Source organism: bacterium (assembly GCA_030652805.1).
In the GTDB taxonomy this organism is placed as follows: domain Bacteria; phylum JAHJDO01; class JAHJDO01; order JAHJDO01; family JAHJDO01; genus JAHJDO01.
This window is the reverse complement of the sequence record JAUSPT010000032.1, coordinates 1-115,343: the sequence shown is the minus strand read 5'-3', so window position 1 is coordinate 115,343 and position 115,343 is coordinate 1. Positions and strand designations below refer to the sequence as shown.

General features: G+C 37.5%; 124 protein-coding genes, 6 tRNA genes, 1 other RNA gene and 2 pseudogenes (1 of these 133 running past the window's edge). 98 read left to right on the top strand and 35 right to left on the bottom strand.

Annotation, left to right across the window (positions count from 1 at the left end):
* From Q7J67_03130 to xylB, 9 genes are all read right to left on the bottom strand, one after another.
* Positions 1 to 674 carry the 5' portion of a DegT/DnrJ/EryC1/StrS family aminotransferase gene (locus Q7J67_03130; protein MDO9464269.1) on the bottom strand. Its footprint begins 634 nt before the window's first position, so the window shows 674 of its 1,308 coding nt (coding positions 1-674); it begins with the start codon at positions 672 to 674; its stop codon lies off the left edge, out of view.
* Positions 675 to 703: 29 nt separating this feature from the next.
* Positions 704 to 2,428 carry a hypothetical protein gene (locus Q7J67_03125; GenBank protein ID MDO9464268.1) on the bottom strand — a complete coding sequence of 575 codons (1,725 nt, stop codon included), beginning with the start codon at positions 2,426 to 2,428 and terminating at the stop codon, positions 704 to 706.
* Positions 2,428 to 3,462, bottom strand: a complete 1,035-nt coding sequence (locus Q7J67_03120; protein ID MDO9464267.1) for a uroporphyrinogen decarboxylase family protein — start codon at positions 3,460 to 3,462, stop codon at positions 2,428 to 2,430. The genes Q7J67_03125 and Q7J67_03120 overlap by 1 nt, the downstream gene beginning before the upstream one ends.
* Before the next feature lie 15 nt (positions 3,463 to 3,477).
* Positions 3,478 to 4,800 carry a sulfatase-like hydrolase/transferase gene (locus Q7J67_03115; GenBank protein ID MDO9464266.1) on the bottom strand — a complete coding sequence of 441 codons (1,323 nt, stop codon included), beginning with the start codon at positions 4,798 to 4,800 and terminating at the stop codon, positions 3,478 to 3,480.
* A 14-nt stretch (positions 4,801 to 4,814) separates the two neighbouring features.
* Positions 4,815 to 5,591 carry a 3-oxoacyl-ACP reductase family protein gene (locus Q7J67_03110; protein ID MDO9464265.1) on the bottom strand — a complete coding sequence of 259 codons (777 nt, stop codon included), beginning with the start codon at positions 5,589 to 5,591 and terminating at the stop codon, positions 4,815 to 4,817.
* Between the two features lie 26 nt (positions 5,592 to 5,617).
* A complete protein-coding gene (locus Q7J67_03105) occupies positions 5,618 to 6,700 on the bottom strand; it encodes a DSD1 family PLP-dependent enzyme (protein ID MDO9464264.1) in 1,083 nt (360 codons plus the stop codon).
* Positions 6,701 to 6,742: 42 nt separating this feature from the next.
* On the bottom strand, positions 6,743 to 8,029 hold the full coding sequence (locus Q7J67_03100) for an ArgE/DapE family deacylase (protein ID MDO9464263.1): 1,287 nt from the start codon (positions 8,027 to 8,029) through the stop codon (positions 6,743 to 6,745).
* Between the two features lie 98 nt (positions 8,030 to 8,127).
* Positions 8,128 to 9,162, bottom strand: a complete 1,035-nt coding sequence (locus Q7J67_03095) for a PocR ligand-binding domain-containing protein (GenBank protein ID MDO9464262.1) — start codon at positions 9,160 to 9,162, stop codon at positions 8,128 to 8,130.
* Positions 9,126 to 10,637, bottom strand: a complete 1,512-nt coding sequence (gene xylB, locus Q7J67_03090; GenBank protein ID MDO9464261.1) for a xylulokinase — start codon at positions 10,635 to 10,637, stop codon at positions 9,126 to 9,128. The genes Q7J67_03095 and xylB overlap by 37 nt, the downstream gene beginning before the upstream one ends.
* A 144-nt stretch (positions 10,638 to 10,781) precedes the next feature.
* On the opposite strand from xylB, the gene accD reads away from it, so the two are divergent.
* The 19 genes and pseudogenes from accD to Q7J67_02995 all read left to right on the top strand — a co-directional run bounded on the left by accD (position 10,782) and on the right by Q7J67_02995 (position 24,510).
* Positions 10,782 to 11,636, top strand: a complete 855-nt coding sequence (gene accD / locus Q7J67_03085; GenBank protein ID MDO9464260.1) for an acetyl-CoA carboxylase, carboxyltransferase subunit beta — start codon at positions 10,782 to 10,784, stop codon at positions 11,634 to 11,636.
* Positions 11,637 to 12,971 carry a folylpolyglutamate synthase/dihydrofolate synthase family protein gene (locus Q7J67_03080; protein MDO9464259.1) on the top strand — a complete coding sequence of 445 codons (1,335 nt, stop codon included), beginning with the start codon at positions 11,637 to 11,639 and terminating at the stop codon, positions 12,969 to 12,971.
* On the top strand, positions 12,958 to 13,374 hold the full coding sequence (locus Q7J67_03075) for a secondary thiamine-phosphate synthase enzyme YjbQ (GenBank protein ID MDO9464258.1): 417 nt from the start codon (positions 12,958 to 12,960) through the stop codon (positions 13,372 to 13,374). The genes Q7J67_03080 and Q7J67_03075 overlap by 14 nt, the downstream gene beginning before the upstream one ends.
* Before the next feature lie 45 nt (positions 13,375 to 13,419).
* A complete protein-coding gene (locus tag Q7J67_03070) occupies positions 13,420 to 14,520 on the top strand; it encodes an NAD(P)/FAD-dependent oxidoreductase (GenBank protein ID MDO9464257.1) in 1,101 nt (366 codons plus the stop codon).
* An 85-nt stretch (positions 14,521 to 14,605) separates the two neighbouring features.
* Positions 14,606 to 15,058 carry a hypothetical protein gene (locus tag Q7J67_03065; GenBank protein ID MDO9464256.1) on the top strand — a complete coding sequence of 151 codons (453 nt, stop codon included), beginning with the start codon at positions 14,606 to 14,608 and terminating at the stop codon, positions 15,056 to 15,058.
* Positions 15,024 to 15,713, top strand: coding sequence for an endonuclease III domain-containing protein (locus tag Q7J67_03060; GenBank protein MDO9464255.1), 690 nt, complete (start codon positions 15,024 to 15,026; stop codon positions 15,711 to 15,713). Before Q7J67_03065 ends, Q7J67_03060 begins: the two co-directional genes overlap by 35 nt.
* Positions 15,677 to 16,159 (top strand): 2-thiouracil desulfurase family protein, encoded by a 483-nt coding sequence (locus Q7J67_03055; protein MDO9464254.1) that lies wholly within the window; start codon positions 15,677 to 15,679, stop codon positions 16,157 to 16,159. The genes Q7J67_03060 and Q7J67_03055 overlap by 37 nt, the downstream gene beginning before the upstream one ends.
* A 35-nt stretch (positions 16,160 to 16,194) precedes the next feature.
* Positions 16,195 to 16,267, top strand: a tRNA-Phe gene (locus tag Q7J67_03050).
* 10 nt (positions 16,268 to 16,277) lie between these two features.
* Positions 16,278 to 16,350: transfer RNA gene (locus Q7J67_03045), tRNA-Thr, on the top strand.
* A gap of 2 nt (positions 16,351 to 16,352) precedes the next feature.
* On the top strand, positions 16,353 to 17,315 hold the full coding sequence (locus Q7J67_03040) for an RluA family pseudouridine synthase (GenBank protein MDO9464253.1): 963 nt from the start codon (positions 16,353 to 16,355) through the stop codon (positions 17,313 to 17,315).
* Positions 17,296 to 17,532, top strand: coding sequence for an exodeoxyribonuclease VII small subunit (gene xseB / locus Q7J67_03035; protein MDO9464252.1), 237 nt, complete (start codon positions 17,296 to 17,298; stop codon positions 17,530 to 17,532). Before Q7J67_03040 ends, xseB begins: the two co-directional genes overlap by 20 nt.
* Entirely contained in the window at positions 17,529 to 18,377 is an 849-nt protein-coding gene (locus tag Q7J67_03030) for a polyprenyl synthetase family protein (GenBank protein MDO9464251.1), read from the top strand. The genes xseB and Q7J67_03030 overlap by 4 nt, the downstream gene beginning before the upstream one ends.
* Positions 18,377 to 19,309 carry a SurA N-terminal domain-containing protein gene (locus Q7J67_03025; GenBank protein ID MDO9464250.1) on the top strand — a complete coding sequence of 311 codons (933 nt, stop codon included), beginning with the start codon at positions 18,377 to 18,379 and terminating at the stop codon, positions 19,307 to 19,309. The genes Q7J67_03030 and Q7J67_03025 overlap by 1 nt, the downstream gene beginning before the upstream one ends.
* Positions 19,310 to 20,635 (top strand): annotated as a pseudogene (locus Q7J67_03020) (replication-associated recombination protein A).
* Positions 20,636 to 20,650: 15 nt separating this feature from the next.
* Positions 20,651 to 21,259 (top strand): 5-formyltetrahydrofolate cyclo-ligase, encoded by a 609-nt coding sequence (locus Q7J67_03015; protein ID MDO9464249.1) that lies wholly within the window; start codon positions 20,651 to 20,653, stop codon positions 21,257 to 21,259.
* A 133-nt stretch (positions 21,260 to 21,392) separates the two neighbouring features.
* Positions 21,393 to 22,340 (top strand): sugar kinase, encoded by a 948-nt coding sequence (locus tag Q7J67_03010; GenBank protein MDO9464248.1) that lies wholly within the window; start codon positions 21,393 to 21,395, stop codon positions 22,338 to 22,340.
* On the top strand, positions 22,340 to 23,161 hold the full coding sequence (locus Q7J67_03005; GenBank protein ID MDO9464247.1) for a biotin/lipoate A/B protein ligase family protein: 822 nt from the start codon (positions 22,340 to 22,342) through the stop codon (positions 23,159 to 23,161). The genes Q7J67_03010 and Q7J67_03005 overlap by 1 nt, the downstream gene beginning before the upstream one ends.
* Positions 23,158 to 23,646: a bifunctional nuclease family protein gene (locus tag Q7J67_03000; protein MDO9464246.1), complete on the top strand. Its 489-nt coding sequence runs from the start codon at positions 23,158 to 23,160 to the stop codon at positions 23,644 to 23,646. Before Q7J67_03005 ends, Q7J67_03000 begins: the two co-directional genes overlap by 4 nt.
* Positions 23,647 to 23,664: 18 nt before the next feature.
* Positions 23,665 to 24,510, top strand: a complete 846-nt coding sequence (locus tag Q7J67_02995) for a thymidylate synthase (protein MDO9464245.1) — start codon at positions 23,665 to 23,667, stop codon at positions 24,508 to 24,510.
* On the opposite strand, the gene Q7J67_02990 is transcribed toward Q7J67_02995, so the two are convergent.
* A tRNA-Leu gene (locus Q7J67_02990) sits at positions 24,492 to 24,576 on the bottom strand. The genes Q7J67_02995 and Q7J67_02990 overlap by 19 nt on opposite strands.
* Before the next feature lie 12 nt (positions 24,577 to 24,588).
* A tRNA-Cys gene (locus tag Q7J67_02985) sits at positions 24,589 to 24,660 on the bottom strand.
* Between the two features lie 127 nt (positions 24,661 to 24,787).
* On the opposite strand from Q7J67_02985, the gene rpmE reads away from it, so the two are divergent.
* The 49 genes from rpmE to Q7J67_02740 all read left to right on the top strand — a co-directional run bounded on the left by rpmE (position 24,788) and on the right by Q7J67_02740 (position 71,446).
* Entirely contained in the window at positions 24,788 to 24,985 is a 198-nt protein-coding gene (gene rpmE / locus Q7J67_02980) for a 50S ribosomal protein L31 (GenBank protein MDO9464244.1), read from the top strand.
* 164 nt (positions 24,986 to 25,149) lie between these two features.
* Positions 25,150 to 26,208 carry a peptide chain release factor 1 gene (gene prfA / locus Q7J67_02975; protein MDO9464243.1) on the top strand — a complete coding sequence of 353 codons (1,059 nt, stop codon included), beginning with the start codon at positions 25,150 to 25,152 and terminating at the stop codon, positions 26,206 to 26,208.
* Positions 26,205 to 27,074: a peptide chain release factor N(5)-glutamine methyltransferase gene (gene prmC, locus Q7J67_02970; protein MDO9464242.1), complete on the top strand. Its 870-nt coding sequence runs from the start codon at positions 26,205 to 26,207 to the stop codon at positions 27,072 to 27,074. The genes prfA and prmC overlap by 4 nt, the downstream gene beginning before the upstream one ends.
* A gap of 57 nt (positions 27,075 to 27,131) precedes the next feature.
* Positions 27,132 to 28,853, top strand: a complete 1,722-nt coding sequence (gene gspE, locus Q7J67_02965; protein MDO9464241.1) for a type II secretion system ATPase GspE — start codon at positions 27,132 to 27,134, stop codon at positions 28,851 to 28,853.
* 1 nt (position 28,854) lies between these two features.
* A complete protein-coding gene (locus Q7J67_02960) occupies positions 28,855 to 29,919 on the top strand; it encodes a type IV pilus twitching motility protein PilT (protein MDO9464240.1) in 1,065 nt (354 codons plus the stop codon).
* Complete coding sequence (locus tag Q7J67_02955; protein ID MDO9464239.1) at positions 29,912 to 31,636, top strand: ATPase, T2SS/T4P/T4SS family; 1,725 nt, start codon at positions 29,912 to 29,914, stop codon at positions 31,634 to 31,636. Before Q7J67_02960 ends, Q7J67_02955 begins: the two co-directional genes overlap by 8 nt.
* Before the next feature lie 3 nt (positions 31,637 to 31,639).
* Entirely contained in the window at positions 31,640 to 32,911 is a 1,272-nt protein-coding gene (locus Q7J67_02950) for a type II secretion system F family protein (protein ID MDO9464238.1), read from the top strand.
* A gap of 35 nt (positions 32,912 to 32,946) precedes the next feature.
* Entirely contained in the window at positions 32,947 to 34,308 is a 1,362-nt protein-coding gene (locus Q7J67_02945) for a sigma-54 dependent transcriptional regulator (GenBank protein MDO9464237.1), read from the top strand.
* Complete coding sequence (locus Q7J67_02940; protein MDO9464236.1) at positions 34,292 to 35,449, top strand: ATP-binding protein; 1,158 nt, start codon at positions 34,292 to 34,294, stop codon at positions 35,447 to 35,449. The genes Q7J67_02945 and Q7J67_02940 overlap by 17 nt, the downstream gene beginning before the upstream one ends.
* A 155-nt stretch (positions 35,450 to 35,604) precedes the next feature.
* Positions 35,605 to 35,952, top strand: coding sequence for a type II secretion system protein GspG (locus Q7J67_02935; protein MDO9464235.1), 348 nt, complete (start codon positions 35,605 to 35,607; stop codon positions 35,950 to 35,952).
* Positions 35,953 to 35,963: 11 nt separating this feature from the next.
* Positions 35,964 to 36,440 (top strand): type II secretion system major pseudopilin GspG, encoded by a 477-nt coding sequence (gene gspG, locus Q7J67_02930; protein MDO9464234.1) that lies wholly within the window; start codon positions 35,964 to 35,966, stop codon positions 36,438 to 36,440.
* Positions 36,441 to 36,442: 2 nt separating this feature from the next.
* Complete coding sequence (locus Q7J67_02925) at positions 36,443 to 37,021, top strand: GspH/FimT family pseudopilin (GenBank protein MDO9464233.1); 579 nt, start codon at positions 36,443 to 36,445, stop codon at positions 37,019 to 37,021.
* Positions 37,021 to 37,440: a prepilin-type N-terminal cleavage/methylation domain-containing protein gene (locus tag Q7J67_02920; GenBank protein ID MDO9464232.1), complete on the top strand. Its 420-nt coding sequence runs from the start codon at positions 37,021 to 37,023 to the stop codon at positions 37,438 to 37,440. The genes Q7J67_02925 and Q7J67_02920 overlap by 1 nt, the downstream gene beginning before the upstream one ends.
* Positions 37,425 to 38,192 (top strand): prepilin-type N-terminal cleavage/methylation domain-containing protein, encoded by a 768-nt coding sequence (locus Q7J67_02915; GenBank protein MDO9464231.1) that lies wholly within the window; start codon positions 37,425 to 37,427, stop codon positions 38,190 to 38,192. Before Q7J67_02920 ends, Q7J67_02915 begins: the two co-directional genes overlap by 16 nt.
* A gap of 92 nt (positions 38,193 to 38,284) precedes the next feature.
* Positions 38,285 to 41,311 carry a type II secretion system protein GspK gene (locus Q7J67_02910; protein MDO9464230.1) on the top strand — a complete coding sequence of 1,009 codons (3,027 nt, stop codon included), beginning with the start codon at positions 38,285 to 38,287 and terminating at the stop codon, positions 41,309 to 41,311.
* Positions 41,312 to 41,314: 3 nt separating this feature from the next.
* Positions 41,315 to 42,407, top strand: a protein-coding gene (prfB, locus tag Q7J67_02905; GenBank protein ID MDO9464229.1) for a peptide chain release factor 2 whose coding sequence is annotated in 2 segments (ribosomal slippage) — positions 41,315 to 41,383 and positions 41,385 to 42,407 — 1,092 coding nt in all. Because the reading frame shifts where the segments join, the coding sequence is not laid out codon by codon here.
* 75 nt (positions 42,408 to 42,482) lie between these two features.
* Positions 42,483 to 43,166, top strand: a complete 684-nt coding sequence (locus Q7J67_02900; GenBank protein MDO9464228.1) for an FHA domain-containing protein — start codon at positions 42,483 to 42,485, stop codon at positions 43,164 to 43,166.
* Between the two features lie 19 nt (positions 43,167 to 43,185).
* Positions 43,186 to 44,055: a 4-hydroxy-tetrahydrodipicolinate synthase gene (dapA, locus tag Q7J67_02895; GenBank protein ID MDO9464227.1), complete on the top strand. Its 870-nt coding sequence runs from the start codon at positions 43,186 to 43,188 to the stop codon at positions 44,053 to 44,055.
* Positions 44,052 to 44,897 carry a 4-hydroxy-tetrahydrodipicolinate reductase gene (dapB, locus tag Q7J67_02890; protein ID MDO9464226.1) on the top strand — a complete coding sequence of 282 codons (846 nt, stop codon included), beginning with the start codon at positions 44,052 to 44,054 and terminating at the stop codon, positions 44,895 to 44,897. Before dapA ends, dapB begins: the two co-directional genes overlap by 4 nt.
* Before the next feature lie 93 nt (positions 44,898 to 44,990).
* Entirely contained in the window at positions 44,991 to 45,473 is a 483-nt protein-coding gene (gene folK / locus Q7J67_02885) for a 2-amino-4-hydroxy-6-hydroxymethyldihydropteridine diphosphokinase (GenBank protein ID MDO9464225.1), read from the top strand.
* Positions 45,474 to 46,130 (top strand): deoxynucleoside kinase, encoded by a 657-nt coding sequence (locus Q7J67_02880; protein ID MDO9464224.1) that lies wholly within the window; start codon positions 45,474 to 45,476, stop codon positions 46,128 to 46,130.
* 19 nt (positions 46,131 to 46,149) lie between these two features.
* The gene (gene panB / locus Q7J67_02875) at positions 46,150 to 46,944 is read left to right on the top strand and encodes a 3-methyl-2-oxobutanoate hydroxymethyltransferase (protein ID MDO9464223.1); all 795 of its coding nucleotides are present in this window, start codon (positions 46,150 to 46,152) and stop codon (positions 46,942 to 46,944) included.
* Positions 46,941 to 47,780 (top strand): pantoate--beta-alanine ligase, encoded by an 840-nt coding sequence (gene panC, locus Q7J67_02870; GenBank protein MDO9464222.1) that lies wholly within the window; start codon positions 46,941 to 46,943, stop codon positions 47,778 to 47,780. Before panB ends, panC begins: the two co-directional genes overlap by 4 nt.
* A gap of 42 nt (positions 47,781 to 47,822) precedes the next feature.
* A complete protein-coding gene (gene ilvE / locus Q7J67_02865; GenBank protein ID MDO9464221.1) occupies positions 47,823 to 48,671 on the top strand; it encodes a branched-chain-amino-acid transaminase in 849 nt (282 codons plus the stop codon).
* Positions 48,672 to 48,757: 86 nt separating this feature from the next.
* On the top strand, positions 48,758 to 49,579 hold the full coding sequence (gene kdsA, locus Q7J67_02860; GenBank protein MDO9464220.1) for a 3-deoxy-8-phosphooctulonate synthase: 822 nt from the start codon (positions 48,758 to 48,760) through the stop codon (positions 49,577 to 49,579).
* Positions 49,580 to 49,583: 4 nt separating this feature from the next.
* Entirely contained in the window at positions 49,584 to 50,546 is a 963-nt protein-coding gene (locus Q7J67_02855) for a KpsF/GutQ family sugar-phosphate isomerase (GenBank protein MDO9464219.1), read from the top strand.
* Between the two features lie 15 nt (positions 50,547 to 50,561).
* Positions 50,562 to 51,464 carry an NAD(+)/NADH kinase gene (locus Q7J67_02850; GenBank protein MDO9464218.1) on the top strand — a complete coding sequence of 301 codons (903 nt, stop codon included), beginning with the start codon at positions 50,562 to 50,564 and terminating at the stop codon, positions 51,462 to 51,464.
* 13 nt (positions 51,465 to 51,477) lie between these two features.
* Complete coding sequence (locus tag Q7J67_02845; GenBank protein ID MDO9464217.1) at positions 51,478 to 51,681, top strand: 4Fe-4S dicluster domain-containing protein; 204 nt, start codon at positions 51,478 to 51,480, stop codon at positions 51,679 to 51,681.
* 119 nt (positions 51,682 to 51,800) lie between these two features.
* The gene (locus tag Q7J67_02840) at positions 51,801 to 53,549 is read left to right on the top strand and encodes a glycosyltransferase family 39 protein (protein ID MDO9464216.1); all 1,749 of its coding nucleotides are present in this window, start codon (positions 51,801 to 51,803) and stop codon (positions 53,547 to 53,549) included.
* 10 nt (positions 53,550 to 53,559) lie between these two features.
* The gene (locus tag Q7J67_02835; GenBank protein ID MDO9464215.1) at positions 53,560 to 54,642 is read left to right on the top strand and encodes a 3-methyl-2-oxobutanoate dehydrogenase subunit VorB; all 1,083 of its coding nucleotides are present in this window, start codon (positions 53,560 to 53,562) and stop codon (positions 54,640 to 54,642) included.
* A 2-nt stretch (positions 54,643 to 54,644) separates the two neighbouring features.
* Positions 54,645 to 55,385 carry a thiamine pyrophosphate-dependent enzyme gene (locus tag Q7J67_02830; GenBank protein ID MDO9464214.1) on the top strand — a complete coding sequence of 247 codons (741 nt, stop codon included), beginning with the start codon at positions 54,645 to 54,647 and terminating at the stop codon, positions 55,383 to 55,385.
* A gap of 18 nt (positions 55,386 to 55,403) precedes the next feature.
* Positions 55,404 to 56,774, top strand: a complete 1,371-nt coding sequence (locus Q7J67_02825; GenBank protein ID MDO9464213.1) for a DNA methyltransferase — start codon at positions 55,404 to 55,406, stop codon at positions 56,772 to 56,774.
* A 4-nt stretch (positions 56,775 to 56,778) separates the two neighbouring features.
* Positions 56,779 to 57,474, top strand: a complete 696-nt coding sequence (locus Q7J67_02820) for a BsaWI family type II restriction enzyme (GenBank protein MDO9464212.1) — start codon at positions 56,779 to 56,781, stop codon at positions 57,472 to 57,474.
* Positions 57,455 to 57,724, top strand: coding sequence for a hypothetical protein (locus Q7J67_02815; GenBank protein MDO9464211.1), 270 nt, complete (start codon positions 57,455 to 57,457; stop codon positions 57,722 to 57,724). Before Q7J67_02820 ends, Q7J67_02815 begins: the two co-directional genes overlap by 20 nt.
* Complete coding sequence (locus Q7J67_02810) at positions 57,711 to 58,919, top strand: hypothetical protein (GenBank protein MDO9464210.1); 1,209 nt, start codon at positions 57,711 to 57,713, stop codon at positions 58,917 to 58,919. The genes Q7J67_02815 and Q7J67_02810 overlap by 14 nt, the downstream gene beginning before the upstream one ends.
* A gap of 5 nt (positions 58,920 to 58,924) precedes the next feature.
* Positions 58,925 to 60,175 carry a hypothetical protein gene (locus tag Q7J67_02805; GenBank protein ID MDO9464209.1) on the top strand — a complete coding sequence of 417 codons (1,251 nt, stop codon included), beginning with the start codon at positions 58,925 to 58,927 and terminating at the stop codon, positions 60,173 to 60,175.
* Position 60,176: 1 nt separating this feature from the next.
* Complete coding sequence (locus Q7J67_02800) at positions 60,177 to 60,860, top strand: DNA methyltransferase (GenBank protein MDO9464208.1); 684 nt, start codon at positions 60,177 to 60,179, stop codon at positions 60,858 to 60,860.
* A gap of 118 nt (positions 60,861 to 60,978) precedes the next feature.
* Positions 60,979 to 61,509, top strand: coding sequence for a 2-oxoacid:acceptor oxidoreductase family protein (locus Q7J67_02795; GenBank protein ID MDO9464207.1), 531 nt, complete (start codon positions 60,979 to 60,981; stop codon positions 61,507 to 61,509).
* Positions 61,506 to 62,489 carry a D-glycero-beta-D-manno-heptose-7-phosphate kinase gene (gene rfaE1, locus Q7J67_02790; GenBank protein ID MDO9464206.1) on the top strand — a complete coding sequence of 328 codons (984 nt, stop codon included), beginning with the start codon at positions 61,506 to 61,508 and terminating at the stop codon, positions 62,487 to 62,489. Before Q7J67_02795 ends, rfaE1 begins: the two co-directional genes overlap by 4 nt.
* 6 nt (positions 62,490 to 62,495) lie before the next feature.
* Positions 62,496 to 63,218 carry a metallophosphoesterase family protein gene (locus Q7J67_02785; protein MDO9464205.1) on the top strand — a complete coding sequence of 241 codons (723 nt, stop codon included), beginning with the start codon at positions 62,496 to 62,498 and terminating at the stop codon, positions 63,216 to 63,218.
* A complete protein-coding gene (gene ligA / locus Q7J67_02780; protein MDO9464204.1) occupies positions 63,211 to 65,235 on the top strand; it encodes an NAD-dependent DNA ligase LigA in 2,025 nt (674 codons plus the stop codon). The genes Q7J67_02785 and ligA overlap by 8 nt, the downstream gene beginning before the upstream one ends.
* Positions 65,225 to 65,854, top strand: a complete 630-nt coding sequence (locus tag Q7J67_02775) for an MBL fold metallo-hydrolase (protein MDO9464203.1) — start codon at positions 65,225 to 65,227, stop codon at positions 65,852 to 65,854. The genes ligA and Q7J67_02775 overlap by 11 nt, the downstream gene beginning before the upstream one ends.
* Positions 65,851 to 66,735 (top strand): site-specific tyrosine recombinase XerD, encoded by an 885-nt coding sequence (gene xerD, locus Q7J67_02770; GenBank protein ID MDO9464202.1) that lies wholly within the window; start codon positions 65,851 to 65,853, stop codon positions 66,733 to 66,735. The genes Q7J67_02775 and xerD overlap by 4 nt, the downstream gene beginning before the upstream one ends.
* 326 nt (positions 66,736 to 67,061) lie before the next feature.
* On the top strand, positions 67,062 to 67,463 hold the full coding sequence (locus Q7J67_02765) for a hypothetical protein (GenBank protein ID MDO9464201.1): 402 nt from the start codon (positions 67,062 to 67,064) through the stop codon (positions 67,461 to 67,463).
* Between the two features lie 52 nt (positions 67,464 to 67,515).
* Entirely contained in the window at positions 67,516 to 68,499 is a 984-nt protein-coding gene (locus tag Q7J67_02760) for a cache domain-containing protein (protein MDO9464200.1), read from the top strand.
* Complete coding sequence (locus Q7J67_02755) at positions 68,420 to 69,325, top strand: alpha/beta fold hydrolase (protein ID MDO9464199.1); 906 nt, start codon at positions 68,420 to 68,422, stop codon at positions 69,323 to 69,325. Before Q7J67_02760 ends, Q7J67_02755 begins: the two co-directional genes overlap by 80 nt.
* Before the next feature lie 22 nt (positions 69,326 to 69,347).
* Positions 69,348 to 69,785 (top strand): nucleoside deaminase, encoded by a 438-nt coding sequence (locus Q7J67_02750; GenBank protein ID MDO9464198.1) that lies wholly within the window; start codon positions 69,348 to 69,350, stop codon positions 69,783 to 69,785.
* An 18-nt stretch (positions 69,786 to 69,803) separates the two neighbouring features.
* Positions 69,804 to 70,601: a polysaccharide deacetylase family protein gene (locus tag Q7J67_02745; protein MDO9464197.1), complete on the top strand. Its 798-nt coding sequence runs from the start codon at positions 69,804 to 69,806 to the stop codon at positions 70,599 to 70,601.
* A gap of 47 nt (positions 70,602 to 70,648) precedes the next feature.
* A complete protein-coding gene (locus Q7J67_02740) occupies positions 70,649 to 71,446 on the top strand; it encodes a hypothetical protein (protein ID MDO9464196.1) in 798 nt (265 codons plus the stop codon).
* Between the two features lie 14 nt (positions 71,447 to 71,460).
* Here the strand turns inward: Q7J67_02740 and Q7J67_02735 are convergent, their stop codons facing one another.
* The 7 genes from Q7J67_02735 to Q7J67_02705 form a co-directional block, all read right to left on the bottom strand.
* Entirely contained in the window at positions 71,461 to 72,249 is a 789-nt protein-coding gene (locus Q7J67_02735; GenBank protein ID MDO9464195.1) for an SDR family oxidoreductase, read from the bottom strand.
* A gap of 314 nt (positions 72,250 to 72,563) precedes the next feature.
* Complete coding sequence (gene lsrF, locus Q7J67_02730) at positions 72,564 to 73,460, bottom strand: 3-hydroxy-5-phosphonooxypentane-2,4-dione thiolase (GenBank protein MDO9464194.1); 897 nt, start codon at positions 73,458 to 73,460, stop codon at positions 72,564 to 72,566.
* Complete coding sequence (locus Q7J67_02725; GenBank protein ID MDO9464193.1) at positions 73,448 to 74,128, bottom strand: class II aldolase/adducin family protein; 681 nt, start codon at positions 74,126 to 74,128, stop codon at positions 73,448 to 73,450. Before Q7J67_02725 ends, lsrF begins: the two co-directional genes overlap by 13 nt.
* A complete protein-coding gene (locus Q7J67_02720; GenBank protein ID MDO9464192.1) occupies positions 74,115 to 75,320 on the bottom strand; it encodes a hypothetical protein in 1,206 nt (401 codons plus the stop codon). Before Q7J67_02720 ends, Q7J67_02725 begins: the two co-directional genes overlap by 14 nt.
* Positions 75,317 to 76,111 (bottom strand): sorbitol-6-phosphate dehydrogenase, encoded by a 795-nt coding sequence (srlD, locus tag Q7J67_02715; GenBank protein MDO9464191.1) that lies wholly within the window; start codon positions 76,109 to 76,111, stop codon positions 75,317 to 75,319. Before srlD ends, Q7J67_02720 begins: the two co-directional genes overlap by 4 nt.
* Before the next feature lie 30 nt (positions 76,112 to 76,141).
* Positions 76,142 to 77,200 (bottom strand): alcohol dehydrogenase catalytic domain-containing protein, encoded by a 1,059-nt coding sequence (locus Q7J67_02710; GenBank protein MDO9464190.1) that lies wholly within the window; start codon positions 77,198 to 77,200, stop codon positions 76,142 to 76,144.
* A gap of 63 nt (positions 77,201 to 77,263) precedes the next feature.
* Positions 77,264 to 78,739 carry a rhamnulokinase family protein gene (locus tag Q7J67_02705; protein ID MDO9464189.1) on the bottom strand — a complete coding sequence of 492 codons (1,476 nt, stop codon included), beginning with the start codon at positions 78,737 to 78,739 and terminating at the stop codon, positions 77,264 to 77,266.
* Between the two features lie 108 nt (positions 78,740 to 78,847).
* Between Q7J67_02705 and Q7J67_02700 the strand changes: the two genes are divergently transcribed.
* From Q7J67_02700 to rnpB, 9 genes and pseudogenes are all read left to right on the top strand, one after another.
* A complete protein-coding gene (locus Q7J67_02700) occupies positions 78,848 to 79,933 on the top strand; it encodes a mannose-1-phosphate guanylyltransferase (protein ID MDO9464188.1) in 1,086 nt (361 codons plus the stop codon).
* Positions 79,934 to 80,950 (top strand): sodium:calcium antiporter, encoded by a 1,017-nt coding sequence (locus Q7J67_02695; protein ID MDO9464187.1) that lies wholly within the window; start codon positions 79,934 to 79,936, stop codon positions 80,948 to 80,950. It abuts the gene before it with no gap.
* 24 nt (positions 80,951 to 80,974) lie between these two features.
* Positions 80,975 to 81,487: an adenine phosphoribosyltransferase gene (locus Q7J67_02690; protein MDO9464186.1), complete on the top strand. Its 513-nt coding sequence runs from the start codon at positions 80,975 to 80,977 to the stop codon at positions 81,485 to 81,487.
* Positions 81,488 to 81,495: 8 nt separating this feature from the next.
* A tRNA-Arg gene (locus tag Q7J67_02685) sits at positions 81,496 to 81,574 on the top strand.
* A gap of 57 nt (positions 81,575 to 81,631) precedes the next feature.
* Positions 81,632 to 81,706 (top strand) — tRNA-Val (locus tag Q7J67_02680).
* 16 nt (positions 81,707 to 81,722) lie between these two features.
* Positions 81,723 to 81,884, top strand: a complete 162-nt coding sequence (locus Q7J67_02675; GenBank protein ID MDO9464185.1) for a hypothetical protein — start codon at positions 81,723 to 81,725, stop codon at positions 81,882 to 81,884.
* Positions 81,881 to 82,600, top strand: a complete 720-nt coding sequence (locus Q7J67_02670) for a C4-type zinc ribbon domain-containing protein (protein MDO9464184.1) — start codon at positions 81,881 to 81,883, stop codon at positions 82,598 to 82,600. Before Q7J67_02675 ends, Q7J67_02670 begins: the two co-directional genes overlap by 4 nt.
* Positions 82,601 to 82,969: pseudogene (locus Q7J67_02665) on the top strand (ribonuclease HI family protein).
* A 4-nt stretch (positions 82,970 to 82,973) separates the two neighbouring features.
* Positions 82,974 to 83,327: RNase P RNA component class A (gene rnpB, locus Q7J67_02660), an RNA gene on the top strand.
* Here the strand turns inward: rnpB and nadD are convergent.
* Genes nadD through Q7J67_02605 form a run of 11 tightly spaced genes read right to left on the bottom strand, consistent with a single transcriptional unit; the run spans position 83,328 to position 93,445 of the window.
* The gene (gene nadD, locus Q7J67_02655; protein ID MDO9464183.1) at positions 83,328 to 83,909 is read right to left on the bottom strand and encodes a nicotinate-nucleotide adenylyltransferase; all 582 of its coding nucleotides are present in this window, start codon (positions 83,907 to 83,909) and stop codon (positions 83,328 to 83,330) included.
* Entirely contained in the window at positions 83,909 to 85,150 is a 1,242-nt protein-coding gene (locus tag Q7J67_02650) for a glutamate-5-semialdehyde dehydrogenase (protein ID MDO9464182.1), read from the bottom strand. Before Q7J67_02650 ends, nadD begins: the two co-directional genes overlap by 1 nt.
* Entirely contained in the window at positions 85,147 to 86,265 is a 1,119-nt protein-coding gene (gene proB, locus Q7J67_02645; protein ID MDO9464181.1) for a glutamate 5-kinase, read from the bottom strand. Before proB ends, Q7J67_02650 begins: the two co-directional genes overlap by 4 nt.
* Complete coding sequence (gene obgE, locus Q7J67_02640; GenBank protein MDO9464180.1) at positions 86,262 to 87,242, bottom strand: GTPase ObgE; 981 nt, start codon at positions 87,240 to 87,242, stop codon at positions 86,262 to 86,264. The genes proB and obgE overlap by 4 nt, the downstream gene beginning before the upstream one ends.
* Before the next feature lies 1 nt (position 87,243).
* Positions 87,244 to 87,687, bottom strand: coding sequence for a 50S ribosomal protein L9 (gene rplI, locus Q7J67_02635; protein ID MDO9464179.1), 444 nt, complete (start codon positions 87,685 to 87,687; stop codon positions 87,244 to 87,246).
* A 12-nt stretch (positions 87,688 to 87,699) separates the two neighbouring features.
* On the bottom strand, positions 87,700 to 88,647 hold the full coding sequence (gene fabD, locus Q7J67_02630) for an ACP S-malonyltransferase (GenBank protein MDO9464178.1): 948 nt from the start codon (positions 88,645 to 88,647) through the stop codon (positions 87,700 to 87,702).
* A 1-nt stretch (position 88,648) separates the two neighbouring features.
* The gene (locus tag Q7J67_02625) at positions 88,649 to 89,638 is read right to left on the bottom strand and encodes a beta-ketoacyl-ACP synthase III (protein MDO9464177.1); all 990 of its coding nucleotides are present in this window, start codon (positions 89,636 to 89,638) and stop codon (positions 88,649 to 88,651) included.
* Positions 89,639 to 89,641: 3 nt separating this feature from the next.
* Positions 89,642 to 90,628 carry a phosphate acyltransferase PlsX gene (plsX, locus tag Q7J67_02620; GenBank protein MDO9464176.1) on the bottom strand — a complete coding sequence of 329 codons (987 nt, stop codon included), beginning with the start codon at positions 90,626 to 90,628 and terminating at the stop codon, positions 89,642 to 89,644.
* A gap of 1 nt (position 90,629) precedes the next feature.
* A complete protein-coding gene (gene rpmF / locus Q7J67_02615; protein ID MDO9464175.1) occupies positions 90,630 to 90,815 on the bottom strand; it encodes a 50S ribosomal protein L32 in 186 nt (61 codons plus the stop codon).
* A gap of 49 nt (positions 90,816 to 90,864) precedes the next feature.
* Complete coding sequence (gene pta, locus Q7J67_02610) at positions 90,865 to 91,860, bottom strand: phosphate acetyltransferase (protein MDO9464174.1); 996 nt, start codon at positions 91,858 to 91,860, stop codon at positions 90,865 to 90,867.
* Between the two features lie 55 nt (positions 91,861 to 91,915).
* A complete protein-coding gene (locus Q7J67_02605; GenBank protein MDO9464173.1) occupies positions 91,916 to 93,445 on the bottom strand; it encodes a glycosyltransferase family 39 protein in 1,530 nt (509 codons plus the stop codon).
* A 69-nt stretch (positions 93,446 to 93,514) separates the two neighbouring features.
* Between Q7J67_02605 and yqeK the strand changes: the two genes are divergently transcribed.
* The 21 genes from yqeK to hisI all read left to right on the top strand — a co-directional run bounded on the left by yqeK (position 93,515) and on the right by hisI (position 109,947).
* Positions 93,515 to 94,102, top strand: coding sequence for a bis(5'-nucleosyl)-tetraphosphatase (symmetrical) YqeK (gene yqeK / locus Q7J67_02600; protein MDO9464172.1), 588 nt, complete (start codon positions 93,515 to 93,517; stop codon positions 94,100 to 94,102).
* Positions 94,099 to 95,766, top strand: coding sequence for an arginine--tRNA ligase (argS, locus tag Q7J67_02595; GenBank protein ID MDO9464171.1), 1,668 nt, complete (start codon positions 94,099 to 94,101; stop codon positions 95,764 to 95,766). The genes yqeK and argS overlap by 4 nt, the downstream gene beginning before the upstream one ends.
* A gap of 14 nt (positions 95,767 to 95,780) precedes the next feature.
* Positions 95,781 to 97,169, top strand: a complete 1,389-nt coding sequence (gene lpdA, locus Q7J67_02590) for a dihydrolipoyl dehydrogenase (GenBank protein MDO9464170.1) — start codon at positions 95,781 to 95,783, stop codon at positions 97,167 to 97,169.
* 70 nt (positions 97,170 to 97,239) lie between these two features.
* On the top strand, positions 97,240 to 98,466 hold the full coding sequence (locus Q7J67_02585; protein ID MDO9464169.1) for an aminotransferase class I/II-fold pyridoxal phosphate-dependent enzyme: 1,227 nt from the start codon (positions 97,240 to 97,242) through the stop codon (positions 98,464 to 98,466).
* Between the two features lie 264 nt (positions 98,467 to 98,730).
* Positions 98,731 to 99,564 (top strand): hypothetical protein, encoded by an 834-nt coding sequence (locus Q7J67_02580; GenBank protein ID MDO9464168.1) that lies wholly within the window; start codon positions 98,731 to 98,733, stop codon positions 99,562 to 99,564.
* Positions 99,565 to 99,644: 80 nt separating this feature from the next.
* A complete protein-coding gene (gene lipB, locus Q7J67_02575) occupies positions 99,645 to 100,298 on the top strand; it encodes a lipoyl(octanoyl) transferase LipB (protein MDO9464167.1) in 654 nt (217 codons plus the stop codon).
* Positions 100,291 to 101,145 carry a lipoyl synthase gene (gene lipA / locus Q7J67_02570; GenBank protein ID MDO9464166.1) on the top strand — a complete coding sequence of 285 codons (855 nt, stop codon included), beginning with the start codon at positions 100,291 to 100,293 and terminating at the stop codon, positions 101,143 to 101,145. The genes lipB and lipA overlap by 8 nt, the downstream gene beginning before the upstream one ends.
* Before the next feature lie 75 nt (positions 101,146 to 101,220).
* Positions 101,221 to 101,463, top strand: coding sequence for a lipoyl domain-containing protein (locus Q7J67_02565; GenBank protein ID MDO9464165.1), 243 nt, complete (start codon positions 101,221 to 101,223; stop codon positions 101,461 to 101,463).
* Between the two features lie 4 nt (positions 101,464 to 101,467).
* Positions 101,468 to 102,664, top strand: a complete 1,197-nt coding sequence (locus tag Q7J67_02560; protein MDO9464164.1) for a pyridoxal phosphate-dependent aminotransferase — start codon at positions 101,468 to 101,470, stop codon at positions 102,662 to 102,664.
* A complete protein-coding gene (locus Q7J67_02555) occupies positions 102,661 to 102,816 on the top strand; it encodes a hypothetical protein (protein MDO9464163.1) in 156 nt (51 codons plus the stop codon). Before Q7J67_02560 ends, Q7J67_02555 begins: the two co-directional genes overlap by 4 nt.
* 117 nt (positions 102,817 to 102,933) lie before the next feature.
* Entirely contained in the window at positions 102,934 to 103,236 is a 303-nt protein-coding gene (locus Q7J67_02550) for a nucleotidyltransferase domain-containing protein (protein MDO9464162.1), read from the top strand.
* A gap of 106 nt (positions 103,237 to 103,342) precedes the next feature.
* Complete coding sequence (locus Q7J67_02545; GenBank protein MDO9464161.1) at positions 103,343 to 103,552, top strand: hypothetical protein; 210 nt, start codon at positions 103,343 to 103,345, stop codon at positions 103,550 to 103,552.
* Positions 103,549 to 103,845 carry a DUF2845 domain-containing protein gene (locus Q7J67_02540; protein MDO9464160.1) on the top strand — a complete coding sequence of 99 codons (297 nt, stop codon included), beginning with the start codon at positions 103,549 to 103,551 and terminating at the stop codon, positions 103,843 to 103,845. The genes Q7J67_02545 and Q7J67_02540 overlap by 4 nt, the downstream gene beginning before the upstream one ends.
* Before the next feature lie 96 nt (positions 103,846 to 103,941).
* Positions 103,942 to 104,130, top strand: coding sequence for a DUF5678 domain-containing protein (locus Q7J67_02535; protein ID MDO9464159.1), 189 nt, complete (start codon positions 103,942 to 103,944; stop codon positions 104,128 to 104,130).
* Between the two features lie 20 nt (positions 104,131 to 104,150).
* Positions 104,151 to 105,404: a homoserine dehydrogenase gene (locus Q7J67_02530; protein MDO9464158.1), complete on the top strand. Its 1,254-nt coding sequence runs from the start codon at positions 104,151 to 104,153 to the stop codon at positions 105,402 to 105,404.
* Positions 105,405 to 105,487: 83 nt separating this feature from the next.
* A complete protein-coding gene (locus Q7J67_02525; protein MDO9464157.1) occupies positions 105,488 to 105,946 on the top strand; it encodes a phosphatase PAP2 family protein in 459 nt (152 codons plus the stop codon).
* 3 nt (positions 105,947 to 105,949) lie between these two features.
* Positions 105,950 to 107,023 (top strand): threonine synthase, encoded by a 1,074-nt coding sequence (thrC, locus tag Q7J67_02520; GenBank protein ID MDO9464156.1) that lies wholly within the window; start codon positions 105,950 to 105,952, stop codon positions 107,021 to 107,023.
* 3 nt (positions 107,024 to 107,026) lie between these two features.
* Complete coding sequence (locus tag Q7J67_02515) at positions 107,027 to 108,250, top strand: aspartate kinase (protein MDO9464155.1); 1,224 nt, start codon at positions 107,027 to 107,029, stop codon at positions 108,248 to 108,250.
* Between the two features lie 35 nt (positions 108,251 to 108,285).
* Positions 108,286 to 108,873, top strand: coding sequence for an imidazoleglycerol-phosphate dehydratase HisB (hisB, locus tag Q7J67_02510; GenBank protein MDO9464154.1), 588 nt, complete (start codon positions 108,286 to 108,288; stop codon positions 108,871 to 108,873).
* On the top strand, positions 108,873 to 109,592 hold the full coding sequence (hisA, locus tag Q7J67_02505) for a 1-(5-phosphoribosyl)-5-[(5-phosphoribosylamino)methylideneamino]imidazole-4-carboxamide isomerase (protein MDO9464153.1): 720 nt from the start codon (positions 108,873 to 108,875) through the stop codon (positions 109,590 to 109,592). Before hisB ends, hisA begins: the two co-directional genes overlap by 1 nt.
* Positions 109,543 to 109,947 (top strand): phosphoribosyl-AMP cyclohydrolase, encoded by a 405-nt coding sequence (hisI, locus tag Q7J67_02500; protein ID MDO9464152.1) that lies wholly within the window; start codon positions 109,543 to 109,545, stop codon positions 109,945 to 109,947. Before hisA ends, hisI begins: the two co-directional genes overlap by 50 nt.
* Here hisI and Q7J67_02495 read toward each other — a convergent pair.
* The 6 genes from Q7J67_02495 to Q7J67_02470 are packed head-to-tail and all read right to left on the bottom strand — an operon-like array spanning position 109,944 to position 115,111.
* The gene (locus tag Q7J67_02495) at positions 109,944 to 111,230 is read right to left on the bottom strand and encodes an amidohydrolase family protein (protein MDO9464151.1); all 1,287 of its coding nucleotides are present in this window, start codon (positions 111,228 to 111,230) and stop codon (positions 109,944 to 109,946) included. The two genes, hisI and Q7J67_02495, sit on opposite strands and share 4 nt — an antisense overlap.
* A 2-nt stretch (positions 111,231 to 111,232) precedes the next feature.
* Entirely contained in the window at positions 111,233 to 111,802 is a 570-nt protein-coding gene (gene folE / locus Q7J67_02490; GenBank protein ID MDO9464150.1) for a GTP cyclohydrolase I FolE, read from the bottom strand.
* 10 nt (positions 111,803 to 111,812) lie between these two features.
* Entirely contained in the window at positions 111,813 to 112,484 is a 672-nt protein-coding gene (locus Q7J67_02485; protein ID MDO9464149.1) for a TrkA family potassium uptake protein, read from the bottom strand.
* Between the two features lie 15 nt (positions 112,485 to 112,499).
* On the bottom strand, positions 112,500 to 113,861 hold the full coding sequence (locus tag Q7J67_02480; protein MDO9464148.1) for a TrkH family potassium uptake protein: 1,362 nt from the start codon (positions 113,859 to 113,861) through the stop codon (positions 112,500 to 112,502).
* 12 nt (positions 113,862 to 113,873) lie between these two features.
* A complete protein-coding gene (locus Q7J67_02475) occupies positions 113,874 to 114,308 on the bottom strand; it encodes a hypothetical protein (GenBank protein ID MDO9464147.1) in 435 nt (144 codons plus the stop codon).
* A gap of 20 nt (positions 114,309 to 114,328) precedes the next feature.
* A complete protein-coding gene (locus tag Q7J67_02470) occupies positions 114,329 to 115,111 on the bottom strand; it encodes a hypothetical protein (GenBank protein MDO9464146.1) in 783 nt (260 codons plus the stop codon).
* Positions 115,112 to 115,343: the final 232 nt, after the last annotated feature.

The window sequence follows — 115,343 nt, the reverse complement described above, 5'->3', positions numbered from 1 at the left end:
TCATCATTATTAGTTGTAACCATGCCTCCCTCACCTAATGTAGTCATGTTTTTTAAAGAATGAAAACTGAAACATCCAATATCTCCGATACTTCCTGCTTTTCTTCCTTTGTATTCTGCTCCGGGTGTATGAGCGCAGTCTTCCAAAACATAGATATTATGTTTTTTTGCTATCTCCATAATGGGGTCCATATCACACATCTGCCCGCCATAATGAACGACATAAATCGCTTTTGTTTTAGGAGTTATCTTATCTTCTATCTGTTTTGGGTCGATGTTATATGTTTTTGGGTCAATATCTGAATATACAGGTCTTGCACCTTCTTTTAAAAGCACAAGAGAAGTAGCAATAAATGTGTTTGGTGTAATAATTACTTCATCTCCTTCTTTAATACCAAAAGCCTGAGTTGCTGCATGCATCGCAGTAGTACAGTTAGAGGTTGCAAGAGCATGTTTTACTCCGCACATAGCTGCAAACTCTTTCTGGAATTGTTCCAGATGAGGTCCTTTTGTCTGCCTGTCCTGTTTCATTGCCCTGAGGACGGCTTTTTCTTCATCATCATCATACATTGCACCAAAATAAGAGTAAGGAACTCTTAGTGTAACGCCGTCATCCGGCTTGGAACTTGTTGGTTTGCTTCCAGTAGCCTCATGTCCTGATTTCCCATTTCCCATTTCCTATTTCTCCTATTAATAATTTATAATTAAAAATTAATCTGCGTCTCCCCCTCGAATACTGGTATCTCTTTAAATTTATGTTGACAGCTTTCATCATTATAAACATAAACTTTTAACGGCAAACTGGATTTACCTTTTAGTTTTAATATCATCTGCTCTGTTGTGGAATTATAATTTGCCTCTGTTATTTTTGTGTCATATCTACTCTTTGCGTATTCAGCAATATAATCATATCCTTTAAATATCTTTTTATATTTTGAAGTTAATTTGTCTATACCCTTCAGAACTTGTTCCCATTCCTCAGCATTCATAGCAGAGATTCTCTGCTCATGTGTCAGGAGACATCCAAAAAATAAACTATCCAGTCCCAGAGTTATTATTTCAACTCCTTTTTTTATTGCATCCTCTATAGCATTTTTTTTGTTTTCTCCTTCGAATTTTGTGTTCCCATGAAGAAAATCAATGCGCTCCTCATAAGGGAATGCATTTGATAAATTGAAAAATTCCGGGTAATCAGGCATATAATCAGCAATAAAAGCATATTTCCCGTCTCTTCTCTTTATCCCGTATGGTTTCCAATTTTCTGGCGAAGGATCACTGTATCTTTTCCCAAACAATACAGAAATTCCCATTAGAAGGTTTTGTTCCCTTTTCTTCAGGAAGGGAATAGAGTTAATTCCTGTTTCACAGTAATGCGCGTTAAGCACTCTTGATGGCTTTATTCCCCATGAAGAAAACTTCCTGTCTACTTTCTCGAAATTTCTTGTAAGTTCTTTCTTGGTATATTCTTCTCCGTTATGCTTCATATATATCATACTCTTAATTTTTCTATCCTTACTCTCTCCAAATGCATGTGGAGAAAATTCAGCAAGTTTCTTATCATATTTTTTCTTTATGATTTTCCCATCACTATCTGTAATGTCATCAAGGAATGGACCGATATTAGGGATGTAACCATACTTGTTCAATGTATCGATGTATCTGAAATTTAATGCTGCGCTTTTTCCATTTGTTATGTAATGACTTTCTGAACCGGAACAGTCATCTATCCTTGCTGTAACAAACGGAGGCATCGCCATCATCAAAAACGGTTTTTTTGCTGCCCAGATAATTGACTTATAAAAAAGCCCATCTAACCCATGCAGGTGCCCAAAATATTCACAGTGCCACATCCTGGGAGAGATAAAAAATTGGATAACTCTTCCTTTGCCAAGACGCGATAAATTTAGAACAGGATAATTTTCTAATGAGCTAATAAGATTATCTTTCTCAAAAGACGATGATAGAATTGCCACTTCAATATCCTGCAAAAATTCTGTCTTTTGATTTTCTTGGTAGGTTTCAGTGATAAAATGATGAGTATCTTTTATTTTCAACCCTTTTGATGCGTTAAATTTAATATTTTTATTTGTACCGATAAGTATGTTACGCAGGACAGAAGGATAGGAATTCAGGCGATGATCAAAATTAATTAACCCCACACCAGACTCTTCTACGGACTTTTTGATACTGTCTCCATCAGCCGAAGAAAACTTTTCTCCTATCCCTTCCTGAGCAATAACAACAGCTCGGCAGTCAGCGATTTTTCCCGGGGTTAAATTTTCTTTTGATAAATCTATTGTTCTGTAAGGAATTCCTAAATGCCGAAAAGCAAGAAAGAATCCTTGCTTAACATACGGGAATTCCTTCTTGCTGCTGTCTATTACTGTTAAGACTGCAAGATTCCCCTTGCTCTTATTTGAGTCTGCCATTAATCCTTTCCAAATTTTTTTGCTGTTTGGATCATTGTTTTCATATTCTCGACAGGAACATCACTTGGATTCATCTCACCGGTATTGAATATATATCCACCATCCTTTTTACCAATAGTCATGATTCTCTCTGTTTCTTTAGCTATCTGCTGAGGAGTTCCATTCATCAAAATATTTATTGGGTCCAGATTACCCAGAAGACATGTTTTCCCTTTTACTGTTTCCTTTGCTTTTTCAATGTCTATGCCAGGTCCTACGCTTATTGCGCTTACTCCAAGCTGAGTTTCTAATTCTATATGAGGAACAGATTCCTCACTATTATGTAGAAATGTTAGACCTCCTGCTTCTCTATATGCTGTTGTAACTTTTTTGCATGGTTCAAATGCAAATTCCTTATACTGCTGCGCAGATATGAGATTACTCATTGAATTACAGTCGCCTAGCCAGATAGCATGTGCACCTGCTTTAATTTGAGCTACTCCCCACATTTTTTGAAGTTCAACAAAAAAATCGCAGGTATCTTTAAGCAGCTTGGAATCTGTGTGAATGAGCATCATTGTTTCAGTAAGCCCGTATAGAAGCGCCACGGAAGAAAAAGGCGCTGCATTACTGGCACATAAACATACTCTTTCTCCAAAATGCTTTCTTATTTTCCTTATTGCTTCAAGTTTCATCGGCATTCTGCCATCTTTGTCTGGATCAGGTATTTTGAGGTTTTTTAATGTATCCTGTGTTGCAGGCAGATAATCTTTTGTTGCGCGAAGAATATTTCCTTCTCCGTGACATCCAATTCCTAATACTTCGAATTCAATACAATCATCAATTTGCAGCCATGCCCAGTCATAATCAAACTCTTCTACAGCCGCAATCCATACCTCTGCTAACTTGCCTGCATCCTGACATACATCTTCATAGATATATTTCCCATACCATTTAACATCAAATTCTTCACTATTGGCAAATACAGGAACTCTCTTTGGAACGCCCAGATTTACACATGTTTGGATATCATCCATTACCCCTTCATAAGCCATATCATACCTCCCTTGTTATCGTCTGTTAAGTGATGCCAGTCTGTCTTTTATCTTCTTATTTAATTTATTTTCAAATGTTTTTGCTATTTCTGGTTCTTTATCAATAAGATTGTGTTTTTCTCCCGGGTCATTTTTTAGATTATATAATTCGTAAGAACCCTTGTCTTCTTCGTTCTTATAATCATAGTTAAAAATCAGTTTCCATTCAGGCGTTCTTACTGCCCACAACATTCTTCCATCATCAGGCAAAGTCTGCCAGCCACATTTGAGCGTTTCCAGATAAGTTTCTTCATTAAAATCTACTTTTTCTCCTTTGATAAGCGGCATAAGAGAATGCCCCTCTGTCCCCTCAGGCATAGAGAGGCCGAGCATATCAAATATTGTGGGCATTATATCTACCTGACCAATCTGTGTGTCTATTATTTTCCCTTGTGGTAATGCTTTAGGATATCTCATAATCAGAGGAATTCTTACATTTTCTTCATACAGAGTTCCTGCCATGGAGCAGGATGCATGCCCTAAGGATCCATGCTCCAGTATTTCTTCTCCGTGATCTGAGGTTATTATAATCAGGGTGTCGTCTAAAATACCGAGCTCTTCAAGCTTTTTAATATAGGTTTCTATTTCCATATCCAGCATTCTCAAAGCTCCGTCATATCGCGCTATAATTGAAGGCCTGTCCTCTTTGGAAAGAGTAAAAACTTTCCACGCTGTAGCTGTCTTTGCTTTCTGATATTTCTTGCTAACAAGTTTTGGATTTAATATGTATCCATGCCCGGTTTCTTTAACCATCTGCTCGTATTTTTTGAAATTATCTGTAACCTTATATCCTTCCGGAAGAAACATCGTATCATATGGCGGTTCTGCCTGATATGCAATATGGGTACGATAAGACATATCCATTATGAGAAATTCATTGTCCTTATACTTTTCTATAGCTTTTAATATGCCTCCTTCATCATGTATATCAGTAGTACACCCAAGAGGCTGAGATATACTTCCCCCATATTTCCCAATTATCCGATAATCCTTTCTTTTAAGGATATCTAATGGAGTCTCCCAATTTTTAAATTCCCGTCTAGATTTAAGATAACTCCATGATATCTCTTTTATCCTGTTATAGCTTTCTTCTGCTTCAAGTTCGTGAGTATGAGGATAAAGGCCTGTGTAAATAGAAGCTACGCCAGGATAGGTGTGAGCAGTCTGAGCTATTGCGTTCCTAAACAAGACTCCTTCACGCGCTAATTTATCGATAAAAGGACTTGTTTGCTTTGCATAACCGCAGCAGTGCAGATTCATAGGTCTAAGAGCCTCAGGCATAATGAGTAAAATATTCATATGTTAAATTCCTCTCAGTTTTGTAATTTAGGAACCTGTTCACAGAGTAGACCGCCATCTATTACTATTGTGTGTCCCGTGATATATGAAGAATCATCCGAGGCTAAGAATACAGCTGTCTTCCCCACTTCTTCGACTTCTCCAAATCTTCGCATAGGAATATGCTGTTGATAATGTTCCTTGAATTTGGAGTCGGCAAAGAAATCCACATCTATCTCTGTTTTAATGATGCCAGGAGCTATTCCATTGACCCTTATCCCAAAAGGAGCCAGTTCAATAGCTAAGGAGCAAGTTACCATATCCATTCCCCCTTTGGAAGCATTGTAGTGGACAGTATCCACTTCTGCCACCTGACCATTAGTGGCAGATACATTAATAATCCTGCCTTCAATTTGTTTTTTAATCATCTTATTAGCCACTATTTGACTGGTGAAGAAGGTGCCTTTTAGGTTCACATCCAGAGTTCTGTCCCATGTTTCTTCACTAACTTTGAAGAAGGGTTCAATATAGGCTATACCGGCATTGTTCACCAGGATATCAATTCTTCCGAATTCCTCCCAAATTTGCTCTACCATCCTCTCAATATCTGTTATTTTACCTACATCTGCCTGAATAGGAATAGCATTTCTTCCGAGTAAATGAATCTTGCTGACAATTTCATCTGCAGCAGCCTTATTTTTTGCATAATTTACCCCTATATCAGCCCCTTCTTTTGCCAGTTCCAAAGCTACAGCTCTACCAATACCTCTTGAGCCACCTGTTACTAAAGCTACTTTCTCTTTGAGCCTCATTTTTAAGACCCCCCTTTCTTTAAAAATTATTGAGACTTTCCTCTTGCTTCAATATCCCACACTTCCTTTAACTCATTTCCCCTTATACAATAAAATTTATCATGGAGATTAACCGTAGTGCAAATATGAGAAGGAATAAACTCTATTTTATCTCCTATATCTATTTTTAAATCAGGACGTTTCAATTCCAGACACATATGTTCCTCATGAAGTTCTACAACCTTGAAAAAATTCTTTTCTTTAGGATAAGGAATACCCTGATCAATACTTATACTCTTAAGTCCTGTATCCACCACTACTCTTTCCGCAGTAGGTCTTCCAATAACTGAAGCATATACTGTAACTGCACACTGAAATTTTGACATAAGGTTTTTATATTCTCGATAAGAAGAATCCATCAAGCAGTAAGAACCTGCCTGAACTTCGGTAATTCCCGGATAGTTTCCAGTTATATCAAAAGTGCCTGTTCCACCTGCGCTGACTATCTCAACTTTTATTCCCGTATTCTCTATCAGTTTGGCAGTATCAACCAATAGTTTATCCGCCTGCAAAGTTTTTTGTCTTCTTTCTTCAATATCCATAGGAACCATGACATGACCTTCATACCCCATTATCCCTCTGAAATTCAAATTTTTTATCTTCACAATTCCCCTTGCTAATTCAAGAGTTTCCAGTCCCGGCGCAGTTCCGCATCGGTTCATTCCCACCTCTACTTCAATTATCACATCGAGTTTAATGTCTTCTTTCTCAGCGGCTAGGGAGAGGTTCCGGACATTTTCATGATCGGTTACCGCTACAATCAAATCCGCACGTTTGGTAAGTTTAATCAACCTTTTAATCTTTTGCTTTCCAACAATTTGATTAGCAATAAGAATGTTCTCGATCTGGTGATTTGCCATAACTTCTGCTTCTCCGAGCTTGGCACAGGTAATTCCCTTTGCCCCTGCTTCAATCTGTTTTTTTGCAATCATAGGAGTTTTATGTGTTTTTACATGAGGACGTAGATTTGCTCTTATGCCTTCAAAGTAGCGAGCCATTTGAAAAATATTTGCTTCAAATAAGTCTAAATTTAATAATAAAGCCGGCGTATCAATCTCTTTTTTCTTCATTTAACTCTGCTCCAGGGCCTGCTTTGGACTTGATTATAGCTTTCATTGTGAATTACACCATTCTATTGCTGAAAGAGCAATTATCTTAGTTGCCTTCATTATCTCTTCAATTTCTATGGACTCATCAACAGCATGAGCCTGTTTAATATTACCAGGTCCCAATACAACCGCAGCAATACCACCGCTGATTACAAAACGAGATAAATCACAACTTCCTTCCATCCCTTTAATAACTGTGTCTTTCTTTGTTACTCTCTTGACATTAGAACTTATGGTCTTTACTAACAAGTGGTCATAAGGTATTTCACACGGATCTAACCAGGTGCCGATTACCTTGAAATCAGGACGATTCTCTTTAAGCCAAATATCTTTTTCGCAAACCTTTCTTAGAATATTCTGAAGCTGATCCATGACCGCTATCTTATCCTCTCCAGGAATCGCTCCATGCCAAACCATAATCTTGCAAGAATCAGGCACTCCACCCACTTCGAAATCACCGCCTTTTATGGATATTACAGTGATTGGAGTTCTAATAGGATATTCCGAAAACAGGGGGCTTGCTTTTACTTTTCGATTGCGTTCATTTTCAAGTTTTTGCAGCCCTTTAATAACCTTATACATTTTATCAATTGCGCTTACACCCATGTATTTTTGACCTTCAAAAGCAAACTGTCCTTTGACTACTATTTCATATTGCAAGCCCCCTGCACAGCCGGGCATGACACAAAGAGATGTCGGCTCCGAGAGTATTACACCGTCTATTCGCCCAAGATTCAGAGACACAGCTAATGAGCCATTCATGCCTCCAAATTCTTCATCAACCACACTGGCAAAAAGCAAGTCTCCTTTAAGATTAATCCCGAGTTCTTTTATGCATTCAACAGCTGTGATTTGTGCAGCAAGTCCGCCTTTGGCATCAGCTGCGCCTCTGCCGTATATTTTAGATTCGCTTATATCCCCGCCCCATGGGTCGTGTTCCCACTTTATTTTTCCTGGCGGAACAACATCTACATGACTGGTTAAAAGCAGACTCTTCCCGCCTCCGAGACCTTTTATCCTTCCAATGACATTCGGTCTGTTGACATACTTACGATTTGGAACATAGAAAGGACTGTCTTTTATGCCGGGAACCTCATCAGGAGTAAACATATCTACATCCATATCTAATTTTTTCAATTTACTGGCAATAAATTCCTGACATTCTTTCTCCTCACCATCAGGGGGACTGTTTACGCTGGGAATTCTAACTAAATTTTGGACAAAACGAATTATGTCATCTCTCTTTTTTTCAACAAGTTCTATTAATTTATTCTGTATAGAATTTCGCATTATTGGTAATTTCAAGTTCCTCTCATATAAGATATTAAAATATAATCATAAGTTTGTCTCTAGATTAAATTACTTTTTTCTGGAGATTCTTACGATTTTTATCCCAAGAAGTTCTGGCGGTATTTTTGGGGAGAATATCCTGTTATTTTTGTAAACACTTTGCTGAAGTGGTTCGGATCATCATATCCCACAAGATTTGATACCTGTGACACATTAAGGTTTAATCTACTAAGAAGCTCTTTCGCATTTTCAATACGGATCTTCATCAGATATTCGTGGAAGGTATAGTTTGTATAGTGTTTGAATAGATTGCTGAAGTAGTTAGGACTCAGATAAACTGCTTCAGCAACATCTTTAAGGTTCAGAGTTTTTGTAAAATTGGTTTCAATAAATCTTTTAGCTTCCATGATAATCTTTTCATGTCGTGAATGTTCCCTGGTAGAGACAGTTTCCATTTCAATAAAAGGCATGGCTTTTCGCAATTCTTTTTTCCACTGCTCTCTTTCTTTGTTTGCTTCTACTATCTTCTTCTGCTGATGGATGAGTTCCTTTTGGAGCACTATTACAGATTCCTTTTCAACAATGAAGTTGGCAATGAGGAACAGTAATTTTACAACTATATCTACCTTCTCACGAGGAACAATTTTAACTTTTTTATATGCCTCTTTTAGCTTATCATAATTAATTCTTAGTTCTTTTGTTTTTTCCTTTACGGATAAAAAACTCATGTTTGTTGGTTTTTTGGCAACTATCTGTCCAGATAATATAGAACCTAATAATTTATTCTGCATTATTATTGGAACAGCAACATTAACCAGTCCACCGTGACATTCGTAAATATGAGGTTTTTTGTTTTTAAAAGCAATCTGGATAGCTTCTGAATCTGAAAGAAAACATCTCGCTTTACCTTGAGGAGTTGAGTGAATAATCTTACAAAAATTGCTTCTTTCCGACTTAGGAAAAAAATCCATATCTCCCCCTCGTCTGCCGATTATAAAGGATATCGTCATGCCAGTTGCTTTGTAAAACAACCTTCGGAGTTCTAATAGGAGTTTTTTACTTAGAATGTCATCTATTGACTTAGGATCCATGGTTATTAATTTTTTGTGCCTTGTCTGATTAATTCTGAGCATTGTTTAAAATTATCTTTCAAAGAGGAATATAATCTTTTGTACAGTTTATAGTATTCATCATAAATTTTTGCATTCTTTGTAACAGGTTCAATTTTATCTATTGTTTTTATAGTATGCCTGCAGGCTTCAGGTACAGAAGAATAAATTTCTGCGCCAACCATAGCAAGTAATGCAGCTCCAAACGCTGGGCCTTCATCAACATTTATTGTATAAATTGGTTCTTTATTAACATCTGCCTGGATCTGTTTCCAGAGTTTACTTTTTGCGCCACCTCCGGAAGCCCTGATTTCGGATACGGGAATGTTTAATCCCTTAATAATTTCTAATGAATCTCTCAGCGCGAAACTTACTCCTTCCATTACTGAGCGGATAATATGAGCTCTTGTATGCCGTGGAGAAATTCCAAAGAATACTGCCTTTGCGTCCGGGTCAGCATGTGGTGTTCTCTCTCCCATAAGATAAGGGAGAAAAATTAATCCTTCACTTCCAGTTGGAGCTTTTGATGCTTGTTCAGTCATTAGCTGATATGAACCAGATCCAAGCATCTCCTTAAGCCATTTAAAAGATCCTCCTGCAGCAAGCATTACTCCCATAACATGCCATTTGCCAGGAACTGCATGGCAAAATGTATGAACTCTACCTGAGGGGTCAGTTTTCACTTGATCTGTATATGCAAAAACAACACCAGAGGTGCCTATTGTTGAGGATATAATGCCTGGTTCTACAATTCCGTTTCCAACTGCGCCTGCGGCCTGATCCCCAGCGCCAGCAATTACTACTGTTTCTGTTGACAAACCAATAAGCTCGGAAGCGTCTTTAGTTAGTGTCCCTGTGATTTCTGTAGACTCATAAACTTCAGGTAACAGATTTCTGTCAATGTTTAGCTTTTCTAAGACTTCATCTGACCACTTCCTATTCTTCACATCAAACAATAAAGTTCCTGATGCATCTGAGACATCACTTGCAAATTCTCCGGTTAATCTAAATCTTATATAATCTTTTGGAAGCAGAATCTTTTTGGTTTTCTCATAGATATGAAGTTCATTTTTTCTGACCCAGAGGATTTTTGGAGCAGTGAAACCTGTAAGAGCTGGATTAGAGGTAAGTGCAATTAGATTTTCTTTTCCAATAATTCTATTTATGTCATCACATTCAGAACTTGTTCTCTGATCACACCAGAGTATAGCTGGCCGAAGTACATCATTATTGCTATCCAGAAAAACAGCGCCGTGCATCTGCCCTGTTAATCCTACTGCTTTGATATCTTTTTTATTAATGTTTGTCTTATTCAGGACGGATCTGATAGATTCTATCGTAGCCATCCACCAGTCAGATGGATCTTGTTCTGCCCAGCCTGGCTTTGGATGGGATAGGGGATATTCAACAAGTGCACTTGAAATTATTTTTCCCTTGCTGTTACATAAAAGAGTCTTTACACCTGTTGTGCCTATATCAATTCCAATAACATATTCCATTGTTATTTCCTCTTACTTGTTTTTCGAATTGAGTGATTTTATCAAATAATTAGGGATCATAGCAAGACTATATAGCTGCAGGTCGTTAACTTGACAACATATATCTTCTTATGTAGAATTAAATCAACGAATATGGAGGCATGAATGGCCTGGTTTGGTAAGCGGAAATATACTGTACTTCCTGCTACAAAGAAGAGAGATATTCCTGATGGCTTATGGACAAAATGTCCCGGATGCGGGGAAATTATCTATAATAAGAATCTGAATAAAAATCTCAGTGTATGTCCAAAATGCGGCTATCATCATAGAATACCAGTTCAGGATAGAATTGCTCAGTTAACAGACAAAAATACATTTACAGAATATGACAAAAATATGCAATCTACTGATCCTCTGAACTTCAATGCTTATAAGAGTTACAAGGATAAGATAAAGGCGGAACAAAAAAAGACAGGCCTTAGGGAAGCGGCTTTATACGGAGAAGCAAAAATTGGGAAATTTGAAGTATCTATTGCACTTACTGACTACAGATTTATCATGGGAAGCATGGGATCTGTTGTTGGAGAAAAGGTTACAAGAGCAGTAGAGATGGCAATAGATAAAAAAATTCCTTTTGTGAGTGTATCAGGCTCAGGTGGTGGTGCAAGAATGTATGAGGGGATATATTCTCTTATGCAGATGGCAAAGACAAGTGTAGCTGTATCTCGCTTAAGTGATAAAAAAATTCCATTCATCTCGGTATTAACTGATCCTACAGGAGGAGGAGTTTCGGCAAGCTTTGCATTTCAGGCAGATGTGATAATTGCTGAACCGCGTGCTTTAATAACATTTGCTGGGCCTAGAGTAATAGAACAGACAATTCATCAAAAGCTTCCAGAAGGTTTTCAAAGAGCAGAGTTCCTTCTTGAACATGGTATGATTGATATGATTGTTGATCGTAGGGAGTTGAAGAAGAAACTTGTAGATATTATTAAGCATTTTGATGCTCGTAAGAAGTAAATGACATATCTTGAGGCATTAGACTACCTGAATAGTCTTCAATACTTTGGGATAAAGCTCGGATTAAATAATATAAAGACTTTGCTTGACCTGCTTGGAAATCCTCATTATAGGTTCAAAGCAGTGCATATTGCAGGAACCAATGGCAAGGGTTCAGTTGCTGCATTCACAGGTTCTATAATCGCTTTATCAGGGTATAAGGTTGGAGTTTATACATCCCCCCACCTTGTTGATTTTAGAGAAAGAATAGGTATAAAAACGCAGTCCGTCAGGCAAGAATCTGAAATCATAGAAAAGTTTATTCCTAAGACAAGAGTAATATCAATCGTTTCTGATATTAAGAGAGCTGTCAAGCATATGAGGAATACTCTTGGCATGAATCATCCAACTTATTTTGAGATTATTACTGCTCTAGCCTTTAAGTATTTTGCTGATGAGAAGATAGATGTTTTGATATGTGAGACTGGCATGGGCGGGAGGTTAGATGCAACAAATGTGTGTCATTCGATTATATCAGTAATAACTAATGTTGGGCTTGAACACACAGATGTGCTTGGGAAGAGAATTACAGATATAGCTTATGAAAAAGCGTGCATAATAAAAAAAAACAATGTGGTGATAAGCGGCAGCAGAAAACGGAAGGTGCTGGATATAATTAGCAACATGGTAAAAGAGAAAAAAGCAAGATTAGTTGACATAAACTCTGAGTATAAATGGGGAAGAACAAGTTCTAATATTAACAGGCAAGGGTTCTGGATTAAGGGGAATAATTATTCATATAGTGATTTAGAAATTCATCTACTTGGAGAACATCAGATAACTAACGCTGTACTGGCTATTGCAGTAGCAGAGAAGCTTCGATTATTTGGTTTTAAAGTTCCTGAAGATGCTATTAAAACAGGTCTTAGCAGAACAATCTGGCAGGGCAGATTTCAGGTATTAAGAAGAAATCCTTTGCTGATTTGTGATGGAGCGCATAATCCCAGCAGTGCAAGGGTTCTGAAGCAGACTATTTCTGAAATAGAATATGATAGATTAATATTCATAATTGGAATATTGAAGGAGAAAAATCGCAGAGATATTTTAAAAATACTTCTTTCAGAGGATTCAATCGCAGTTTTTACTAATATTACAAGCACTGATCGTGCATTGAGGCCTGAGATTCTAGCTCAAGAGGCACAAAAGTTCACCAGTAGTATTATTGTAAAAAAAGACATATCTTTATCATTAAAATATGCATTCCAGAAAGCAAATAGAAATGACTTGGTTTGTGTTACTGGCTCATTATATCTTGTTGGAGAATTATTGGAGGTGATTAGAAATGAAATCATATAGGAAAGAACTTGTTTTCCAAACGCCGCACAGACGAGATTATATAAACATTACACCTGAAGTGGAAAAAGCGCTCAGGGAAAGTGGAATAAAAGAGGGCTTGTGTCTTGTTAATGCTATGCATATAACAGCCAGTGTATATATTAATGATAATGAGCAGGGGCTGATTCATGATTATGACAAATGGCTTGAGAAGATTGCACCTCATGAACCAGTTTCTCAATACGAGCATAATGGCTTTGAGGATAATGCAGATGCTCACATGAAGCGTCAGGTAATGGGGCGTGAGGTTGTGGTTGCAGTAACACATGGGAAGCTTGATTTTGGTCCATGGGAACAGATATTCTATGGGGAATTTGACGGCAAACGAAGGAAGCGAGTTTTAGTAAAGATCATAGGGGAATAGGTCCAAAATTATTTAGATATGAATGATTTGTCACCCAATGAATTAATGATGAAGACTGATGTAGTAATTATTGGTGCTGGAGTAGTGGGCTTGGCTGTGGCTGCTGAAATCAGCAAACGAAAACGTGATGTTATAGTTTTGGAACAACATTCTTCCTTCGGACAGGACACCTCCAGCCGAAATAGTGAGGTCATTCACGCTGGACTCTACTACGCAAGAGATTCCTTAAGAGCAAGACTGTGTGTGGAAGGGAAAAGGCTACTCTATCAACTATGTACAGAAGCTGGTATTCCTCATAACCGTGTGGGGAAGCTGATAGTTGCAACCAATGAATATGAAATTGAGATACTGGAAAATCTTTTGAAACAAGGTAAAGGGAATGGAGTGGAAGATCTTCGTTTCTGTTCTAAAGAGGAGATAGCAAGCTATTGTCCTACATTACACTGCATTCAAGCACTTTATTCACCTTCAACAGGCATCCTTGATAGTCATTCTTTAATGAAATACCTCGAATTCAGGGCTACTCAGAAAGACGTCATTATCTCCTATAATACGAAGGTGACAGGTCTAGATAAGCATCAGGATGGCTATGTTTTAAACGTTATAGACGCAAATGGTGAAAAAACACGCCTTATCTCTGAATTTGTGATAAACTGTGCTGGCCTGCATTCTGATACAATAGCTGCGATGGTTAGGATAAATACCAAAGAAGCTGGATACTCCTTATACTATTCAAAGGGCAAGTATTTCAGGGTCAAAAACAAAAACACCCTACCTCTAAATACGCTGATTTACCGTGCTCGCAAAAGTGGTGTAGGAGTTCACACAGTAATTGATCTTACAGGACAGGTAAAATTAGGACCAAAAAATTATGAAATAGAGAAGAAAATTGACTATAGTGTTGATTCTTCTTACAAACAAGAGGTTTTTGAAGATTGCAAACAGTTTCTTCCCTGTTTAAAATTGGAAGATTTGTCTCCTGATATGGCTGGAATAAGTCCACGTCTTCAAGGATCAGGAAGGGATTTTATTATTGCCCATGAGCAGGAAAAAGGCTTTCCAGGCTTGATTAATCTTATTGGCATGGACTCTCCTGCATTAACCTCTTGTCTAGCAATAGGTCGGCATGTAAGTAGCATTTTTTAGACAGGTAAAATAAGCTTTTCAATTAATTAGAAATATGATAATGTAGCGAACTGATAGTAAACTTAAAACCATTAGGAGTAAACGTATGAAAATAGTTGAAGATTTAAAGCAAAAGATAGAGACACTAAAGAAAAAGCTTGCTGAGAAAATAGAGAAAGCAGAAAAAGTAGCAGGAAATAAAGAAATAAGGCTTTTGAAGAAAAGAATAAAAAGAAAGCAAAGACTAGTAAACGAAATTCTGCGAAAAGAACAGAAAGAAGAAGAATCAAAGAAGAAAAAAGCAGAACCGGAGAAGAAAGCTCCTAAAGAAGCCACAAAAACAGAAGAGAAGAAACTTGAAGAACCTGTCAAAGAGACTCAAGAATTAGAGAAAACTGAACCATCCGAAGAAAAACCACAAGAAGAAATCCCTACAGAAGTTCAAGAACCAGAGAAAAAGCCTCAAGAAGAGACACCTGAAGAAAATCAAAAGTCAGAAGATATTAAACAGGAAGAAAAGAAACTTGAGGAAACCGAATCTGAGACAACCCCTTCTTAATCCTTATGAGCTTTACACATCTCTTCTTTCCCATTTCGGCCCGCAGCATTGGTGGCCAGCAGAGACTCCTTTTGAAGTAGTTGTCGGTACAATTCTTACCCAGCAGGTAGCCTGGAAAAATGTAGAAAAGGCTATTGAGAATTTAAAGAACAAGCATGTTCTGGATCCATGTAAAATGTCTAATCTTTCTCTCGAAAAATTAGAAGTTTATGTAAAGCCAACAGGTTTCTACAGACAGAAGGCCAGAAGACTAAAGGATATATGCACCTACATTTTCAAAGAATATAATAGCAGCTTAAAGAGACTGTTCAATAAAGAAATTTGTTCTTTAAGAGCTGAATTACTGTCACTTAAGGGCATTGGTCCGGAAACCGCTGATTCAATAATTCTTTATGCTGCAGAAAAACCTTCTTTTGTAATAGATGCTTATACAAAACGCATCTGTGAAAGACTGCAGTTAACGCATGAGTTGGACTATGAATCATTAAAATTTTTTTTTGAAAGCAGTATTCCAGAAGATGTAGAAGTTTATAAGGAGTTTCACGCTCTTCTGGTTGAGTTAGGCAAGAATTACTGCAAAACAAGACCAGTGTGCAAAGATTGTCCATTGAGGAGAAAATGCAAACTATTCTGTTTGTATCACATTGTCTATTAAATCCCGAAGTTAGAGCAGACGGGATTTCTAAACCTGACGTAAATACAGTAAAGGCTGTTGGTAAATTAATGTCTGGACATGATGTTTTGTTGGAACAACTGCCATGTCCTGAATTCTCTTTTCTTGGGAAGCGAGCTAAAATGCCAAAGGATGAGTATGAAAAGATAGCAGGCTTTAGAGAACATTGCACAGGATTAGCCCAAAGTGTAGTAAAAACACTGGAAGATTTTAAGGGGATAGATCATAAAATAATAATTGGCATAGCACGTTCTCTTTCATGTTCGCTAAGTAAGGTCTATCGCGGAGAAAAACTTGTTAATGAAAACGGAATTTTTATTGAAGAGATAAAAAAAAGAACAGGGAAGAACATAAAATTCCTTGAAATTGATTATAAGAATTTTGTAGCTTCAGTAAAGCATCTAAATAGAAGCTTGCCATTAATATAAAAATTTGTATAATTGCAGTGTGTTAAGTTCAAATTGCCGGGGTAGCTCAGTCGGTAGAGCAGCGGACTGAAAATCCGCGTGTCCGCAGTTCAATTCTGCGCCCCGGCACTTTTTTTATGCCCACGTAGCTCAGTTGGTAGAGCACGTCACTCGTAATGATGAGGTCACCAGTTCGACTCTGGTCGTGGGCTCTATGAATATGGAATATAAGTTTATAGCTGATGCGCAGAATGTTGGAGAACGATTAGATAAATTTCTGGCAAATAAGCTTGATATGGTTTCCAGGTCTTTCATTCAGAATTTGATTATTGCCAATCATGCTTTGGTAAATGAAAAAAAAACAAAGCCGGGATATTTTCTTAAGATAGGGGATAATATATTAATAACTATCCCAGAGCTTCAAGATAATGCTGAGCTAAAGCTGAAGCCAGAGAATATGGCGCTTGATATACTATATGAAGATGATAATATAATAGTTATTAATAAGCCTGCAGGGATTATTGTACATCCTGCGCAGGGAGTTGTCTCTGGCACAGTTGTGAATTTTTTATTGTATCATTGCAAAACACTGTCGGATTTGAATGGGCCTATGCGTCCGGGTATAGTTCATAGACTGGATAAGGACACATCAGGGGTTCTTATTGCAGCAAAAAACAATAGTGCTCATGCTAATTTAGCAGAGCAGTTTAAGAACAGGAAGGTGAAGAAGACTTATATGGCCGTTGTAAGAGGAGTGATCCCACAGGATGAAGGCGAGATTGATAGACCGATTGGCCGATGTGTATCGCATAGAACAAAAATGGCAATTGCTTATATTGGCGGAAAAAGAGCATTAACTAAATTCAAAGTGATTGAACGTTACCATCAGAATACACTTATTAACGCTTATCCAACAACAGGAAGGACACATCAGATTCGGGTTCATATGGCCTATCTTGGTTATCCAATTGTAGGCGACAAAATATACGGAGAAAGTAAAGGGTTAGTATCTAAGCTGGATAGTCTGATTGATCGTCAGGCGTTGCATGCTTACAGAATTAGTTTTTCTCATCCGGCTTCAAATAAGGATGTAGAGTTCATAGCGCCTTTAGCGGATGATATAAAAAAATTAATAGATATGGAAAGGGAATTAGGTTATGAAAGAATTAAAATTTGAGCAGGCTCTAGACAAGCTGGAAAACATAGTAAAGGAGATGGAAGAGGGCAGTGTTTCTTTAGATAAATCTCTGGAACTCTTTGAAGAAGGAGTAAAGCTAGCGAAGTTTTGCTCGGTTAAATTGAGAGAAGTTGAAAAAAAGGTGGAAATACTTAAGAAAGACGTCAATGGCATTGCATATAAAGAACCATTTGAACTGAACGAGAAGGAAAAATGAACTTAAACCTGGAAACTTATCTATCTGCAAAAAAGAAGATCATAGACAGCAAACTTGATAAGTATATGCCGAAGGAAACTGAATATCCTCAGATCATACACGAGGCTATAAGATATAGTGTATTTTCAGGAGGGAAACGCCTGAGGCCAATCTTGATGCTTGCTGCTGGAGAGATATTTTCGCAAGAAGAGAGAAAACTGTTGCCAGCTGCGTGTGCAGTGGAACTTATACATAATTACTCATTAATTCACGATGATCTGCCGGCTATGGATAATGATGAGTATCGAAGGGGGAAGTTGACTTCTCATAAGAAGTTTGGAGAGGACATAGCTGTTCTTGCAGGAGATGCATTATTGACTATCGCATTTGAAATACTATCTGAAGAGGTAAAGGACAGCAAGCTTGCATTAAGGGTAATAAATCTAATATCTAAAGCGATTGGCACATTTGGCATGATAGGTGGACAGGTAGTTGATATATCATGGGATAAGGATAAGGCTGAATTGCCTGAATTAGAGTTTGTTTGTACTCATAAGACAGGAGCTCTTATTGCTGTTTCTCTCAGGATTGGAGCCATTTTGTCAGGAGCAGCTAAAGCGGAAGAAGATGCATTGTATGAATACGGTAAGTTGATAGGAATTGCATTCCAGATTACAGATGACATACTGGATGAAAAGCTGGATAGGGAGAAGGGTTTTAATTATCCTGCCTTTTTGGGTATAGAAGAATCCGAGAAAAGAGCTGAAGCCTTGATAAATAAAGCATTGGTGAAGCTTGATGGTTTTGGTAAAAGAGCTGATATTCTCAGACAAATTGCACAGTTTATAATAGAAAGGGAAGAATAATGGATGCGAACTGGTTGAAAAAAACAATTGTATTTAACTTTATATTTTGCTTATTTTCTATTTATGCATTCAGCGAGGTGATTGATTATATTATGGCAACAGTCAATGGAGAGGTAATTACTTATAGTCAATTTAAGCAGCGTGTTTTTGAAATAGAAGAAGCATACAAAACGGCTTATTCCGGAGAAGAGTTGGAGAAGCAGCTGAGAGATAGGAAGAAATCGATACTGGATGATTTAATTAAAGAGTGCCTGTTATTAGGAGAAGCAAAAAGAGAGAATATTAAAGTTGACAAAATAGAGATAGAAAAAATGGTAAATACTGCAAAAAGCAAGTTTAAAAGTTTAGATGATTTTTACGACGCGTTAAGAAATGAGGGGTTAACCCTGGAAACTTTAGAGGAGAAGTATAAGAAGAATCTGATGATAAAAAAGATAATTCAATTTAAAGTTAATTCAAAGGTGAGAATAGAACCATACGAAATTAGTCAGTATTATCAGGCTCATCAGAAGGATTTTTTAGAGCCTGAACAGGTAAAGATAAGGCAGATACTTATCAAGATAGAAGATAACGAGAAAGTAGCTGAACAAACAGCAAATGAACTTCTGGAAAGAATTAAAGGCGGAGAGGACATGGCCAGGGAAGGAGAAGATCTTGGTTTTATTAATGTGAGCGAATTACTGCCTGAACTGGGCGTGGCAACATCAAAATTAAAAGTTAACGAGATTGCAGATTTAGTTAAAACACAGACAGGGTATCATATTATAAGATTAGAAGGAAGAAAGCTATCAAAGGTGAGAAAATTATCAGAGGTTAGAGATGAGATATATAGAATTCTATTTAGTAGGAAAGCAGACAGGATATATGTTGATTTGGTAGATAAGCTTAAAAAGAAAGCAGATATTGATATTAAAAAGAATATGGGAGAATGAATGGACCTCTTTGATTTTGACAAAAATTCAAAACTCAAAACTCAAAACTCAAAATTTGACAGCAACACTCCTCTAGCTGTTCGAATGAGACCCAGAACCCTTATAGAGTTTGTTGGTCAGGAACATATTCTAGGGGAGAGAGGGATTCTCAAAAAGACCATTGATAATGATAAAATAACCTCTCTAATACTATATGGCCCTCCTGGTACAGGGAAAACAACACTTGCTTATATTGTTGCCAATGTAACAAAATCCCATTTTGACAGAATTAATGCAGTTACATCCGGCATTTCAGAAATACGCGAGATTATTGAATCCGCAAGAATGAGGAAGGAAATAAACAATATAAAGACAATACTTTTTATTGATGAAATTCATCGGTTTAATAAGGCGCAACAGGATGGATTGATGCCCGCTGTTGAAAATAATATTATAACATTGATTGGAGCAAGTACTCATAATCCTTTCTTTACAATAAACAGTCCATTGCTTTCAAGATCAAGGGTATTTCAATTATATTCTCTTTCCAATGAAGATATAAAGCTTATTATAGAGAATGCGTTAAAGGATAAGCAAAGAGGACTTGGCAAATTGAAGATTGAAATGAATGATAACGCATTGTTACATATTGTTGAATGTTCAGACGGAGATGGAAGAAGGGCTCTTAATGCTCTTGAGTTGGGTGTATTATTAGGCAAGCCCGATAAAAGTGGTATTATCCATTTTACAATAAAGATGGCTGAAGAGGCTGTTGGCAAAAGACAGGTAGTATACGATAAGGATGAAGGCTCACATTATGATACGATCTCTGCGTTTATAAAGAGCATGAGAGGCTCAGATCCTGACGCAAGTCTTTACTGGCTTGCAAAGATGATTTATGCAGGTGAGGATCTAAGGTTTATAGCAAGACGAATTGTTATATGCGCTTCTGAGGATGTTGGCAATGCTGATCCGAATGCTCTAATTTTAGCTAATGCAGCTTTGCAGTCGTCTGAATTTGTGGGTTTACCAGAGGCCAGGATAATTCTTGCACAGGCAGTAACTTATATTGCGACTGCTCCAAAAAGCAATGCTTCTTATCTTGGGATAGATAGGGCTTTAGAGGATGTAAAGAGCAATAAATTAAAAGAAGTACCTGATCATCTTAAAGTAGGCTCATATCCAGGAGCTCAGGTTCTGGGCCATGGCCGGGATTACAAGTATACGCACAACTATAAGGACCATTATGTGGAGCAGGAATATGCGCCTGATATTCCTGCGTATTATAATCCTACTGAACAGGGATATGAAAAAAAAATAAAAGAGCGTATGGAGATTTTGAGAAAAAGGAGTAATAAAGGTATGAACAATACATCAAAACATATATTACGCCAGAAGATGATAGAGAAACGCCAAAGGACATCTTATGATGAAATAGCAACTAAAAGTGGACAGATTAAGAAGCGGCTTTTCGAACTGGATGTTTTTGGAAAATCTAAAACGGTTATGTTTTATGTTGGAAAAGGAGATGAGGTTCAAACAAAGGATATGGTTTTAGAATCAATGAAAATGGGTAAAATAGTGAGTGTGCCTTATATAGAAAATGGAAATCGTGAAATGCATGCATCTCTTTTGAAAAATTTTGATAGGGATCTTGTAAATGGTAAATACGGGATTTTGTCTCCTAAAAAGGAAAGTTATAGACCTATAAACACAAGCAGTCTTGACTTAATTGTTGTTCCAGGTGTTTGTTTTGATAGGAATGGAAATCGGATAGGCTGTGGTGGAGGGTATTACGACCATTTTTTAAAATCAGTTTCAGGAAAGGCTGTATTAATTGGTCTTGCATTTGATTTTCAGGTTATTAGAGATGTTCCACATGAGAAGAAAGATATCCCTGTGCATATAATTGTAACAGAAAAAAGAGTCCTGAAATCTATTAAATTCGAAGCACGAAGCACGAAATACTAAACAATATCAAATGACCAAAATACAAATGTTCAAAACAATGTTTTGAATTTAGAAAATTTGAATTTAGAATTTGTTTCGAGTTTCGGATTTGAAATTTCGGATTTTATTTGGGAAATTTAAGGAGGATTATGTTATGGCGAGGGTAGTATGTCTTGGTATTCTTGTTGCTGATGTTGTTGCGAAACCTGTTAATGATATTCCTGGGAGAGGAAAGCTTGGCATTGTTGAGAAGATTGAACTTCATACAGGGGGATGTGCAAGTAACACAGGAGCAGCTCTGAGAAAGCTTGGTGTTGATACAGCACTGATTGGAAAGGTTGGGAATGATGGTTTTGGAGATTATCTCATAAAAGAGATGTCTCAATGCGGATTAAATATTCATGGCATAAAAAGGGACAATAATGTAAATACATCGTGTTCATTGGCATTGGTTGAGGATGATGGGGAAAGAAGATTTATACATTGCTATGGCGCAGACGGAACATTTAGGGAGAGTGATATTGACTGGAATATAATTAAAGGGTGTAAAATTCTTCATATTGCGGGAAGTTTCCTTATGCCAACCTTTGACGGAATTCAAACAGCGCATGTTTTAAACAAAGCGAGAAGCATGGGCATTACAACATCCTTGGATACTGCATGGGATGCTAAGGGAAAATGGCGTAAAACCATTGAGCCATCTCTGAAGTATATAGATATATTCCTGCCTAGTATTGAGGAAGCAAGAATGATAACAGGTTTAGAGTCAGCAGAAGAGATAGCGGATTACTTTCTTAAATATGGGATGAAAATTGTTGGCTTAAAAATGGGCAGTGAAGGCTGTTTTGTTAAGTCTTCTAAAGGTGAAGTTGTGAAATTTCCGGTTTTTAATATTGACGCAGTAGATGCTACTGGCGCAGGCGATGCATTTGTAGCAGGATTCCTAATGGGTGTTCTGAATGGTTGGGATATGAAAAAGACGGCTGAGTTTGCCTGTGCTGTTGGAGCATGCTGTGTAGAAGCTATGGGGGCTAAAGCAGGTATCAGAAGCTTTGATGAGACGATTAAGTTTATAGAAGATCATAAACAAGGCCCTTTCTAATGGTATTCAGGCTTATTGATTCAGAAGGCGACACTGCCTCAAGAAATATGGCAATAGATGAAGCTATCTTTTCTCGTCATGCCGAAACAGGTTTTGAATATACATTACGTCTGTATACATGGACTCCTCCTGCTGTCTCAATTGGATATTTTCAGGATTTACATAAGGAAATTGATCTGGAAAATTGTAAGAGCTTGGGCATGAACTATGTACGCAGGCCTACTGGAGGAGGAGCAATACTGCACGATATGGAATTAACCTATTCATTTACTGCCAACACTGGGGGGATTATCCCCATAGATATTTGCGAATCATATAAAGTCATATGTGGAGCTATTATTATTGGTTTGAAGTCATTAGGAATTAATGCAGGAAACAGAAAAAGAGAAGTAAAATTGCGAGAAAGAGAGTCGCCAGTATGTTTTGTTGAATCATCGAATTATGATATTGTAGTTCGGAAAAGGAAAATAGTAGGCAGCGCACAAAGAAGGGTTAAAGATAGGCTTATTCAACACGGTTCTATTCTGATTGATTTTGATATAGGGAAAATGCACAGTATTTTTAAAACTAACTTGCCATTCGGAAAGTTTCATAAAGATTTTGTAAATAATGTAACCTCTCTAAAACAGGAGTTAGGTTATTCTATTGATCTCGGCAAATTAAAACGCGCAATATGTCTTGGGTTTGAAGAGCTGTTTAAAACTGAGGTTAGGGAAGAGGGTTTGACGAAGACAGAGATAACTCTTGTTGAAAAGCTAGATAATTTACAGTATGATAGCCCAGATTGGAATGTAAGCAGAAAAAGGAATTTAGTAGAATGAGCATGATAGAGATGTTTGTCGCAGGGGTGGCAATTGATCCCACAAATAATATGCCTATTATAATCTTGAAAAATAGTGATAAAAAAAGAACTCTTCCTATATGGATAGGAATATCTGAGGCAAGTGCTATTGCAATGAAATTAGTTGGAGCGAGTTCGGCAAGGCCATTAACTCATGATCTTATAAGATCTGTGATTGAAGTGTGCAAAGCGAAAATATTGGAAGTGAACATAGACAGTTTTAATAAAAATACCTTTTTTGCAAAGATAAAGATTAAATTGGGAAGGAGAACCTTTCTTATTGATTCACGTCCAAGTGATGCAATAGCTCTGGCATTACGTGCTGATGTTCCTATTCTTGTTGATGAAAAAGTAATTGAGCAAGCTACAACTGTGAATGTTACAGGAGTTGAAGGAAAAACAGAAGATTTTAAAAGCCTTTTAAAGGATCTTAATGCAGAAGATTTTAGTAAATACAGGATGTGACAAATAAAAGTGGATACAATGGATACAGGAAATATACCTATTATATCTGTTAAAGGTAGAACTTTAGCAGAGGCGTGGGAAAAAGCAGTGCTTGAGACCTGGAATAAAGGTTTAGCAATAAAAACAGAGTATGATAAAAAAGAGGATCCTCCTAGCAGAGATTGTACAATGATAATGGTTGTGGATGATCCATTTGCTGAGCCGCGAATTCATCGCGCTTTTCCAGCAGGACTTGAAGAGTTAGAGATCTACCGACAGGAAGTCGTAGAAGGTATTCATGATCACTGGATTAGTCCTGAACAAGGAAAATGGACATACACATATCATGAGCGACTTTTTGGATATGAGGTTGAAGGTACAGAGATTAATCAGATAGATTATATTGTAAATAAGCTCGCACAGACTCCCTATAGCCGTAGAGCTCAGGCAATAACATGGAATCCTAAAATTGACCCACCTACATATGATCCGCCATGTCTTCAAAGATGCTGGTTTAGACTTTCAAGAAATGAGCATAAGAGATTGTTATTGAATATGAATACACATTGGCGTTCAAGAGACGGTTTTAAGGCAGCATTTATGAATATATTTGCCTTGACTGACCTACAGAAATTAGTAGCTGCGCGTATAAGTAAGAAAATTCATGAACAAGTTATTGTTGGCAGATATGCTGACATAACAGACAGCTTTCATATTTATGGTTCATATTTTGAGCAATTTCAGGATTTTCTAAATACTGTAAAGAACCGCAGTTTTCAGGAGAGAACATGGACAAGTGAATTCTGCGAACCGTTCTTTGAAGAGGGCAAAAGAAGACTTAAGGATGAACGTGACAAGGAACAGAGTGCCGGAGGCCGGACTTGAACCGGCATGAACTAAAAGTTCGAGGGATTTTAAGTCCCTTGCGTCTGCCAATTTCGCCACTCCGGCAGTAATACTCAGAGGCGGCAAGCGGATTCGAACCGCTGGATAAAGGTTTTGCAGACCTTCGCCTTACCACTTGGCTATGCCGCCACACTATGGCTTTTAAATTACCAATTATGATAGCTATTTTAGCAGTTTCAGTCAATAAGTAATTGAAGCGATATAAAGTGTATGTTATCATTATCTCCAGTTAAAACAGAATAAGGAAAAAACCATTATGAAAAAAGGTATTCATCCAGAATATTATGAGACTACCATTACATGCGCCTGTGGAGAAGTTATCCATACACGTTCTACAAAAAAAAATATCAGAGTAGAAATTTGTTCAAAGTGTCATCCCTTTTACACAGGTAAACAAAAGTTTATTGACAGTGCTGGAAGAGTTGAAAAGTTTAAGAAAAAATATAATCTCTAAATAAAAAAGGGCAAATTCGAAGCACGAAGCACGAAATACGAAACAATATCAAATAACAAAAATACAAATGCTCAAAAACAATGTTTTGGATTTCGAAAATTTAAATTTAGGATTTGTTTCGAGTTTCGGATTTAGGATTTCGGATTTTCTTTCAACGGAGTATTATGTTATTAGACAAATTAGATAGTATAAAAAAAAGGGGTGATGAACTTACTGAGTTAATGAGTGACGCTCAAGTTATATCTAATAGAGGCCAATATCAGAAGTACGCCAAGGAATACACCGATATGAAGGACACAATAAAGGAATATGAAAAATACAGGGAAATTTTGAATGATATATCGAAGCACAAAGAGATTCTCTCAAACCCCGCTGAAGACAAGGATTTTCTAGAACTAGTTGAGTTAGAAATAGCGGATTTGGAAGCTAAAAAAGAGAAGATAGAGGATAATCTACGGGTATTACTGGATCCGGAGGCGCGCGATTGGAACAAAGATATTATTATGGAAATACGGGGTGGGGCTGGTGGAGATGAAGCCAGCCTTTTTGCTGAAGACCTATTTCGTATGTATGGTAAGTATGCTGAAAAGAAGGGATGGAAGATAGAAATTTTGTCATCGCATTCAAGAGAATCGGGAGGTTTTAGAGAGGTGGTTTTTGCGGTAAAAGGAAAGAATGTTTACAGAAGATTGAGATTTGAAAGTGGAACACACCGTGTTCAAAGGGTTCCGGTTACTGAGACCAGCGGCCGCATTCACACATCTACAGTTACTGTGGCAGTGCTTCCTGAACCTGAAGATGTTGAAATTAAAATAAATCCGCAAGAATTAAAAGTTGATACATTTAGGGCATCAGGAGCTGGAGGGCAGCATGTTAATACAACAGACTCAGCAGTTAGAATAACCCATATACCAACGAATCTAGTTGTTGAATGTCAGGATGAAAGATCACAGCATAAAAACAAAGTTAAGGCAATGAGAGTATTAAGAGCACGCCTGCTCCATAAAGTTAGGGAAGATCAGCAAAAGCAGATTTCTCAGGATAGAAAAAAACAAGTTGGTACAGGAGACAGAAGCGAAAAGATTCGCACGTATAATTTTCCCCAAGCGCGAATCACAAATCATCGCATAAATTTTACTTCTCATAAGCTTCAGACTTTTCTTCAAGGTGATATGGACGAATTAATAGAAGCTGAATTATCAGTGGGTTTTAAGCGGGATTGAAGATTAAAGAATTAGTTCAATGCACAACAGATTATCTCGCAAAACATAATATTCCCTCTCCTCGTTTGGATGCAGAGGTTTTGCTATCATATCTCTTAAAAAAAGAAAGAATATTTTTATATCTTAATTGGGATAGCATTCTTACCCAACACACCTTAGACATTTTTAGAAAACTTGTTCTAGAAAGGTCAAAACACATACCGATTGCGTATTTAACAGGATATAAAGAGTTTATGTCCATTGATTTTGAAGTAAACGAAAAAGTATTAATTCCCAGGCCTGAGACTGAAGCATTAGTTGAAGCTACATTATCCCGAATGCTTTCGGGACAACCAAATAGAGAATGGTTAGCAATTGATATGGGAACAGGTTGTGGAAATATAGCAGTTGCTCTTGCCAAAAGTCAGAATATCAGGATATATGCTTCTGATATCTCGGAAGATGCATTGAATATCTCCAAAAAAAATGCAGAAAAAAACAAAGTAGAAAAGTCAATAAGATTTCTTTGTGGAGACTTGTTCAAGAGTTTTAATGGTCTCAACCTTGCCGAAAAGATTGATTTTATTGTATCAAATCCTCCTTATGTTTCTTCAGCGGATTTTGAGAAATTACCTATTGATATAAAGCAATACGAACCTAGAATCGCTCTTGATGGTGGAACTGATGGTATTGATTTTTATCCTGAACTAGTTAAAGGTGCAGAGGAATTTTTAAAACCAAATGGGTTTCTTATTATGGAAATAGGATATGGACAGGTTGAAGGAATTAAAAAACTTATTTCCTCAAGAGGCACATTTTTTGCCCCTGAAATTGTCAGAGACTACGGAGGTATTGAGAGAGTAATTATCTGCACACGCCATTCTTGACATTATGTGTTTCTTTAGGTAGAATTTATACGACTAATTTTGGAGGCAGGCAAAGTGGTGGAAGATAGAAGAAAATTTCTGGGAGAAATACTTCAGGACATAGGTTTGATCTCAGAAAAGAAGCTGGAAACTGCTTTAGCAGAGCAGCGGCAGACAGGTGAAAGACTTGGAAATATACTAATAAAGCTTGGATATATAGATAGTGAAGGGCTCTGTAAGGCATTAGCTTCGCAATTCGGTCTGAAGACGATAAATATATCTGAATATAATGTTGCACAGGAAGTGATAGATAAAGTTCCTTCATCAGTTGCAAAAAAACATAAAATTGTACCTTTGAAGTTTGAAAATAATACTTTAACAATTGCTATGGCTAGTCCACTGAATCTTCTTGCATTGGATAATCTAAGAATAGTGCTGAATTGCGAAGTTGAAGGATTGTTGGCTACAGAAGAACAGATTGAAAGTTCCCTGGAAAGATATTATGGTGTCAGGGAAGAAACAATTGACAGCATGCTTCAAGAGTTGAGTGAACAGGACATAGATTTTGTTAGTGGTGAAGCTGCCGAGGAAGAAGAAGGGATATCTGATGAAGCGCCAGTTATAAAATTAGTCGGGTTATTAATATTGGAAGCGCTTCGTGCCGGAGCAAGCGATATACATATTGAGCCTTTAGAGGATAGATTTAGAGTAAGATATCGTGTGGATGGAGTGTTGCATGAAGTACCTGCTCCTCCTAAGAGACTGGAGAAATCCGTGATCTCCCGTATCAAGATTATGTCCGGTATGAACATTGCAGAAAAGAGACTTCCTCAGGATGGTAAAATAGGATTATCTTTATTGGGGAAAGATATTGACTTGCGTGTATCAGCCCTGCCTGCAATACATGGGGAAAGTGTCGTATTAAGAATCCTCGATAAAACCAGTTTATTACTGGGCATGGCTGAACTTGGGTTTTTAAAGGAGGATATGAAAAGATTTGAATCTCTGATTGCATCGCCTAATGGTATTATTCTTGTCACAGGCCCAACAGGTAGTGGTAAAACAACAACTCTTTATGCGGCTCTCAATAAGATAAATCAGCCGGACAGAAAATTGATAACAGTTGAAGACCCTGTTGAATACCAATTAACAGGGATCAATCAGGTTAATGTAAAAAGCGAAATTGGATTGACATTTGCTAATGTTTTAAGGTCTATATTGAGACAGGCTCCGGATATTATAATGATTGGAGAGATTCGCGATAATGAAACAGCGGAAATTGCTATAAGATCTGCTTTAACAGGACACCTGGTGTTCTCTACGCTTCACACTAATGATGCTCCCAGCGCAGTAACACGGCTTATTGATATGGGAATAAAGCCTTTCTTGGTGGCTTCATCGATTCAGGCAGTTCTTGCACAGAGATTGGTCAGAACAATCTGCCCAGAATGCAAAGAAACATACATTCCAAGGGAAGATGAAGTTTTACAATTAGAAAGGGCGTTTAAGAAAAAAGATATGGGTAAAACACCGTTCTATAAAGGTAAAGGGTGTCCAAAGTGCTCTCGTACAGGTTATAAAGGGAGGATAGGTATTTTTGAATTATTTGTGCTTAATAGTGAAATTCGTGCGTTGATTCTTAAGAGGGCTTCAAGTGCACAAATTAGAGAAAAGGCGTGTGAATTTGGTATGAAGACTCTAAGGCAAGACGGATTGGAGAAAGTTGTAATTGGAATGACTACGCTTTCTGAGGTGGAACGAGTAACTCAAAAAGATGTAGAATTGGAAGGAGCAGTATAAAATGGAGATGAATGAACTGCTGAAAATCGTTGTAGACAGGAATGCTTCTGACATACACTTAGTAGTAGGGAAGCCTCCTGTTTTGCGTATAGATGGAAGACTGGATGTTCTTGACTTTGAGGAGTTGACAAACGAGAACACAGAGAAGTTAATGAAAAGTATTACCTCAGAACATCATCAGCAAAAATTACAAGAGATGGGAGGAACAGATTTTGGTTTTTCTTTTGGAGATATAGCAAGATTCCGTGTAGCTATTTATAAAGAAAGAGGAAATACTTCAATTGCAATGAGGCTTATACCTATGAAGCTTCTGACATTTGATGAGCTGGGATTATCGGAGCAAGTTAAACAGCTTATGTACAGACCGCGTGGTTTAGTTCTGATAACTGGTCCAACTGGCTGTGGTAAGACAACGACACTTGCCACAATGATTGATTATATAGCGAGAAACAGAGATACTCATATAATAACAGTTGAAGACCCTATAGAGTATTACCACACTCATCACAACGGTGTTATGTCTCAAAGAGAATTGGGGGTGGATGTTCCTTCGTTCTCTGAAGCTCTTACCAGAGCCCTAAGACAGGATCCGGATGTTATAATGGTGGGAGAGATGAGAGATCTGGCTACAATGGAGGCAGCTATTTCAGCCGCGGAAACCGGGCATTTGGTATTTGCAACCTTGCATACAACAGGCGCTGCAGCCACAGTTGACAGAATAGTAGATGCTTTTCCTACTGCGCAGCAGGAACAAATAAGAACACAATTATCAGAGTCTCTTGTGGCAGTAATTTCCCAGCAGTTGATTCCTAGGACCACAGGGGGAAGAATAGCATCTTATGAGATAATGGTTGCTACTTCAGCTATAAAGAATTTAATAAGGGAAAAGAAGAGCTATAGAATAATTTCATCCATTCAAACAGGGAAAAAGCTTGGCATGAAAACAATGGATGATTCTCTAACAATGCTTTACAACAGTAAAATAATAAGCTATGAAGAGTATATTACACGTTGTTATAGTGTAGCAGATGCTGAAGTGAAGGCTGGAGAGACGGGAAATGCCTAGCAAAAAGAAGCCTATTGGACAGTTATTACTTGAGAAGGGGCTAATAACACCTGAGCAGTTAGAACTTGCTCTGAATGAGCAACAAAAATCCAGCGGCTTGCTTGGCAGAATTTTGGTAGATCTTGGTTTTGTGACAGAAGCAGACATCTTGTCTACATTAGGGGCACAGACCGGAATGCCTGCTGCAAATCTACCTGAAATGAATATTCTTCCAGAAGTTTTGGAAAAAGTTTCAGCTCCAATCGCAAAAGTATATAAGATTATTCCTGTAAAAATGGAAGAGAATATTCTATATATAGCTATGTCAGATCCTTTAAATATTAACGTCTTAGACGATTTGCGGTTCATGTTGGAATGTGAAGTAAGGGGTATGATAAGCAATGAGAAGGATATTGAAGAAGCTATTGTTAAATATTATGGAGAAAAAACAGAGACTGTTCAGGACGTGTTAAAAGAGATGGAAACAGGAGCCATAGAAATCAAGGGGAGCATTGAGGATGAGGATGAAGATGTTCATGATGTAGCAACTCTTCAGGAACTTGCGCATCAGATTCCTGTAGTTAAATTGCTTAATTTAGTGCTTATTCAGGCAATAAAGGATAAGGCTAGTGATCTGCATTTTGAGCCATTTGAAGACCAATTTAAGATCAGATATCGTGTGGATGGGATGCTTTACGAAATGATTCCGCCGCCTAGGCATTTGGCTTTAGCAGTAACTTCAAGGATTAAGGTCATGGCAGGAATGGACATTGCAGAGAGAAGATTGCCCCAGGATGGAAGGATCCAGCTTAATATGGGTGGAAGAGAAGTAGACCTTCGTATATCAACTTTACCAATAACTCATGGAGAAAGTGTTGTGATACGGATATTGGATAGAGGAGCCGTTATGCTCTCTCTGGAGCAGGTAGGGCTTTTAGAGGAAGATTTAAGGATATTAAGAAGTTTAATTAAAAAGCCTAATGGCATTATTCTAGTCACAGGTCCAACAGGATGTGGCAAGACTACGACTCTTTATTCTGCTTTAGGAGAAATTAATTCTCCGGAAGACAAGATAATTACCACAGAAGACCCTGTTGAGTATGATTTGGCAGGTATTATACAAGTGCAAATAAGGGCCCATATAGGTTTAACTTTTTCCAAGTGTCTCAGAAGTATATTGAGACAGGATCCTGATAAGATTTTAGTAGGAGAGATCCGCGATCTGGAGACTGCAGAAATGTCTATTCAGGCTTCACTTACAGGGCATTTAGTGCTGAGCACGTTGCATACTAATGATGCAGCTAGTACAATTGTCAGGCTTATTGATATGGATATTGAGCCTTTTCTTATAACATCAACGCTGGAGGCTATTGTTGCGCAAAGACTTGTTAGGAAAATATGTTCTAGCTGCAAAGAAGAGTATTCTCCAGATGTGAAAGAATTATCCTTAATTGGACTTAAGTCTGAGGACGTGAAAGGCAAGAAGTTTTATAGGGGCAAAGGATGCGAAATATGTAATGGTATTGGATATAAGGGGCGAATAGGTATTTTTGAGATACTTGTTGTTAATGATGAAATAAGAACTCTTATTGTTGATAAGGCAACTGCTGGTGACCTTAGAAAAAAGTCTCACGAAAAAGGGATGTCAATGTTAAGAGAAGATGGATTGAGGAAGATATGGATGGGCATCACTACTATTGAGGAAGTAGCAAGAGAGACACAGGGAGTGGAGATATAGTATATGGCTGTTTATGCTTATGTTGCGATGAATAATCGCGGTAAAGAGATAAGTGGAAGTGTTGAGGCAGAAACTTCTACTCTGGCAATATCCCAGATAAGAGATATGGGCTATTTCCCCACGAAGGTTTATGAAAAGTCTCCAGCTTCTGGTACTTCAACATCTGCTAAATCAGCAAAGGCTGGTAGTTCTACAAGTATGAATATTCAGATTAAACTGCCAGGAATTGGTGATAGAATAAAGCCCAGACAGTTAGCGGTTTTTGTCAGACAATTGGCAACCTTGCTTGGCGCAGGGCTTCCTTTATTGAGGAGTCTTAATGTTCTGAAGGATCAGGCTAAACCTGGTATTATGAAAGAAACTTTCTCAGGGATAGCTGCAGATATTGAAGGAGGTGCTACGTTTTCAGATGCGCTTGCCAAATATCCCAAAAGCTTTTCAAAACTTTTTGTTAATATGATAAAAGCTGGTGAAGTTGGAGGGATTTTAGAGGCGGTTTTGGAAAGGTTGGCCGAGTTTTCAGAAAAAGAGGAAGCATTAAAAAAGAAGATTAAAGCTGCTATGGTTTATCCTATACTCGTTACTGTTGCGGCTGCAGGAATACTTACTTTTTTGATTATAGTAGTTATACCAACCTTTAAAAAGATGTTTGAAGATTTTAATACAGAGCTGCCGGGCGCTACTGTAATGCTGCTAAAAATGTCGGATGTTTTCAAGGATTGGAGAAATATTCTTGTTGTTCTAGGATCATTAGTTGGACTATTTATAATATACAAGCTTATTAGAAAAACACAGAAAGGGCTGTATTATTCAGATAAACTTAAATTGTATATCCCTATTATTGGTCCTTTGGCGAGAAAAACAGCTATTGGCAGATTTGCAAGAACATTTGCAACCCTGATCGGAAGCGGGGTTCCAATACTTCAGGCGCTTACAATTGTAAAGGATACATCAGGCAATGACGTGATAGCTCAGGCAATGGCGTCTGTTCGTGATAGTATCAGAGAAGGAGAATCAATAGCAGGCCCCCTTCAAGCAAGCGGGATATTTCCGCCGCTGGTTACCAATATGGTGGATGTTGGAGAAGAAACAGGAGCCTTAGATAAGATGCTGCTTAAAGTAGCAGATGCTTATGATCAAGAAGTAGATGCCGCAGTAGCAGCTTTGACAAGTGCAATAGAGCCAATTATGATTGTAGGTATGGGGGGAGTTGTGGGTTTTATAGTTGTTGCGTTATTCTTACCCTTAATTAAGCTAGCTACAGCGATTGTATAAATCAGGATTAATCCTTACCACTTAATACTAAAAATATGAAGCCAAAAATCCTAGTTGTAGATGATGAGCTAAATATGCGCAAGTCTCTTTCTGGTATCCTTCATCAGGAGGGCTATGATGTCAAAGTATGTGGGGATGGAAAAGAAGCCATAGAAATTTTAGACACCGAGCAATTCAATTTAATAATCACTGACATAAAGATGCCTTGTATGGATGGAATGACTATGTTGTCGACCGTAAGAAAGAAGAACAAGGAAATACCTGTTATAATTATTACAGGGAACGCTACAGTGGATTCAGCAATTGATGCAGTAAAGCTTAAGGCTTATGATTACATAAGGAAACCATGCATGCCAGAGGAGATTCTTTTCTCTGTGCATAGGGCGGTAGAACACGAAAAGCTGATAAGCGAGAATTTATATTTACATAATCAGCTGAAAGAAAAATTTAGTTTTAGGGGATTAATAGGGAATAATAAGAAAATGCAGGAGGTCTATCAACTGGTGCAAAAGGTCTCTAACGCCAATGCTGCTATACTAATAAGAGGGGAGAGCGGAACTGGTAAGGAGTTAATAGCCAGTGCGATTCATTATAACAGTCAGCGTAAGAACAACAAGTTTCTTGCTATAAATTGCGGAGCTTTGCCGGAGAATCTGTTGGAAAGTGAATTATTTGGTCATGAGAAAGGCGCATTTACAGGCGCTATAAGCAGTAGAAAAGGAATATTTGAGGCGGCTGATAAAGGGACTATTTTTCTTGATGAAATAGGAGATCTTTCTTTAGCTACACAGATGAAATTATTGCGCGTTCTTCAGGATGGAGAATTTAGAGGAGTGGGAGGAACTCGGCAAATTAAGGTTGATGTGAGGATTATAAGCGCAACTAACAAGAATTTAGAAGACCGTATAAAAGAGGGTCTGTTTAGAGAAGATTTATATTACAGAATAAATGTAATTGCTATTGATATGCCTCCTCTCAGAGAAAGGAAAGATGATATAGCTCTTTTAGTAAAGCACTTTTTAGAAAAGTATAATCCCTTAAAATCTAAGGGAGTTGCGTCTAAACGAATTTCCTCTGAAGCTATGGATTTACTTATAAACTTTGACTGGCCGGGTAATGTTAGAGAGCTGGAAAATGCAATTGAACGCGCAGTAACATTGCAGGAAGGAGCATGTATTCTTCCTGAGGATTTGCCTGCAGGGGTAGGTTTTCAACCTGCCCACATCCCCGCAATTACAGGAGAGAAATTTCGTGAAGCACGAACTGCCTTTGAAAAGGGGTTTTTAATCAATATATTAAAAAAGGCAAATAGAAATATATCCCTTGCTTCAAAGAAAGCTGGCATAAGCAGGCGCCATTTCTATGAGAAGATGAAGTTATATGGAATTAAAAGATAAATTTTTTTCTCTGTTTTCGCGGCTTGCATACCTATTTATATTAACCGGGTTAGCCATTTTTCTTATATACGTTGCTGTGATTGTATGGAAGACTCCGCTTCTCCAGTACAGGGATTTTTTTATTACAATTATCTTTTTTTCTCTGGGGTTTGTTGCCTTTGCTTATATATGGAAGGTTGTTCTTCAGCCAATATTTGGATCTTTGAACAAGGGATTTAAACCCATTGTTCAAAAACCCCTTGTTCAAGAGAGTAGCCTGCAACCTCTTGTTAACTCAAGGGAACAACTTAAAAAATGGTCTCAGGAGCTAGAAAAAAGGGTAGAGAATAGGACATCAGAGCTAAAGAAAGTCAATAGGGAATTGCTTGCTACAGAGTTTGAACTTATGGAGCGGGACAAGCTCTCCTCTATGGGAGAAATATCGGCAAAACTGGCGCATGAAATCAGGAATCCTCTTGCGATTATTAATAATGCAGTGTTTTTTCTCAAGAATGCTTTTAAGAAGCCGGGTTCTGAAGTATCAGAGCAGATTGGAATCCTTTTTCAGGAGACAGACCGCATTAATAAACTTGTTACTGATTTACTCCAGTTTTCTAGAATTTCAGTATCCAAGGATAAGGATGTGGAGATGATTGATGTTAATGAGGTGCTTGACGATGCTATAATGTCTTTTGAATCTGTAGGGGCAGATTTGAAACCCGCCCTTGAGAAAAAATATGCTATAAGATTACCGCGAATAAGAGCCAATCCAGGTCAGTTGAAACAGGTATTTTTAAATATAATTGCCAATGCCTATCAATCTATGGGAGACAGTGGGAGACTTACGATATATACAGATGTTGACGCAGAAGCATCCCGAATAGAAATTGTTTTCAATGACACAGGCTGTGGGATTGCGCCTGAAAATTTAAAGGAAATATTTACTCCGTTTTTTTCGACAAAGGAGCCGGGAAAGGGAACAGGACTTGGCCTTTACATCTGTAACTCATTAATAAAAAGTCTTAATGGAGATATCTCTGTTCAATCGGAAGTTGGAAAGGGAACAAGTTTTACTATTAGTTTGCCAGTGAGAAAAACCGCACACACTTGGAGAGAAAAAGCACTAAATTCGAAGCACAAAGCACGAAACAATATCAAATGACAAAAATACAAAATTCAAAACAGTTTGAAATTTCGAAAATTTGAATTTAGAATTTGTTTAGGATTTCGATATTCGGATTTCGGATTTATTCTTTAATGTTTGGCATAAATGTTGCTTTATAGTATAGTAATATAGTGGATGAAAAGGAGGTGGAAATGAAATTCAAAAAAGGTTTTACGTTAATTGAGTTGTTGGTTGTAGTGGCAATTATCACATTGCTTGCTTCAATAATAGTTCCTAATTATTTTAAAGGGCTTGAGAAGTCAAAGATTGGAAAGGCAACGGCAGACGTGGTACTTTTGAGAAAAAGCGTTGACCTTTTCAGAGCTGATAATGGCGGGACTTTGCCGGACAGCCTTGCTGTTTTAATTTCTCAGAAATATTTAAGCAAAGCAGTCCCTACTGATCCATGGGGAGGAAGCTATTCATATACAGCAACAGAAAACAGCTACACAATAACTGATGGAAGCAGTAAGGGCATATCAGAGACAATTAATTTTTAGAGGAGGGGAAAATGAGGAAAAGATCCGGGTTTACGCTTATTGAGCTTTTGGTCGTAATAGGCATCATTGTGCTTCTTGCAGGTATTGTAATGCCTAACTTTATGAAGTCGATTGATAAGGCGAAGAAAACGCGCGGAAGAGCCGATATCCACAGTCTTGAGAACGCGTTAGCAATGTATCAGACTGATTGGGGGGTATATCCAGGGCAAAGTGGAGAAGATTTATATACTAGTATTTCAGATGGAAATATGACTAGCCTGGAGAGAATGTTACAGGCAGTAGGAACTAATGGACGCGGACCTTATCTTTCAAAGGATATTCCCAATGACCCTTATGGAACAAAATACAGATATAGAGCTCCAGGAGGAACTGCGAGTAATTATAACAATCCACTGACAAATCGCGGTTATGACCTCTGGTCATATGGAAAAGATAAGACTGATGGTGGGGACGATGACATAGCATGTTGGGATACTGAGACAAGCTAGAAATGAAAAATTCAAAATTAAAAATTGCAACCAGTGGTTGCCGCGCTTTCACAGCAGTAGAGCTCATGATCGTTCTTGCAATTATGAGCATTATGCTTGTTGCGGCAATACCCTCCTTTGTTCAGTTCACAAGAAATTCCAGGATTAAAAGCGGAGCGCAGATCGTTGTTTCCGCTCTTCGCACTGCGCGCAGTCATGCGATAAAGAGAAGAAAAAGATGCGCAGTTCTTTTTAACTTCAATACGGATACACATAATATTGGATATGCAGTAAAAATTTATTGGGATCCTGACGACTATATTAAAGGAGGTTCAGTAACTAATTGGAAAACTTTGCCCAAGACAATAATTATGACAGATGGAGTAACAGGAGGTTTGGATACATACGGTCCTAATGTGATTCCATTTCCGAATGATTCAGATCCAGCTGCTCTTACTGTAAAATACATTTATTTTACACCTACAGGTGGGGCATCAGAGACTGATGGGTCAGCAATTTTGATTAGTGATGGAACACATGAAGACACCTCATGTATTGGAATAACAGGAATTACAGGCAGGATAAAAACGAGTAGAGAATAATGAGTAAATTCAAAATTCAAAATTCAAAATTCAAAATTGTTCCGATGAATGTCGGAGCATTTAGTCTTCTTGAACTTGTTATTTCAATGGCTATTCTGTCTATTGCGCTTCTTGGACTTATTCAAATGTTCCCTGTAGGACTCAGGGCAAGCAAGCATGCAGGAGATCATACAATGATGACATTTCTCGGTCAGCAGAAAATGAGTGATATTGAGCAGGAAAAACCTATTGATAGCACAACAAGTAACACTTTTTTCTCTGTTCCCGGCGCTGATCCTGATTATTCTTCTTTCTCATGGATACAAACAATTACTCAGGATTTAACACTCACAAACCTATATCATGCATCTGTATTGATTTACTGTAATGATAGAGGCGATACCAGAATTGAGGAGTTTGTAACATGCTATGTGAAATAAAAACAGACGACGGACCACAGACGACAGACGACAGTACAAAACCATGGTCTATGGTCTATGGTCTATGGTCTACTTCTGCTTTTACATTGATTGAAATCATGATTACAACAGCGGTTTTGGCTTTATTGATAACAGGCATTTATTCTATTTTTAAGGGCGGTACCGATTCATGGACAAAGGGCAATGTAAGAATGGAGCGGTATCAGAACGCAAGAGCGATTCTGGAGATGATGTCAAGAGAGATATCATGCGCAATGGTCAACGAGGCGAGAAAGATATATATGCTGGGAGTGGATAAATCTGAATCTGGTAAAGTAAAGGATGATGTAAGAAGCACAGCAGACGAATTATTTTTTATAGCCCCTGTATATCCAATGTCTGATATAAAAGACTCTTCAAATACCACTAAATCTGATATGTGCGAATTAGGATACTGGGTAAAGGATGATACGGAACTTATTAAGCATCGTCAGGTTAGTAATCTTGATTTCATCTTTCAGTCAGATATAGATGCCACTAATAATCACTCACTCGGCATTGCAGTCGCAGATCTTCGCTTTTATTATTATGGTGATGATGGTTGTGATGACGAAGACTCTCATGTGAACTGGGGCTCTAATGATTCAGACGCAGATACCTATTTATATAAATTGCCAAAAAAGATAAAGATAGTTCTCAAAACCCGTGACGAAGAGGCGAGAGAAGATACTCAGACCTTTGAGACCACTGTGTTTATGCCGGGAGCAGAATGATTACAAAAGCATTAAATTCGAAGCACGAAGCACGAAATACGAAACAATATCAAATGACAAAAATACAAATGTTCAAAACGGGGTTTAGAATTTTGAGAATTAGAATTTTAAATTTGTTTAGGATTTCGGATTTAGGATTTCGGATTTGCCCTAATAAAAATGGTATTGCCCTCATAATAGTTGTCTCCATTATGGCTGTTCTTGCCTCTATTGCTGCTGCTTTTTCATACAGCATGATAATGGACCAGCGCGCAGCAGCCAATTATATGAGTGGGATAAAAGCGGACTACATTGCGAAAGCGGGCATTCAGCACGCAATTGGCGTTTTGAAACTGGATGGCGACCCTTCAAATCAGCCGCCAGCTTATTGCAGTTATGAAGGATATGACTGGTATGGCGATGACTGGGGGTATGATTCTACGCTTTTCGGCGCCTATGGCGCTGATGCAGATTCCTGCGTGAGCAATGATGATGATGTGGCTTCAACAGGCGCGGCAGTTGCCGGGTCAGACTCCCGCTGGGTATATCTAACTGATTCGCAGGGACACCTGATTGGCAGATACGCTGTTCTGGTCATTGATGAGTCAGGCAAGATAAATATAAACACAGGACGCCATGGCTCCTTTGGAAATGAGGGATGGACAACAGGTGAGATAAATATCAAACCGGTTTGCGATATTGCAGGAGTTAGTGATGCAAAAGGCAGGGAAATTATAAAAGTACGCTATGGAACAGACGGCTGTGCGGGGATTTCGGGTTATGACGATAATGCTGACAGCGTTGTTCTGAATAATGACGGGATAGATAATGATGGAGATAGTTTTGCTGACGAAGGAGATGAGGGGGTAGACGATTCAGCGGAGTTTTATATTGCCAGGCCATACACTGCTTCCAGCAATCTCAGCGCTGATACGCCTTATCTGACTCCTGCTGAGGTTGTTTCACTTGCGGACGTAACAGGTAGTGAGTATAGTGATTTTGATTCTTACATCACAACCTTTTCTTCTGACAAAAACCTTACGGATTCAGGGCTGGCGCGCTTAAACATCAACGCTGTAAGCTCTGCAATGGAATTATATTCAACTCTGAGGGACGCCTTTGATTATTGGGGAACTTCTGCTACAACAGCAGAGCTTGCTCAAATGGCAGTGAACATAATTGATTTTAGGGATCGTGATAACGGCTCAACGCGAATTGATATTGAAGGGCCAGGCGGCACTGTCCTTACCCGCTACGGCGTTGAAGGAATAAGAATAAATGAGGTTATGGTAAGGCCTGTGTTCAGGAAAGATGCGACTTCAAGTTATGAATCTTTAGCTCCAGCAGGTGGATGGAGTTATAGCGCACCTAATTGGGGATCCACGGATAATAATGACAGTGGTATGTGGATGTGGTCAGGTTCAGATTTGGAAGAAGGGAGTTATAAATTAAAAATATTTGGAAGTGGCGATGATGTAATTGTAAAGACAGCTGTATCGGATGATACAGGAGTTGGATATTGGAAAAGTGTAGGAGCAGTTGATTTGACTGCAGAGGGAACAGATGCTGATACAATTATAATATCATCGAATAAAAAGTTACATTTGGAAATAAAAACACCATCAGCTGGTGCAGGCCCTTGGTCCTGGTACCGCATTGAGCTCTCCCAATCCCCTGACTGTGAATATGTTGAGCTTGTGAATATTTCCGAAAATGCAGTTACAATGAACGGCTGGCATCTTGAGTTTCCGAATGGGCAGGTTGGAACTATTCCCAGCGGGACGAGTATTGCTGCAAGTGGCGGATATTGTGTTCTTGCTGTAGACATGGCTGATTCAGATGTTAATAATGGAGCTGAAGTGTACAATAATGGTATTTATTTTACAAAGACATATCCAGGTTTAAGCAATGTGTATCAGCTTGGTTTTACAAATGACGTTCTGGACGATATTATTTCAGATACGGTTTTAATAGACAGTCCTTTGCGGCTTTATGACGACTCCATCACGCCAACAACAGATCCGACGACAGGAATAGCTACTCCTGCGGGACATATAGTTGATCAAGTTTTATGGGATAGTTCAATAATACAGGATAATGATTTTTATTCTATGGAGAGAGACGATCCAGCTTATGTTGGAGACGATGTATTGAATGATTCAGGCATCTTCGATACATGGCTGATAAGCGCAAATACTAAAGGCAGCCCGGCAGCGGCAAACAATGGGGCTGCATTAACCAATATTAAAGTGAAGAATTCTCCGTTTGCAAACATAGGAGAGGTAGCAGATGTATCATTCAGCAGAGAAAAATGGGTGAACATAGGAAACACTACCGAACATAGCGGTGGAGAGCATATAATACGAAACATCGCAGACAGGATCACTGTCTCGGGAAGACGGCTTGACGCTGAGTTTGCGGATTTAACGCAAGTTTCAAACTGGACTTTAGAGAGTCTCTTAGGTGATGATGAGGAGACAAAACGTAAATATGGGGGGAGAGAGCTTAATGAGGCAACTGATGAACTGTACTGGTTTAAAGCAGATGCTTCCGCATCTACGAATGAGGATACATGGACATGGTACACAACAATAGACCGCTTTGAAGCGGATACTTATATTATGTATGTTTACGGAAGAGAAGGCGGGGCAATGAGGGTGAGAGTTGATGATGACACTGCGCTTATTACTCCAAGCACAGATTACGGCGCGCGGTTTGGACAGGTTGTTGTGTCAGATACTACATTGAGCGTTGCTATTCAAGCAGATGCTTCAAGCGCAGACTCTGTGTTTTTTGATTATGTCCTTCTCACCCCTGCGTCAAAGACATATGGCAGAATAAATATAAATACAGCTTCTGTTCCTGTGCTTAATGGACTAAAAAACATAGGTGCATCCACAGCACAGAAAATTATTGACGACGGGCCATTCCAAACTATTGGACATCTTGTTACTGCTCCAACAGCAACTATAGGTACTACAACATTTCAACCTATCTCCAACCTCATAACAACAAAATCCAATGTATTTAAAATAATCTGCACAGGCCAGTCAGTTCTGGATAAGAATGGGAACGGGACTTTTGATACTGACGACGAGGTGCTCGGGGAGAGGAAGATCACTGTTATTTATGAAAGATAGGCATTGATGGAGCATCTAAAACAAAGATTGGATATATTGAGAAAGAATTTGGATCACGCAAAGGTGTATCTTTGACTACCCCAAGAAACAGGAAGAAATAAAACAGTTAGAAAAAGAGACTTCAAGGCCGGGTTTCTGGTCAGATAACAAAAAAGCCGCCAGTATTATAAAACAGATTAAAATCTTAAAAGGTATTACTGCGCCTCTTGATACCCTCATTAGAGAAACAGATAACGCTTTAGAGCTGGTTGAACTCGCCTTATCAGAGAAGGATAACACAATCTCTTCTGAGATTACCGAGGAACTTGAGAAACTGGAGAAGGATTATAAAAGTTTTGAATTAAAATTGACTTTAAGCGGTAAGTATGACGGAAATAACGCTATTATGACTCTTCATTCAGGCGCAGGAGGGACGGAAGCGTGCGACTGGGTAGAGATGCTGCTGAAAATGTATATCAAGTGGTCGGAAAGAAGAGGTTTTAAAACAGAGATCGCGGACATTCTGGCAGGTGAAGAAGCTGGTATAAAAACCGTGACGATTATGATTAAGGGTGATTACTCATATGGCTACCTGCGTTCGGAAATAGGTGTGCACAGGCTTGTAAGAATATCTCCATTCGACGCGAACAAAAGAAGACATACCTCATTCTGTTCAGTTGATGTGATTGCGGAGGTAGAAGACGAAATTGATGTTGATATTAAGGAAGACGATCTAAGAATTGATACTTACCGTGCAAGCGGTCATGGAGGACAGCATATCAATACCACTGACTCTGCTGTGCGTATTACACATCTGCCAACAGGCATAGTCACACAATGCCAGAATGAACGCTCTCAGCTTAAAAACAAGTTGACTGCAATGAAGGTTCTGAAAGCACGGCTGGTTGAATACCACATGCGGAAGAAGGAAGAAGAGATGCAGGAATACAATAAAGATAAGAAGAAGATAGAATGGGGTTCTCAGATCCGTTCGTATGTATTCCAGCCCTATACCCTTGTTAAGGATCACAGGACAGGAATTGAAGCAGGAAATGTCCAGGCAGTTATGGATGGACATATTGATAAATTTATAGAAGCATTTTTAAAGATAAAATAATCTCCCTTTTCTATTGCGCACCTATACGCTGTATGCTAGACTTTATTCAAAGCACAAAGCAATAGCGAAAACTAAATGCCAGATAACAAAATGCAAAAATTTAGAATGGGGATGGGCGAACACACAGGTTCGCCCCTACAATGTGAAAATCGGAATGTAGGGGCAGATCTATGTATCTGCCCTTTGATCGTTTTTATTGTGTTGGTGTTTTGCCAGCATGCTTTTGCTGTTAGTAAAATTGAAAAATTCGTAATAGAGCATCCCGTAGGATTATTTTTCTCAATTATAGGTCCTGTAGTAGGCGCTTTATTTATTTATTGGATAGTTTTTTACATATTCCATTTTGGCAAAGCAGAAATAGATATTGTTAAAGAAAGAAAAGAACATTTGAAGATAGATGAAGAAAAACACGAATTATTCACTAAAATTCCTGAAGGGAGTGTTGAACAAGCCCTTTCCCTGCCTTCTGCCAGATTAATTGCTAGAAGTCAGCATGGGTTTTTAAAAGAACATAAATTACACTCTAATAAAGAATTTTCTATCGGAAGGAGCGATACCTGTAACATTGCGATTAAGGAACCCAGAGTATCCAGGCTTCATGCAAAAATCAGGCCTGAAAAAGAGGGGTACATTCTCTATGATTTGGTTAGTAAGGGAGGAACCAGGGTTAACGCTATAAAGATAAAGAGACATCGTCTTAGACATAATGACAGAATTGGAATAGGATATACAGAAATAATATTCAAGTTAGAGGTATAATTATAGCGGAGGAGAGAACATGTTTGAAGGGTCAATAGTTGCAATAGTTACGCCATTTAAAGATGATAAGATTGACGAACAGAGATTATCAGAACTTATTGAGTTTCATATTTCAGAGGGCACAAGCGCGATTCTTCCATGCGGATGTACGGGAGAGGCGGCTACGCTTACTCACAAAGAACAGGAATACATGATAAAATTAGTTATTGATATTGTTAATAAGAGAGTTCCTGTAATTGCCGGAACGGGTTCAAATAGCACTGAAGAAGCTCTAGCGCTTACAAGATCCGCCAAAGGAGCTGGAGCAGATGGAGCCCTACTGATTACTCCATACTATAATAAACCAACTCCTGGTGGACAGTACTTGCATTATGAGAAGATAGCAAAGGCAGTGGATATCCCTATCATACTGTATAATGTGCCTTCAAGAACAGGCATAAGCATTTTGCCTCAAACAGTTGCTGAACTTTCAAAGATTGATAATATTATTGGTATAAAGGAAGCAAGCGGGAGCTTGGATCAGGTCAGCGATATAATAAATCTATGTGATATAACTGTTCTTTCAGGAGACGACGCCCTAACCTTGCCTATGATGGCGCTTGGAGCAAAAGGAGTAATATCAGTCGCAGCAAATGTAGTTCCAAAGCATGTGGCTAGAATGGTAAAGAGTTTTTTGAATGGTAATTTAGAAGAATCCAGAAAAATTCATTTCAACTTGTTTCCGCTATTTAAGGCATTATTCTATGAAACAAATCCAATACCTGTAAAAACAGCTCTTGGAATGATGGGGAAGATTAGCCCTCAATTAAGACTGCCTCTTTGCGAAATGAAGAAGGAAAACGCAGAAAGATTGAGAGGAGTATTGATTGACATAGGAGTTTTGTCATGATTAATGTAGTTGTTAATGGTGCATGCGGAAGAATGGGCAGGAGAATAATAAAACTCCTCTCCATTCAAAAAGACTTACATCTTTGCGGAGCAGTTGAGATTCCATCTCATTCAGACATAGGAAAAGATGCTGGCGTAGTGGCAGGCATTGATAAATTAGATGTAAGTGTGATTTCGTGTATTAATGACATTATAGAAGATGCAGATGTTGTGGTTGATTTTTCATCCACAGACGGAGCTCTTGCTTCTGCCAGTGTCTGCGCAAAGTATAAGAAAGCGTTAATTGTCGGCACTACCGGGTTGAGCGTTGAAGCGTTATCTGAGATAAGAAATATCTCTAGCATAGTTGCCTGTCTTGTTTCTTCAAATATGAGTGTTGGTGTTAATCTTTTGTGTAAACTTGTTGAGCAGGCGTCAAGCATATTAGGAGATGAATATGACGTGGAGATTATAGAGGCTCATCACAGGTTTAAGAAGGATGCTCCAAGTGGTACAGCAAAAACTCTCGCTAAAATTATTTCAAACGTAAAAGGTAAAAAGCTTAAAGATATGGCTGTCTATGGCAGGGAAGGGCTGGTTGGAGAAAGAAAAGGAAATGAGATTGGGATACATGCTGTTAGAGCAGGCGATATAGTTGGAGAGCATACAGTTATATTTGGAGGTACTGGCGAAAGAATAGAACTAAAGCATATCGCTACCACAAGAGATACATTTGCGCAAGGAGTTATTAAAGCAATAAAATTTATCAGCACCCAAAGAGCAGGGCTTTATGATATGAAAGATGTGTTAAATAACAAATTCGAAGCACGAAATACGAAGCACAAAACAATATCAAATGACTAAAACACAAAATTCAAAACGGTTTAAGAAATTTGAAAATTTGAATTTAGGATTTGTTTCGGATTTAGAATTTCGGATTTCGGATTTTGAACTTTAATGTGTATATATTTAAGCCTTGGTTCAAATATAGGAAATCGCAAGGCAAATATTCAGGAAGCTATTCGCCTGTTGTCTCAAAACCAGCAGATTGAGGTCAAGAAGTGTTCTTCGTTTTATGAAACAAGTCCTGTTGGCATAGAGAAACAGCCGTGGTTTGTGAATTGCGCAGTTGAAGTTGAGACAGATATTGAGCCTGGAAACTTATTGAAGATCATTAAAAATATTGAACTTTCTATAGGAAGAGAAAATTCCTTTGTTTGGGGTCCTCGGGAAATAGATATAGATATAATTTTTTTTAAGGATATTGTTTTGAATGAACAGGTTTTGAAAATTCCTCATTCTCAAGCGCATAAAAGAGCATTTGTGCTGGCTCCTTTAGCTGAGATTGTTAGGGATTTTATACATCCTGTTCTTGGAAAGTCTGTGAAACAGTTGCTGGATGAGATAACAGAAGAACAGATTGTTAGGAAAATAGGGTAAATGTTAGAAGGCAAGTATATTGTTATTGAAGGCACTATTGGTGTAGGAAAGACTTCTCTTGCTAGAGAGCTGTCAAAAGAGATTAATGGTAAACTGGTTCTTGAGAAAAGTGAAGAAAATCCATTTCTGGAGAAGTTTTATGGGAATGCAGAAGAATATGCCTTTCAAACTCAGATTTTCTTTCTTCTCTCAAGATATAGCCAGCAGCAAAAAATATTGCAAAGAGAGCTTTTCAAAAGGACTGTTGTGTGTGATTATTTATTCACAAAGGATAGAATATTTGCGTATCTTAATCTTAATGAGGATGAATTGGGATTATATAATCATCTTGAACCTCTGCTGGCTAAGAGGATTCCTGCGCCCGATTTAGTAATATATCTTCAAGCATCCACCTCGGTTTTGATTCAACGCATAAAAAATAGAGGAAAGCAATATGAAATGGAAATTCCCGAGACATATATAGAAGAGCTTAATAAGGCGTATAACCATTTCTTTTTTCTATATAAAGACAGCCCGTTGCTTTTTGTGGATACTGACCAGATAGATTTTGTTCATAGCAAGATAGACCTTAATGATTTGATTAAAACAATAAAAGACATGCGAGGAGGCACTCAATACTATAAACCTGTTTCCTCAGATATATTTACAAAAATGTAACATTTATAAGGATAATGTGATGAAGAAAACAACTGTAGTAATTCGAAGTATGAAAGGGGTAAAAAAGATTGTTGCGCTTACTTCTTACAATTATTGGATGAGCGCAATTATTAACCAGGTAGATATTGATTTGATTCTTGTTGGTGATTCGCTTTCATCTATGATTCTCGGATACAAAAATACTATACCAGTAACAATGGATGAAATGATACATCATACCAAAGCTGTATCGAGAGCTAATCCAGATTCGTTACTTGTTGCAGATATGCCATTTATGTCGTATCAGGTGAGTCAGGAGAAGGCTTTGGAAAATGCAGGTAGATTTATAAAAGAAGCAGGAGCTGAGGCAGTTAAACTGGAAGGAGGAAAGCAGATAAAAGATACTGTGTATAGGATTGTTCAAGCAGGGATTCCAGTGTTAGGTCATATAGGTCTGACCCCTCAATCAATTCATCAGATTGGAGGATACAGGGTTCAGGGAAGAGCCCCCGAAAAAGCTAAAAGACTCATTGAAGATGCTTTGCTGCTCGAAAAAACAGGGGTTTTTGCCATTGTTCTTGAATGTGTTCCGTATGCACTCGCAAGGGATATAACAAAGAAACTTCATATTCCAACTATTGGGATTGGAGCAGGGCCATACTGTGACGGACAGATATTGGTAACACACGATATGCTGGGCTTAAAAACAGGACATGTTCCAAAATTTGTTAAACAGTATGCTAATTTGGCAGAACAGATCACAAAAGCACTTGAGGACTATAAAAAAGATGTAACTGCAGGAAAGTTCCCGGATAAAGAGCATAGCTACAAATGAAGATTGTTAAGACTATTCAGGACATGCAGCAATTATCTAAGAGAGTAATCCATAATAAAAGCATTGGTCTTGTTCCAACAATGGGGTATCTTCACAACGGGCATTTGAGTCTTATACATAGAGCAAGAAAGGATTGTGATATTGTAGTTATGAGTATATTTGTGAATCCAATGCAGTTTGCCCCAGGAGAAGATTTCAAAAAATACCCGAGAGATTTTGATACGGATAGGAAACTAGCGGAAAGGGCAGGAGTAGATGTTGTTTTTTATCCAGATACGAAGCATATCTATGCTAAAGGTTTTTCCACCGTTATTAGTGTTGAAAATATGGATAAAATCTGGGAAGGGAAAACAAGACCTGCACATTTTAGAGGAGTATGCACTATTGTTGGGAAACTTTTCAACATTGTAGACCCTGATATTGCTTATTTTGGCCAAAAAGATGCTCAGCAGGTTGCAATTATTAAAAGAATGGTAAGAGATCTAAATTTTAACGTAAAGATTGTTGTTGTACCCACTGTTAGAGAAAAGGATGGTTTGGCAATGAGTTCAAGGAATAAATATTTATCTTCTAAGGAAAGAAAGGCAGCTCTGGTATTATACAGGTCTTTACGGGAAGCAGAGGGAATGATAAAGAATGGAGAAAAGAAATCTGATAATGTGTTAGAATGCATGAGGAGTGTGATAAAAAAAGAGAGATTGGCGTACTTGGATTATGTGGGCATAGTCAATCCTGAGGATTTTTCACATGTTTCTGAGATTTCAAAAACCAGTTTAATTATAATCGCTTGTCGTATAGGCGAAACACGACTTATAGACAATTTTTTATTGATATGATAGGATTGGTAAAATTTAGTCTCTTAACATGGGGGTTTTATTATGCAAGTTTATATTGATGGAAAATTCTTTCCAACGTCAAAGGCAAATATTTCTGTATATGATCACGGGTTTTTATATGGAGACGGAGTTTTTGAGGGAATCAGGATCTATAATGGCAATATCTTTATGCTGGATGAACATATAAATAGGCTTTATGATTCTGCAAAGGCGATCAAATTAAAAGTACCTTTATCAAAGGCAGAATTGAGGAATGCCGTTAGGCAAGCTCATAAAGTTAACGGATTGAAGGATGGATATGTAAGATTGATAGTAACAAGAGGCATAGGAGATCTGGGTATTGACCCAAGAACGTGTCTTAAGTCATCGATTGTTATCATTGTTAACAAAATAGCTCTTTATCCAAGAGAACTTTATAGGAAAGGAATGGAAATCATAACTGCATCTACGCAAAGAACACCTGTTAGCGCTCTAAATCCTCAGATAAAATCCATGAATTATCTAAATAATATTCTTGCCAAGATTGAAGCGGTAAATGCTGGCGCTAATGAAGCACTAATGCTGAATTCCTCTGGCAATGTTGTTGAATGCAGCGGGGATAATATATTTATATATAGGAATGATACTCTTATCACTCCGCCTACATCCATTGGCGCGTTAGACGGGATTACAAGGGGAATAGTTATAAAGCTTGCCGAGCAGGAAAGTTTGAAGGTTAAAGAACTTATTTTTTCAAGGTATGAAGTCTATACTTCTGATGAATGCTTCTTGAGCGGAACAGCGGCTGAAATTATCCCGGTAATAAAACTTGATGGAAGGGAGATAGGAAACGGAAAGCCCGGAAAAATCACAGCGCTTCTAATAAACAAGTTCAAGAAATTTACCGGATAGAAGTATGCAGCACAAGCAAGATTGCTTCGCTGACACTCGCAATGACGCAGTGTGAATGAATACTTAAAGCTAAGAGGAAATATCGAATGAAAGAGATAGTATTACATGATATAAAGATAAGCAATACATCTCCCCTTGTTTTGATTGCAGGGCCATGTGTTATTGAAGATGAGAAAATTCCTTTTAAGATTGCAGAAGAGCTGTTGAGAATAACAGATGATTTAGGAATACCTTTTATATATAAAGCATCTTATGATAAAGCTAATAGGTCGTCCGTCAGTTCTTTTAGAGGAATTGGAATAAATAAGGCGTTGGGCGTGCTCTCAAAAATAAAGGAGCAGTTTAATATCCCTGTCCTCTCGGATGTTCATTCAAAAGAAGAAATTGCTATGACAAAGGATATTTTAGACGTTATACAGATACCAGCGTTCCTGTCGAGACAAACTGATCTGTTAGTAAGCGCGGGTAAAACAGGTAAGGTGATAAACGTGAAAAAGGGACAGTTTATGTCTCCATGGGATATGAAAAATGTTATTGGTAAAATTCTCTCAACGGGAAATGATAACATTTTACTAACAGAAAGAGGAACTAGTTTTGGATATAATAACCTAGTTGTTGACTTTCGCGGGCTTTCCACAATGGCGCACCTTGGATATCCTGTTATATTTGACGCAACACATAGTGTCCAACTTCCGGGAGGTATGGGAACATCTTCCGGGGGGCAGAGAGAATTTGTAGAACCTCTTATTAAGGCTGCTGTTGCGGTAGGCTGCGCAGGCCTTTTTTTAGAGGTTCATATTAGTCCGGATGAAGCTCTTTGTGATGGGGCAAATATGATATCAGTTAAAGAATTGCCGGATCTATTAAAAAGAGCAATATCTATCGATAAACAGGTTAAAGAGGGATAATTTAGTGATTCTAAAAACTGCAAAAAAAGTATTAAGAATAGAAGCAGAAGCAATAAGAAATTTAATTCCGAAATTGAATAAGAGTTTTGAGGATGCTGTAAAGCTCGTGCTATCATGTAAAGGAAGGGTTGTTGTAACAGGCATAGGCAAGTCAGGAATTATAGGTAAGAAGATAGTTGCTACACTTGCCAGCACAGGTACTCCATCGCTTTTTCTTCATCCTTCAGAAGGTTCCCATGGTGATTTAGGAATGATAACAAAGAGTGATATTGTTATAGCAATATCAAATAGCGGAGAGACAGAGGAAATAAATAATCTTTTGTCTTTTTTTAAGAAGAGAAAAGCTAAAATAATTTCGATGACGGGTGGAAAGAATTCAACTCTTGCGAGACACAGCGATCTGGTTTTAGACATAGGGGTTAAGCAGGAAGCTTGTCCGCTGGGTCTTGCTCCAACAGCGAGTACTACAGCAACGCTTGCAATGGGAGATGCACTCGCTATAGCGCTTCTTGAAGAGAGAGATTTCAAAAGAGAGGATTACGCACTTCTGCATCCGGCCGGTAGTTTGGGAAGAAGATTAAGTCTCAAAGTAAAAGATGTTATGAAAACAGGAAGACAAATTCCAATTGTTAAACATAATATTACGATGAGAGAAGCAATAGCAGAAATCTCCGCAAAAGGATTTGGGTTTGCATTGGTTTTAGATGCTGATAGGAAATTAAAAGGTATTGTTACGGACGGAGATGTTAGGCGCAGTGTTAAAGTTGAAGGTTTTTTGAATAAAAAAGTTACCACGTTTATGAGTAGAGATCCGAAAACAATTGATAAGAATTCTCTTGCGGTAGAAGCTCTTGAAAAAATGGAAAAATACTCAATAACTTCGTTGTTGATACTTAACAAAAAAGACGTACCTGAAGGAGTTGTTCACCTTCATGATTTGCTTGGCAGAACTAAGTTCAGGTTTTAAGGTAAAAAAAAAGCAATGGTTAAAGACATAACGAGAATTGGCATAGTCGGTAATCCTAGGAAGTTATCCGCTTTAAAACTGGCTAGGGATTTATCTAACTGGTTGGGCAAAAAAGGGATAAGAGTCTTTGTGTCTCATGATTGCTCAGAGATGCTTTTAGATAAAAAAATTGCCGTAGAAAATGAAGAATTATTATCCAATATAGATGTCTTGATTGCTTTAGGTGGAGATGGAACACTACTTAGTGCAGCAAGGCTTGTTTCATCATCAGGCATACCAATTCTTGGAGTTAATCTTGGTGGACTCGGTTTTCTCACAGAGATTAATTATTCGCGAATATACGAAGTTCTGGAACAGGTTTTAGGCAACAAGTTTTCTATTGAAAATCGGATGCTGATTAATGGATATGTTTTAAGAAAGGGAGAAGGGAAGATTTTTCCTTTTTCTGCACTTAATGATGCAGTAATAACCACAGAAGCAATTGCAAGAGTTCTAAAACTTGAGACTTCGATAGATAAGCAATATGTGACTACATACATTGCAGATGGATTAATTATAGCAACTCCAACAGGTTCCACAGCCTATTCTCTTTCAGCCGGAGGCCCGATTGTGCATCCTGCTCTAAAAGCGATAATTATCACTCCAATATGTCCTCATACACTAACTAACAGACCTATTATTGTTTCAGAAAAAAGCTCTATTTCTGTTGAGCCAATATTTGAGACTAATAAAATAGCGTTAACAATTGATGGACAGATTAAGTTTGACTTGCTGCATCCTGATAAACTAGTTATAAAAAAAGCTCCATATACTTTGAAGTTAATTTCGTTACCTGAAAATGATTTTTTTACAATACTCAGGAAAAAGCTCAAGTGGAGTGGACATTCAGTAAATCCCGAAAGCATTCGGGATAAGTAAAAGGTGCTCTGTTATGCCCAACGTGGTTATAGACAAGGAGAGATGCAAAGGGTGTAGGCTTTGTATATCAGTATGCTCCAGAAAAGCATTAAATATATCAAAGATGCAAAATTCAAAGGGTTTTTTCCCTGCAGAGGTTGCCTGTCCAGAGAAATGTACATCCTGTACATTCTGTGGGTTAGTTTGTCCTGATATAGCGATTCAAATATATAAGTGAAATTCCAATATATATTCTCCCAGATTATTCTGCTCGCATTTATTTTTACATCAATTTTAGGACTTGGTAAAAAGCTATTAGATCTTTTTAAATTGAGGACGAAGTCCCTTCTTGAGGAAATGTCCCTATCATTTGGACTGGGATTGGGAGTACTATCTATTCTAGTGCTGCTTATTGGTTTTGCTAAAGGGTTAAATAGATTTTGTCTGTACTCAGTATTATTAATGCTATGCATAGTTTCAATCAGGGAGATCAAATACTTTTTTAGCAAATTAAAATCTAGCTTTTCTGAAAGATTTTCAAAAGAGATAATATCTCAACTTCCATATATCTCCGCATTTAACAAGTTTTTGATAATATCAATAGGACTAACAATATTTCTTGCCTTTACAGGCGCATTGGCACCTCCTTTGAACTATGATACCCTTTCATACCATCTTGCATTTCCAAAACTCTATGTGAGAGCCGGCAGGATATTCTTTATCCCTCACAATATGTATTCAAATCTTCCTTTCGGAGCAGAGATGTTCTATACCCTTGCCCTAGTAATAAAGGATGAGATATTGGCAAAACTAATACATTTTTCTATAGGTATCTTATGTGTTTTAACAATCTTTGTTACTGGAAGAAAATACTTCGGCAGGAATGTAGGCCTTTTGGCAGCCGCAATATTTTATAATATGCCTGTAGCGTGTTTATCATCAACCTATGCCTTTAATGATCTTGGATTAGTGCTTTATGGTCTACTAATGCTTTTTTGTATTCTTAATTGGTCTTCTAAGAACGAGGCAACATGGTTAATGCTTGCCGGTATATTTTGTGGATTTGCAATCGGCACTAAATACACAGGAGCATTATATTTTATTCCTACTGCACTTATTTTTATTATGACTTTTATACTTCAAAAGAAAGAGAGCATTCTCAAGAATACATGCAAAAGTGTGCTCTTGTTTATATTCTTTGCGTCTCTCGCTTTTTTACCATGGCTTATAAAGAATCTTATATATACTCATAACCCAGTATATCCGTTGTTTTATAACATCTTTGGCGGCATTGACTGGAACAGAGAACTTGTCCAGAGGTTTACAAGATTTCACATATCAAAGGATATGAACGTATTGCATATTGTCTCTCTATTATGGAAAATGCCTCTGGATAGGCAGGGGAGCGTAATTTTGTTAATATTGCCTGTATTATTTTTTACCAGGCTTAATAGGAATATAAAAATACTTATATCATACACTATACTAGTTTTTATACTCTGGATGTTCTTTACGCATCGGATAATTAGATTCTTGCTTCCTTGTTTAGCCGTTGCAAGTATATTGACAGCATATGCTCTGGTTAATTTTAAAAAGAGTAAGATAATTTCAATAGTGTTACACATTCTTGTTATTGGATTTTTATGCTGGAACACATTTAAATTTGCAGCGACTGTTGGTTTTAACTTTTTTGATGCAGCGTATGGGAAAGTAACAAAGGAAGAATTCCTATCAAAAAATCTTTACCAGTATGGTGCGTTCAAATTTATTAATGAAAAGTTACCAGAAAATAGTAAAATCCTATTCGTAGGAGAGAATCAGAGTTTCTACTGCGATAGGGATTATGTTGGAAGTAGCCCTCTTGATGTTAACGATATTGTGGAGATATCTAACGCATCTGAGAATGCCAGCATTATTTATGCTAAATTGAGGGACACGCATATTACACACATATTATATAACGCCTCTGAGGTCAAAAGAGTCTCTAATACATATCGTTCATTCAACTGGAAATACGGTGCAGAGGAGAGGTTCAATGAATTCATAGCCAGATTTACTACTTGCCTATATTCAAAAAAAGGGGTATTCTTACTTGGATTAATATAGAGGATACTGAATGACAGAGAAAGTCTTAATGAGTGGAAATGGCGCTGTTGGAGAGGCCGCGATTCAGGCGGGATGCAGGCATTATTTCGGTTATCCTATAACTCCGCAGAATGAATTAACCGCATATATGGCAGAGAGATTAGGTGAACTTGGAGGTGTCTTTATCCAATCTGAAAGTGAGCTTGCTGCCATTAACATGGTCTTTGGCGCGTCAGCGGCCGGCGCAAGAGCTATGACATCTTCATCCAGTCCTGGAATAAGTCTTAAACAGGAAGGAATCTCCTATATTGCAGGCGCAGAGCTGCCGTGTGTAATTGTGAATGTAATGCGTGCTGGTCCGGGATTGGGAGATATAACTCCTTCTCAGGCAGATTACTTTCAGGCAGTAAAAGGTGGAGGACATGGAGATTATAGACTTATTACAATCGGGCCTGCCTCTGTTCAGGAGCTTTATGACTGGACAGCCAGAGCTTTTTACCTGGCAGATAAATACCGAAATCCTGTGATGATATTGGGAGATGGTTTCCTCGGGCAAATGATGGAGCCATTGGAAATAAGAAAAATAAAAGAGTTGAAGCTTCCCCCAAAAACATGGGCGCTTACCGGCGCAAAAGGCCGCAGGGCAAATATAATCAGGACTCTGATGCTGAAAGTTGGAGAGTTGGAAGAGCATAATAAGAAAATTCAGAACAAGTATAGAAGAATAGAGAAAGAGCTTGTAGAATACGAAGCAGTGTTGACAGATGACGCAGAGATAATACTGGTAGCTTATGGAATGTGCGCTCGAATTTGCAAAGAATCTGTGTTTCTTTTGAGAAAAGAGGGGATAAAAGCCGGGTTGATTCGACCTATCACATTATGGCCTTATCCATCAGCAATAATAAGAAAGATAAGTAATAATGTCAGGTATGTTCTTACTGTGGAGATGAGCGCAGGACAGATGGTTGAAGATGTAAAACTTGCGGTTCTGGGAAGATGCCCTGTGTATTTTTATGGAAGAATGGGTGGAGGAGTTCCTACGTCAGAAGAGATAGTAAATAGAATTAAAGAATTAGAGGTACAAAGGCACAAAGGCACAAAAAAGAAAGAATAGAGATGAAGAAGATATTTGGCAGGCCAAGATCTATGACAGACAAACCATTTCATTATTGCCCGGGTTGTGGGCATGGGATTGTCCATAGGTTAATAGGTGAGGTAATAGATGAACTTGGCATTCAGGATAGAACTATTGGAGTTCCTCCTGTTGGGTGCGCAGTTATTATGTATCATTATTTTAATATAGATATGACTGAAGCTGCGCATGGAAGAACACCTGCTGTTGCAACAGGAATAAAGCGGGTTCATCCTGATAAAGTTGTATTTACATATCAAGGAGATGGAGATCTTGCTGCTATAGGCACAGGAGAGATAATTCATGCAGCAAATCGCGGGGAAAGAATAACCACAATATTTGTAAATAATACCGTATATGGAATGACAGGCGGACAAATGGCTCCCACAACATTACTTAGTCAAAAGACAACAACAACTCCTTTAGGCAGAGATGCCAGGCTAATTGGATACCCAATAAAAATCTCAGAAATGCTGGCTATTACGGATGGATCTATTTATATAGAAAGAGTGGCAGTGAATAAACCGGCAAATATTATTAAAGCTAAAAAAGCCATCAAAAAAGCTTTTCAAGTACAGCTGGAAGACAAGGGGTTTTCAATGGTTGAGGTTCTGTCTCAGTGTCCTGTTAACCTTGCTATGACTCCACAGAAAGCTGCGGAGTGGATTGATAATACGTTAATAAAGACTTATCCTCTTGGGGTGATTAAGGATAAAAGCGGATAGGTGCTTGAGGAAAGAGAAATGCAGAGAGCTGTAGTCAATACAAACATCCATGAAGGTATTTTTCCTGTTCAATTTATTGAATCTGAAAGAGAAAATCTAGCTAACAAAATTATCAAAGTTTTTAATAAAAAAGAAATTGATAAAGATTGGTCTTTTATAGAGTATAAGCCGTCAGATACTGCTAAATGGACTCATTGTTATCATCGTTATCCCGCTAAATTTATTCCTCAGTTGGTTGAAAAACTTGTTGATGAATACATATCTGATGAGAACGCCCATATAAATGATCCATTTATGGGTTGTGGAACTACTATAGTCACTGCAATATCGAGAGGCTTTAAAGCTAGTGGAACAGATATTAATAAAATAGCTTGTCTAATGACGAAAGTAAAGGCAACACCTATAAATCCTGAATATCTTGATAAAAAAATAATAAAAATTTTATCAAGATTAAAATTTTTGGATGGACAACAAATCAATCCTTTAATTCCACAAAAACATGTAGACAGAATTAATTACTGGTTCACTACAGAAAATAAGATTGAGCTTGGGAAAATATTAAGAGTTATTTATAACGAAAAAGATAGGACTATCAGGGACTTTTTCCTCGTTGCTTTCAGTCACATCTTGAAAAATTGTTCTATATGGTTACAGGTGAGCACAAAACCAACAAGAGATTTTAAAAAACAGCAGATAAAGCCCTATAACGTATTGCGAAGGCATTTAAGGAAAATGCAGAGAGGTAATGAAGCTTTTTATCGTGTTATTCCTGAGAGATTAATGGGAAAGAACCTAAATAATTATCTAAACATCAAGATTGATGATGCAAGGAGACAACCTGTTTCTGATGAGAGTGTTGACTTAATAGTAAGTTCAAGTCCTTATGTTACAAGCTATGAATATGCTGATTTACATCAGTTATCAACAATCTGGTTTGACTTGGTAGATGATTTAGGGGAATACAAAAAAGAGTTTATTGGGACTTCATACAAAGGGTACGAAGACAAAGAATTAAAAAGTGAAATTGCTAGGGACATTGTTTTTGAAATGTCTACAAAAAGCAAGAAAATGGCAAAAGAAATCGAAGCATTTTTTATTGATATGGAAGAAGTATTTGATGAAAGTTTCAGAATTTTAAAGCATGGTAGCAGATGTTGCTATGTCATTGGCGATACTAAACTTAAAGGAGTAAACATACTAAATGCAGAAGTCTTTGCGGAAAGTTTGCAACATTCAGGCTTTAAACTTGACAGGATTATAAAAAGAGAAATCCCTTCAAAGATACTTCCGCAGAAAAGAGATGAAAAGACTGGCAGGTTTGCAAGTAATGACAATGCGAATTCGCAAGCATATCCTGTCGAGTATATTGTAATTGGTTTAAAGGAGTGAGATTATGACTTTTAAGGACTTGAAAAAAATATATTTAATGGAAAGGGAGAAAAGTCCAAATGACTTTAATTTCGTGAGTAAGATATTCTCTGATATTAAAAAAAAGTACAAAAGTGAAGCTATGAGGAGAGGAAAAGATCCTAATCAAGCATGGAATAGCTGGAGTGGGCATAATCTGCAAAAGTTGATAACTTTCATTGTTAAGGATTTTATCCAAAATTTAGACGAGAATATTGGTATAACAAACGATAACAGACTTTCAAGGAAAAAGCTGAATGAGAAATTAGATAAAGTACGTAGAAATGTGGAAGTGTTTTATGATAAACACTCAGTAGTACCTGATGCTGACATAATAGTCTATAATAAAAGTGACTGTTCTGTAAAAATGATTATTTCATGTAAGGCCAGTCTGAGAGAAAGAGTTGCACAGGCTGCTTATTGGAAGTTGAAATTAAGAACAAGCAAAATAACGAAGGATATAAAAATAGTGCTTGTCTCTACTGATAATGATACGATATTTACTTACAAAGATAAAGATATAACGAAAAGCAGAATAATTGCTGAATACGAGTTAGACGGTTCATATATATTCAGAGACATCGAAGAAAGCAAAAAGGTAAAGAATTTTAATCAAATATTTCAAGATTTAAAAAAATTATTATTGAAGGAGAGAATAAAAAATGACCAAGAAACAAATTGAGCAAGAATTCAAGAAAATTGACTATGAACTCTTTGTTAATAGACCCAATTTTACACCATATCCACCAGACGTTATCAAACGGAGAGAGTATTTACTTTTTGCACAAGTCCATTTGAGCAATATTCTTGGTGCCAAAAGGGATGAAAGATTTGAAAGTGAGATGTATAACAAAGTAATGGAGACTTATTATAATTGGGACAAAAACAGTAAGGAGAAAACTTTAAAAGGAGTGAAAAATGGGCATAAATAATAAAATTAGAGTATTTGACTTAAAGGAAGATAAGAAAGTAAGTGGAAAATGTTTGCTAATAGATATAGGTATCGGTAACTACATTGAATTAGTCAAAAACAATTTAGAGAATTTGCCCATACAGAGAGGGAAAGTTATTTCCAGAAAAAATGATGTCTATAATCGTTTAAAAGAAGATTTAAAAAGCAATACAATTATGCCCCCACTTTCATTGGTGGCAAGCAGAGAATTTTCAGATAGCATAAAGGATATTGAAGATACGAAAAGAATAGAAGATATAATAAACGATAAAGTAAATGAGAAATCGCTTTCAATATTAGATGGTTTGCAAAGAACATATTGTATTTTAAATGTAATTGACGAATTGAAAGATAAACCTGAAAAATTAAAGCACTTCAAAAGTTCGAGAATAAGAGCTGAGTTGTGGTACTCTATAAAAACAAACGCTCTCTTGTATAAGATATTGGTATTAAATACAGGACAATTTAAAATGAGTATGCGCCATCAACTCGAAATTCTATATATACCACTTAAAGAAGCGATATCAAATATTGCCACAAAACGTGGAATAGAAGATATGAGATTTTCTACGTACAAAGATTCTTCTCCTTCAAAAAAACCATATCAGTATAGTTTTGCAAACATAGTTGAAGCTCTTACTGCTTTTAATACTCGTGATCCAATAGTGGATAAAACAAATATAGTTGTGGCAGAACTGGAAAGGATGCGATTTATTGAAGAACATTCAGATACATTGAAATTGTGCAGTGACGATGATATAGAACAATTCTCAAATTTATTATTTAATTTAGATGAGAAACTTTGGAAGAAGTATAGGGAAAGAATGAAAGAGTCAGATGATTTTGGAAATGAAAAATCGTTAGAGTGGACATCAAGAAACGGTTTTATGAATTCTGCACCTTTTTTGTCAGGATTTTTCGCGTCATGTGGGAACTATAGAAATAGAAATAATGAAAATTACGAAAGTAGGAAAAGCGAATTCTTCAGAATTTTTGATGAAAATATTGAAGACCCATTAAAACTCAGAATTCTAAGCAATATTCTTGAAGATGAAGAAGCCCGATCAAAAAAGATCGGTATTACCCTTAGAAACTTTTTCTTTCATGGATTTAATGAATTCCTTGGAGGTGAAAATAACTTCGAGATGATATGGCAAAGGGCAACTCAAGGATAATGTCCATGGTCAATATAAATGAACAAAAGGCTATAAAGTTCTACTCTGAAGTTATATCCTTGTATCCTCAAGAGATAATAGATAGCTTGTGGAAAAGTAAACCAGAATTCTTGGACTCCCTAAAGAGTGCTGTCTACAAAAGAGATAATAAAGAGTATGGAGTTGATTTTTCAAAGTTAAAGATTAAATTCTCTAAACCTATATTTGATATTTTATTCTTAAACAAAACTGCAATTGAGTTCGCTAAACCTATTGGTCAAAGATTAGAGTTAAATAACTATATTTATCTGGAACTAAAAGAATCTCCTCTTGTGAATTTAAAAGATGAAGAGAACTCAGACTTATTCCCTCTGTCCAAAAGTTCTCTATCCAAAAGGAGATATTGCTGGGGATATTTCTTCATAAATGAAGATAGTAAAGAAGACTTATATTATCCAAAGGAGGTATTGCCTATCTATATTTTTCAACTTAGAGAAAGGCTTATTAGGAATCATTATGTTTTCAGTGTAGATACTGACATATACATTAATTTTTGTTCCTTGTTTAAGCCCATGAAATATATTTTAAAGGTAAAAAAAGATAAAGAAACTTTACAAGAAAAGTTATTATACAGGTTATGTACCGACCTAGGACTTACTGAACGTAAGACACGCACTCCTTTTAAAATAAATATGCCACAAAACATTAATGAAATCTACGATAAAGCTACGGATTCCTTGTTATTATCAAACAAAAAACAATATAATATTGACTCACTAAAATTTTATATATCAGCAATGGAAAACTTAGATCCAAGTTATCAATTTCTGGAACTATATCATGCTTTGGAGTCTTATTTTTATAAATACTTTTATAATTATATAAAAGGCCTTAAGGAGCTTAAAACTAAAAAAGAATTTAAACAGATTGAAAATGCTAAAAGCGAAAGAGGGATGCTGAAATTAGTAATTGAAGATATTTCAAATGATTTCCCTTTTATAAAGGAAGAATTTGCAAAAATTCAGAATTTTAAGAAATTTTGTGAAGATGTTATAAACAAAAATGATATAGAGCCGAATAACTGGGATAAAGATAAAATGGCTAATCTATTGTCAGATATTATTTATTTAATTAGAAATAATGTTGTTCACACAAAGGAAGCAGAGAAAAGTAGTGTTAGCAACCTAAGTGAAAGTGAACAAAATACTTTTATAGAAATTAACAAATTACTTTTATTCATAGTGCAAAAGGTTTTTGATAAAAATATAAGGTGGTGACATGAAAAATACCACCCCATCATTCGAAACAACAACATTATGGGATTTTCCAACCCAAAATTATGGGGATAAACCACACGGTAATAATAAATATCCAGGTGTTACGCCTGCATTTATTGTCTGGAACTTACTTCAAAGGTACACAAAAGAAGGAGATTTGGTGGTTGACCCTATGTGTGGAAGTGGAACTACTATCGATGTTTGTAAGGAAGAAAATCGAGAGGTGCTAGGATTTGATATAGTGCCTTACAGAGCAGATATAAAACAAGCTGATGCTAGAAAATTACCATTGGATAATGAAGTCGCAGATTTTGTTTTTATTGATTCGCCTTATTCGGATAATATAAAATATAATGAACACCCTGATAATATTGGTAACATTTCTTGCGAAAGCACAAAATTCTTTGAAGAATTAGGAAAAGTTGCAAAGGAAACGCATCGGATTTTAAAAATAGGAAAGTATATGGCATGGCTTATTGGAGACCACTGGCGCAAAAAAACTGGATTTATCCCAGTTGGTTTCCAAATGTATGCTATTTTAGAAAAATATTTTAAACCAGTTGATATGATATGTGTTACACGGCACAATCAAACATCCAATACAGGAATTTGGCATAAACGAGCAAGAGAATTCAACTTTTATTTACGAGGGTTTAAGCAACTGTTCATTATGCAGAAAATTTAAACTTAATTTTTAGAATATGATTAAAGATGTCATTACGAGAAGTATTAGCGACGAAGTAATCCCAGAAGACGAGATTGCTTCGCCTTTGACTCGCAATGACATGAAAGGTGGTTTTTAGATGCAGCGGATTCTTGTAGCAGGTTTTGGCGGGCAGGGAATAGTGTCAATGGGTAAGATGCTGGCATATGCCGGCATGAAAGAAGGTAAACACGTTACCTCTCTTCCTTCATACGGGCCGGAAATGCGTGGAGGAACTGCAAATTGCTCAGTTATTATATCGGAAAGAGAAATAGCTTCTCCATTTATATCACATCCGGATACGCTTATTGTAATGAACCAGGCATCATTGGATAAATTTTCCAAACTTGTTTTGAATGATGGACTCATAATTGCGAACAGTAGTCTGGTAAAAATAAATAAGGATATAAGGACTAAAATAAGAGTTGTAGAAGTTCCTGCAAATGATATGGCAATTGGGCTTGAGAATCTGAAGGTAGCAAATATGATTGTTTTAGGAGCATTTGCGAGGGAAACTGGTGAGGTAAAGCTGGATTTTCTAAAGTCAGCTTTAGAAAAAATCCTTCCTCCCAGGAGACATAATCTTATCCCAATAAATGTTAAGGCATTAGAGAGAGGATTCAAGGCATGAAAGGTATAGATATAAACCAGTTGAGACACGTGATAGCAGGGTTTAAGAGCACAAAAGTGCTTGTTGTAGGCGATCTGATGCTTGATAGATTTGTCTGGGGCACTGTGGAGCGCATTTCCCCAGAAGCGCCTGTGCCTGTTGTTAAAATCAGCTCCGAATCTATTATGATGGGTGGCGCATCTAATGTTGCAAATAATATATGTGCACTTGGTGCAGAGGCATTAATTACAGGAATTATTGGAGACGATATTGCAGGAGAAGAATTTCTGCAGTTGGTAAAGAAACAGGGCATGAATGAGGATGGAATTATTCTAAGCAAGAAAAGACCAACTATAGTGAAGACAAGAATCATTGCTCAACATCAGCAAGTTGTCAGGACAGATAAGGAATTTGTCAGCCAGATTAAGTCTACAGAAGCAAAAAGAATACTTGCATATATCAAATCCAATATGCGTGAAATTTCTGCCATTGTCATATCTGATTACGGGAAGGGCATTGTAACACGGTATCTAGTTAAACAAATTATAAAGTTGAACAGAGAATTTAATTATCCAATTATTGTTGACCCTATACCAAGACATCTTACATATTACAAGAACGTAACTATGATAACACCAAATAATCATGAAGCGGGAGAGAGTCTTAAAACAGAGATAAAGGATGAACAAAGTTTAGTGCGGGTAGGGAAGAGTTTATTAAAGTTATTACAGGCAAATTCAATATTAATCACTCGCGGAGAGAAGGGAATGTCCCTTTTTGAAAGAGACGGCAAAGTAGCCAATATTCCAACTGTTGCAAAAGAGGTTTTTGATGTAACCGGAGCAGGAGATACAGTTGTTGGAGTGCTTGCATTGTGTCTTGGAAATAAAGCATCAATGTATGAATCTGCATATATTGCAAATCATGCTGCAGGTATTGTTGTTGGGAAGCTTGGAACAGCCACAGTGTCTATAGATGAACTGAGAAAAAGCATGGAATGATATTGTATGAAATATGGTCTTTTATCAGATGTACATGCTAACCTGGAAGCGTTGAATGCTGTTCTGGGAAAATTTAAAGAGGAGCGGGTTGAGAAAAATATATGTTTAGGTGATATAGTCGGCTATGGGGCAAATCCAAATGAATGCGTTGAACTTATCAAAAATAATGATTTCGAATGTGTTGCAGGAAACCATGATTGGGCAGTTATCGGCAAGCAGGATATAGAATACTTCAATCCGATAGCAAAAGAGTCTGTGATATGGACTGCTGACACACTGACTGGGAATAATAAGGAATATTTAGAGCAGCTTGAATTAGAGAAAGAGTTTCCTGAATTTGTTATTGTTCATGCAACGATACTTGAGCCTGACCAGTGGAAATATATAAGAACAACTCTTGATGCTCATCGCAACTTTAAAGAACTCAAAAAGCCTGTATGTTTTTTCAGTCATTCCCACGTCCCGATAGTTTTTAAGGAAACAGAGCGACCTGAATATTCCTTTGATATGAGTATTAGTATTGAAGAGAACACCAAGTATTTAATAAATGTCGGGAGTGTTGGACAGCCAAGGGATAAAAATCCGGATGCATGTTATGCTATTTATGATACAGAGGAAAAAAAAGTTGAAATAAAAAGGATTCCTTATGATATTAAAACCGCTCAGAATAAAATAAGAGAAGCGGACCTGCCTCGAATGTCGGCTTATAGACTGGAAACAGGTGAGTAAAAAGCAGACATATCTAAGTATAAAGAAGCTAAAAGAACAAATTGAGCACCATAATCGCAAGTATTACATAGATGCACAGCCTGAAATATCTGATCGTGAGTATGATCTCTTACTGGAAGAGCTGATACGCCTGGAGCATGAATCCCCTTATTTAATTACTCCTGATTCCCCGTCACAGCGCGTAGGAGGCTCTCCTCTAAAGGAATTCAGGACTGTTACTCATCGCACACCAATGCTGAGTATAGCAAATACGTATTCTGAGGATGAAATAAAAGAATTTGATGTGCGCATGAAGAGAAATCTTGCAGGAGAGAATATTGATTATGTTGTTGAATTAAAGATTGATGGAGTGGCAGTAAACTTGGTCTATGAAAATGGGGTTTTTACGCTTGGAGCAAGTCGTGGAGACGGCACGCATGGAGACGATATAACTCAGAATTTGAGAACAATAAAAACAATTCCTCTGAGATTGCAAATGTCAGATTCAATACCTTCTGTTCTTGAGGTTCGGGGTGAGGTGTATATGCCCAAAGATGTTTTTAGACAGATAAATAAAGAGAAAGAAGAGCAAGGCGAAGCCTTATTCGCAAATCCGAGGAATGCAGCTGCAGGTTCACTGAAACTTCTTGACCCGAAGATGGTTGCGCAAAGGCATCTCAATATTTTTGTCTATGAAATTGGATATATGGAGGGAACTAGTTGTAGCAGCCATGTGAGTACTTTGAAGTTACTGGCCAAATATGGGTTTCGCACAAATCCTCATATTCAGTATTGCAAGACTATTAGTGAAGTTATTGAATATTGCAATACCTGGCAATTAAAGCGTGAGGAGTTAGGATATGAAACAGATGGCATGGTAATAAAAGTAAACTCAATAACCCAAAGGCACAAGCTTGGTGCTACAGGTAAAAGCCCGCGCTGGCTGATAGCATACAAATTTCCCGCAAAACAGGTTGCTACGATTCTTGAGGATATTGTTGTACAGGTAGGAAGAACAGGAATATTAACACCTGTTGCTGCGCTTAAACCAGTTACTTTGGCAGGCACAACAGTAAGTCGAGCTACATTGCATAATCAGGACGAAATAACACGCAAGGATATTAGGATTTTGGATAAGGTTGCGATTGAAAAGGGAGGGGATATAATCCCTAAGATAGTAAGCGTTATAAAAGAGGTCCGCACAGGGAAAGAAAGGGAGTTTATAATGCCGGATAAGTGTCCTGTATGCGGCGGTGATGTAAAGAAAGCAGAAGGAGAAGTTGCGTACAGATGTGAGAATCTGAGGTGCCCTGCTCAACTTGAGAGAAGAATACAGCATTTTGCTTCAAGACGTGCAATGGATATAGAAAACATGGGTCCTGCAATTATAACTCAGCTTGTAGAGAAAGAAGTCGTTAAGGATTATGCGGATTTATATTTTTTAGAGTTTGACAATCTTATTAAATTAGAGCGGATGGGAGATATTCTGGCAAATAAAATAATAAGAAATATCAAAGAAAGCAGAAACAGGTCTTTATCAAGATTGATTTTTGCGCTTGGAATCCCACATGTAGGAGTTTTATCCGCAGAGATTTTGGCAAAGAATTTTTCTTCTATTGATCAATTGAGAACAGCCAAAAAAGAGGAGCTTGAGGCAATAGGGGAAATAGGTGAGATAATGGCAAGCAGCATTTCATGCTTTTTCGAAAGACAAGACACAATAGATATGTTAGATAAGTTAGAGGATGCTGGTGTAAAAATGGAAGAAATAAAATCCATTTTAAGTAAAGTTTTTGCAGGCAAAAATTTTGCAGGTAAAAATTTCGTTCTAACAGGAACACTAGCTAAGTATAAGAGACATCAGGTTTCCGAAATAATAGAGAGGCTTGGAGGAAGCATAAGCGAAAGTGTTAGTAAAAAAACAAGTTTTTTGCTTGCAGGTACTTCTCCGGGATCTAAATATAATAAAGCTAAGAAGTTAGGAATTACTATACTAACAGAAGAAAAATTCTTGGAAATGGTCAATAATGATAATTAAGAAGTTAGCAGTCGGATTTCTTGAAACTAATTGCTATATAGTTGGATGTGAGCGAACAAAAAAGGCTTTTATAGTTGATCCGGGAGCAGAAAGCTCCAGGATTATAGAAGAGGTCAAGAAAGAGCATCTAAATCCGGAATATATTATTAATACACATGGCCATGGGGATCATATAGGCGCTAATAAGAATATAAAGCAAGAATTTGGGGATTTAAAAATAGCAATTCATGCAAATGATAAAGACATGCTTATAGATGCTTCTAAAAATCTCTCAGCAGATTTTGCTATGAACTATGTATCTCCTTCAGCTGATATTGTGCTTAACGGAGGAGAAATAATAGAAGTCGGAAGTCTTGAACTGGAGATATTGTTTACTCCGGGACATACTCCGGGAGGTATTTCTGTTTTCATTAGAAAAGAAAAAGCGGTATTTACAGGCGATGCGCTCTTTTGTGGCTCAGTAGGCAGAACAGATTTTCCTTCAGGTTCTGGTACAGATTTAATAAGAGCCATTAAAGAAAAGCTCATGGTTTTGGATTCGGATGTTGTTATATATCCCGGACATGGCCCGGATTCTACAATTGGGAAAGAAAGAGAAAGCAATCCTTTTCTTGTATGAATCAATTACTTGACCAGTTTATAGATTATCTTTCAGTAGAACGAGGGCTCGCTGCTAACACATTAGAGGCTTACAGGAGAGACTTAACTAAATTCTTAGGCTTTTTGGATAAAAAATCTAGTGTCAGCATAGAAGGTGTAGGTCCCAGAGATATAATAGCCTATCTTATTTATCTTAGAAAAAGCAAGCTTGCCATACGTTCCATTTCAAGAAATCTAGTTGCTATAAGAATGTTTTATAAGTTTCTGGTTAATGAAGATGTAATAAACGATGATCCTACTCTAAATTTAGATTCTCCAAAAACAGGTTTGTCTTTACCAGAAGTGCTTTCTCAGGATGAAGTAGAGAGATTATTGGCTTTGCCAGATAATAAAGAACAGGGAATAAAAGATAAAGCAATACTTGAGCTCCTCTATGCTACAGGTATGAGGGTATCAGAGCTTATCAATCTCCCTATTGATAATATAGATTTGCACGAAGGGTATCTGAAATGTATTGGCAAGGGCTCAAAGGAGCGCATTATACCTGTTGGCAGAAAAGCTCAAAAAGCTGTTAAAAAATACATAGATGCAGTAAGAAGCAAATATGTTGCCAGAGGTAACAGCAATATGCTTTTCATAACCCGGCTTGGCAGAAGATATACAAGACAGGGGATATGGAAAATAATAAAAAGGTACTCCGTATTAATGGGCATGAATAAAGAGATAACAGTTCACACACTAAGGCACTGTTTTGCCACACATCTTCTCTCCCATGGCGCGGATCTAAGGTCTGTTCAGGAAATGCTTGGTCATGTAGATATTTCCACCACACAAATTTATACTCACATAGACAGAGCCCGCCTCAGAGAAGTTCACCAGAAGTTTCATCCAAGAGGGTAACAATGGTAGTCTGCCACAACAGCCAGGATATATGGAATCCGTTTTTACTGGTATTGTATTGCAAATATAGAAGTTAGCGGGAATTGATTTGACTAAATCAATAAAAATTTGATATATTTCGGGTAGTTTTATAATAAAGAAGCAAAAAACGTGGATTTCATATGTTAATTGTTATGCTGACAATTTGATATTTACCTATATTTGAAGATATTTATATGTTTCGGTTAAAAAAGAATTTTCGTAGCCAACTCAATGCAATTGCGAATTTAGATTCGAAACTTAGATTTTGTCTATACCTAGATCTGGCATCTCAGTATGGAACACAGATGACTCCAGACTCTGCAAAGGTTCTTGCAATACAAGTTGTTAATTATTTGATGGGTGATGATTTTGTCAAAGTCTATGATAGCCTACAACCAGATGTTCAAAGCAAGGTTGACACTATCAAAAATCTCATTGAGCCAAAAGCTGTAGAAGCAATCACTCAAAACAAACGCATTCGAGAATTGATGATTAGATTGATAATGACCACGTATCTCATCTATGGAGTTTTGTTTGACAAACAATGGCTTGACCGCTCTGAGATGAAAAACCGTCAAGAGTTGATTCGTAAATATGGAAGTGATGGGAACGAATTTTCTGACGTTGAAAATTTTGAAAAATATATGATTTGTGCATCTGACTATATTCAAAACACACAAAATATTAAGCTTAAAAAAGGAGCATAACAAGACGGATGCAGGCGACATTGAACAACTCAACAATAAAAAAGGAGGAAGTATGAAAAGGGCAAAGATGACAATGTTTGTGGTTCTTCTGAGTATTTCATTTTTTTGTCTGCCGGCTTGTACGCAGATTGAAAAGCTGAAAAATTCGTCGGCTCAGGACCTGCTGATCAAGCATGAGGTCGAAACAGCGGTCAGCATGCTTCAGGCAATTTTCACAAAACATCAACAGGGGGAAATGAACCTTAAGCAGGCAAAGAAGCTTGGTGCCGACCTTCTGCGAGAACTTAAGTACGGTACCGAAGGATATTTTTGGGCCGATACGACTGAAGGCGTCAATGTGGTTTTGTACGGCCGAAAAGATGTGGAGGGAAGGAATCGACTTGAGGACAGAGACCATCAGGGCACGTTCTACATAAAGAGATTCCTGACAAAAGGCAAAGCTGGTGGCGGGTATGTCGAGTACTGGTTTCCGAGGAAGGGACAGACCACAGCTCAACCCAAGAGATCATACGTACTCCTGTTTAAACCATTCGGATGGGTTGTCGGTAGTGGATACTACATCAAAGAGATCAACTATAGTAACTTGAGTATTGAATCCTCTCAAAAACTTCTTAAAGAAATCAAGGAATTGGGACCTGGCTTATTAATGAATGTTGATAGTTACAACATTCTTCTTAATGAACTTAGGAAGTACAAAGACGAAGGTATAGTTATCAATTCTTTAGATGGCATTACTATCGAAGCCAATAGGAATTATCTTAAAATGCTCGGGTATACATCTGAAGAAATTAAGTCCATTACTTATCAGGAACTCACACCTTCAAAATGGCACGCAATGGAAAATGATCTTTTTAAGAAAGTTATGAAAACAGGGTACTCAGGCGTGTATGAAAAGGAATATATCAGAAAAGACGGAACCGTATTTCCAATCCGTATACAATCGTGGTTGATAATGGATGAAAACCATAAGGCAACTCGTTTGTTCGGCATTATTCAAGACATATCCAGCCACAAAAAAACAAGAGATCATGAATGAAGAACAAGTATCTGTGGAAAAAATCTTAACAGAACCTGATTATGATTACGAAGGTTTCCTCAACTACATCTATGACGGTCATACATACAAATTATGGTACGGCAGAATTGGCTCCGGCAGTGCGCCGGCTGCGTTGGTTCTGCACGGCGGTCCGGGAGGCAGTCATCATAATCTCGTAGCGTTTCAGGCGTTTAGGGACGGTCTGGGACTGAAGAAGTACCATTTGATTGGTCATTCATGGGGAACTACTCTGGCTGTTGGATTTGCTGCCAAACACCCCGACGGCATATTGTCCATTTCTCTCCATAGTCCGGTATTGAGTTTTCCCTATTACATCAATCATGTTGCCCCAAAACTTAAGCAGGGCTTGAGTTGTTTGAATGGAAAAGCAGGGCAGATTATTGATGACTATGAGTTGAACGGGGTAGGGACAAAGAGCGACTATGACGAGGCATGTATGGAATTTACAAGGCGGCATGTGACACACACCTGGCCATTACCTGAATCGATGAAGAAATTGATTGCCGCACGAAATACTGCAGTCCACGACGTTATGGTTGCAAGTGATTCGGAGTTGAATTTACCTGGGAATCTAAAAACGGTAGACGTAACCTCGCAACTGTCCAGGCTGGATGTCCCTGTTCTTATAACCTGCGGAAGCGACGATTTGTGTACGCCTGCCTTTACTAAATGGCAGTCTGACTTTGCCAATGACCATCAGTATCATGTCATACAGGGAAGTGCCCACATGACTCCTGTGGACAGACCCTTGGAACTCATCAGAATACAAAGGGCTTTTATCGCGTGCATCGAACTGAGCCAGTGACGCAGTTTGTTAAGGAGAAAACATGGATAAATTTTTAGAGGCTGCAATTGAGGAAGCGAAAAAGGGGATGGCTGAGGGTGGTGTTCCTATCGGCTCGGTACTTGTTATTGATGGCCGAATAGTTGGGCGCGGTCACAACCAGCGAGTACAAAAAGGAAGTGCAATATTACACGCAGAAATGGATTGTTTGGAAAATGCGGGACGAATTAAAGCATCCGATTATCGTAGAGCAACGTTGTACTCGACATTGTCTCCCTGTGATATGTGCAGCGGCGCAGTGCTTCTTTATAGAATTCCAAAAGTAGTTATTGGAGAGAACCGTACATTTTGCGGGCCGGAAGATTACGTAAGGTCGCGAGGCGTAGAAGTGGTTATTATTGATAACAAAGAATGTCGTCAGCTTATGGAGACGTTTATCAAAAATAATCCAGAACTGTGGAATGAAGATATTGGTGAGTAGAATGCCACATAACAAATAATGGTAAAAATATTAATATTGTTGATTGCTGCTTATGGTCTTCCTGTAATTTCCGGATGCAGATTTGCACCCGCGGACTCACTGGAGTATAAAGAATCAAAGGCGATTATAATCGCCAAATATGTTCACCGTGTTCCGAAACAGTGGGCGGAGAATGTTCCCGGAGTGAAAACAAAACTTGATACGAGTGATAATGTGCTCGCGTTAACGTTAGATGCATGCGGCTCAAAAACTGATAGTTATGACGCAAAGCTGGTAAACTATCTTATCAAGGAGAAGGTTCAGGCAACACTGTTTATAAATGCAAGATGGATAGACAAGTTTCCTGATATATTTGACAAGCTCGCAGCAAACCCGCTTTTTGAAATAGAAAACCATGGTTTAATGCATAGACCCTGCTCAGTAAACGGAAAGTCCATTTACGGTATTGAGGGCACGAAAAACGTCGGACAGGTGGTTGATGAAATAGAAAAAAACGCTTTAAAAATAGAATCTCTTACGGGGCGCAAGGCGAAGTTCTACAGGTCAGGAACCGCTTATTATGATGAAGTGGCGGCGAAGATAGTGAATGAGCTTGGTTATGAGATAGCCGGTTTCAGCGTGCTTGGTGATGCAGGAGCAAGCTATTCCGCGGGAAAGGTGAAGGAATCCCTGCTCAAATCTCAACCTGGTGATATAATAATATGTCATATGAACCACCCTGAAAAGGAAACCGCAGAGGGAATAATAGCCGCGGTTCCGGAACTTAAGAGTAAGGGATTCAGTTTTGTTAAGCTGCAGGATTACAAGTTGAAATAAGCGAGAGCAGAAGTTATATCTATGATGACAGAAGTCAGTCAGTCAGCATGAAAATCAATATAAAAACACAAATTACTTTACTTCTTATTTTTGTACAGTTATTAGGCTGTTCAAATAAAAACATCATTGATTCTAAACATGTTGATACTGATACATTATATAAAAGTGCTGTTATTGATAGCATGATTGCAGAAGAAGATGAAATCTCAAACCGGCTTATTGATATTAATGAGAAAAACGGCTATATCTGTTGGGAGAAAATTAATGGCCATAAATATGTATTAACTGTTACCTGGACCAAAGATATTAACAATTATAAAAGAAGTAAAATTATAAAAACCTTCTGGGGAGATACATGGGTAACCATCGTTCCTGAAGTTCAAAATTGGTTTAATAATAATTATAAAAATGAAAAACTAAATTTAAGAACAGAACAATTATTAGGCCTTCCTAAAAATAGCGGATATTCTCATTTTGTAGAATTATGGGTCAGACCGGATAGCTTGTTTCGTCCAAGTCCAGATAACGAAATATGGGATAAATCAGTTCAATTAGAATTTCCTGAAAATGCAGAAAAATCATATATAAACTGGTTTAATAAAAAAATTATTTCATCCTATTATGCCGCCAGACAATATCCTTGGACTCGATTAGGATATACATATGACTGGAACCCAACCACTTCAGAAATAGGTCTTTCTGAATTTGTTATACGAAAAGATTCTATTGTAATTGTAAATTCCATACAATCAACAAATGATTATCTTCTCAAAAAAAATATAAAGGGGAATTCTACGGGACGAATCCCGAAGGACTGCTCTTTGATCTCTGAAACTCCAGAATAAAAAAGACCTGTTGTCTATCTTGGAGTAGCATCTGGAAGACCACCGTCCACCGGAATTGTAGCCCCGGTAGTAGGTGTCTGCCGTGTTACAAAAAACAATACTGCATTTGCCACATGTTGTGCTGTTATCGTGGTCTTAAGGAGATTGCGCTGGCGGTAATGCTCATGGAGTTCTTTTTCATCAATTCCCTTGTGGCGCATGCGATCAGGACCTATTTTTTTCCATAAGCCGGATTTGCATTCTCCATCGGAGAACACTGCATCGGGCGCAACCATGTTCACTCGAATTCCAAATTCAGCAAGTTCCAGACTAGCAATCCTGGCCAACTGGTGCGAAGCGGCCTTGGTTGCGCTGTAGGCGCCAAATCGAGCACCTGGACTAAAGACGTTCTTTGTCGATGTAAGAACGATATCGCCGCCAGTACCCTGCAAACACATGTGACGTCCGGCTTCTGCAAGTGTTAATAAGGTGCCTTCAACATTCACCTTCTCCAGTCGGCGAAAGTCATTGAGGTTCATTTCCATAATTGATGAGATTAACGGGATACCAGCGTTCACAAGGACAATGTCAATACCACCCCATTCCCGGATAACACTGTTAAACCCGTCTGTTACTGACTCCTTGTCTGTCACATCGAGCGGAACGCCGATGATGTAATCACCAGCACTTTTCTTAAACTCGGAGACGAAGTCGTCGAGGCGTTTTCCTGGCAAGTCGGTCGCGGCCACTCGGCAGCCATTTTCCAGAAGCCTCCGGCATATTCCAGAACCAATCGCCCCAGCGGCACCTGTAAGAAGAGCCACTTCGTTTCGAAGAGGAGGGTCAGGCTTAGCCGCTTTTTCAATGACCTGGACGATTCCAGCATCAGGCAGTAATATTACCTGAGGTTTTGCAGCGTATTGTCGTGAATAATCGGCGAGTGACGATGAGATATGTTCCCGAAGCTTTTCTGGAGCCGCGTCGTACTCAAGTGTATCTAAGTACAGAGGAGGAGATGAAGCTACGAAATCCCGGGTATCTTTGGTTGTAAACGATTTAAGGATAACTCGGTGATATGGGATGTCATCGCTGCCGGAGAATTCCGCCAGAAGTCCACGAATGATAGGGATAACTCTATTTATTTCTGCTCCTTTTCCATTTTGTTCTTCAGCGTGTTATAAACCTCAAGTGCATCGGCCGGTTTCATATTTTTGTGAACAATATTACTTACTGCCTGAATCATGGCGGTCGGGAACTCACTCTGAAAAATATTTCGTCCCATATCCACACCCGCAGCTCCCTGTTGCACAGCGTTATAAGCCATTGTCAAAGCATCCAAGAGCGGAATTTTCTTACCACCCGCCATCACAATGGGCACTGGACAGGAGGCTGTCACTGTTTCAAAATCCTCCGGGATATAATATGTCTTGACAACCTGTGCACCCAGTTCAGCGCAAATGCGGCAGGCAAGGCGAAAATATTTTGCATCCCTGGTCATATCCTTGCCGACAGATGTCACTGCCATAACCGGAATTCCGTATCGGATGCCCATATCGACGAGGCGAGTCATATTGTGTACCGAACGAGTCTCGAATTCGCCTCCAATAAATACCTGAATCGCTATTGCAGCCACGTTCATCCGGATAGCATCCTCGATACCAACAGCTATTTCTTCATTCGAGAGTTCCTTCAGGATGCTCGGTCCACCGCTGGCACGCATCACAATTGCCTTATTGAATGAAGGAGGTATCGTTGTTCGCAAAATACCGCGTGTAAGCATCAGTGCGTCAGCGTATGGAACAAGGGGTACAATGTTTAAATCAATTCGTTCCAACCCTGTTGTTGGCCCCTGGAAATATCCATGATCTATTGCAAGCATTACTGTTCGTCCAGTTTCTGGTTTAAAGATTCGTGCCAGGCGATTCTTCATGCCCCAATCATACGCACCCGATCCCTTGAGAAAGAAACCGGGTGTTTTCATAGGAATATCTGTATAAAAATTCTTTTTCTTTTTGGTACTATCTACATCTGGCATAGCTCATACTCCTTTTTTTTTAACAATGCTTTTCTATAAGACTCTGCTTTAAGATTATTAATCTCTTTAGCCTGACCTCTTGTAAAAAATTTCATCTTGCCCAGTGACTTTGCCGCTACGAACGTTTTGCAGGCATCTTCAATGAGAAGTGTTCTGTAATAAGCTTCCACTAAATTTGAGCCAACAGTCAAGAGTCCATGATTACACATCAGGACAGCGTTATGTTTTTTTATAACTTTTTTTATTTCATTTGCCAGCTCTTTGGTTGATGGACATACGTAGTTTATAGTTGGGACATCAGAATCTACGAGTGCAACAAAATCTGGTGTAAAAGGTTCAAGCGTTATGCCGAGCATTCCGACGGCAGTAGCAGTAGGAGGATGAGTGTGGATTACTGCAGTTATATCTTTTCTTTCAAGATAACAACCTAAATGCATAGCGATTTCACATGTGGGCTTTTTGCTTCCGTCTACAATCTTACCTGTTTTTAAGTTAACCCCTATATAGTCTGATGCTTTTGCCTCTTCAAAACAAATGCCGCTGGCTTTCATATAAACAATATTGCCAATCCTTGCGCTTATATTGCCGCCCGGACCTACAACTAGTCCTTTATCAGCAATCTTTTTGCCTATTTCTATTAACTGTTTTTTGATATTAATATTCTTCATTTATCCTTTTTCCTTTCTCCTTGGTTCTTTGCATTAAGGTATGATCATATAAAAAATTCGCACCATCCATAAATGTTTTTCTAATAGGGCTTAATTCTTTGGAATTAAAATCATCAACAAGTTTCTGCCCAAACTTGTTCATCTCTGTGCCTGCTATTATAGGAAGATTAAATCTTTTTGCAATCTCCACAGCTTTATAGAGATTTTTCACTTTAATCCTTTTTTCTTTTTTATCCTTTATATTGTAATTTCTATCAGGGATTATGTTCATCATTGAAATTCCCTTGCTGATTAATAAAGCAAGTAATTCCTCCAGCTTTTTCTCACCATCAGAGAGCCCATTAAGCCATGTTGCGCATGGTATTCCGCCTAATTCTGTTGTCATTTTATTTACTGTTTGAATCTCTGGGAAGGTCGCTGAGTCGGGTTTTATATAGGCAATCCCACCCTTTTTCATGAGCTTTGAACGAATTATTTCGCATAAAACATGAGGGTTATCCAGACTATTATTGATATCCTCTTCTTGGACGGGAAGTTTTGATGTCCAATACCTGATGAAGCTTGCAGGGTTTTTAAAAACGTCCTTTGATTTATTATAAAAAGCTCTTAAGATGTGTCTTTCCGTGACGTTACCATTGGGAGTCAGGGAAATAACGTCTGTCTCATATTTAACCCTGATGTCATCCAGATATTCATTTAATATATCAACCATTTTTCTGGTTCGCATATGTGCTCGATGAGACATATCAGTTAATATCTTATAAATAGGGGATTCAGGAGAGGGAAGTTTTGTAAATCCCACACCCATTAAGTAGTAGATTCCAGGCTCTCCGGGAGAATTTATCTCCTTATCTTTAAATTCCGGGATAAAAACTCTAGTTTCTATGCCAACAGATGCTCTTAGATTTAATAAGTCAGCTGCATAAAATAGCTCTTCAATTCCGTCCAGAACGTCAAAATCCACTATTTGGCAAAGTTTAATACCATTTTTTTTGCATAGCCATGCTATCTTTATTGGTGAATAGCCATATCCATTGAATGAGAAAAAGCTATGACAATGCATGTTTGAAATTTCTTTTTCCTCTGCCCACTTAACTTTCCCATCTTTTTTAAGCTTGATAAGTTCTAAGAGGGCGTTTTTTCTCACATTTTTATCAAAATTATCAAGACGAGCTTCCAGTTCTTCTATCATCTCATTTCCTGTCCACCAGTTACGTTTATGGCCTGACCTGTTATGTAAGAGGCCTCATCACTTACCAGAAAAGCTACTGCATTGATAACATCGTCATAGGTACAGCCTCTTCCTAATGGGACCTGTTCAATATATTTTTTTCTTACCTCTTCTTTTGAAATACCCCATTTTTTTGAATACTGGTCAAAGAGACTGTTCTTCCATAAAGGAGAATCAAGAAAATTACCAGGACAAACCGCATTGACTCTTATGCCATAGGGAGCTAAATCCAGAGCAATACTTTGAGTTAGTCCTATGCCTCCAAATTTAGATGCAGCATATGCAGAATTTTTAAAACTACCTTTTTTACCAGATTTAGAGTTAATTTGTATAATTACGCCCTTCTTTTGTTTTTTCATTATCTTTGCTGCCTCACGGGCACACAGGAAATAGCCGATAAGGTTTACATCCATCACTCTTTTCCATTCTTTAAGAGGGAATTCTGTTATTTCCTTTGCAATAAGAATTCCAGCATTACTGACTAATATATCCAGATTCTTAAATTCTTTCTCAATCCTCTCAAACATATTGGTTACCTGGGCTTCTTGTGTTACGTCTGCCTCTATCGCAACTGCTTTGTTTTTATATTTTTTTTCTATTTCTCCAGCTACTTTTTCTGCGTTTTTTTCTGATATGTCTGCAACAGCTACCAGACATCCCTCTTTTGCAAAATATGCTGCTATAGCCTCTCCGAATCCTTGTCCTGCACCAGTTACTAAAACTGTTTTTCCTTTCAAACCAGGCTGTGACATTTCATTCAAGCTCCTCTTATTTATATTTTTTTACGGTTTTATAACCACTTTTAAAGCATTTCCCTTTTTATCCAGCATTTTTTCCATTGCTTCAACTGTATTCTCTAAAGGGAATGTATGCGTAACTATTTTATCCATAAGTATTTTTCTGCTGACAATCAGCTTTAAAGCTTCCTCAAATTGTGCTTTATGCGAAGCAAACGCTCCGTAAATAGAGACTTCTTTATAATGAATTATGTTCCCATCTAATTTTAAAATGGAATTCTGTTTTGGGAATCCAGCAAAAAAGCTTAATCTTCCTTTCATAGCCATTGCTCCTAAAAGATCTTCTGCGACTTTATTAACGGAGCATGCAACTATTCCCACGTCAATACCTTCGCCTTTAGTAATTTCTGATATATTCTGCATTAAATCAGTCTCTTTAGTAGCAATATAATGGTCAAACCCAAATTCTTTTGCCTTTATGAGCCTTTCTGAAGAATATTCAGCCAGTATAACCTTTGCTCCTTTATCTTTTGCTAGTAGCGCATGCATCAAACCAATGGGACCTGCTCCTACTATAGCAACATACTCTCCTTTTTTGATGTTTAGATAATTCTGGCCGTTTATTGCGCAGGAAAGTGGTTCAACCATTGCCAGATGTTCATCTAAAATACGCTCCTCGGTTGTGACAGGGATTATAACGCCTTGTTTCACAGCATGATCCTGAACTAATATGTATTCAGCAAAACCTCCAGGATAATAATATCCAATAGGCTGGTTATTGGCGCACATATTGTAGTTGCCTTCTCTGCAAGGTCTGCACTCTTCTTTTTGGCAGCCTATGGAAGTTACCAGAATTACTTTGCATCCAATCTCATATTCTGGATTTTTAACTTCAGAACCAATTTCTTCTATGATTCCTACGATTTCATGACCTATAATAAATTTGCCTTCACCATATCCTCTGATTTGGGGGACAGATCCTTTAGTAACGTCTTTTGTTCCTTCGTACATTCTTCCATCTGTTCCACAAACAGCGCAAGCAGTAACTCTTATCAGTACATCTTCTGCTTTACAATCCGGTTTTGAAACGTTTTCTGTTTCCATATGTTTCGGTCTGTCTGTGTATAAAAAAACAGCTTTCATAGTTTGCATTTTATTGCTCCAAGGTTAAGTCTTTGATTTGTGATTTTTATATCTTTCATAAGCTTCTTCCCATATATCTGTTTGTTCAGGTTCATATCTGATGAGCTCAAACGAGTTTCGAACAATTTCTCTTGCCTGTTTAACGGATGAGAGTTCACCCGTTGCAATGGCCTGTATCAGGATATTACCAGTTGCTGTTGCCTCAACAGGACCGGCAATGATATGTTTTTTAGTTGCATTCGCAGTGAGTTGACATAAAAGCTTGTTTTGTATTCCTCCTCCAACAATGTGGAGCACATCTATTTTTCGCTGTCGCATTTCTTCAAGTTTTTCAAGAACCTGGCGATATTTAAAGGCCAGGCTTTCCATGACACAACGCAAGATGCTTCCTCTATCCGATGGAACTTTTTGATTTGTTTTGCGACAGTAGTTCTGTATTTTTTCTGGCATATTGCCCGGCTTCAAAAAAGTTGCGTCTTCAGGATCGATAAAACAGAGAAATGCTTTTGCCTTTTCTGCCTCTTTTGTTAAAGCAGGGTAGGGGAGTTTTGTACCATTGGATTCCCAGTTTCTTTTGCATTCCTGAACCAGCCAGAGCCCCATGATATTTTTTAGAAAACGAAATGTATTGTTTACGCCTCCTTCATTAGTAAAATTGTTTTTCAAGACTTCCTTATTTATCAATGGACTGCTTATTTCACATCCCATTAAAGACCATGTGCCCGAACTTAAAAATGCCCAGTTATTTCCTTGAGCAGGAACAGCCGCAACTGCTGCAGCTGTATCATGCGACGCTGTAGCAATGAGGGGTATTTGAGATATTCCCAATTCACAAGATATAGACGGTAGTAGTTTGCCTATAACTGTCCCAGGATTTACAATACGGGGCATTATTTTGCAGGGAATATCTAATCTTTCTAGAATTTCACCGCTCCATCTATTCTTGCGAGGATCATAACATTGAGTGGTAGTAGCCAGGGTAAATTCCGCTGCTTTTTCTCCGGAGAAGAAATAAGTAAACAGGGCGGCTATCGGCAAGAGACAATCGCTCGATTGAAGAAGATGGGGCTGATTTATTCTCATCCATAGTAGTTGATAAAGTGTATTTATTTGCATAAACTGGATACCTGTCCCTTCAAATACTTCTTCTCGCGACAGTTTTTTGAAACATTCTTCCATCATTCCATCAGTCCGCTTATCACGATAATGTACAGGATTTTCTAATAGATGGTTATTTTTATCAATGAGTCCGAAATCTACGCCCCAGCTATCGAATGCAATTGCAGAGATTTTAGACTTAGAACACTTTTGCAGTCCTTTTTTTATCTCGTTAAAGAAATTTATGGCGCCCCAATAGAGGGTATTATTAAGTCTTGTGCCTCCTGTAGCAAATCTATGTTTCTCTTCAAGAACTATTTTCTTTCCCTCGAATTTACCAAGTGTTAATCGTCCACTTTCTGCGCCCAGATCAACAGCTATGTAATTTTTGCTCTTTCCCACGGTAAGTTCCTTATCATTCAGGCTTTGACAACATTATGACATAGTTCTTTATTTATTTAAAACTAAATTTGTGATATTCTTGCATTATTAAAAGTGAGGGACATGGTTATGTTGAATGTTGTTATTATGGCAGGAGGGAGCGGGGAGAGATTTTGGCCAAAGAGCAGGGAAAGAAATCCTAAGCAGTTATTGCCAATAGGTTCTAAGAATACCATGCTTCAAGAAACAGTAAAAAGAGCGCAAGCTCTAACTTCTTCAAAAAATATTTTTATAGTCACCCGAATTGGGTTAGAAAATGAGATACATAAACAAGTTTCTCATATCCCCAAAGAGAATATTATAATTGAGCCATTTGCTAGAAATACTGCGGCAGCAATAGGTCTTGCCAATTTAATTATTCAAAAAAGAGACAAAAATTCCATTACGGTTGTATTGCCAGCGGACCATATTATAAAGGATATTGGACAATTTAAAAAGACCATTACTACAGCTTGTATAGCAGCTGAAGAAGGGGATCTTGTTACAATAGGTATAAAACCAAGCTATCCGGAAACTGGTTACGGATATATTCACAGAGGAGACAAAATATTTACTGAGTATGGTAGTGATACGCCTGGTATTTTTAAGGTAGTTGAGTTCAGAGAAAAGCCTGATTTGAAAACTGCAAGAGAGTATTTTAAGAAAGGTGAGTATTATTGGAATAGCGGTATGTTTGTATGGACAACTAAGTGCATAGAAGAAGCGTTTAAGAAATATATGCCTGAACTTTATAATGCGCTAAAGGTTATAGACAATTCTCTTTCATCTTCACTCAGGGATGAAGTTATAAAAGAGGAGTATGAGAAGCTGGAAAAGATCTCAATTGATTACGGAGTTATGGAGAGGGCGAAAAATGTAAGCGTTGTAGAAGGTCTCTTTGACTGGAATGATGTAGGCTCATGGCTCGCTTTGGAGAAAGTTTATAAAAAAGATGATGATGGCAATATCGTTGTAGGAGATTATATAGGCATTGATACAAAGAATTGTATATTAATAGGGGATAAGAGTCCAATAACCGCTATAGGTGTTTCAGATTTAATCATTGTAAACACAGGGGATGTTGTACTGGTCTGCAAGAAAACAGAGGCACAGAAAGTAAAAAAACTTTTAGAGAATATTAAGCAGAATAAAAAACTTTCCAAACTGGTTAAATAAATGCTAAATGTTTGGATTCAATTCTCAATAGGCGCAATTATAATTATTCTTGCTGGTTTTAAGTTATCAAAATACGGGGATATAATTGCCGAAAAGACAGGTATTGGCCGGGCATGGGTAGGAATGATATTTCTTGCCGGTGCAACAGCGCTTCCTGAACTTTTCACTACGTGCAGTTCCGTAGTTATTGAGAAAGCTCCTAATTTAGCTGCAGGCAATGTCCTTGGAAGTATCATATTTAATCTTTTTATAATCGCGATACTCGATATTATTCAAGGTCATGGCCCGATTTTAAGGAAAGTAAATCTTGGGTTAATTTTACTGGGTGCAATTTCTGCAATTCTCTCAGTAGTGGCGATTTTAGGCATGTTATTGAAAGATGCAATGTCAGTCTTTTCTATAGGTCCTGCAAGTTTCTTGATAATAGGAATATATTTAGTAGGCATGCGTCTTTCATTTAGATATCAATATCGTAATTCTGATGAACATCATTCTGATGAATCTCAGGATAGGGAAGTGGCAGAAGAAAAAAAATATGAGAATGTTTCCGTTGCAAAGACAATTTTTGGCTATCTGTTTTGTGCAGCAGCTATTTTTGGAGGAAGTATATGGGTTGCTCACACTGCTAAACTTATAGCCGTAGGAACCGGATTAGGGGAAACTTTTGTTGGCAGCCTTTTCCTTGCGATAGTAACATCTCTTCCTGAGCTTATGGCAACAATAGGAGCAGTTAAAATGGGTCTTTTTGATATGGCGATTGGAAATATATTTGGAAGCAACATGCTCAATATAGTGCTGATACCAATCAGCGATGTCTTATACAGAACAGGTTCTATATATGCCTATCTATCTTCTACGCACATTCTGACAGCAGTTATGGGAATTCTTTTAACGATGATTGTGATAGTTGGGATCATTTATAGATCAAAAAAATCCTTTCTTAAGCTTGGTTGGGACGCAATAGCTATAATTATGGTATACATTGCCAGTACATATATGATTTTTAGGTTAAGGTAAAATGGAACTAACAAGGAGGGTAAAATGGACTTAAAAGATTTGATTCGGGACGTGCCCGATTTCCCCAAAAAGGGTATAATTTTTAAAGATATAACTACATTACTTAAGGATAAAGATGCGTTTAAAGAGGCGGTTGATAAACTTGCAGAAGAATGCGAGGAAAAAAAGATTGATATTGTAGTTGCTGTAGAAGCAAGAGGTTTTATATTCGGCGGAGCGTTGGCATACAAGCTTGGAGCAGGGTTTGTTCCGCTCAGAAAGCCGGGAAAACTTCCATACAAGACAATAAAGGAGACATACACACTGGAATACGGCACTGATACATTGGAAATACATGAAGACGCAATAAAACATGGAGATAGTGTTCTGGTTATAGATGACCTTCTTGCAACAGGCGGAACAAGTTTGGCAACAGTTAAACTTGTTAAGAAACTTGGCGGAAATGTATCAAAGATCGTGTTTCTTATAGACCTTACGTTTCTGAAAGGCGCTGAGAAACTTGAAGGATATGAAGTAAGTTCATTGATAAAATATTGAGCGAATATGCGCCTGTAGCTCAGTAATGGATAGAGCAAGGGATTCCTAATCCCTGTGTCGGAGGTTCGAATCCTCTCAGGCGTACCAGATTTAGGTAAGTTTGAAAATATAAAATTTTTGTGATATAAACTTCTGTGAGTTTTTGGGCGATTAACTCAGCGGTAGAGTGCTACTTTCACAGAGTAGAAGTCACTGGTTCAAACCCAGTATCGCCCACCAAATGGGGAGATTAAGTATGAAATGTGATACGTGTGGTAAAGAGGTTCTCAATGTAAAGAGGATTGTTCTTGAAAAAGGTTATGATAGGACACAAGCAAGAGCGATTTATAACTGCGAGGAGTGTTATATGAAGAAGGAGGCTGACATAGAGAAGCATACTCAAGGTAAAGGTAAATGACAGAACTAGAGAATGATATTAAGTTACTAGTCAATGTCCAAGATTTAGATGAGCAAATAAAAAATTTAGATACAGAGATAAAAAGAATACCCAAAGAAATGGATGCTCATTATAGGAGTTTTAAGGCAAAGAAAGACGAGTTAGCAGTTTTAGAGTCAGAGTTTGTGGAGATTCAGAAGAATAGAAAATTAAAAGAGGTCGAACTTGACAGTGGTACAGAAGCAATAAAGAAATATAAAACACAACAGTATTCTGTTAAGACGAATAAAGAATATACCTCTTTGCAGCATGAGATTGAACAAATACAAGAGAAAAATTCTATATTAGAAGATGAGATACTCTCATTAATGGAACAATCAGATGTAGCACATGAGAATATAGAAAAAAAGGCAGAGGAGATTAAGCTGGAGAATGGAAAACTTGAACAGGAAGAGCAAGATAATAAGAAGAAGGTAGACCAGATTGAACAGGAGCTTCAAAAAAGGCAAGAAGATCGAAAGAATTTAGTTAGTGCTATAAGTGACGCTATTGTAGCCAAATATGAAAGAATTAGAGATTTGAAGAATGGAGTGGGTATTGTGAATATTAGTGATGGAACATGTGGAGGCTGTCATATGGAATTACCTCCACAGATTATAAATAATACAAAGGCTGGTAACGGAGTTGCTGTATGTGAGAGATGTTCGCGTATACTGTATATAAAGGAAAATAATTAGATGGATGAGTTAACTATATACGTTGATGGGGCATCTAAAGGTAATCCAGGAAAAGCAGGTATCGGTATTGTGTTTTTTTGTGAAGGGAAGAAGGTAAGGGAATTTTCTCAAGACATAGGAGTTACAACAAATAATGTAGCTGAGTATATGGCTGTAGTTTTTGCTATGCAGGAAGCTCTGATTATGAGAGTGCAGAATATTACTATTTTTACAGATAGCGAGCTTATTGCAAATCAAATACAAGGCATTTACAAAGTCAGAGATGATAACTTGTTTCGCTTATATAAACAGGTTCAGCATCTAAAAGGTGGATTTAAAAAATTCAATATTACACACATAGAACGTGCCAATAATAAAGAAGCTGATAAATTAGCAAGCAGGTCGGTTGACCGCCTCGATGTATGTCGGGGAGGAAAGTCCGGGCTCCAGAAAGCAAGATGTCCTGTAACATAGGATGGAAGCAATTCCGAGGAAAGTGCAGCAGAAAGCAAACTTCCAAGTGTCTAATTAGACACTTGGAAAAGTTGAAATGGTGTGGTAAGAGCACACCGGTCTGATGGTAATGTCAGGCGCATGGCAAACCCCATCTGGAGAAAGGCTAAGTAAGAGGGAAGAGGCTGCTCGTCTCAATTTAACCCTTGGGTAGGCCGCTAGAGACCGATAGCAATGTCGGTACAAGATAGATGGTCAACTGCTACAGAATCCGGCTTATAGACCTGCTTGTTTTTTATTTATACAGTTCATGTTTTTGTATATAATCTTCAACCTTCTTGGGCAATAGGTATCTTATCGGAGTACCGGATTTTATCCTCTCTCGAATATCAGAAGAAGAGATTTTAAGATAGGTAATCTTCATTATTTCAATATACTTCTTAAAAACAAGTTTTGCCTCTTTAATATCATATCCTGGACGGGTTGTTACTATGAACTTGCACATTCTTAAAAGCGCATCAGGAGATGCCCAGCTATTTATTTCCAAAAAAGCATCTGTGCCTATTATGAAATATATATTAACATCTTTGCCATATTTTTTTACAAATGTTTTAATCGTATCTATAGTATAGGATGCGCCTCCTCTTTTTATTTCAATGTCTGAATCCTCAAACCGGGGATTATCGGCTATTGCCAATTTTATCATCTTAAGACGATGATGAGCTCCGACAAGATTGGATGTGTTTTTGAGTGGATTAATGGATGAAGGAACAAATATTACCTTGTCCAGCTTGAATTTGCTGCAAACTTCGGAAGCGCTTACAAGATGCCCATAATGAATGGGATTAAAAGTACCGCCCATAATACCAATGCGCATTATATTCGCACCTGGCCATTGCCAAATATAAGGTATTTGTAAGTTGTGAGTTCTTCCAATCCCATAGGTCCTCTGGCATGCAGCTTGCCTGTACTTATACCAATTTCAGCGCCTAATCCAAATTCGCCACCATCAGTAAATCGAGTAGATGAATTGACATATACAGTAGCAGAATCTACTTCTTTCAGAAACCTATCTGCAGATGAACTATCTTTTGTAATTATAGCGTCAGAATGGCAGGATCCATATGTATTAATGTGATTGATTGCCTCTTGTTCTGCGGACACTATCTTGATGGAAAGTATTAAGTCAAGATATTCAGTTGACCAATCTTTCTCCTTTGCTAGTTTTATCTCAGGGGCAATTTCTTTGGTTTTTCTACAGCCTCTTATTTCAACGCCTGCATTCCTGAACATATCTATCATCTGAGGCAGAAAGACCTTGGCAATATCTTTATGAACAAGAAGCGTCTCCATTGCATTGCATACTCCCGGACGCTGGACTTTCGCATTGAAACATACAGTTTTTGCAATATCAATATCTGCATGTTTATCAACATAAGTGTGACATATTCCGTCACTATGTTTAATTACAGGAATAGTAGAATTTTTAGCAACAAATTGTATAAGGCCAGCACCTCCGCGCGGAATTATAAGATCAATATATTTATCCATTTTTAACATGCGATTCACCATTTTACGATCAGTGCTTTTTATCATTTGAATGGAACTAGGAGGAACTTTTGTTTTTCGCAGACTATTTATCATTATTTGATATAAAGCAATATTTGAATTTATAGATTCTTTTCCTCCGCGAAGGATTACAGCGTTACCAGCTTTTAGACAAAGGCTTGCTGCGTCCACAGTGACATTAGGCCGAGATTCATAGATTATACCAATAACTCCAATAGGTACGCTTACCTTTTCTATTCTTAATTTATTTGACCTGGTTGTCTTGCTAAGTATTCTGCCAACAGGGTCTGGGAGTTTAGTTAGTTGCCCCAAGGCGTTGCAAATATTTTCTATTCGCTGTGGAGTTAAAGTTAGACGGTCTATTAAAGCAGGGGACAGGTTGTTTCCCTTTGCACGTTTGATATCAATGATATTTGCAGATAAAATTTTAGATTTGTTTTTTTTAACACCATTGGCAATAGCCAGAAGGGCTTTATTTTTTTCTTCTGTTGAAAGAATTGCCAACACTCTTGACGCATCTTTTGCATGCTGAGCGATTTTTCTTATCATAATATCACCAGATTATCCCTGTGTATTACTTCATCATAAGACTTATAACCGAGTATGCTTTCGATTTGGGAAGTCTTATTCCCTTTAATTTTTGCTACATCTTTATCTGAATAATTAACCAGTCCTCTCGCAAATTCACTGCCTCTGGCATCAGCAATTCCAACTACGTCTCCTATGTTATATTTTCCTTTTGAGGCAATAATGCCTGTGGATAAAAGGCTCTTGCCTTTGTTTATTAAAACTTGTTTTGCTCCTTTATCAACAATAATTGTCCCTCTTATATAATGAGCAAATGCTATCCATTTTTTTCGGCCTGTTTTTCTTTTGTCAATTTTTGGGAGAAAGATCGTGCCAATTTTTTCTCCATTCATTATTCTAGAGACAATATTTTTTTTAAGCCCATTAGCTATTATTACAGTCACCCCTGACTGTGTTCCCATTTTGGCTGCAGTTATTTTTGTCAACATGCCTCCAACCCCTGTTTTTGAGTCAGAAGCATACGACTCTATTTTAGATCGGATTTTATCGACTTCAGATATAAGAAAAGCTTGCTTACTTTTTTGGGGATCAACAGTAAACAGTCCATCAATATTAGAAAGCATAATTAAAAGGTCTGCATCTAAGAGATTAGCAACAAGTGCAGAAAGAGTATCGTTATCCCCAAACTTAATTTCCTCAGTTGCAACAGTGTCGTTTTCATTAACAATAGGAATAACATTCGCTTTAAATAGTTCCATTATTGTATTACGTATATTGAGGTATCTAAGTCTGGACTTAAAGTCATCTCTTGTGAGCAGAATCTGCGCAGTATGATATCCTCTTTTTCCGAAGATTTCTTTATAAGTATGCATTAGCTCATTCTGCCCTACAGCAGCAACAGCTTGTTTTTTTGATATTGTCAATGAATGCTTCCCAATGCCCAAAACTTTCATGCCTGCGCCTATAGCACCTGAGGACACAATAATTATTTTAATATTTTGTTTTCGCAGTTCCACTATTTCTTCGGCAATATTGGATATTCTTGTTCTATTTAACCCAGTGTCTGAGGTCAGCACATATGTACCTATCTTAATAACAATGCACTTGGAACTCTTGATTAGCTCTTTTCTATTCATATTTGTCTCTCTTCACTGTTCAGTAGTTTATCAATGTAATAGATTAACTTTTTTACTCCTTCTCCAGTGAGTGCAGAAATAGCAAATATCTCCTTTGAATGCAACTTTTTTCTAAAATCTTTTAGGTTGGTTTGTGCAGTAATTATGTCCATCTTATTAGCAACTATTATTTGGGCTCGATCACCTAAATTATATAGAGATAATTCCTTATTAATAGCATTAAATTTTGAATATGCGTTTTCATCAGACATATCAATAAGATGCAGAATGATTTTTGTTCTGCTTATGTGAGCCAAAAACTTGTTTCCCATGCCTTTCCCATTGCTTGCGCCTTCTATCAATCCAGGGATATCAGCAGCTACAAAGGATGAGTCGTGTACTTTTACAACTCCTAAAAGCGGCTCTATAGTGGTAAATGGATAATCAGCTATTTTAGGTCTGGCATGTGATATGCGGGAAAGCAAAGTGGATTTTCCTGAATTTGGATATCCAACCAGCCCAACATCAGCGATTAGGCGCAGCTCTAATCTAATATCCTTTTCTTCTCCTTCTTTGCCTTCTTCTGCGATTCGCGGAACGCGTCTGATAGATGTGGAAAATTTGGCATTTCCTTTTCCTCCTCTTCCGCCACGCGCAACTATGATCTTGTCACTCTGATGACATAGATCTGCTATGATTTGATTATTCTCTTTTATAACCGTTCCGACAGGAACTTCCAGCAAAATGTCAGGACTGTTTCTGCCAAACATTTTTTTGCCTTTGCCATGCTGGCCATTTTTGCCTTTGATGTGTTTTCTATGCAGAAAACTGATAAGAGTTCTTTGATTGGGGACAGCTTCAATAATGATGTCTCCGCCTTTTCCGCCGTCTCCACCGTCAGGACCGCCTTTTGGAACACATTTTTCTCTGCGGAAGCTTACACATCCATTACCACCGTCTCCTGCTTTTACATGTATGACAACATTATCAATAAACAAATTATGCCTTTACTACCCACGTTTTCACTTCTGCTGTTACTTCTGGATGAAGTTTGATCTGAATATTGAAGATACCTAGCTTTTTAATTGGATCTTTTAATGAGATATTCTTCTTATCAATTTCTATTCCTTCTTGCTTTAGCATGTTTGCAATATCAATAGAAGTGACAGAGCCATACATTTTTTCATCTTCTCCAACTTGAACAGGAATTGTTAAAGATAAACTAGAAAGTTTTTTTGCTATCTCTTCAAATCCTGCTTTTTCCTCCCGTATTTTTCTGCCTTTAGCTTTTTTGATATGTTCTGCAACTTTCTCAGCACCTGGAGTTGCTTTAAGAGCTAATCCGTGTGGTAATAGATAGTTTCTGCCATAGCCGTCTGCTACTTTCACTATATCCCCTGTGCTTCCTAGCTTGTCAATATCTTGTTTTAAAACAACCTTCATTTTGATCTCCTCTCACGTCATACTATTTAGAATGGTTTTTGTCTTATCCAGACTTTGTTCGTCGTTTAGATTAATAACCTGGATGTTCTTATCAATTCTTGAGATAAGTCCTGATAATACTCTCTTTGGTCCTACTTCGATAAATGTACTAATTCCTGCTGATATCATGTTTTTAATTGAGTCTTCCCATAGTACAGAACCTGTTATCTGTTTAGTCAATGCCTCTTTTATATCAGAGGGCTGTGTTATCGGTTTTGCGGAAACATTTGCATATATGGGAATATTTGCATTTTTAACGTCGTAATTTTGCAGTTCATCATATAATTTTTCCTCTGCGGATTGCATTAGACAGGAATGAAATGGACCGCTCACCGCTAGTTTGATTGTTTTTCGAGCTCCTGTAGAAATGGCTTCCTCTATTGCTTTATCAACAGCTTTATGTTCACCTGATATGACAATTTGTCCTGGACAATTGTAATTGGCAATCTGTACAATTCCATATTTATAGGAGATCTTGCAAATATTTTTTACTTGTTTTACATCTAATCCGATAATCGCTGCCATTGTTCCCGGATATTGCTGAGATGATTCCTGTATAAAAAGCCCTCTCTTTTTGACAAGCAGTAATGCGGATTCCAGATCCAATGCGTTTGCGGCTACCAAAGCAGAGTATTCCCCCAAACTGTGGCCTGCAACAGAAGAAACAGATTCTCTTTTAAGAAGTTCATCAAGCACAACCAAACAGGCAATACTCGCTGTAAGTATTGCTGGTTGACAATTCTCTGTAGCGCTCAGAATTTCTATAGGGCCTTCAAAACATAATTTTGCAATATCATATTTGAGAATTTTATTTGCGCATTGAAAAATATCTTTAGCACACGAATAATCATGGTAGAAGTCTTTTGCCATTCCAACATATTGGGAACCTTGTCCAGGAAATACATATGCGATTTTCTTCATTCTACCACCTTATAACAGCTGATGCCCATGTAAGACCAGCGCCGAAAGCATCCAGAAGTATTATCTGTCCATCTTTTAATTTTCCCGAAGCAGCTGCTTCAGCCATTGCTATTGGTACAGAAGCGCCTGAGACGTTTCCATATCTTGTAACATTTATCCATACTTTTTCCAGAGGAGTGTTGAGTTTGCGTGCTAGAGCGTTTATAATTCTCAAGTTCGCCTGATGGGGAATAACAATATCTATGTCTTCATTTTTTAGCTTGCATTTAGCAAGTACTGTTTCTGCAGCATTTGTCATTGCCCTAACAGCAAGTTTAAAAACAGAATTTCCGCTCATTTTTAGAAAATGCAGTCTTTCATCTATCGTTTTATGTGTTGCGGGAAATTGTGCACCTCCACCGGGCATATTCAATAAATCCCAGGCTGAACCATCCGCTCCGAGGTATGAGTCCAGAATAACTCTTTTGTTATCTATAGCACGTCCAATAACAGCAGCACCTGCCCCGTCTCCAAATAACACACAGGTTGTACGATCTGTCCAATCTGTGATTCTAGAAAGTGTGTCTGCTGCGACAACTAAAACTTTTGTAAATGTATTATTTTCAACGAAATTTTTTGCCATTGTTAAGGCATAAATAAAACCGCAGCATGCTGCATTCACATCAAATGCGCACACAGTTTTAGCTCCTATTTTATCCTGAAGAATGCATGCAGTGGAAGGGAATGGCATATCAGGGGTTATAGTGGCAACAATAATACAATCTATTTGTTTGACATCTACGCCGGCATTTTTAAGAGTTTCCTGAGAAGCAAACATAGCCAAATCAGAGGTAGTGTGTTTATCATCAATTATATGTCTTTCTTTTATCCCTGTTCTTGTTGTAATCCATTCGTCAGATGTATCTACCATTTTTTCAAGGTCTGCATTCGTAAGAATTTTTTCTGGCACATAAAAACCAGTTCCTAAAATACCTGCTTTAATATTCTCCATTTTTTAGTTCTTTAACCTCTCTTTTATATGTTCATTAACACGGTTGTTTACGAATTTTTCAGCTACCAAAATGCTGTTTTTGATGGCCAGAGAAGAGGAGTTACCATGTGCTTTTATACATACACCGTTAATTCCAAGGAAAGGCGCGCCGCCATATTCCGCATAGTTCAGACTTTTTTTGAAATTCTTATAAGCTCCTCTACTCAACATAGCTCCAATTTTGGAGAGAAAATTACTTTTCAGCTCATTGCGTAGTTTAAGATATATATTTTCTCCCAGTCCTTCAGCAGCCTTAAGGATTATATTGCCAATAAAACCATCACAAACAATAACATCCACTTTACCATTAAAAATATCTCTTCCCTCTACATTGCCAACAAAGTTAATTGGCGCTTTTTTTAGTTCTTCATATGCTTTTTTTGTTAAGTCATTTCCTTTATGTTCCTCCTCTCCAATGTTTAAAAGACCTACTTTTGGAGTTCCTTTTTTCAAGATATACTTGCTGTATTCATTTCCCATTATTGCAAATTGGTAAAGATTCAAAGGGCTACAGTCCACATTTGCGCCTACATCAAGCAGTAGGGAAGCTTCACTTAGAGTAGGCATCAAGATAGCGATTGCCGGGCGCTCTATACTTTCTATTGTCCTTATGTAGATTGTAGCGGATGCCATGTATGCTCCTGTATTGCCAGCTGATACTACAGCATCTGCCTCTTTATTTTTAACCAAGACTACAGCTTTGATCATAGATGAATCTTTTTTTCGCCTAATAGCTTGAGAAGGAGGTTCATGCATGGCTATGATTTCAGACGCATGTTTGATCTGGATATTAGAACCCGTATATCCATGTTGTATTAACTCTCTTTTTATTATTTTCTCGTCACCAACTAGCACAAGGTCAAAGGTCTGTTTTTTAGCAGCATCTAACGCTCCTTGTATAACGACAGAAGGCCCTTTATCAGAGCCCATAACATCTACTGCTATTTTCATATTATGAAGCCTTCTTCATTTCAATTATTTTTTTACCATTATAGTACCCACAATGAGGACAAACTCTGTGTGGAGATTTGACCTGACTACAATGTGAACATGTAGCCATTGCAGGTAATGATAACTTTTTATGCGTGCGTTTTTTATCCCGTCTCGATTTTGAAAATTTCCTTTTTGGAAGTGCCACTGTTATTCTCCTTTTTTCATTAAATACTTATTTAACTTACAACTTAATCCTATGCAGAGTGAGCTTGTATGGCTGTAATAGCAGACATATTAACAATATCATTTGTGCTGCAACCTCTGGATAAATCATTAGCAGGCTTTCGAAGTCCCTGAAGAATTAGGCCGATTGCTTCTGCTTTTGCCAAGCGCTGAGTAAGTTTATACGATATATTTCCTGTTTCTAAATTTGGGAATACTAATACATTAGCTTTTCCTGCAACATTACTTTGGGGAGCCTTTATTTTTGCAACTTCTGGAACAATAGCAGCATCTGCTTGTAGCTCTCCGTCAATTTGTAAATCAGGACACATTTTTTTTGCAAGCTCAGTAGCTTTTATTACTTTATCAATAAGACTATGAGATGCGCTTCCCTTTGTTGAGAATGAGAGCATAGCAACCCTTGGCTCAGATTTTATGAACATACGGGCTGTTTTTGCGGATGCTATGGCAATACTAGCAAGCTCTTCAGATGTTGGATTTGGCACGATACCTGCATCAGCGTATATAAAAACACCATGCTCCCCATAAACGCAGTCCGGAACAATCATAACAAAGCAGCTTGAGACTACTTTTATACCATTTGCAGGGCCTATTAGCCATATTGCAGCGCGCAGTGTATTTGCAGTAGTATTTACTGCTCCTGCTACTGAACCATCAGCCATGCCTTTTCTCACCATCAAAGCAGCGTATAATAGAGGCTGCTTAATTAGTGTACAGGCATCTTCCTTACTTATGCCTTTATGTTTCCTCATATTATAAAACAATTCAATATCTTCATCTGTTACTTTTTGTTCTGGGTCAATTACTTTCACGTTTTCTATATTTATACCGGCATGTTTTGCTGCCTTAATTATATTCTCTCTTTTTCCTAATAGGATAGGGTCAGCAATCTTCTCTTTTTCCAGTATGGATGCAGCTTGTATTACTCTTAAATCCTGTGACTCAGGCAAGACTATTCTTTTCCTGTCAAACTTTGCTTTATTTCTGATTTCTTCTATTAAATTCATATCAGATTTTCCTGTTTTAAGAGGTCTCACACTATATCAACTCACTCTAGTTTTGTCAAAAGGATTTGGGCAAAAGAACATCTCTTTTGTATATCTTTAAGAATGGTACTCCTTGATAAGACACTTCATATATCGGCTTCCCATGTTTATATATTTCCCATAGTTTGTCATTAAACATTCCCTGTCTTGACAAAAGAATCAGATAATCAAAATCCTCATCATTGATGTCAGCTATTTCTATGTCTTTTCTCAACAGACCTGTTTCTTTATAGTATCTTGGTACAAAACTGCCAACCGGACAAAATATAATGCGTCCATTTTTCGGAGTATTATTATTTATAAATTTTATGGTTTTCCCTGTAATGCAGTCTCCCCAGTAAGTAGTTTCCATTCCCAGTTTATGTGCTCCTCTGATTCCACCAATAAACATGTTGTAATAGGATGTTTGATATGGATGCATGCATGCCAGACTTATTAGTGCAGGAAGCAATAATAAGTAAAGTCCATTTGCTAAGAATTTATATGTTTTAGTAAATGTGCTTATTCTCTTATATAGTTCAGAGAATCCTACGCCTGCAAGCACAGCTAAAAAAGGGAATATAGGCATAAAAAGTCTTATGCCGTCATATTTTTTGGCTATTGGTAATGACATTAGTATTAATAAAAATAGAATATTTATAATGACAATGCCTAAAATTTCATCTTTAAGATGTTTTTTGATATATGCGTGGATTCCGTAGATTGATAATAAGAGCGTTGCAGAGGGAACGGTTGTTAGCAAAAGGAGGACTGGATAGTGCCAGGGAGCAAGTTGTGTACCATAGGTTTTTCCAAGATAAAAAACATTAACAGGATTATGTTTAACATGATACATATAAAACTTAATAATATTAGAAAAAGGGTCGTACCATAGTCTTGGCCAGAGTGCTATAAGTACTATAGGGGAAAGAAGAAAGATAAAGAATATATTCCTCGCATAAAATTTTCTTCTATATATTTGTCCCCACAATAAAAGAGGGATTATTAAAAATACTGCGTTCTCCTTTGTTAATAAAGCAAGTCCACATAGTAGACCGACAAATATACTCCATTTCAGGGAATTAGTTCCCTTGATAAATGCCCAGGTCACAATAAACCAGGCTAGAGCAATAGGGACATCATATACTGCAAAATGTCCATGCGCAAAAACACGTGGCATTAAGAATAATGATAAAGAGGAAAAAAGAGCAGTATGAATATTGTAGTATCTTAAACTAAAGAAATAAACAGCGGTTATAAGAAGAGAGAATAATAGGCACATAGGTATCCTACAAGCGTATAGAATGCCAATGGATTTATGCAGCAATAATAAACCTCCACTCATAACATATTTTACAAGAGGTGGATGTGGTTCAAATTGCCAGAATTTTTCTATTGTGCTTTCCAAGAAAGGATGTGGAGAAATTAGCCAATCAATCTGATGAAGAATGTAGGAAATATAGATTGGTTCATCCCAGGTTATACCATAATCCACAACAGTAAGCACACTTGAGATGAAGGTAAGAAGAAAGATGCAAAGACCTATGTATATATAAGCTTTTTTCATCTTGATTATATTAGCAGATAGGTGATTCCATTACAATATTGCCTTATACTAACAAAATGATATAATGCCGTGAATGATTTATTAATAGCTATGGACAATATTAAGAAGAAACTCAGAAGAATGCTTAATGACCAAATATATGCTCATTCTCTTTCAACATGTGAAACCGCACTAGACTTGGCAAAAAGATTTGGTGCTTCAGAGAAGAAGGTCGAGCTTGCAGCTCTTCTTCATGATTGCGCAAAATCAATGTCATATAATGAACTGGTGTATAATGTTCAAAAATATAAAATTCCTGTTGATAAACTTGAATTAAGGACAGAGTCCCTGCTTCATGCTCCAGTTGGCAGTAAGCTCACCAGTGTTCTTTTTGGAATAACAGCCCCTCAAATATTAAGCGCAATAAGATATCATACAACAGCAGCTCCTAAGATGTCCGATGTCGCAAAAATTATATATGTAGCAGATTTCATAGAATTAGCCAGAGGTCATAAAGGAGTAGTAGATGCAAGAAAAGCAGCAGAGAAAGATATAGATAGAGCAATGCTTTTTATTCTAAGAAAGAAGATTCCATATTTAGTAAAGAAAAAGGTGCTAATTCATCCAAGGTCAGTTAAAGCATTAAACTGGTTTCTGGGAAAAGAGAAAAAGAAGTGATTAACAAAGCGAAAACACACATAATAAAAATAGTTCAAGAAAGTATTGAAAAAATATATTCTATCCGAGGTCTGCTTGTTTCAGTAGAAAGAACAAAAGATGAGAAATTTGGTGATTTTTCAACAAACGCAGCAATGATGCACTCGCATAAATTTAAAGAATCTCCAATTAGTATAGGTGAAGAGTTATGTAAAAATATTCAGCAGTCCTTGTCTAAAGATTTATTAATAGATAAAGTTCTGCTGGTTAAACCTGGATTTATAAATTTTTACATCAGCAAGAAGTTCTGGATAGATATCTTTAAAGAAGTTGTTTTGGCAGGAGAGAATTATGGCAGAAGTAATACGGGAGAGGGGAAAAAGATCCTTGTGGAATTTGTAGGGTCAAATCCCACCGGGCCCCTTAATGTAGTGAGCGCAAGAGCCGCGTCTATTGGCGATAGTTTGTGCAATATTCTCTCGTTTAATGGATATGACGTAAAAAGGGAATTTTATATAAACGATGCAGGAGAACAGGTTTCAAGATTTGTTGAATCTCTTATTGCAAGGTATAAACAGATATACAATCCCGATTTTCCATTTCCGGAAGAAGGCTATCATGGTGACTACGTAAAGGATATGGCAGAAGAACTGGATAAAGAATATGGCAAGAGCTTGCTGAACAAGAGAGATGATGATGTGAAAAATAGATGCAGGAGTTTTTATCTTTCAAGGATATTAGGCGACCAAAAGCGCGATGTGGAGGATTTTGGAGTTAAGTTTGATAAGTGGTTCAGCGAGAAAACACTTCATGATTCAGACAAAATTACTAATGCTTTGAAAAAATTAGAAGAGCGTGGTTTTACATACGAAAAAGATAATGCAGAGTGGTTTCAATCAACAAAGTTTGGTGACGACGAAGACAGAGTTTTAATCAAAAAAAATGGAGCGCCAACTTATTTTCTGGCGGACATTGCATATCATCTTGATAAGTTTGAGAGGGGATTTGATAAAGCCATTGATTTTATGGGCCCCGATCATCACGGGCATATAGCAAAATTAAAAACGGCTATGAAGGCATTGGGTATTGATGAGAAATGGCTGGATGTTTTTATAGTTCAGCAGGTTAATCTTATGCGCAGTGGAGAGAAAATTAAAATGTCTAAAAGAGCTGGCAGGTTTGAGACAATGAGAGATTTAGTAGCGGAGGTCGGCAAAGATGCTGCCAGATTCTTTTTTCTTATGAGAACTCAGAGCAGTCATCTTGATTTTGATTTAAATCTGGCAAAGGAAAAGTCTTCTAAAAATCCTGTTTATTATATCCAGTATGCGCATGCAAGGATATGTAATATATTAAAACATTCTGAAGAGGATAAAATTGATATAGGACAAACGGATAAAGTCAATACAGAGCTTCTAAATAAGCCTGAGGAAATTGAATTAGCAAAGACATTGGCTGGATTTAAAGATATATGCGAAATCAGCGCTCTGACTTACGCACCTCACAGAATAGCAGGATATTTACTAAAACTTGCTGGGATATTTCATAATTTTTATAATAAACACCGTGTTGTTACTGAAAATAAAGAATTGACAGTTGCAAGGTTGTTGATTGTTAAATCTAGCAGAATTGTGCTGGCAAATGGACTCAGGCTTCTTGGCATATCTGCGCCTGAGAAAATGTGAAAGGGGAAAGAATAATGGCAAAATATGATATTGGAATAATTGGTGGAGGACCTGGTGGTTATGTTGCGGCGATAAGAGCAGCGCAGTTAGGAGCAAAGGTTTGTGTTGTTGAAAAGGATGGAGTGCTTGGAGGAACATGTCTTAACAGAGGATGTATTCCCACAAAAGCTATTCTTCATTCTGCAAAGATATATAGGACTTTTAAAAATACAGAAAATTTTGGCATAAATATTTCTGATATAACCTTGAATTATGAAAAGATAATAAATAGAAAGAATCAGATTGTTAACAGGCTAACAAAGGGTATAGAATTTTTGTTTAAGAGTAATGATATTAAAATAATAAAAGGGAAAGGAGAAATTGCATCTTCAGGAATAATAAAAGCAACAGATAATTCTGAACAATTTGAAGTAGAGACAGATAATATAATAATAGCAACTGGTTCAGAACCTATGAAATTGGCTAATATTCCAACAGATGGGGAGATAATCCAGACAAGCAGAGAGGTTCTTTCTTGTGAGAATCTGCCCGGAAGTATTTTAATAATAGGCGCAGGTGTTATTGGTTGTGAATTTGCAGATATTTTCAATTCTTTTGGAGTCAAAGTAAGACTAGTTGAGATGATGACTCATATACTACCGGAAGAAGATAATGAAATTGCAGGTAAGCTTGAGAACATTTTTAAAAAGAAAGGCATTGAAGTTTTTACTCAGACAAAAGTTAATAAAGTAGAGAAAAGAGACTCTGCAGCAAATGTATATTTGTCAGGAGATAAGACATTTGAAGTAGATAGAGTGCTTGTTGCTGTTGGAAGGAGTTCAAATATTTCTGGAATTGGATTAGAAGAGAATCAAATAAAACTGGATAAAAATAGAATTCTTGTAAATGAGTATATGCAGACAAATATTCCACATATTTATGCGGTAGGAGATATTACGCCAGGCCCTATGCTTGCGCATGTTGCTTCAAAGGAGGGAATTGTGGCTGTGGAGCATATAATGGGTATGGATTCAAAAATGGATTATAAGGCTATACCATCCTGTGTTTATACAGATCCTGAAGTAGCAGGAGTTGGTTTAACTGAGCAAAAAGCAAAAGAAACTCATGAGATAAAGATAGGCAGATTCCCTCTAATGGCAAGTGGGAAAGCAATGTGTATAGGAGAGACAGAAGGCTTGGTTAAAATTATAGCTGACAAGGATACGGATGAGATTTTGGGAGTGAGAATGATTGCTCCTCATGCAACAGAACTGATCGCTGAGTGTGTGCTAGCAATAAAGGCTGAATGTACATACAGGGAACTTGCAGAAACAATCCATGCACATCCAACACTGTCTGAGGCAGTTATGGAAGCAGCAGAGGATGTAGATAATATTGCTATAAGTTTGCCTAAAAAGCACTGAATTGATTTTTTGGTTTGTATATCAATTGTTAGGTTATTAAATAGATAATAAGAGAAAGGAGAATTGTCTTATGGCTAATTTACCCAAAAGGATCCCGCGTGTTGCACCAAAGTCCTATGAATATGTGAAACAAGTTCTTGATTTTGGATTTCACAATTCCCATTCTGTGGGCATGACTGCTAGGCTCGAGCGTGAATTTGCGGAACGTTTCGGACAGACTTACGGCATAGCTCACTGCAACGGCACTGCTACAATGCAGAGCGCGCTTATGGCCGCAGGCGTTGGGGTTGGTGATGAGGTAATTGTTCCGACTTTTACTGTGTTTTCAACTCCGGCGGCAGTGTTGCACTGCAATGCTATTCCGATAATTGTTGACGTAGATCCTGATACATGGACTATCAGTATAGACGCCATCCGCAAGCACATAACGCCACGAACACGAGCAATTATTCCTGTTTCCATCTGTGGATTGCCAGCTGATATGGATCCAATCATGGAATTAGCCGAAGAGCATAACCTTGTTGTTATTGAAGACAATGCTCAGAGCATATTGGGTTACTACAAAGGACGCGTAACCGGCTCCATCGGCCATTTTGCCAGCTTCAGTTTTCAGTCTTCTAAAACACTGACCTGCGGTGACGGCGGTATCTTGATCTGTTCAGATGATACACTGGCGCTTGCGGCTAGGAAGGCAGCTACCATTGGATTTAAAGATCTTACTCTTAAACCGGGCGATAATGTAGTCTCGGAACAGTTGCGTTGCCAACCGAATTACCAGAGACACGATAGTATAGGCTGGAACCAGCGTCTGCCTGAAATAGCCGCTGCGGTAGCGCTAGCTGAACTTGAGCGTATCGATGAACTGGCAAAGATGCGCACATACAGCGCTAATGTATTTGACAGTGTCGTTAATGACTGTGAGTGGATTGTTCCTCAGAAAAACCCAGAAGGGTACGTCAATGCTTACTGGAACTACGCAGCAAGGATCACGCGTAATGATATTGTGTGGTCAGACTTCTTAGCCACTTTTATTGAGCTTGGAGGCGACGGTTTTTACGGATCATATCAACCTGTTCATCTTGAACCTGTTTTCGCAAACCTGAACAAGTCCGTTGATGAGAACAAGGATCGTTATCCTCAGCTCGCAGGCAAGCTACCCCGCTATGAGCGTGGAAGTTGTCCTGTCTGGGAGAAAATCCAGCCATGGATCATCATGCTGAAAACCAATTATTTTGATACTGTTGAAGCGGATCGTCAAGCGGAAATCTTCGCAAAGACCATCAAACGTTTTGATTAAAAGCAGCGTCCTTTATAATGGCAGTATTATTGTAACCTCTACCATGATGTCAATGCTCTCTATTGCAATTATTCTTGCGTTTGTATAAGTTGAAATATAATTTTGCTGCAAAGTTCAGAAATCTTTTGGAACGACGAAGCAATCTGAGCTATGGTAATATTAAAGTAGAACTAAATGTTCACTGATTAATGTTAGAAGGTCGACGGAATGAAGTTGGTATCCGACTGGCACATCCATTCACAGAACTCATGCGACGGGGCTTGCATGACAGTCTCAGATCTTGTTCGTGAAGCAGAGGAAAAGGATATTTGCGATTTTGGATTAACGGATCATTTGCACACTCCGTACAACCTGGCCGATATTGCCAGGTCTCGAGAGGAATTCCTGTTCACCGCCCCTTCCTCTCGTTTTCATTTCGGGGTTGAGGCGAGTTGTGTGTCGCAATGGGAACTTGACGAAATCGCGAGCGGTCAGCACGATAAGCCTGTCTACGGCTTGCGTTCGGGTGGTCAACAAGGATGTTCCCTTGCGATAGGAATCACTGCAGAAGACATAGCGAAATACCAGATCGAATACGTAATCGGCGGCACACACTGGCCTATGTACGTTCCGATGGAACGTAAGGCCGTGATCCGAGATTATCACAGACAAAACATGTTTCTAGCAACTCATCCCCTGGTAGATATTGTCGCACATCCCTGGTGGTGGATGGGACACTGGAAAGACGAAAATAACAATTATCCAGCAGAACCATGGTTTGATGACTTCAGCGTGATTCCGAGATCCATGCATCGAGAGTTCGCCGCAGCGGCGATCAAGCATAATACGGCGGTCGAAATCAATATCGGGGCAAATCTGTTGAATCCACACTATCCAGAAGGATTTGTCTCCCAATACCTGGAATATCTGGCTGAACTAAAATCGCAGGGAGTTCGTCTCAGCATCGGTTCAGACTGCCATACCGCTCACTATGACATTGATTTTGAGAAAACCAGCCAGATGTTGGAGAGCGCGGGAATCACGGATGATTTCTGGTGCTTGGAGCCGAGAACTGACAAGAAAAGATCTTCTAACAAGACGGTTGGAGGCGACGCCTGACAGCGCGCCTCAGACGCACGTTATAAAAAAATAATTAAAAATTATGAATAGATTTTGTGACAAAGAGGAAGGGCATTTAGATGAAAGCAGTATGTAATGTGTTAGACATTGGACTTAAGGATTATATGGAAGTTTATAATCTTCAAAAAAAAATACTGTCTGAAAGGATTAAGAATGAGATTCCAGACACACTTATATTAACAGAACATCCTCCAACATTTACAATAGGCAGAAAAGGCGGCAGGGGAAATATCCTTGTCAGTAATGAGGTTCTGAAAAAAAATGGAATAAAAGTTTACGAGGTAGATAGGGGAGGGGATATAACCTATCATGGGCCTGGTCAGATAGTAGGTTATCCAATTATAAATCTTGCACAATGGAACAAGGATATACATCTTTATCTGAGGAGCTTAGAAGAGGTAATAATTAGATTCTTGTCGCATTTCAAAATAGCGGCTGGCAGAATAAATAATTACACTGGCGTTTGGATAGAAAATGAAAAGATTGCGGCAATAGGTATTGGCGTGAGTAAATGGACGACTTTTCACGGATTTTGTATAAATATTAATCCGAACAAGGAACATTTTAGGATGATAACTCCGTGTGGTATAAGAGATAAAAAAGTAACGTCTCTGGATGAATTAACAGAAAAACAAACTGATATGCAGAAAACAAAACAAATTCTTATAACTGAATTTGGGAATTGTTTCAGTAGAGATATGAGATATGCATAAAAGATTACCTGATTGGCTCAAAAAAAGAATACCTGATATAAAGGCTACAGAAGAGACAAGGCATATTCTTAAAAAACTAAGCTTAAATACAGTATGTGAAAGCGCAAAGTGTCCCAATATAGGCGAATGTTTTTCTCGTCATACTGCGACTTTTATGATACTCGGGGATGTTTGCACGCGAAACTGTAGATTTTGTGCAGTAAAGCATGGCATCCCTTTGTCAGTTGATAAAAATGAGCCGAAAAGATTAAGCAAGGCGGTTTATGAATTAAGATTAAAATATGTTGTTATAACTTCCGTAACAAGAGATGATCTCAAGGATTATGGAGCGGGCCAATTTGCAGATGTTATAATGGATATTAGAAGCAATATCCCGGATGTTGTAATAGAGATTCTTACGCCTGACTTTAAAGGCAAAGAGGATTGTGTAGAACAGGTTGCTCGGAGCAAGCCTGATGTATTTGGTCATAATCTCGAGACTGTTCCAAGTTTATATGAGAATGTGCGGCAGGAAGCAAATTATAGAATATCTCTTAATTTGCTTGGAATGATAAAAGAGTTTGATTCAAAAATAGTCACTAAATCAGGTATAATGCTGGGGCTTGGAGAAACAAAAAAAGAAGTTTTAAGAGTTATGGACGATTTAAGCAGCGTTGGCTGTAATTTATTAACGCTCGGTCAATATTTATCTCCGTCACAAAATCACTTTCCTGTTAAAGAATTTATTACGCCTGAAATGTTTGAGGAATATAAAAAATTTGCCGAAGATAAAGGTTTTATTATTGCTTCAGGTCCTTTTGTCAGAAGTTCATATAAGGCAGATGAGCTGTTTGCATCTGCAAGCTGAGACGTTATTGTTATTGATTGCAGGAGTAGTTATGTTATATAATCCGTAGCAAGAAATTTTGGAATAATTTAAAGTATGAATAATAGCGTGGATTTTATTTTGCCGGAACTTGGAGAGGGGATTGAAGAAGCAACGGTTTCCTTTTGGATGTGCGAAAAAGGGGATAATATAAACAAAGGAGATGATGTAATTGAGATGCTGACAGATAAGGCTACGTTTAATGTTCCTGCGCCAGTATCTGGTGTTTTGAAGGATATTCTTGTCAAAGAGGGAGACATAGTCAGGGTTGGACAGAAGATGGCAGAGATAGGAGAATAGTTAAATGCAAAAATTATCTGATAGAATAAAAAGCATAAAGCCATCAGCTACATTAGCTATCAGTGCCAAAATAAAGACATTGCGCGCGCAAGGGATAGATGTAATTGGTTTTAGTGCTGGAGAGCCAGATTTTGATACTCCTGAATATATTAAGAATGCTGCTATATCTTCAATAAAGAATGGCTTCACAAAATATACACCTGCTTCAGGAACATTGGAACTTAAGAAGGCAGTTTGCGATAAGTTTGGAAATGATAATGGGCTGGATTATACGTCGGAACAAGTTATTGTCTCATGCGGAGCAAAGCATTCCCTTTATAACCTCATTCAGGTTATGTGTAATCCGGATGATGAGGTTATTATCCCTATACCATATTGGGTTAGCTATCCTGATATGGTAAAGCTTGCCGGTGCAAAACCTGTTTTTATACAAGGCGTTGAAAAGAATGCTTTTAAAATCTTACCTGATGAATTGGAGAATGCTATAACAGAGAAAACAAAAATTCTGATTATTAACAGCCCTTCAAATCCATGTGGAACCGTGTACTCAAAGGATGAATTAATGGAGATTGCAGATATTGCTTGCAAACATGATATTTATGTAATTGCAGATGAGATATATGAGGAAATAATTTATGACGGTATACAACATATTAGCATAGCGTCTTTGAATAGTGATATTAAAGAACGCACCATAGTAGTAAATGGAGTTTCAAAAACCTATTCCATGACAGGATGGAGAATTGGCTACGCGGCTGGAGATACAGACATAATAAAAGCAGCAGGCAAACTTCAGAGCCAGAGCACATCCAATCCGACATCCATTTCTCAAAAAGCGGCTTTAACTGCCATACAGAAAAAAACAAACGATGTTGCTAAAATGGTAAATGAGTTCGGGAAAAGACGCGATTATATTGTAGGAAGATTAAATGATATGGACAATGTCTCATGCCAGAAGCCGAAAGGGGCTTTTTATGTATTCCCGAATATATCTGCGTATTACGGGAAAGAATATAATGGCAACAGAATAAATACAGATATTGATTTTTGTAATTTCCTGTTGGACATTGCCAAAGTCGGCGTTATTCCTGGATCTGCCTTTGGCTCTCCATACCACATCAGGATGTCATACGCTACATCAATGGAGAACATAAAAGAAGGTATTGATAGAATGGAATCCGCATTGAAAGAATTGAGATGACGAATATTCTTACAGATGTTCTTGATGAACTTCAGGATAAAGAAACTATAAAAGCTGTTCAGGCTGGTAGAATGGCTATAGCGGATGGAACAAAAGGTATCCCCGTAGAGAATCTCTTCAAAAGAATAAGACTGAAGGAAGATGACTATTGATAATATGTTACATGTCTTTGGAATAAATAGGATGTGCCCCTGATTTAATCTCAGGCATGTATTTAAAATGATAAGATTATGTGATACAATTCAGTTAGTATTCAAGGAGTAAAAAATATGTTAGACATAAAACCCTATGAAGGAAAAGTTAGTAAAATTTGCAATGAATTGCATCTTAAAAAATTAGATTTATTTGGGTCAGCTACAAACGATAACTTTGGAGCAGGTAGTGATATAGACATAATTGTTGAATTTGCTCAAAAAGAAAACGACAATCTTTTTGATAGATATTTTGAGCTTAAAGAAAGATTAAGAAATGTCTTCCATAGATCCGTAGACATTATAATTGAAGGGTCGGTTAGAAACCCATTTTTAAAAGAAAGTTTAAATCGTACGAGAAAGAATATTTATGTTGCTTGAAATCAAAAAATATCTTTATGACGTAAAACAAGCCATTGAAGAAATAGAATCTTTTCTAAAAAATAAAACCAGCAGTTTATGATAAAATAACGGAAAGGGAGGCAAAATGTGCAGAGTAAAGTTGGTAAAAGAACAGACAGAATGGCTATTAAAATACAAAGAAGAGGCAATAGGTGTTTCTAGCATGCTTCCTCAAAATAAAATTAATAAAAATACTAATGTAAAAATAGTAGCCAAGCTATTAGATCATTCTGAAAAGCTAAACTCTAAAGAAAAGGGTATATTGAAAAAATGGAGAATGGAAGGGGTATTATGAAAAATGAACTGAAGGGCAAGAAACTCTGGATTGCAATAACTCTCATATGTTCTTTTCTTCTTAGTTCCTGCGGTCTTCTCTCTGGAGATGTTTCAAAAAAAGTTAAGATTGGTATGTCCCAAAGTGAAGTTATGTCTCTTTGTGGTGCACCTACACGTAAACGCATTTCTCATTCTACTTCTTTTTCTGGAATAGAAGTAAAAGAAGAATGGTGGGTTTATAAAGGGATTTTAAAAGTTTATTATGTTAAGTTCATTTATGGCAGAGTATCTGCAGTACACGAAAATGATTGATTAATGAATAAATAGGGACATATCCCATTGTGATATCGTAATACTAAGGTAAAAGCGAAGTGACTAATAGGCTGAAAAAAGGGGAAGGGTATAACAATGACCGTTCAGTTGGTAAAAGAAAAAAAATATAGTGGGCAGTATGTAGCACTTAAAAGCTTTGAAGACGATACAGTTATTAGTAGCGGAGATCATGTTAATGAAGTTTATGAAAAAGCTGCTAAAAAAGGGCATAATGATCCTGTCATTATATATGTACCTAAAAAAGATATGGTTCAAGTTTTCTAATGAAATCAGTGGAGACCGGGATGAAAAAGGTTGGGCTTATAGGGTTTGGAACAATAGGCACAGGTCTTGTAAAAATAATTCAGCAGGAGAAACAGGTAGAGTTAAAACATGTAGTGGATTTAGATATCACAACGCCTAGATCTGTGAAGATTAATAAAGCTTTACTCACTACTGATGTAAACAGAGTGTTGAATGATCCCTCAATTGATATAATTGTAGAGTTAATAGGAGGCATACAACCTGCAAAGAAGTTTATACTTACTGCACTAAAAAACAAGAAACATGTTGTAACGGCTAATAAAGCGCTTCTTGCGATTCATGGTGATGAGATCTTTCAGGCGGCAAAAGATAAAAATGTGTATATAAAATTTGAAGCAAGTGTCGCAGGGGGCATTCCTATTATAAAAGCTGTCAGAGACAGTTTCCGTTCATCAGATATAACATCTGTTTTAGGAATAGTTAATGGAACATCTAATTTTATACTTAGCAGGATGTCTCTGGATGGTCAGACTTTCTCCGCGGCATTAAAAGACGCTCAAGATTTAGGGTATGCGGAAGCTGACGCATCTCTTGATATAGACGGTGTTGATTCTGCTCATAAAATAGCAATTCTCAGCTCTATCATTTATAGAACAAGGGTTGATATGGGGCACATTTATGTAGAGGGAATCAGAAATATAACTTTAGAGGATATTCAATACGCTGAGGAATTAGGATATGTAATTAAACCGCTAGCCATAGCAAATAGAGAAGAAAATAAGTTGGATGTTCGTGTGCATCCAGTTCTAATTTCCAAGGGACATTTACTTTCTTCTGTGTCCGATGTGTATAATGCTATATATTTACGTGGCGACAGTATCGGAGAGATGATGTTCTATGGGCTTGGGGCAGGACAGATGCCAACGGCCAATGCTGTTTACTCAGACATTATTGACATTGTTGGAAAGATGAGCGCAAAAAGCAATGTAATGGATGATTATTCCTTTACCAATCGTTTAGATATTAAAGAAACATCAGAGAATAAATTAAGGTATTATATTAGATTCTCAGCAGTAGATAAACCGGGTGTCCTTGCGAAAATTTCCGGCATATTGGGCAGGAGTAAGATTAGTATAGCTTCAGTAATCCAAAAGGATAGAAAACAAAGCGGCGCTGTTCCAATTATTATGATGACCCATGAGGCAAAGGAAAAGGATATTTGCTTAGCAATAAGAGAGATTGATAAGTTGGATATTATTAAGAGAAAAAGCGTGATCATACGAGTTGAAGATTGATGCTTGACTACATTATATCAATAGACCAGTCAATTTTCCTATTTATTAATCAGCATCTCTGGAATTCATGTATGGGATTCGTAATGTTCACATTGACGCAACTAGGAAATGGTTTTTTCCTAATCCCACTTATAGTAGTAAGCATATTAATCTTTGACAGAAAAAATGCTTTATTAATACTCGTCATATCACTAATTACTATCTTTTTGGGAGGCATAGTTGTTCATATCTTGAAAGAGCTTATTCAGAGACCCAGGCCATTGTCTCAATTTATGGATATGAATATATATGGACAAAAATTATATGTAGGCTCATTTCCATCAGGCCATTCTCAGACTGCTTTTTCAACGGCTGCAGTGTTGTCTGGTTATTATAAAAAATGGCTATTATTTTATTTATTGGCTTTTCTGGTTGCATTCTCCAGAGTCTATATAGGAGTTCATTATCCATTAGATATAGTTGCAGGCAGCATGATCGGTTATCTATCAGCAAAACTAATTTTAATAATAAGTCAAAGATTAGATTTTAAGAAAGCGAGTTAGCTTATGTGGAATGGTGTTATAAATCAATACAGAAAATATCTTCCTGTGTCTCGAGCTACTCCGATAGTAACGTTAAATGAAGGTAATACTCCTTTAATTTTTTCTGAGAAGCTTTCAAATATAACAGGAACAAGAGTATTTCTAAAATTTGAAGGAGCGAATCCAACAGGTTCTTTTAAAGATCGTGGAATGACAATGGCAATTTCAAAGGCGTTGGAGAAGGGCGCAGAGGCAGTAATGTGCGCATCAACAGGCAATACTTCAGCATCGGCCGCTGCATATTCTGCCAGAGCGGGGCTGAATTGCATTGTATTAATTCCAGAAGGTGCAATTGCAATGGGCAAGCTTGCTCAGGCGCTTATCCATGGCGCAAAGGTTATTGCCATTAAGGGGAACTTTGACAATGCTCTCAAACTAGTCAGGGAGATAACAGATAATTATCCTATCACTCTGGTAAATTCCATAAATCCATATAGAATAGAAGGGCAGAAGACGGGTGCTTTTGAAGTCTGTGACCAGCTTGGTGGAAGATCGCCGGACTTTCATGCAATTCCAGTCGGAAACGCGGGAAACATTACTGCGTACTGGATGGGATATAAGGAATATAAGGAAGCAGGTAAAATTAGAAATCTTCCTAAAATGCTGGGCTTTCAGGCAGCGGGAGCAGCGCCCATTGTAAGAGGGGAGATTGTTCGTAATCCTGAGACTATTGCAACTGCAATAAGAATTGGTAATCCGGCAAGCTGGAAAAAGGCTGAGGAAGCAAGGGATGAGTCATCAGGACTAATATATGCAGTTACAGATGATGAGATTCTCGAAGCCTATAAATTACTGGCAAAGGAGGATGGGGTTTTTGTTGAACCAGCCTCAGCAGCAAGTGTGGCAGGGATAATTAAATTGGCAAAGGATGATTATTTTAAAAAGCAGCAGAATTCAGCTAATCATTCAGAAAAGATAACAGTTTGTGTTCTTACTGGTCATGGTTTAAAGGATCCGGATCGCGCAATAGGAAGCGTTGAGAAACCTATAACAGTAGAACCGAACATAAATAGTATATTAAGAATTATAGGAATATAAATTATGAGTCTTATTGTGCAGAAGTATGGTGGAACGTCAGTAGCAAATGCAGAGAGAATCAAGCATGTAGCGAAACTGATTGTTAAGGCTAGAGATAGATATGATAATGTGGTAGTAGTCGTTTCTGCTATGGGGAAAACTACTGACAATTTGATAAAAATGGCAGCAGAAATAACAGATTCTCCATCAAGACGAGAGATGGATATGCTCCTTTCTACAGGAGAACGAATCTCAATAGCACTAATTACAATGGCTATACACTCTTTAGGATATGATGCAATATCCTTTACAGGGTCTCAGGTAGAAATAATTACTGACACATCCCATACAAAGGCCAGAATCTTGAGGATTGGAGCAAAGAGAGTAAGAGAAGAACTTAAAAAAGGAAAGATTGTAGTTATTGCGGGATTTCAGGGAGTAAGTATTAATAATGATGTAACAACCATGGGACGTGGAGCTTCAGATACGAGTGCTATTGCAATTGCTGCAGCTCTAGGCGCAGATGAGTGCGAAGTATATACTGATGTTGAAGGAGTCTTTACATCAGATCCAAGGGTAATTCCACAGGCAAAGAAGATTAAAAGCATCACTTATGAAGAAATGCTGGAAATGGCAAGCCTTGGGGCAAAGGTAATGGCGCCGCGTTCAATGCAGATAGCTCAGCGATTTAAAGTACCGCTTCATATACGATCCAGCTTTATTAACAAAACAGGTACAGTGGTTGTATCAAAAGAGAGGGGAAAAATGGAAGAGGCATTAGTTAGAAGTGTTATATTAAACGAGGATGAGGCAAAGATATCAATTATTGGTATTCCAGATAAGCCTGGAATTGCAGGAACAATTTTCAATAATATAGCAGATGAAAATATAAACGTAGATATGATTATTCAGAATATAAGCGCAAAAGGAGTGGCCGACATATCTTTTACTGTTGCAAAAGAAGATATAAAGAGAACACTTGATGTTACTGATAAATTAAAAAGCACTGTTAATCCTAAGAAAATAGAATGTGATAAAAATATAGCTAAGATTTCAATAGTAGGTATTGGTATGAGAACCCATGCAGGTGTTGCTGCAAAGATGTTTCAAATACTTGGTAAAAATAAAATAAATATCAGAACAATAAGCACGTCTGAAATAAAGATTTCATGTTTGGTGGATAAGAAAGAAGGCAAAAAAGCCGCACGAGTCCTTCATAAAGCGTTTGAATTGGATAAGACAAGGTAAATCTTGCTGTAGTGGATAAAAATATGGAGAAGAAGATGAAAAGAACAGGAATTGTAAAACGTGATACAAAAGAGACCAATATTGATCTAAAACTTGTTCTAGACGGTAAAGGAAATGCAAATATAAGAACGAAGATCCCTTTTTTCGATCATATGCTTACATTAATGACAAAGCACGGTTTGTTTGATTTGAATATAAAGGCATGTGGGGATATTGAAGTAGATGATCACCATACAGTTGAAGACATAGGAATATGTCTTGGTGAGGCGCTCAGAAAGGCTCTTGGAGACAAGAGGGGCGTGAAACGCTTTGGATATGCAAGACTTCCAATGGATGAAGCACTTGGAGAAGTTAGTGTTGATATTAGCGGCAGAGCTTTTTTTGTTTTCAATGTGAACGCACCGGCAAAAAGGATAAAAAGGTTTGAGGTTCAGCTTGTAGAGGAGTTTATGCGCGCATTTGTAAATACTGCTTTGATTACACTACATGTAAATCTTATATACGGGAAGAACACTCATCACATATATGAATCTATTTTTAAGGCACTGGGAAAAGCACTGGATGAGGCGACAGCAATAGATGCAAGACAGAGAGCTATTCCATCTACAAAAGGCATTCTTTAATGATTGTAATTCCTGCTATAGATATATATCAAGGGAAAGTAGTTCGACTAAAGCAGGGGAGTTTCAGCGATTTAAAGATTTATGGAAATAGTCCTCTGGAATATGCTCTCAAGTGGGAAAAAGAAGGGGCAGAGAGAATCCATATTGTTGATTTGGAAGGAGCAAAAACAGGCAGCATTAAAAATCCGGATATAATTACTTCTATATGTAAAGCATTGGAAATCCCTGTCGAAGTAGGAGGAGGGATAAGGGATATTTCTACTATAGATACATTGCTAAAAAATGGAGTAAGATGGGTAATTATTGGAACTCAAGCATGTGCTTCTTCTGATTTTTTAAAACAAGTTTACTCTGAATTTGGCGAAAGAATAATTGTTAGCATAGATGCAAAGGACGATAAGGTTGCAGTTCAAGGGTGGCAGAAGGCATCAGAATTTACAGTTGAAGATATAATTGAAAAAGTTGAAGATATAGGAATTAAAACAGTTATTTATACAGACATAAGTAGAGACGGTATGTTAACAGGTCCTAATTTAGAAAAATTCGGACACCTGATTAATAGAAAAACAGTAAAAGTTATAGCATCTGGAGGAATTTCTTGCCTAGATGATATTAAAAAATTAGCTTCAATAAAAGACTTGATGGGAGTAATAGTTGGGAAGGCGCTATATGAAAAGAGATTTGATTTTAAAGAAGCTTGCAGAGCAAGTGAAGTTTGATAAAAAAGGATTGATTCCTGCAATAGTTCAGGATTTTAAGACCTCAAAGGTTTTAATGATGGGATATATGAATAAAGAGTCTCTGGAAACAACACTTAAAACAAGAAGAACATGTTTCTGGAGCAGGTCAAGAGAGAAGTTGTGGATAAAAGGGGAGACTTCAGGACATATTCAGAAAGTAAAAGATATCCTTATAGACTGTGATAATGACACGCTTCTTATAAAGGTTGAGCAGATAGGTGGAGCATGTCATACGGGCTACAGAACATGTTTTTATAGAAAGTATGATAAAGATGGTTTTACAGTTGTAGAAAAGGAGCTCTTTGAGCCAGAAAAAATCTATAAGAAAACTTAATCAGTTGAAAAAACAATTCTTCCGTTTACTAATGTGTGTTCTACTTTGAAGATATAATCTCCTTGTTCTCCGGAAATAGATCCAATAGTCAAATCTGCCTGTTTGTTCTTCTCAATAACACCTCTGGAATCTAGCCCAAGCATATTGCAGTTATTTGTAGAAAAGATTTTAGCCATAGATACGAGAGCTCTTTCAAGGTCTAATGCAGGGTGTCTTCTTATCCATATCCCTTCCATTTTTCGTGTTAGCCATGACAATAAATTAGAGAATGCCTTATCTGTTGTGAGTACACTTCCGAAAAGAGTATTTTCTTTTCCCTTAACAGCCAAGTAATCTCTATTATCACTCACTGTGCCTTTAACTCCAAAAAATTCAAATTCTTTAACTTTGTTTTTACCGGTCAGAAACATAGAGTCTGTTACAGCAATAATTTTTGTATCAGTTTTTCTGCTTATTGCGTCTCTAATATAGGCCGGGCTAACATGATAGCCATCCAAAATAAGTTCTGCATAAATTTCATCATTTTTCAGAACGGCTTCGGCTGCTCCTCCTCCATTAAACGGTTTATAGGAAGTGTTTGTAGGTCCATTCATAAAGTGTACAAAGTATTTCAATCCTGCTTTTATAGCTTCTTCAATCTGGAAGCAAGTCGCTCTTGTATGACCTGTCCCAACAACAATGTTGTTGTTTACAAGGTGTTTTATAAGATTAATAGAATCTTCTCCATATTCAGATACAATGTTTGCCAATTTAATTGCGCCTGATTCATTTATTTGGTTAAATATTTTTTTATTTGGTTTAAACACATAAGTAGGGGACTGAGCGCCTAAAAAATCAGAGCTTATAAAGGTGCCTTCAAGAAAAGCTCCATACAAAAAAGCTCCATGCAATCCATTGCTTTTGCTCTCCATGAATTTTTTTAGGTATGCAAAGCAGGTTTGTAAATTTTTTATCGGAGCTGCAGCTGTTGTAGGAAATGCGTAAGTTACTCCTTGCTTTGCCTTTTCCATTGCAAGCATAGCAATGCCTTCGGAAAAAGCTTTCTCAGAGTCATCGAATGATCTTGTTTCAGGATTGTATTTGCCTAATGTAAAATCAAACAGATTACAGCCGTGAAAATGGATATCAAAGAAACCCGGGAATATATATTTTCCTTCAGCATCGATTATCCTATCAGGAGACTGATTTTGGGATTCAAAATATATCTTGCCATCTTGTATATATAAATCAGCCTTTTCTATTCGGTTTTTAAGAATTGCACTTCCATTTTTTATTTTTATCATATTCAGTTACTTTTAATAAGACTTAGAGCTTCTGCGCGTGTTTTACTGTTTTTCCTAAATATTCCTCTCACAGCAGAAGTGACTGCGATTGCACCATGTTTTTTAACACCTCTCATTGTCATGCATAAATGCTCTGCTTCTATTAGAACAATAACGCCTTGAGGCTTCAATATTTCCATGAGTGCATCAGCAATGTTTGTGGTTAATCTTTCCTGTAGTTGAGGCTTCTTGGCAAACAGATCAACAGCATGGACTAATGTATTGAGGCCTATAACTCTGTTACCTTTTGGAATATATGCAACGTGAGCTTTACCTGTGAAGGGGAGAAAATGATGTTCGCACATTGAAGCAAAGTAGATATCTTTCACAAGAACAATCTCATCATGGTCTTCTTGAATAGAGACTTTTAATTCTTTTTTGGGGTCTTTACGCAGTCCTGCAAATATTTCTTCATACATTTCTGCAATACGTTGTGGTGTTCTAATGAGTCCTTTTCTTTTTGGATTTTCTCCAACAGCCTCAAGGATCGCTTTTACTGCTTCAATAATTTTTTTATGATTTACTCTCACAATTAAAGGCTCCTCATTTCGCTATTTTTTCAATGTCACTGTTACTTCCTACTACAACAAGCACATCATTTTCTACAAAAATATGATTTGGGTCTGGCACGCTGTGAATTTTTTCTATAGTTTTTCCATCTTGGTCTACACCCTGCTCTTTGATTGCTACAACATTTACTTTGTATTGGTCTCTTAGATGTAGATCGCGCAATTTTTTATGTAGAAAACTTGGTGGGGTTTTGATTTGAACCAGGCTGTGACCGTTTGTGAGAGGAATGTAATCCAGGATACTTGACATAAGCAGATTTTGTGCAATTTTTTTCCCCATGTCATCTTCAGGTGAGACAATCCTATCAGCACCAACCAGTTTTAATATTTGGAATTGTATATCGTTCGCAGCTCTGGATATTATCTGCTTTACTCCGAGCTTTTTTAATAGGACAGTTGTAAGTAGATTTGCCTCAAAAATTTCGCCAATACAGACTAATACACTATCAACTCTATTTATTCCCTGTGAAACTAAGTTTTCTTCAATTGAGGAATCCATTCTTACAGCTAATGTCACTTTATCCTTTATAGCTTCTATCTTTCTAGGATCTTTATCAACAGCAATCACCTCTGCATTCCCCTCAGCAAGTGTAACGGCAACTCTATAGCCAAACATCCCAAGTCCTATTACTGCGAATTTTTTCATTGTTTTCTCCTCTAATTATCCAATAATTACTTCTTCCTCTGGGTATGCATATATAGCCTTTCTTCTCTTTCCTGTAAGCGCCAGAGCCATAGCCAGAGGACCAATCCTACCAGTAAGCATTGTGATTATAATTACTAATTTGCCTGATGTAGTTAAGTTAGGCGTTATTCCCCTTGAAAGACCTACTGTGCCGAAAGCAGATATTTCCTCAAACAAGATGTCCATAAAACTTGCTCTTTCTGTAAGTAGTAATATTACAATACATGTCGTAATAAATATAGCAGAAACAAAGATAATTCCGAATACTTTGTTTAAAGAATGCCTGGGTAGACTTCTCCCAAATATCTCTACCCTTTGTTGCCCTTGAATAAATGATCGCAAACTTACTACTGCGATTCCAAGTGTGCTTGTTTTAATTCCACCTCCTGTAGAGCATGGAGAAGCCCCTATGAACATAAGAATCATGAGTATAAGACAAGACGCATTCGCTAATCCACAAATATTTATGGTGTTAAATCCTGCAGTTCTTGCTGTTATAGATTGGAAATAGGATATCATCAACTTCTCCTTAATTGAATATGAACATAACAAATTCCTGTTTTCAATTAAGAAGAGAATAAGTGTGCCACTAATTATTAAGATAATACTGGTAATTAGAACTAATTTTGTATGAACTTTTAATCTGGCTGGTTTTTTTCTCAATTTAAGGTTAATAACTTTAATGATATCAGTAATTACTATAAAACCGAGTCCGCCTAGTATAATTAAAGAGGTAATTATAAGATTAAAAGCACTGGACTTACTATAATTTGCGAAGCTATTCTGGAACAGTGAGAATCCAGCATTGCAAAATGCAGAAACTGCATGAAATACAGAGAAATAAATAGTTTTTTTTATGCTTATAAAATCCCCTATCCAAAATAGATATAGAGATATTGACCCTATAATCTCTATTGTGAATGTGATAAGGAGAATGGATACGAGCATATGACCTATTTTGTCAAGAGTTTCATAATTGAGAGCATCTCGCATAACTAAGCTTTCATTTAGACTCATATTTCTCAGAATAATAGAAAAGAAACCAACCATAGTCATAAGGCCAAGTCCACCGATTTGAATAAGAGCGAGAATAATGAGTTGTCCAAAAAGTGTAAAAGTGTTTGATATATTAACCACAGTAAGTCCTGTAACACACGTTGCTGAGGCAGCCGTAAACAAAGTGTTCATAATACTGAGGTCTATGCCTGGCTTCCTGGATTGGGGCAGCAGTAATAAAAGCGTTCCCATGGCAATGATTGTGATAAAGCTTAAAGCAACTATTTGTACGGGTTTTAGACCAAGTTTGGCTATAGCTTTAAAGAGATTTTCTTTAACCACTGTTGGTTAATTTCACAGGTAGTTTTGTGCAATTTTGTATAAGTAATCAATCGCTGGTTGAATAAACTGTGGTATTGCAGTGTCCTTTATGCAGAACAAAAGCAATATAATAGAACATGTCGATATAATAAGAGAAAGTATTACAACGGTTCCTATAAATTTTGATTTCTCTTTTTTATCCAACTTTTTAGGAGGATGTTTTAGAAATTCAGGCTTTTCTTCTTTCTCGCTTCTTTTTATATTAATGTCTTGTGTAGTTTCTGGAGGTTTTATTACATTAGTAGATCCACCGTCCCTAACTAACGCTTGACTCACTTTATTGCTTGTTTGGACTTGAACACTTTCTTGTTTAGGAGGCTCAATATTTATACCGGAACTCTGTGTTAGCTCAGGTCCCTTCTGAATACTTTTATCTTCCATGATTGGTTTTGCTTTCTTATCTTCCATTATTTTTGTTCTCCTTTTAGCTACTCTTCTGTAGGATCTCGATTCAAAAGTTGGACTGTGTCGCCATCTTTTATCTTTCTTATATTATCGAATGCATCTATTTTGGAAACCATTATTGTATTATATATTCCCTTGATTGTAATCTTGTCTATGAGACTATCATTGCGAAGGACAACAAGTTTCTTGCCTGTGTGTCTACTTATGTCACGCTCAAAGTCTATAGCAATTATTCCTGTTTTTCTATCAATTTTCAGGATCTTTCCTATCATATTTTCATTAAACACAGGCACATCTTTTCTTTCTTGTTTCTCCCCAGGTACTTTCTTTTCAGAAATTTCCTTGCCAAGAAGCCTAGCAATACGCACTTCAATAGCTATCCTTTTTGCTGATTCTTTTTCTAACTCTTTATTAAGATTTTCTTTCTGGGATATGAGAGAACTAATTTGTGAATCAGCTTTGTCTAACTGAGTCTTATAGTTATCCTTTATTTGAATTTCTTTTTTTATATCATCTGTTAATTGGGCTGTTTTTTGTTTTTCTGATGTTAGAGCTGTTTTGTATCTATCGCGTTCTATCTGTGTTTGTGCTAACTGTTTTTCGAGAGAAATTTTTGTTGCAGTCATGTTTTTCAGGTTTTCCTCTACCTTTGCCTTAGCTTCTTTTGTTTTATTTAGATCATCAGTGAGATTTGCAATTTGTCTTTTTTGGTCCTGGTTTCGTCCTATTATAATCATAGTAGCAACTGCAAATAAGAGAGACACTATTAAAAGCAGAACAACACCAGTCTTCATCAATTTGCCCATATTCCCCTCCAACATTTGATTTTTTTAAAAACTTTAAAAAGCTTCAAATTTACAAGCAATCTATCATAGTTTAATTTAATGTGTCAAGTTCTTGTGCTGGCTGGGCACATAGGTAACACTTTTTGTTTAAGATTCTCATTGTGATTCTCAATATATCTCATGGGTGTTAAATAATCAAGCGCTTGATGAGGGCGATTAAAATTGTACTCAATCAGCCAATTTGTTACAGCTG

Bases quoted from the DNA above. Each gene is read 5' to 3' on its own strand.
- Q7J67_02920 (MDO9464232.1), top strand. From the start codon at position 37,021: ATGAGTAAATTCAAAATTCAAAATTCAAAATTCAAAATTGTTCCGATG.
- xerD (MDO9464202.1), top strand. From the start codon at position 65,851: ATGAATCAATTACTTGACCAGTTTATAGATTATCTTTCAGTAGAACGA.
- Q7J67_03115 (MDO9464266.1), bottom strand. From the start codon at position 4,800: ATGAATATTTTACTCATTATGCCTGAGGCTCTTAGACCTATGAATCTG.
- Q7J67_03040 (MDO9464253.1), top strand. From the start codon at position 16,353: ATGAATATGGAATATAAGTTTATAGCTGATGCGCAGAATGTTGGAGAA.
- xylB (MDO9464261.1), bottom strand. From the start codon at position 10,637: ATGGAATATGTTATTGGAATTGATATAGGCACAACAGGTGTAAAGACT.
- Q7J67_03105 (MDO9464264.1), bottom strand. From the start codon at position 6,700: ATGAAGAAAAAAGAGATTGATACGCCGGCTTTATTATTAAATTTAGAC.
- Q7J67_02810 (MDO9464210.1), top strand. From the start codon at position 57,711: ATGGGCATAAATAATAAAATTAGAGTATTTGACTTAAAGGAAGATAAG.
- Q7J67_02795 (MDO9464207.1), top strand. From the start codon at position 60,979: ATGCAGCGGATTCTTGTAGCAGGTTTTGGCGGGCAGGGAATAGTGTCA.
- Q7J67_02625 (MDO9464177.1), bottom strand. From the start codon at position 89,638: ATGGAGAATATTAAAGCAGGTATTTTAGGAACTGGTTTTTATGTGCCA.
- Q7J67_02555 (MDO9464163.1), top strand. From the start codon at position 102,661: ATGACGAATATTCTTACAGATGTTCTTGATGAACTTCAGGATAAAGAA.
- Q7J67_03030 (MDO9464251.1), top strand. From the start codon at position 17,529: ATGAACTTAAACCTGGAAACTTATCTATCTGCAAAAAAGAAGATCATA.
- Q7J67_03100 (MDO9464263.1), bottom strand. From the start codon at position 8,029: ATGCGAAATTCTATACAGAATAAATTAATAGAACTTGTTGAAAAAAAG.
- folK (MDO9464225.1), top strand. From the start codon at position 44,991: ATGTGTATATATTTAAGCCTTGGTTCAAATATAGGAAATCGCAAGGCA.
- Q7J67_02845 (MDO9464217.1), top strand. From the start codon at position 51,478: ATGCCCAACGTGGTTATAGACAAGGAGAGATGCAAAGGGTGTAGGCTT.
- Q7J67_02560 (MDO9464164.1), top strand. From the start codon at position 101,468: ATGCAAAAATTATCTGATAGAATAAAAAGCATAAAGCCATCAGCTACA.
- dapB (MDO9464226.1), top strand. From the start codon at position 44,052: ATGATTAATGTAGTTGTTAATGGTGCATGCGGAAGAATGGGCAGGAGA.
- pta (MDO9464174.1), bottom strand. From the start codon at position 91,860: ATGAATTTAATAGAAGAAATCAGAAATAAAGCAAAGTTTGACAGGAAA.
- Q7J67_02960 (MDO9464240.1), top strand. From the start codon at position 28,855: ATGGAGATGAATGAACTGCTGAAAATCGTTGTAGACAGGAATGCTTCT.
- panB (MDO9464223.1), top strand. From the start codon at position 46,150: ATGAAGAAAACAACTGTAGTAATTCGAAGTATGAAAGGGGTAAAAAAG.
- Q7J67_03080 (MDO9464259.1), top strand. From the start codon at position 11,637: ATGACATATCTTGAGGCATTAGACTACCTGAATAGTCTTCAATACTTT.
- Q7J67_03070 (MDO9464257.1), top strand. From the start codon at position 13,420: ATGATGAAGACTGATGTAGTAATTATTGGTGCTGGAGTAGTGGGCTTG.
- Q7J67_03120 (MDO9464267.1), bottom strand. From the start codon at position 3,462: ATGGCTTATGAAGGGGTAATGGATGATATCCAAACATGTGTAAATCTG.
- accD (MDO9464260.1), top strand. From the start codon at position 10,782: ATGGCCTGGTTTGGTAAGCGGAAATATACTGTACTTCCTGCTACAAAG.
- Q7J67_02530 (MDO9464158.1), top strand. From the start codon at position 104,151: ATGAAAAAGGTTGGGCTTATAGGGTTTGGAACAATAGGCACAGGTCTT.
- srlD (MDO9464191.1), bottom strand. From the start codon at position 76,111: ATGTCACAGCCTGGTTTGAAAGGAAAAACAGTTTTAGTAACTGGTGCA.
- dapA (MDO9464227.1), top strand. From the start codon at position 43,186: ATGTTTGAAGGGTCAATAGTTGCAATAGTTACGCCATTTAAAGATGAT.
- hisI (MDO9464152.1), top strand. From the start codon at position 109,543: ATGAAAAGAGATTTGATTTTAAAGAAGCTTGCAGAGCAAGTGAAGTTT.
- Q7J67_02485 (MDO9464149.1), bottom strand. From the start codon at position 112,484: ATGAAAAAATTCGCAGTAATAGGACTTGGGATGTTTGGCTATAGAGTT.
- Q7J67_02605 (MDO9464173.1), bottom strand. From the start codon at position 93,445: ATGAAAAAAGCTTATATATACATAGGTCTTTGCATCTTTCTTCTTACC.
- Q7J67_02650 (MDO9464182.1), bottom strand. From the start codon at position 85,150: ATGATAAGAAAAATCGCTCAGCATGCAAAAGATGCGTCAAGAGTGTTG.
- Q7J67_02850 (MDO9464218.1), top strand. From the start codon at position 50,562: ATGGTTAAAGACATAACGAGAATTGGCATAGTCGGTAATCCTAGGAAG.
- Q7J67_02475 (MDO9464147.1), bottom strand. From the start codon at position 114,308: ATGGAAGATAAGAAAGCAAAACCAATCATGGAAGATAAAAGTATTCAG.
- Q7J67_03010 (MDO9464248.1), top strand. From the start codon at position 21,393: ATGGCGAGGGTAGTATGTCTTGGTATTCTTGTTGCTGATGTTGTTGCG.
- Q7J67_02495 (MDO9464151.1), bottom strand. From the start codon at position 111,230: ATGATAAAAATAAAAAATGGAAGTGCAATTCTTAAAAACCGAATAGAA.
- Q7J67_02720 (MDO9464192.1), bottom strand. From the start codon at position 75,320: ATGATAGAAGAACTGGAAGCTCGTCTTGATAATTTTGATAAAAATGTG.
- Q7J67_02765 (MDO9464201.1), top strand. From the start codon at position 67,062: ATGACTCCAGACTCTGCAAAGGTTCTTGCAATACAAGTTGTTAATTAT.
- Q7J67_02945 (MDO9464237.1), top strand. From the start codon at position 32,947: ATGAAGCCAAAAATCCTAGTTGTAGATGATGAGCTAAATATGCGCAAG.
- Q7J67_03015 (MDO9464249.1), top strand. From the start codon at position 20,651: ATGAACAATACATCAAAACATATATTACGCCAGAAGATGATAGAGAAA.
- panC (MDO9464222.1), top strand. From the start codon at position 46,941: ATGAAGATTGTTAAGACTATTCAGGACATGCAGCAATTATCTAAGAGA.
- Q7J67_02940 (MDO9464236.1), top strand. From the start codon at position 34,292: ATGGAATTAAAAGATAAATTTTTTTCTCTGTTTTCGCGGCTTGCATAC.
- prfA (MDO9464243.1), top strand. From the start codon at position 25,150: ATGTTATTAGACAAATTAGATAGTATAAAAAAAAGGGGTGATGAACTT.
- proB (MDO9464181.1), bottom strand. From the start codon at position 86,265: ATGAATAGAAAAGAGCTAATCAAGAGTTCCAAGTGCATTGTTATTAAG.
- Q7J67_03110 (MDO9464265.1), bottom strand. From the start codon at position 5,591: ATGAGGCTCAAAGAGAAAGTAGCTTTAGTAACAGGTGGCTCAAGAGGT.
- Q7J67_02825 (MDO9464213.1), top strand. From the start codon at position 55,404: ATGCAGAGAGCTGTAGTCAATACAAACATCCATGAAGGTATTTTTCCT.
- Q7J67_02535 (MDO9464159.1), top strand. From the start codon at position 103,942: ATGACCGTTCAGTTGGTAAAAGAAAAAAAATATAGTGGGCAGTATGTA.
- kdsA (MDO9464220.1), top strand. From the start codon at position 48,758: ATGAAAGAGATAGTATTACATGATATAAAGATAAGCAATACATCTCCC.
- Q7J67_02955 (MDO9464239.1), top strand. From the start codon at position 29,912: ATGCCTAGCAAAAAGAAGCCTATTGGACAGTTATTACTTGAGAAGGGG.
- Q7J67_02760 (MDO9464200.1), top strand. From the start codon at position 67,516: ATGAAAAGGGCAAAGATGACAATGTTTGTGGTTCTTCTGAGTATTTCA.
- lpdA (MDO9464170.1), top strand. From the start codon at position 95,781: ATGGCAAAATATGATATTGGAATAATTGGTGGAGGACCTGGTGGTTAT.
- Q7J67_02710 (MDO9464190.1), bottom strand. From the start codon at position 77,200: ATGGAAACAGAAAACGTTTCAAAACCGGATTGTAAAGCAGAAGATGTA.
- Q7J67_02725 (MDO9464193.1), bottom strand. From the start codon at position 74,128: ATGAAGAATATTAATATCAAAAAACAGTTAATAGAAATAGGCAAAAAG.
- Q7J67_02675 (MDO9464185.1), top strand. From the start codon at position 81,723: ATGAAATGTGATACGTGTGGTAAAGAGGTTCTCAATGTAAAGAGGATT.
- Q7J67_03055 (MDO9464254.1), top strand. From the start codon at position 15,677: ATGCAAACTATTCTGTTTGTATCACATTGTCTATTAAATCCCGAAGTT.
- Q7J67_03005 (MDO9464247.1), top strand. From the start codon at position 22,340: ATGGTATTCAGGCTTATTGATTCAGAAGGCGACACTGCCTCAAGAAAT.
- ilvE (MDO9464221.1), top strand. From the start codon at position 47,823: ATGCAAGTTTATATTGATGGAAAATTCTTTCCAACGTCAAAGGCAAAT.
- Q7J67_02695 (MDO9464187.1), top strand. From the start codon at position 79,934: ATGCTAAATGTTTGGATTCAATTCTCAATAGGCGCAATTATAATTATT.
- Q7J67_02935 (MDO9464235.1), top strand. From the start codon at position 35,605: ATGAAATTCAAAAAAGGTTTTACGTTAATTGAGTTGTTGGTTGTAGTG.
- Q7J67_02745 (MDO9464197.1), top strand. From the start codon at position 69,804: ATGGTAAAAATATTAATATTGTTGATTGCTGCTTATGGTCTTCCTGTA.
- xseB (MDO9464252.1), top strand. From the start codon at position 17,296: ATGAAAGAATTAAAATTTGAGCAGGCTCTAGACAAGCTGGAAAACATA.
- Q7J67_03025 (MDO9464250.1), top strand. From the start codon at position 18,377: ATGGATGCGAACTGGTTGAAAAAAACAATTGTATTTAACTTTATATTT.
- Q7J67_03095 (MDO9464262.1), bottom strand. From the start codon at position 9,162: ATGCTCAGAATTAATCAGACAAGGCACAAAAAATTAATAACCATGGAT.
- Q7J67_02900 (MDO9464228.1), top strand. From the start codon at position 42,483: ATGCCAGATAACAAAATGCAAAAATTTAGAATGGGGATGGGCGAACAC.
- Q7J67_02470 (MDO9464146.1), bottom strand. From the start codon at position 115,111: ATGGGCAAATTGATGAAGACTGGTGTTGTTCTGCTTTTAATAGTGTCT.
- Q7J67_02515 (MDO9464155.1), top strand. From the start codon at position 107,027: ATGAGTCTTATTGTGCAGAAGTATGGTGGAACGTCAGTAGCAAATGCA.
- Q7J67_03065 (MDO9464256.1), top strand. From the start codon at position 14,606: ATGAAAATAGTTGAAGATTTAAAGCAAAAGATAGAGACACTAAAGAAA.
- Q7J67_02835 (MDO9464215.1), top strand. From the start codon at position 53,560: ATGACAGAGAAAGTCTTAATGAGTGGAAATGGCGCTGTTGGAGAGGCC.
- Q7J67_02525 (MDO9464157.1), top strand. From the start codon at position 105,488: ATGTTCACATTGACGCAACTAGGAAATGGTTTTTTCCTAATCCCACTT.
- rfaE1 (MDO9464206.1), top strand. From the start codon at position 61,506: ATGAAAGGTATAGATATAAACCAGTTGAGACACGTGATAGCAGGGTTT.
- nadD (MDO9464183.1), bottom strand. From the start codon at position 83,909: ATGCGCATTGGTATTATGGGCGGTACTTTTAATCCCATTCATTATGGG.
- Q7J67_02830 (MDO9464214.1), top strand. From the start codon at position 54,645: ATGAAGAAGATATTTGGCAGGCCAAGATCTATGACAGACAAACCATTT.
- Q7J67_02950 (MDO9464238.1), top strand. From the start codon at position 31,640: ATGGCTGTTTATGCTTATGTTGCGATGAATAATCGCGGTAAAGAGATA.
- Q7J67_02995 (MDO9464245.1), top strand. From the start codon at position 23,665: ATGGATACAGGAAATATACCTATTATATCTGTTAAAGGTAGAACTTTA.
- fabD (MDO9464178.1), bottom strand. From the start codon at position 88,647: ATGAAGAAAATCGCATATGTATTTCCTGGACAAGGTTCCCAATATGTT.
- Q7J67_02740 (MDO9464196.1), top strand. From the start codon at position 70,649: ATGAAAATCAATATAAAAACACAAATTACTTTACTTCTTATTTTTGTA.
- Q7J67_02750 (MDO9464198.1), top strand. From the start codon at position 69,348: ATGGATAAATTTTTAGAGGCTGCAATTGAGGAAGCGAAAAAGGGGATG.
- plsX (MDO9464176.1), bottom strand. From the start codon at position 90,628: ATGAAAATAGCAGTAGATGTTATGGGCTCTGATAAAGGGCCTTCTGTC.
- Q7J67_02670 (MDO9464184.1), top strand. From the start codon at position 81,881: ATGACAGAACTAGAGAATGATATTAAGTTACTAGTCAATGTCCAAGAT.
- gspG (MDO9464234.1), top strand. From the start codon at position 35,964: ATGAGGAAAAGATCCGGGTTTACGCTTATTGAGCTTTTGGTCGTAATA.
- Q7J67_02565 (MDO9464165.1), top strand. From the start codon at position 101,221: ATGAATAATAGCGTGGATTTTATTTTGCCGGAACTTGGAGAGGGGATT.
- Q7J67_02915 (MDO9464231.1), top strand. From the start codon at position 37,425: ATGCTATGTGAAATAAAAACAGACGACGGACCACAGACGACAGACGAC.
- rplI (MDO9464179.1), bottom strand. From the start codon at position 87,687: ATGAAGGTTGTTTTAAAACAAGATATTGACAAGCTAGGAAGCACAGGG.
- Q7J67_02580 (MDO9464168.1), top strand. From the start codon at position 98,731: ATGACAGTCTCAGATCTTGTTCGTGAAGCAGAGGAAAAGGATATTTGC.
- Q7J67_03000 (MDO9464246.1), top strand. From the start codon at position 23,158: ATGAGCATGATAGAGATGTTTGTCGCAGGGGTGGCAATTGATCCCACA.
- Q7J67_03075 (MDO9464258.1), top strand. From the start codon at position 12,958: ATGAAATCATATAGGAAAGAACTTGTTTTCCAAACGCCGCACAGACGA.
- Q7J67_02690 (MDO9464186.1), top strand. From the start codon at position 80,975: ATGGACTTAAAAGATTTGATTCGGGACGTGCCCGATTTCCCCAAAAAG.
- Q7J67_02700 (MDO9464188.1), top strand. From the start codon at position 78,848: ATGTTGAATGTTGTTATTATGGCAGGAGGGAGCGGGGAGAGATTTTGG.
- Q7J67_02925 (MDO9464233.1), top strand. From the start codon at position 36,443: ATGAAAAATTCAAAATTAAAAATTGCAACCAGTGGTTGCCGCGCTTTC.
- lsrF (MDO9464194.1), bottom strand. From the start codon at position 73,460: ATGCCAGATGTAGATAGTACCAAAAAGAAAAAGAATTTTTATACAGAT.
- rpmE (MDO9464244.1), top strand. From the start codon at position 24,788: ATGAAAAAAGGTATTCATCCAGAATATTATGAGACTACCATTACATGC.
- Q7J67_02585 (MDO9464169.1), top strand. From the start codon at position 97,240: ATGGCTAATTTACCCAAAAGGATCCCGCGTGTTGCACCAAAGTCCTAT.
- lipA (MDO9464166.1), top strand. From the start codon at position 100,291: ATGCATAAAAGATTACCTGATTGGCTCAAAAAAAGAATACCTGATATA.
- Q7J67_02550 (MDO9464162.1), top strand. From the start codon at position 102,934: ATGTTAGACATAAAACCCTATGAAGGAAAAGTTAGTAAAATTTGCAAT.
- Q7J67_02755 (MDO9464199.1), top strand. From the start codon at position 68,420: ATGAAAACCATAAGGCAACTCGTTTGTTCGGCATTATTCAAGACATAT.
- Q7J67_02805 (MDO9464209.1), top strand. From the start codon at position 58,925: ATGGTCAATATAAATGAACAAAAGGCTATAAAGTTCTACTCTGAAGTT.
- Q7J67_02880 (MDO9464224.1), top strand. From the start codon at position 45,474: ATGTTAGAAGGCAAGTATATTGTTATTGAAGGCACTATTGGTGTAGGA.
- Q7J67_02820 (MDO9464212.1), top strand. From the start codon at position 56,779: ATGACTTTTAAGGACTTGAAAAAAATATATTTAATGGAAAGGGAGAAA.
- Q7J67_02775 (MDO9464203.1), top strand. From the start codon at position 65,225: ATGATAATTAAGAAGTTAGCAGTCGGATTTCTTGAAACTAATTGCTAT.
- Q7J67_02540 (MDO9464160.1), top strand. From the start codon at position 103,549: ATGAAAAATGAACTGAAGGGCAAGAAACTCTGGATTGCAATAACTCTC.
- Q7J67_02545 (MDO9464161.1), top strand. From the start codon at position 103,343: ATGTGCAGAGTAAAGTTGGTAAAAGAACAGACAGAATGGCTATTAAAA.
- hisB (MDO9464154.1), top strand. From the start codon at position 108,286: ATGAAAAGAACAGGAATTGTAAAACGTGATACAAAAGAGACCAATATT.
- Q7J67_02785 (MDO9464205.1), top strand. From the start codon at position 62,496: ATGAAATATGGTCTTTTATCAGATGTACATGCTAACCTGGAAGCGTTG.
- Q7J67_02840 (MDO9464216.1), top strand. From the start codon at position 51,801: ATGTCCCTATCATTTGGACTGGGATTGGGAGTACTATCTATTCTAGTG.
- hisA (MDO9464153.1), top strand. From the start codon at position 108,873: ATGATTGTAATTCCTGCTATAGATATATATCAAGGGAAAGTAGTTCGA.
- thrC (MDO9464156.1), top strand. From the start codon at position 105,950: ATGTGGAATGGTGTTATAAATCAATACAGAAAATATCTTCCTGTGTCT.
- Q7J67_02815 (MDO9464211.1), top strand. From the start codon at position 57,455: ATGACCAAGAAACAAATTGAGCAAGAATTCAAGAAAATTGACTATGAA.
- lipB (MDO9464167.1), top strand. From the start codon at position 99,645: ATGAAAGCAGTATGTAATGTGTTAGACATTGGACTTAAGGATTATATG.
- Q7J67_02800 (MDO9464208.1), top strand. From the start codon at position 60,177: ATGAAAAATACCACCCCATCATTCGAAACAACAACATTATGGGATTTT.
- Q7J67_03125 (MDO9464268.1), bottom strand. From the start codon at position 2,428: ATGGCAGACTCAAATAAGAGCAAGGGGAATCTTGCAGTCTTAACAGTA.